General features: G+C 38.5%; 116 protein-coding genes, 5 tRNA genes and 1 pseudogene (2 of these 122 cut by a window edge). 49 read left to right on the top strand and 73 right to left on the bottom strand.

From position 1 onward, the window contains the following. The 10 genes from AWW73_RS13930 to AWW73_RS13885 form a co-directional block, all read right to left on the bottom strand. On the bottom strand, positions 1 to 149 hold the 5' end (the start) of the coding sequence (locus tag AWW73_RS13930) for a sensor histidine kinase (protein WP_062849940.1). The gene continues 1,180 nt to the left of window position 1, outside the view; 149 of the gene's 1,329 nt are visible here — the first part of the coding sequence; its start codon is at positions 147 to 149; its stop codon lies beyond the left edge, outside the window. A 32-nt stretch (positions 150 to 181) separates the two neighbouring features. Beyond that, the gene (locus AWW73_RS13925) at positions 182 to 1,228 is read right to left on the bottom strand and encodes an SAM-dependent methyltransferase (RefSeq protein WP_062849939.1); all 1,047 of its coding nucleotides are present in this window, start codon (positions 1,226 to 1,228) and stop codon (positions 182 to 184) included. An 8-nt stretch (positions 1,229 to 1,236) separates the two neighbouring features. After that, entirely contained in the window at positions 1,237 to 2,016 is a 780-nt protein-coding gene (locus AWW73_RS13920) for a DUF1295 domain-containing protein (RefSeq protein ID WP_062849938.1), read from the bottom strand. A gap of 29 nt (positions 2,017 to 2,045) precedes the next feature. Continuing rightward, positions 2,046 to 3,245, bottom strand: a complete 1,200-nt coding sequence (locus tag AWW73_RS13915) for an SAM-dependent methyltransferase (RefSeq protein WP_062849937.1) — start codon at positions 3,243 to 3,245, stop codon at positions 2,046 to 2,048. Beyond that, positions 3,242 to 4,033: a DUF1365 domain-containing protein gene (locus AWW73_RS13910; protein ID WP_062849936.1), complete on the bottom strand. Its 792-nt coding sequence runs from the start codon at positions 4,031 to 4,033 to the stop codon at positions 3,242 to 3,244. Before AWW73_RS13910 ends, AWW73_RS13915 begins: the two co-directional genes overlap by 4 nt. A 21-nt stretch (positions 4,034 to 4,054) precedes the next feature. Further along, complete coding sequence (locus AWW73_RS18980) at positions 4,055 to 5,317, bottom strand: NAD(P)/FAD-dependent oxidoreductase (RefSeq protein WP_062849935.1); 1,263 nt, start codon at positions 5,315 to 5,317, stop codon at positions 4,055 to 4,057. Further along, on the bottom strand, positions 5,314 to 6,285 hold the full coding sequence (locus AWW73_RS13900; protein ID WP_062849934.1) for an acyl-CoA desaturase: 972 nt from the start codon (positions 6,283 to 6,285) through the stop codon (positions 5,314 to 5,316). The genes AWW73_RS18980 and AWW73_RS13900 overlap by 4 nt, the downstream gene beginning before the upstream one ends. A gap of 119 nt (positions 6,286 to 6,404) precedes the next feature. Further along, positions 6,405 to 6,968 carry a lipocalin family protein gene (locus AWW73_RS13895; RefSeq protein ID WP_062849933.1) on the bottom strand — a complete coding sequence of 188 codons (564 nt, stop codon included), beginning with the start codon at positions 6,966 to 6,968 and terminating at the stop codon, positions 6,405 to 6,407. Positions 6,969 to 7,064: 96 nt separating this feature from the next. Continuing rightward, a complete protein-coding gene (locus AWW73_RS13890) occupies positions 7,065 to 8,468 on the bottom strand; it encodes a heavy metal sensor histidine kinase (RefSeq protein WP_061874629.1) in 1,404 nt (467 codons plus the stop codon). After that, positions 8,465 to 9,136, bottom strand: coding sequence for a heavy metal response regulator transcription factor (locus AWW73_RS13885; protein WP_062849932.1), 672 nt, complete (start codon positions 9,134 to 9,136; stop codon positions 8,465 to 8,467). Before AWW73_RS13885 ends, AWW73_RS13890 begins: the two co-directional genes overlap by 4 nt. A gap of 125 nt (positions 9,137 to 9,261) precedes the next feature. On the opposite strand from AWW73_RS13885, the gene AWW73_RS13880 reads away from it, so the two are divergent. Both AWW73_RS13880 and uraH read left to right on the top strand, forming a co-directional pair. Continuing rightward, positions 9,262 to 9,729 (top strand): GlcG/HbpS family heme-binding protein, encoded by a 468-nt coding sequence (locus AWW73_RS13880; protein WP_081409634.1) that lies wholly within the window; start codon positions 9,262 to 9,264, stop codon positions 9,727 to 9,729. Positions 9,730 to 9,739: 10 nt separating this feature from the next. Continuing rightward, positions 9,740 to 10,147 carry a hydroxyisourate hydrolase gene (gene uraH, locus AWW73_RS13875; RefSeq protein ID WP_062849930.1) on the top strand — a complete coding sequence of 136 codons (408 nt, stop codon included), beginning with the start codon at positions 9,740 to 9,742 and terminating at the stop codon, positions 10,145 to 10,147. A gap of 59 nt (positions 10,148 to 10,206) precedes the next feature. Here the strand turns inward: uraH and AWW73_RS13870 are convergent, their stop codons facing one another. The 6 genes from AWW73_RS13870 to AWW73_RS13845 form a co-directional block, all read right to left on the bottom strand. Further along, positions 10,207 to 10,914 (bottom strand): PqiC family protein, encoded by a 708-nt coding sequence (locus AWW73_RS13870; protein ID WP_062849954.1) that lies wholly within the window; start codon positions 10,912 to 10,914, stop codon positions 10,207 to 10,209. Further along, positions 10,904 to 12,571 (bottom strand): PqiB family protein, encoded by a 1,668-nt coding sequence (locus AWW73_RS13865; RefSeq protein ID WP_081409633.1) that lies wholly within the window; start codon positions 12,569 to 12,571, stop codon positions 10,904 to 10,906. The genes AWW73_RS13870 and AWW73_RS13865 overlap by 11 nt, the downstream gene beginning before the upstream one ends. A 7-nt stretch (positions 12,572 to 12,578) precedes the next feature. Beyond that, complete coding sequence (locus AWW73_RS13860; RefSeq protein WP_062849928.1) at positions 12,579 to 13,388, bottom strand: paraquat-inducible protein A; 810 nt, start codon at positions 13,386 to 13,388, stop codon at positions 12,579 to 12,581. Continuing rightward, entirely contained in the window at positions 13,385 to 13,993 is a 609-nt protein-coding gene (locus tag AWW73_RS13855; protein ID WP_057105384.1) for a paraquat-inducible protein A, read from the bottom strand. The genes AWW73_RS13860 and AWW73_RS13855 overlap by 4 nt, the downstream gene beginning before the upstream one ends. A gap of 215 nt (positions 13,994 to 14,208) precedes the next feature. After that, positions 14,209 to 14,763 carry a TetR/AcrR family transcriptional regulator gene (locus AWW73_RS13850; protein ID WP_062849927.1) on the bottom strand — a complete coding sequence of 185 codons (555 nt, stop codon included), beginning with the start codon at positions 14,761 to 14,763 and terminating at the stop codon, positions 14,209 to 14,211. Positions 14,764 to 15,434: 671 nt separating this feature from the next. Continuing rightward, positions 15,435 to 16,526, bottom strand: coding sequence for a DUF6670 family protein (locus AWW73_RS13845; protein ID WP_062849926.1), 1,092 nt, complete (start codon positions 16,524 to 16,526; stop codon positions 15,435 to 15,437). Positions 16,527 to 17,006: 480 nt separating this feature from the next. Here AWW73_RS13845 and AWW73_RS19100 point away from each other — a divergent pair, with 480 nt between their 5' ends. Beyond that, complete coding sequence (locus AWW73_RS19100) at positions 17,007 to 17,240, top strand: hypothetical protein (RefSeq protein ID WP_025470664.1); 234 nt, start codon at positions 17,007 to 17,009, stop codon at positions 17,238 to 17,240. A 146-nt stretch (positions 17,241 to 17,386) separates the two neighbouring features. Here AWW73_RS19100 and AWW73_RS13835 read toward each other — a convergent pair whose 3' ends face one another. From AWW73_RS13835 to AWW73_RS13820, 4 genes and pseudogenes are all read right to left on the bottom strand, one after another. Then, entirely contained in the window at positions 17,387 to 19,222 is a 1,836-nt protein-coding gene (locus AWW73_RS13835; RefSeq protein WP_062849925.1) for a monovalent cation:proton antiporter-2 (CPA2) family protein, read from the bottom strand. 193 nt (positions 19,223 to 19,415) lie between these two features. Then, the gene (gene gltS, locus AWW73_RS13830) at positions 19,416 to 20,651 is read right to left on the bottom strand and encodes a sodium/glutamate symporter (RefSeq protein WP_016145860.1); all 1,236 of its coding nucleotides are present in this window, start codon (positions 20,649 to 20,651) and stop codon (positions 19,416 to 19,418) included. Positions 20,652 to 20,808: 157 nt separating this feature from the next. After that, positions 20,809 to 21,039: pseudogene (locus AWW73_RS13825) on the bottom strand (helix-turn-helix transcriptional regulator); the annotation flags it as partial. A 58-nt stretch (positions 21,040 to 21,097) separates the two neighbouring features. Beyond that, on the bottom strand, positions 21,098 to 22,018 hold the full coding sequence (locus tag AWW73_RS13820; RefSeq protein WP_062849923.1) for a LysR substrate-binding domain-containing protein: 921 nt from the start codon (positions 22,016 to 22,018) through the stop codon (positions 21,098 to 21,100). Positions 22,019 to 22,200: 182 nt separating this feature from the next. Between AWW73_RS13820 and AWW73_RS13815 the strand changes: the two genes are divergently transcribed. From AWW73_RS13815 to AWW73_RS18975, 5 genes are all read left to right on the top strand, one after another. Then, on the top strand, positions 22,201 to 22,881 hold the full coding sequence (locus tag AWW73_RS13815; protein WP_062849922.1) for a hydrolase: 681 nt from the start codon (positions 22,201 to 22,203) through the stop codon (positions 22,879 to 22,881). Between the two features lie 245 nt (positions 22,882 to 23,126). Then, complete coding sequence (locus AWW73_RS13810; RefSeq protein ID WP_062849921.1) at positions 23,127 to 24,278, top strand: alpha/beta fold hydrolase; 1,152 nt, start codon at positions 23,127 to 23,129, stop codon at positions 24,276 to 24,278. 154 nt (positions 24,279 to 24,432) lie between these two features. Continuing rightward, on the top strand, positions 24,433 to 25,266 hold the full coding sequence (locus AWW73_RS13805) for an AraC family transcriptional regulator (protein WP_061875763.1): 834 nt from the start codon (positions 24,433 to 24,435) through the stop codon (positions 25,264 to 25,266). Positions 25,267 to 25,315: 49 nt separating this feature from the next. After that, entirely contained in the window at positions 25,316 to 25,921 is a 606-nt protein-coding gene (locus AWW73_RS13800; RefSeq protein WP_062849920.1) for a LysE family translocator, read from the top strand. A 566-nt stretch (positions 25,922 to 26,487) separates the two neighbouring features. Next, entirely contained in the window at positions 26,488 to 26,811 is a 324-nt protein-coding gene (locus AWW73_RS18975; RefSeq protein ID WP_031948880.1) for a hypothetical protein, read from the top strand. On the opposite strand, the gene AWW73_RS13790 is transcribed toward AWW73_RS18975, so the two are convergent. The 8 genes from AWW73_RS13790 to AWW73_RS13755 all read right to left on the bottom strand — a co-directional run bounded on the left by AWW73_RS13790 (position 26,812) and on the right by AWW73_RS13755 (position 31,084). Beyond that, positions 26,812 to 27,282 (bottom strand): AnBLUF65 family BLUF photoreceptors, encoded by a 471-nt coding sequence (locus AWW73_RS13790; protein WP_031948881.1) that lies wholly within the window; start codon positions 27,280 to 27,282, stop codon positions 26,812 to 26,814. Positions 27,283 to 27,559: 277 nt separating this feature from the next. After that, the gene (locus AWW73_RS13785; RefSeq protein WP_003650775.1) at positions 27,560 to 27,769 is read right to left on the bottom strand and encodes a cold-shock protein; all 210 of its coding nucleotides are present in this window, start codon (positions 27,767 to 27,769) and stop codon (positions 27,560 to 27,562) included. Between the two features lie 445 nt (positions 27,770 to 28,214). Further along, a tRNA-Trp gene (locus tag AWW73_RS13780) sits at positions 28,215 to 28,288 on the bottom strand. Between the two features lie 67 nt (positions 28,289 to 28,355). Beyond that, positions 28,356 to 28,440: transfer RNA gene (locus AWW73_RS13775), tRNA-Leu, on the bottom strand. A 27-nt stretch (positions 28,441 to 28,467) separates the two neighbouring features. Then, positions 28,468 to 28,541, bottom strand: a tRNA-Trp gene (locus tag AWW73_RS13770). Positions 28,542 to 28,596: 55 nt separating this feature from the next. Next, positions 28,597 to 28,681: transfer RNA gene (locus tag AWW73_RS13765), tRNA-Leu, on the bottom strand. Between the two features lie 92 nt (positions 28,682 to 28,773). Beyond that, a complete protein-coding gene (locus tag AWW73_RS13760; protein ID WP_062849919.1) occupies positions 28,774 to 29,589 on the bottom strand; it encodes a protein kinase domain-containing protein in 816 nt (271 codons plus the stop codon). After that, on the bottom strand, positions 29,576 to 31,084 hold the full coding sequence (locus AWW73_RS13755) for a DUF3336 domain-containing protein (protein WP_031948883.1): 1,509 nt from the start codon (positions 31,082 to 31,084) through the stop codon (positions 29,576 to 29,578). The genes AWW73_RS13760 and AWW73_RS13755 overlap by 14 nt, the downstream gene beginning before the upstream one ends. A gap of 176 nt (positions 31,085 to 31,260) precedes the next feature. Here AWW73_RS13755 and AWW73_RS13750 point away from each other — a divergent pair, with 176 nt between their 5' ends. Next, positions 31,261 to 32,142, top strand: coding sequence for an ATP-binding protein (locus AWW73_RS13750; RefSeq protein WP_062849918.1), 882 nt, complete (start codon positions 31,261 to 31,263; stop codon positions 32,140 to 32,142). Between the two features lie 103 nt (positions 32,143 to 32,245). Beyond that, positions 32,246 to 33,349 (top strand): DUF6670 family protein, encoded by a 1,104-nt coding sequence (locus AWW73_RS13745; RefSeq protein ID WP_062849917.1) that lies wholly within the window; start codon positions 32,246 to 32,248, stop codon positions 33,347 to 33,349. A gap of 2 nt (positions 33,350 to 33,351) precedes the next feature. Here AWW73_RS13745 and tsaD read toward each other — a convergent pair whose 3' ends face one another. After that, positions 33,352 to 34,362, bottom strand: coding sequence for a tRNA (adenosine(37)-N6)-threonylcarbamoyltransferase complex transferase subunit TsaD (gene tsaD, locus AWW73_RS13740; protein ID WP_016145870.1), 1,011 nt, complete (start codon positions 34,360 to 34,362; stop codon positions 33,352 to 33,354). Between the two features lie 145 nt (positions 34,363 to 34,507). Between tsaD and rpsU the strand changes: the two genes are divergently transcribed. Beyond that, on the top strand, positions 34,508 to 34,723 hold the full coding sequence (rpsU, locus tag AWW73_RS13735; protein WP_001136722.1) for a 30S ribosomal protein S21: 216 nt from the start codon (positions 34,508 to 34,510) through the stop codon (positions 34,721 to 34,723). 25 nt (positions 34,724 to 34,748) lie between these two features. Then, on the top strand, positions 34,749 to 35,195 hold the full coding sequence (locus AWW73_RS13730; protein ID WP_002115302.1) for a GatB/YqeY domain-containing protein: 447 nt from the start codon (positions 34,749 to 34,751) through the stop codon (positions 35,193 to 35,195). A gap of 100 nt (positions 35,196 to 35,295) precedes the next feature. Here AWW73_RS13730 and AWW73_RS13725 read toward each other — a convergent pair whose 3' ends face one another. From AWW73_RS13725 to AWW73_RS13670, 12 genes are all read right to left on the bottom strand, one after another. Beyond that, complete coding sequence (locus AWW73_RS13725) at positions 35,296 to 36,723, bottom strand: M48 family metalloprotease (protein ID WP_079748450.1); 1,428 nt, start codon at positions 36,721 to 36,723, stop codon at positions 35,296 to 35,298. Positions 36,724 to 36,865: 142 nt separating this feature from the next. Then, positions 36,866 to 37,831 (bottom strand): 2-hydroxyacid dehydrogenase, encoded by a 966-nt coding sequence (locus AWW73_RS13720; RefSeq protein ID WP_062849916.1) that lies wholly within the window; start codon positions 37,829 to 37,831, stop codon positions 36,866 to 36,868. A gap of 11 nt (positions 37,832 to 37,842) precedes the next feature. Beyond that, positions 37,843 to 38,490 carry a hypothetical protein gene (locus AWW73_RS13715; RefSeq protein ID WP_062849915.1) on the bottom strand — a complete coding sequence of 216 codons (648 nt, stop codon included), beginning with the start codon at positions 38,488 to 38,490 and terminating at the stop codon, positions 37,843 to 37,845. 100 nt (positions 38,491 to 38,590) lie between these two features. Further along, positions 38,591 to 40,480, bottom strand: a complete 1,890-nt coding sequence (locus tag AWW73_RS13710; RefSeq protein ID WP_031946523.1) for a M48 family metalloprotease — start codon at positions 40,478 to 40,480, stop codon at positions 38,591 to 38,593. A 78-nt stretch (positions 40,481 to 40,558) separates the two neighbouring features. Further along, positions 40,559 to 42,100: an amidophosphoribosyltransferase gene (purF, locus tag AWW73_RS13705; protein WP_062849914.1), complete on the bottom strand. Its 1,542-nt coding sequence runs from the start codon at positions 42,098 to 42,100 to the stop codon at positions 40,559 to 40,561. Positions 42,101 to 42,125: 25 nt separating this feature from the next. Further along, positions 42,126 to 42,713: a CvpA family protein gene (locus AWW73_RS13700; RefSeq protein WP_016145876.1), complete on the bottom strand. Its 588-nt coding sequence runs from the start codon at positions 42,711 to 42,713 to the stop codon at positions 42,126 to 42,128. 6 nt (positions 42,714 to 42,719) lie between these two features. Continuing rightward, positions 42,720 to 43,724 carry a quinone-dependent dihydroorotate dehydrogenase gene (locus tag AWW73_RS13695; protein WP_062849913.1) on the bottom strand — a complete coding sequence of 335 codons (1,005 nt, stop codon included), beginning with the start codon at positions 43,722 to 43,724 and terminating at the stop codon, positions 42,720 to 42,722. Positions 43,725 to 43,813: 89 nt separating this feature from the next. After that, positions 43,814 to 44,293: a type II secretion system protein GspM gene (gene gspM, locus AWW73_RS13690; protein WP_016145878.1), complete on the bottom strand. Its 480-nt coding sequence runs from the start codon at positions 44,291 to 44,293 to the stop codon at positions 43,814 to 43,816. Beyond that, the gene (gspL, locus tag AWW73_RS13685) at positions 44,293 to 45,432 is read right to left on the bottom strand and encodes a type II secretion system protein GspL (protein WP_016145879.1); all 1,140 of its coding nucleotides are present in this window, start codon (positions 45,430 to 45,432) and stop codon (positions 44,293 to 44,295) included. The genes gspM and gspL overlap by 1 nt, the downstream gene beginning before the upstream one ends. Before the next feature lie 23 nt (positions 45,433 to 45,455). Next, a complete protein-coding gene (locus AWW73_RS13680) occupies positions 45,456 to 45,911 on the bottom strand; it encodes a SixA phosphatase family protein (RefSeq protein ID WP_005068324.1) in 456 nt (151 codons plus the stop codon). Between the two features lie 56 nt (positions 45,912 to 45,967). Further along, the gene (locus AWW73_RS13675; RefSeq protein WP_016140505.1) at positions 45,968 to 47,041 is read right to left on the bottom strand and encodes an NAD(P)H-dependent glycerol-3-phosphate dehydrogenase; all 1,074 of its coding nucleotides are present in this window, start codon (positions 47,039 to 47,041) and stop codon (positions 45,968 to 45,970) included. Between the two features lie 34 nt (positions 47,042 to 47,075). Further along, complete coding sequence (locus AWW73_RS13670; RefSeq protein ID WP_062849912.1) at positions 47,076 to 47,651, bottom strand: nitroreductase family protein; 576 nt, start codon at positions 47,649 to 47,651, stop codon at positions 47,076 to 47,078. Positions 47,652 to 47,855: 204 nt separating this feature from the next. On the opposite strand from AWW73_RS13670, the gene AWW73_RS13665 reads away from it, so the two are divergent. Beyond that, the gene (locus AWW73_RS13665) at positions 47,856 to 48,236 is read left to right on the top strand and encodes a putative periplasmic lipoprotein (protein ID WP_016140503.1); all 381 of its coding nucleotides are present in this window, start codon (positions 47,856 to 47,858) and stop codon (positions 48,234 to 48,236) included. A 39-nt stretch (positions 48,237 to 48,275) separates the two neighbouring features. On the opposite strand, the gene rhlB is transcribed toward AWW73_RS13665, so the two are convergent. Both rhlB and AWW73_RS13655 read right to left on the bottom strand, forming a co-directional pair. Further along, a complete protein-coding gene (gene rhlB / locus AWW73_RS13660) occupies positions 48,276 to 49,427 on the bottom strand; it encodes an ATP-dependent RNA helicase RhlB (RefSeq protein ID WP_016140502.1) in 1,152 nt (383 codons plus the stop codon). Positions 49,428 to 49,536: 109 nt separating this feature from the next. After that, positions 49,537 to 49,749 (bottom strand): cold-shock protein, encoded by a 213-nt coding sequence (locus tag AWW73_RS13655; protein WP_000126912.1) that lies wholly within the window; start codon positions 49,747 to 49,749, stop codon positions 49,537 to 49,539. 373 nt (positions 49,750 to 50,122) lie between these two features. Between AWW73_RS13655 and AWW73_RS13650 the strand changes: the two genes are divergently transcribed. The 5 genes from AWW73_RS13650 (at position 50,123) to AWW73_RS13630 (ending at position 52,854) form a co-directional block, all read left to right on the top strand. Continuing rightward, positions 50,123 to 50,368, top strand: coding sequence for a sulfurtransferase TusA family protein (locus AWW73_RS13650; protein ID WP_016145881.1), 246 nt, complete (start codon positions 50,123 to 50,125; stop codon positions 50,366 to 50,368). Between the two features lie 133 nt (positions 50,369 to 50,501). Beyond that, complete coding sequence (rpoH, locus tag AWW73_RS13645; protein WP_002115267.1) at positions 50,502 to 51,368, top strand: RNA polymerase sigma factor RpoH; 867 nt, start codon at positions 50,502 to 50,504, stop codon at positions 51,366 to 51,368. A gap of 110 nt (positions 51,369 to 51,478) precedes the next feature. Beyond that, complete coding sequence (locus AWW73_RS13640) at positions 51,479 to 51,844, top strand: DUF423 domain-containing protein (RefSeq protein ID WP_031948894.1); 366 nt, start codon at positions 51,479 to 51,481, stop codon at positions 51,842 to 51,844. A gap of 13 nt (positions 51,845 to 51,857) precedes the next feature. Next, positions 51,858 to 52,055 carry a sulfur carrier protein ThiS gene (gene thiS, locus AWW73_RS13635; protein WP_016145882.1) on the top strand — a complete coding sequence of 66 codons (198 nt, stop codon included), beginning with the start codon at positions 51,858 to 51,860 and terminating at the stop codon, positions 52,053 to 52,055. A gap of 13 nt (positions 52,056 to 52,068) precedes the next feature. Next, a complete protein-coding gene (locus AWW73_RS13630; RefSeq protein WP_001154366.1) occupies positions 52,069 to 52,854 on the top strand; it encodes a thiazole synthase in 786 nt (261 codons plus the stop codon). Between the two features lie 126 nt (positions 52,855 to 52,980). Here the strand turns inward: AWW73_RS13630 and AWW73_RS13625 are convergent, their stop codons facing one another. Continuing rightward, positions 52,981 to 53,604 (bottom strand): HD domain-containing protein, encoded by a 624-nt coding sequence (locus tag AWW73_RS13625; RefSeq protein WP_062849911.1) that lies wholly within the window; start codon positions 53,602 to 53,604, stop codon positions 52,981 to 52,983. A 19-nt stretch (positions 53,605 to 53,623) separates the two neighbouring features. Then, positions 53,624 to 54,397, bottom strand: coding sequence for a peroxide stress protein YaaA (gene yaaA / locus AWW73_RS13620; protein WP_062849910.1), 774 nt, complete (start codon positions 54,395 to 54,397; stop codon positions 53,624 to 53,626). A gap of 125 nt (positions 54,398 to 54,522) precedes the next feature. On the opposite strand from yaaA, the gene AWW73_RS13615 reads away from it, so the two are divergent. Together AWW73_RS13615 and AWW73_RS13610 are read left to right on the top strand one after the other, a co-directional pair. Further along, positions 54,523 to 55,155 (top strand): alpha/beta hydrolase, encoded by a 633-nt coding sequence (locus tag AWW73_RS13615; RefSeq protein ID WP_062849909.1) that lies wholly within the window; start codon positions 54,523 to 54,525, stop codon positions 55,153 to 55,155. A 194-nt stretch (positions 55,156 to 55,349) separates the two neighbouring features. Further along, the gene (locus AWW73_RS13610) at positions 55,350 to 56,306 is read left to right on the top strand and encodes a ribonuclease Z (RefSeq protein WP_062849908.1); all 957 of its coding nucleotides are present in this window, start codon (positions 55,350 to 55,352) and stop codon (positions 56,304 to 56,306) included. Positions 56,307 to 56,355: 49 nt separating this feature from the next. Here AWW73_RS13610 and AWW73_RS13605 read toward each other — a convergent pair whose 3' ends face one another. The 4 genes from AWW73_RS13605 to pheA all read right to left on the bottom strand — a co-directional run bounded on the left by AWW73_RS13605 (position 56,356) and on the right by pheA (position 61,959). Then, positions 56,356 to 57,816, bottom strand: coding sequence for an aminoacyl-histidine dipeptidase (locus tag AWW73_RS13605; RefSeq protein ID WP_062849907.1), 1,461 nt, complete (start codon positions 57,814 to 57,816; stop codon positions 56,356 to 56,358). A gap of 167 nt (positions 57,817 to 57,983) precedes the next feature. Next, entirely contained in the window at positions 57,984 to 58,367 is a 384-nt protein-coding gene (locus AWW73_RS13600) for a hypothetical protein (protein WP_004643460.1), read from the bottom strand. A gap of 127 nt (positions 58,368 to 58,494) precedes the next feature. After that, complete coding sequence (locus tag AWW73_RS13595) at positions 58,495 to 60,741, bottom strand: bifunctional prephenate dehydrogenase/3-phosphoshikimate 1-carboxyvinyltransferase (protein ID WP_062849906.1); 2,247 nt, start codon at positions 60,739 to 60,741, stop codon at positions 58,495 to 58,497. A 108-nt stretch (positions 60,742 to 60,849) separates the two neighbouring features. Beyond that, positions 60,850 to 61,959, bottom strand: coding sequence for a prephenate dehydratase (pheA, locus tag AWW73_RS13590; protein WP_062849905.1), 1,110 nt, complete (start codon positions 61,957 to 61,959; stop codon positions 60,850 to 60,852). A 184-nt stretch (positions 61,960 to 62,143) separates the two neighbouring features. Here pheA and AWW73_RS13585 point away from each other — a divergent pair, with 184 nt between their 5' ends. Together AWW73_RS13585 and AWW73_RS13580 are read left to right on the top strand one after the other, a co-directional pair. Further along, positions 62,144 to 63,088 carry an alpha/beta hydrolase gene (locus AWW73_RS13585; RefSeq protein ID WP_062849904.1) on the top strand — a complete coding sequence of 315 codons (945 nt, stop codon included), beginning with the start codon at positions 62,144 to 62,146 and terminating at the stop codon, positions 63,086 to 63,088. 88 nt (positions 63,089 to 63,176) lie between these two features. Next, positions 63,177 to 63,803, top strand: coding sequence for a hypothetical protein (locus AWW73_RS13580; RefSeq protein WP_062849903.1), 627 nt, complete (start codon positions 63,177 to 63,179; stop codon positions 63,801 to 63,803). A 51-nt stretch (positions 63,804 to 63,854) separates the two neighbouring features. Here the strand turns inward: AWW73_RS13580 and AWW73_RS13575 are convergent, their stop codons facing one another. Together AWW73_RS13575 and AWW73_RS13570 are read right to left on the bottom strand one after the other, a co-directional pair. After that, on the bottom strand, positions 63,855 to 65,000 hold the full coding sequence (locus AWW73_RS13575; protein ID WP_057105903.1) for an acyl-CoA dehydrogenase family protein: 1,146 nt from the start codon (positions 64,998 to 65,000) through the stop codon (positions 63,855 to 63,857). A gap of 164 nt (positions 65,001 to 65,164) precedes the next feature. Next, positions 65,165 to 66,523 (bottom strand): dicarboxylate/amino acid:cation symporter, encoded by a 1,359-nt coding sequence (locus tag AWW73_RS13570; protein ID WP_016145891.1) that lies wholly within the window; start codon positions 66,521 to 66,523, stop codon positions 65,165 to 65,167. A gap of 504 nt (positions 66,524 to 67,027) precedes the next feature. Here AWW73_RS13570 and AWW73_RS13565 point away from each other — a divergent pair. Beyond that, complete coding sequence (locus AWW73_RS13565; RefSeq protein ID WP_062849902.1) at positions 67,028 to 68,041, top strand: glycosyl transferase family protein; 1,014 nt, start codon at positions 67,028 to 67,030, stop codon at positions 68,039 to 68,041. Positions 68,042 to 68,242: 201 nt separating this feature from the next. On the opposite strand, the gene AWW73_RS13560 is transcribed toward AWW73_RS13565, so the two are convergent. Together AWW73_RS13560 and AWW73_RS13555 are read right to left on the bottom strand one after the other, a co-directional pair. Then, a complete protein-coding gene (locus AWW73_RS13560; protein WP_049064370.1) occupies positions 68,243 to 68,515 on the bottom strand; it encodes a YeaC family protein in 273 nt (90 codons plus the stop codon). Further along, positions 68,512 to 69,420 (bottom strand): NAD(+) kinase, encoded by a 909-nt coding sequence (locus AWW73_RS13555; protein ID WP_016145893.1) that lies wholly within the window; start codon positions 69,418 to 69,420, stop codon positions 68,512 to 68,514. The genes AWW73_RS13560 and AWW73_RS13555 overlap by 4 nt, the downstream gene beginning before the upstream one ends. A 185-nt stretch (positions 69,421 to 69,605) precedes the next feature. Here AWW73_RS13555 and mrcB point away from each other — a divergent pair, with 185 nt between their 5' ends. Both mrcB and AWW73_RS13545 read left to right on the top strand, forming a co-directional pair. Next, a complete protein-coding gene (mrcB, locus tag AWW73_RS13550) occupies positions 69,606 to 72,002 on the top strand; it encodes a penicillin-binding protein 1B (protein WP_016145894.1) in 2,397 nt (798 codons plus the stop codon). Between the two features lie 21 nt (positions 72,003 to 72,023). Continuing rightward, positions 72,024 to 72,572 carry a tetratricopeptide repeat protein gene (locus AWW73_RS13545; protein ID WP_016145895.1) on the top strand — a complete coding sequence of 183 codons (549 nt, stop codon included), beginning with the start codon at positions 72,024 to 72,026 and terminating at the stop codon, positions 72,570 to 72,572. Between the two features lie 25 nt (positions 72,573 to 72,597). Here the strand turns inward: AWW73_RS13545 and AWW73_RS13540 are convergent, their stop codons facing one another. Then, complete coding sequence (locus tag AWW73_RS13540; RefSeq protein ID WP_016145896.1) at positions 72,598 to 73,497, bottom strand: NUDIX domain-containing protein; 900 nt, start codon at positions 73,495 to 73,497, stop codon at positions 72,598 to 72,600. A 136-nt stretch (positions 73,498 to 73,633) separates the two neighbouring features. Between AWW73_RS13540 and hemP the strand changes: the two genes are divergently transcribed. Continuing rightward, positions 73,634 to 73,804 carry a hemin uptake protein HemP gene (gene hemP, locus AWW73_RS13535; RefSeq protein ID WP_002118129.1) on the top strand — a complete coding sequence of 57 codons (171 nt, stop codon included), beginning with the start codon at positions 73,634 to 73,636 and terminating at the stop codon, positions 73,802 to 73,804. Between the two features lie 72 nt (positions 73,805 to 73,876). Here hemP and AWW73_RS13530 read toward each other — a convergent pair whose 3' ends face one another. From AWW73_RS13530 to tfpB, 4 genes are all read right to left on the bottom strand, one after another. Further along, positions 73,877 to 75,217, bottom strand: coding sequence for a sensor histidine kinase (locus tag AWW73_RS13530; protein ID WP_062849901.1), 1,341 nt, complete (start codon positions 75,215 to 75,217; stop codon positions 73,877 to 73,879). Further along, positions 75,214 to 75,876, bottom strand: coding sequence for a response regulator transcription factor (locus AWW73_RS13525; protein ID WP_016145898.1), 663 nt, complete (start codon positions 75,874 to 75,876; stop codon positions 75,214 to 75,216). The genes AWW73_RS13530 and AWW73_RS13525 overlap by 4 nt, the downstream gene beginning before the upstream one ends. Positions 75,877 to 75,983: 107 nt before the next feature. Beyond that, the gene (locus tag AWW73_RS13520; RefSeq protein WP_016145899.1) at positions 75,984 to 76,343 is read right to left on the bottom strand and encodes a NirD/YgiW/YdeI family stress tolerance protein; all 360 of its coding nucleotides are present in this window, start codon (positions 76,341 to 76,343) and stop codon (positions 75,984 to 75,986) included. An 80-nt stretch (positions 76,344 to 76,423) separates the two neighbouring features. Then, the gene (tfpB, locus tag AWW73_RS13515; RefSeq protein ID WP_062849900.1) at positions 76,424 to 78,181 is read right to left on the bottom strand and encodes a type IV pilus assembly ATPase TfpB; all 1,758 of its coding nucleotides are present in this window, start codon (positions 78,179 to 78,181) and stop codon (positions 76,424 to 76,426) included. A gap of 256 nt (positions 78,182 to 78,437) precedes the next feature. Between tfpB and AWW73_RS13510 the strand changes: the two genes are divergently transcribed. Then, positions 78,438 to 79,709, top strand: a complete 1,272-nt coding sequence (locus tag AWW73_RS13510; protein WP_031948912.1) for an MgtC/SapB family protein — start codon at positions 78,438 to 78,440, stop codon at positions 79,707 to 79,709. A gap of 5 nt (positions 79,710 to 79,714) precedes the next feature. On the opposite strand, the gene tsaA is transcribed toward AWW73_RS13510, so the two are convergent. Continuing rightward, positions 79,715 to 80,449, bottom strand: coding sequence for a tRNA (N6-threonylcarbamoyladenosine(37)-N6)-methyltransferase TrmO (tsaA, locus tag AWW73_RS13505; protein WP_062849899.1), 735 nt, complete (start codon positions 80,447 to 80,449; stop codon positions 79,715 to 79,717). 101 nt (positions 80,450 to 80,550) lie between these two features. Here tsaA and AWW73_RS13500 point away from each other — a divergent pair, with 101 nt between their 5' ends. After that, a complete protein-coding gene (locus tag AWW73_RS13500) occupies positions 80,551 to 81,330 on the top strand; it encodes a ferredoxin--NADP reductase (protein ID WP_016140480.1) in 780 nt (259 codons plus the stop codon). 54 nt (positions 81,331 to 81,384) lie between these two features. Here AWW73_RS13500 and AWW73_RS13495 read toward each other — a convergent pair whose 3' ends face one another. Continuing rightward, positions 81,385 to 82,254 (bottom strand): PhzF family phenazine biosynthesis protein, encoded by an 870-nt coding sequence (locus AWW73_RS13495; RefSeq protein WP_062849898.1) that lies wholly within the window; start codon positions 82,252 to 82,254, stop codon positions 81,385 to 81,387. Positions 82,255 to 82,483: 229 nt separating this feature from the next. On the opposite strand from AWW73_RS13495, the gene AWW73_RS13490 reads away from it, so the two are divergent. The 4 genes from AWW73_RS13490 (at position 82,484) to abeS (ending at position 86,206) form a co-directional block, all read left to right on the top strand. Beyond that, the gene (locus AWW73_RS13490; RefSeq protein ID WP_079748453.1) at positions 82,484 to 83,950 is read left to right on the top strand and encodes an aminotransferase-like domain-containing protein; all 1,467 of its coding nucleotides are present in this window, start codon (positions 82,484 to 82,486) and stop codon (positions 83,948 to 83,950) included. 56 nt (positions 83,951 to 84,006) lie between these two features. Continuing rightward, positions 84,007 to 85,377, top strand: a complete 1,371-nt coding sequence (gene trhP / locus AWW73_RS13485; RefSeq protein WP_062849897.1) for a prephenate-dependent tRNA uridine(34) hydroxylase TrhP — start codon at positions 84,007 to 84,009, stop codon at positions 85,375 to 85,377. 2 nt (positions 85,378 to 85,379) lie between these two features. Further along, a complete protein-coding gene (locus AWW73_RS13480) occupies positions 85,380 to 85,631 on the top strand; it encodes a YfhL family 4Fe-4S dicluster ferredoxin (protein WP_057105891.1) in 252 nt (83 codons plus the stop codon). A gap of 245 nt (positions 85,632 to 85,876) precedes the next feature. Continuing rightward, positions 85,877 to 86,206: a multidrug efflux SMR transporter AbeS gene (gene abeS, locus AWW73_RS13475; protein WP_004791191.1), complete on the top strand. Its 330-nt coding sequence runs from the start codon at positions 85,877 to 85,879 to the stop codon at positions 86,204 to 86,206. Between the two features lie 74 nt (positions 86,207 to 86,280). Here abeS and AWW73_RS13470 read toward each other — a convergent pair whose 3' ends face one another. The 5 genes from AWW73_RS13470 to AWW73_RS13450 form a co-directional block, all read right to left on the bottom strand. Continuing rightward, positions 86,281 to 87,057 carry an ABC transporter ATP-binding protein gene (locus AWW73_RS13470; RefSeq protein WP_062849896.1) on the bottom strand — a complete coding sequence of 259 codons (777 nt, stop codon included), beginning with the start codon at positions 87,055 to 87,057 and terminating at the stop codon, positions 86,281 to 86,283. Between the two features lie 9 nt (positions 87,058 to 87,066). Next, positions 87,067 to 87,780, bottom strand: a complete 714-nt coding sequence (locus AWW73_RS13465) for an ABC transporter permease (protein WP_016145906.1) — start codon at positions 87,778 to 87,780, stop codon at positions 87,067 to 87,069. After that, positions 87,777 to 88,466: an ABC transporter permease gene (locus AWW73_RS13460; RefSeq protein ID WP_062849895.1), complete on the bottom strand. Its 690-nt coding sequence runs from the start codon at positions 88,464 to 88,466 to the stop codon at positions 87,777 to 87,779. Before AWW73_RS13460 ends, AWW73_RS13465 begins: the two co-directional genes overlap by 4 nt. Positions 88,467 to 88,557: 91 nt before the next feature. Beyond that, complete coding sequence (locus AWW73_RS13455; RefSeq protein WP_031948919.1) at positions 88,558 to 89,343, bottom strand: ABC transporter substrate-binding protein; 786 nt, start codon at positions 89,341 to 89,343, stop codon at positions 88,558 to 88,560. Positions 89,344 to 89,517: 174 nt separating this feature from the next. Further along, positions 89,518 to 90,546 carry a LysR family transcriptional regulator gene (locus AWW73_RS13450; RefSeq protein WP_031948920.1) on the bottom strand — a complete coding sequence of 343 codons (1,029 nt, stop codon included), beginning with the start codon at positions 90,544 to 90,546 and terminating at the stop codon, positions 89,518 to 89,520. Positions 90,547 to 90,746: 200 nt separating this feature from the next. Between AWW73_RS13450 and adeF the strand changes: the two genes are divergently transcribed. Genes adeF through AWW73_RS13435 form a run of 3 tightly spaced genes read left to right on the top strand, consistent with a single transcriptional unit; the run spans position 90,747 to position 96,641 of the window. Then, positions 90,747 to 91,967, top strand: coding sequence for a multidrug efflux RND transporter periplasmic adaptor subunit AdeF (gene adeF, locus AWW73_RS13445; RefSeq protein ID WP_062849894.1), 1,221 nt, complete (start codon positions 90,747 to 90,749; stop codon positions 91,965 to 91,967). Positions 91,968 to 91,973: 6 nt separating this feature from the next. Beyond that, positions 91,974 to 95,153, top strand: coding sequence for a multidrug efflux RND transporter permease subunit AdeG (gene adeG, locus AWW73_RS13440; RefSeq protein WP_057105888.1), 3,180 nt, complete (start codon positions 91,974 to 91,976; stop codon positions 95,151 to 95,153). A 12-nt stretch (positions 95,154 to 95,165) separates the two neighbouring features. After that, entirely contained in the window at positions 95,166 to 96,641 is a 1,476-nt protein-coding gene (locus AWW73_RS13435; RefSeq protein ID WP_062849893.1) for an efflux transporter outer membrane subunit, read from the top strand. Positions 96,642 to 96,703: 62 nt separating this feature from the next. Here the strand turns inward: AWW73_RS13435 and glyA are convergent, their stop codons facing one another. Further along, positions 96,704 to 97,957: a serine hydroxymethyltransferase gene (gene glyA, locus AWW73_RS13430; protein WP_031948923.1), complete on the bottom strand. Its 1,254-nt coding sequence runs from the start codon at positions 97,955 to 97,957 to the stop codon at positions 96,704 to 96,706. A gap of 60 nt (positions 97,958 to 98,017) precedes the next feature. Here glyA and AWW73_RS18745 point away from each other — a divergent pair, with 60 nt between their 5' ends. After that, a complete protein-coding gene (locus AWW73_RS18745; protein ID WP_081033751.1) occupies positions 98,018 to 98,179 on the top strand; it encodes a hypothetical protein in 162 nt (53 codons plus the stop codon). A 23-nt stretch (positions 98,180 to 98,202) separates the two neighbouring features. Here AWW73_RS18745 and AWW73_RS13425 read toward each other — a convergent pair whose 3' ends face one another. Continuing rightward, entirely contained in the window at positions 98,203 to 99,432 is a 1,230-nt protein-coding gene (locus AWW73_RS13425; RefSeq protein ID WP_062849892.1) for an alpha/beta hydrolase, read from the bottom strand. Between the two features lie 249 nt (positions 99,433 to 99,681). On the opposite strand from AWW73_RS13425, the gene AWW73_RS13420 reads away from it, so the two are divergent. The 11 genes from AWW73_RS13420 (at position 99,682) to AWW73_RS13370 (ending at position 108,833) form a co-directional block, all read left to right on the top strand. After that, positions 99,682 to 100,368 (top strand): putative quorum-sensing-regulated virulence factor, encoded by a 687-nt coding sequence (locus AWW73_RS13420; RefSeq protein ID WP_031948925.1) that lies wholly within the window; start codon positions 99,682 to 99,684, stop codon positions 100,366 to 100,368. A gap of 148 nt (positions 100,369 to 100,516) precedes the next feature. Beyond that, positions 100,517 to 101,137 carry a hypothetical protein gene (locus AWW73_RS13415; protein WP_062849891.1) on the top strand — a complete coding sequence of 207 codons (621 nt, stop codon included), beginning with the start codon at positions 100,517 to 100,519 and terminating at the stop codon, positions 101,135 to 101,137. 102 nt (positions 101,138 to 101,239) lie between these two features. Beyond that, a tRNA-Arg gene (locus tag AWW73_RS13410) sits at positions 101,240 to 101,316 on the top strand. Positions 101,317 to 101,433: 117 nt separating this feature from the next. Then, positions 101,434 to 102,369 (top strand): ABC transporter ATP-binding protein, encoded by a 936-nt coding sequence (locus AWW73_RS13405; RefSeq protein ID WP_002118101.1) that lies wholly within the window; start codon positions 101,434 to 101,436, stop codon positions 102,367 to 102,369. Next, the gene (locus tag AWW73_RS13400) at positions 102,366 to 103,139 is read left to right on the top strand and encodes an ABC transporter permease (RefSeq protein ID WP_016145917.1); all 774 of its coding nucleotides are present in this window, start codon (positions 102,366 to 102,368) and stop codon (positions 103,137 to 103,139) included. Before AWW73_RS13405 ends, AWW73_RS13400 begins: the two co-directional genes overlap by 4 nt. Beyond that, complete coding sequence (gene queF / locus AWW73_RS13395) at positions 103,136 to 103,948, top strand: NADPH-dependent 7-cyano-7-deazaguanine reductase QueF (RefSeq protein WP_016145918.1); 813 nt, start codon at positions 103,136 to 103,138, stop codon at positions 103,946 to 103,948. Before AWW73_RS13400 ends, queF begins: the two co-directional genes overlap by 4 nt. Positions 103,949 to 103,971: 23 nt before the next feature. Then, positions 103,972 to 104,622 (top strand): hypothetical protein, encoded by a 651-nt coding sequence (locus AWW73_RS13390; RefSeq protein WP_016145919.1) that lies wholly within the window; start codon positions 103,972 to 103,974, stop codon positions 104,620 to 104,622. A gap of 126 nt (positions 104,623 to 104,748) precedes the next feature. Continuing rightward, positions 104,749 to 105,891, top strand: a complete 1,143-nt coding sequence (rodA, locus tag AWW73_RS13385; RefSeq protein WP_016145920.1) for a rod shape-determining protein RodA — start codon at positions 104,749 to 104,751, stop codon at positions 105,889 to 105,891. 19 nt (positions 105,892 to 105,910) lie between these two features. Then, entirely contained in the window at positions 105,911 to 106,912 is a 1,002-nt protein-coding gene (mltB, locus tag AWW73_RS13380; protein WP_016145921.1) for a lytic murein transglycosylase B, read from the top strand. Between the two features lie 289 nt (positions 106,913 to 107,201). Further along, a complete protein-coding gene (locus tag AWW73_RS13375; RefSeq protein WP_002118141.1) occupies positions 107,202 to 107,813 on the top strand; it encodes a septal ring lytic transglycosylase RlpA family protein in 612 nt (203 codons plus the stop codon). A 570-nt stretch (positions 107,814 to 108,383) separates the two neighbouring features. Beyond that, on the top strand, positions 108,384 to 108,833 hold the full coding sequence (locus AWW73_RS13370; protein ID WP_062849890.1) for an Mpo1 family 2-hydroxy fatty acid dioxygenase: 450 nt from the start codon (positions 108,384 to 108,386) through the stop codon (positions 108,831 to 108,833). A 43-nt stretch (positions 108,834 to 108,876) separates the two neighbouring features. Here the strand turns inward: AWW73_RS13370 and AWW73_RS13365 are convergent, their stop codons facing one another. The 6 genes from AWW73_RS13365 to rpsB all read right to left on the bottom strand — a co-directional run bounded on the left by AWW73_RS13365 (position 108,877) and on the right by rpsB (position 113,248). Next, on the bottom strand, positions 108,877 to 109,194 hold the full coding sequence (locus tag AWW73_RS13365; RefSeq protein ID WP_031948933.1) for an AzlD domain-containing protein: 318 nt from the start codon (positions 109,192 to 109,194) through the stop codon (positions 108,877 to 108,879). 1 nt (position 109,195) lies between these two features. Next, the gene (locus tag AWW73_RS13360; RefSeq protein WP_062849889.1) at positions 109,196 to 109,912 is read right to left on the bottom strand and encodes an AzlC family ABC transporter permease; all 717 of its coding nucleotides are present in this window, start codon (positions 109,910 to 109,912) and stop codon (positions 109,196 to 109,198) included. A gap of 88 nt (positions 109,913 to 110,000) precedes the next feature. After that, the gene (locus tag AWW73_RS13355; protein WP_062849888.1) at positions 110,001 to 110,825 is read right to left on the bottom strand and encodes a helix-turn-helix transcriptional regulator; all 825 of its coding nucleotides are present in this window, start codon (positions 110,823 to 110,825) and stop codon (positions 110,001 to 110,003) included. Positions 110,826 to 110,931: 106 nt separating this feature from the next. After that, entirely contained in the window at positions 110,932 to 111,417 is a 486-nt protein-coding gene (locus AWW73_RS13350) for a DUF3465 domain-containing protein (RefSeq protein WP_062849887.1), read from the bottom strand. 65 nt (positions 111,418 to 111,482) lie between these two features. After that, positions 111,483 to 112,358: a translation elongation factor Ts gene (tsf, locus tag AWW73_RS13345; RefSeq protein ID WP_002118238.1), complete on the bottom strand. Its 876-nt coding sequence runs from the start codon at positions 112,356 to 112,358 to the stop codon at positions 111,483 to 111,485. Between the two features lie 137 nt (positions 112,359 to 112,495). Further along, on the bottom strand, positions 112,496 to 113,248 hold the full coding sequence (gene rpsB / locus AWW73_RS13340; protein WP_002118204.1) for a 30S ribosomal protein S2: 753 nt from the start codon (positions 113,246 to 113,248) through the stop codon (positions 112,496 to 112,498). Positions 113,249 to 113,458: 210 nt separating this feature from the next. Between rpsB and map the strand changes: the two genes are divergently transcribed. Continuing rightward, positions 113,459 to 114,283 (top strand): type I methionyl aminopeptidase, encoded by an 825-nt coding sequence (gene map / locus AWW73_RS13335; RefSeq protein WP_016145926.1) that lies wholly within the window; start codon positions 113,459 to 113,461, stop codon positions 114,281 to 114,283. Between the two features lie 206 nt (positions 114,284 to 114,489). Then, positions 114,490 to 115,343: the 5' portion of an OmpW/AlkL family protein gene (locus AWW73_RS13330; protein ID WP_057105052.1), read on the top strand. 217 nt of this gene lie beyond the right edge of the window; only the first 854 of its 1,071 coding nucleotides appear in the window; its start codon is at positions 114,490 to 114,492; its stop codon lies beyond the right edge, outside the window.

The following is a 115,343-nucleotide window of genomic DNA, read 5'->3' as shown; positions in this document are numbered from 1 at the left end:
TTAAGTAGAGAGCCTTTAATGACCCAAGCACTACAAGCCAACCCGACCACGATCGATAGTGCAATCAGACCAATCTGCAACCAATAATATCGATTGAACATTTGGGCTAATGGATGACTAGCTTTACCATCATGTCGAGTTCTTATCATATCTTTATCGCCGGGATAGGCTATAGAAATTACTATGATCTCTTTTTAAATAAAAAGTGACCAATAACCCATTCTTGACCTTGCTCAAAACCAAATAACTCAGCACAAGCCATGAAGAAAATACGCCAGCGTTGCCACCAAATATTGGCATCTTTTCCATAGATTTTTTTAAACAGCGGTTTCAGTTCGACTTCTTGGTTATCCATATTATCAAGCCAAGCATTTGCCGTTCTCATATAGTGCTCACCTGACCACTGCCAATGTTGAGCCAACTCTAAATGCTCTTGGAAATGCAAAAAAGTGGAAGTCGAAGGCATTAAACCGCCAGTAAAGAAATACTTAGACATCCAATCATAATCTGATTTTACTTCAAAAGGATAATGTAAAAAGCGATGACAAAAAATATGACACCACAGTAAGCCATCTGCCTTTAGCCATCGCTGAATTTTTTCAAAAAGACGTTGGTAATTACGGACATGTTCAAACATTTCAACCGATACAACTCGATCAAACTTACTCTGGTCTAATTCCAGCACATTCACATCACAAGTGAGCACTTCAACATTAGTTAAACCTCTCAATTCTGCTTGCCAAAGAATGTGCTTTTTTTGCGTTGCAGAATTTGAAACAGCTGTAATCTGTGAGCGCGGATAGTTTTCTGCCATCCACAAAGTTAAAGAACCCCAGCCACAGCCCAACTCTAAAATGTGTTGACCGTTTTTAAGTTGTGCTCGTTCACAATAAAGCTGAAGAGCCAACTCTTCTGCCTGATCTAAAGTTGTTGTTTTAGTTGGAAAATAACATGCACTATATTTGAGTCTTTTTCCAAGCACCGCTTGAAAAAACTCGGTCGGCAATTCATAGTGTTGCTCATTTGCCTTATCGGTTTCAACCGCGATTTCACTCCTCTTCAGCATATTAAGCACATCGATGTAACGCTGTGCGCTTTGCTCAGGGTCAAAACGGCCTTCTTGAATTAAGCGTTTTTTGCTTAAAGCACGGATTGCAGCTCGAATTGCATGATCCGGAACCACACCACTTTCAACAATTTTTAAAGACTGATGAACAATAAAATCCATATGCGCACCTATTTTTTGGGTTTCCGCGGAATAAACATTGACGTTTTTTGTTGATAATCAAGATAATTTTGACCGCGACTTTTAATTGCTTGTTTTTCACTGAATGGAATACCCGTGACGTAATATAAAAATAGCCACATCAGTAACGGATAAATCCACAATAAATATTGGCCCACTGCTAAACCAATGATTGGATAGGCAAACCAGTGTAACCATTCAAAAAAATAATTTGGATGACGTGAATAACGCCATAAACCCTGATCCATCGTTTTGCCACGATGATCTGGATTTAATTTAAATCGGTATAGCTGCTGATCAGCAATCTGCTCTCCAATGAAAGCAATCGCCATAATTACAGCTGCAATCACTAAAGCAAATTTGTATCCACTACTCCACAGAGTTGCCTCTACATTGAGCAGCGTCCACATTGGTAAAAAGAATAAAAGCACTAAAAGTGTTTGAAAAATAAAAAATAATAAAAAGCCAATATGCTGAAACTTACCCATCGCCTTACGCATGTTCGCGTAACGGCCATCTTCTTTTTGTTCAGATTGATAACGTCTTAACAGGTGCCAAAATAGTCTTAAAAACCATAAGCCGCTAAAAACACCAATAAAAATTCGTACTTCAACCGGAGCAACTGAAATGAGTAATGAAGACACAATAATGTTGACTGCCAGACAAAAACTCCATGCAGCATCTACTATTCCAGCTCGGCCATTTGCTGTGGCAAGCAACCAGCTTAGCAACATGATCATTAAATCTAGAATCAGTAAATTCCAAAACATGAGCAGTCTCCTTACTTGAGCTGTTTGAGTTAGTAACTGGTACTTTCAAACAACAAGTGAACATTGCTTATCACGCCTTCTTTAAAACCGCCTTCGCAATAACATAAATAGAAATCCCACATGCGAATGAAGTTTTCATCAAAACCGAGAGCCAACACTTGTTCCCTCGCTGCTAAAAACCGCGCTCGCCAGTGATGAAGTGTTTGCGCATAACTTAAACCGATATCATTTAAATGCTTTAACCTTAAACCGCTCTCAGAAGCGGTTTGAGTTAATACACTCACACTAGGAATGAAGCTACCAGGGAAAATATAGCGCTTAATATAATCAACTGTATTTAATGCTTTTTTATAGCGAAAATCTTCGATGGTAATAGCTTGAATAAAAGCTAAACCTTTCGGTTTTAAGAGGGCTTTACACCGATCAAAGTATGTCGATAAATATTGCGCACCCACTGCCTCAACCATTTCAATTGAAACCAGCTTATCGAACTTACCTTCGAGCAAGCGGTAGTCTTTGAGTTGCACATCAATTCGATGTGCCAAACCAGCCTCATTTACACGAGTAACCGCTTCATCATATTGAGCTTGTGAAATGGTAATGGTCGTTACTCTACAGCCATAATGCTGTGCTGCATAAATGGCAAAACCACCCCACCCACTTCCAATTTCAACCAAATGATCGAGTGGTTTTAAATCTAGCTTTTTACAAATGATCTCTTTTTTTAAATCAGATGCTTCTTCAAGAGTCATGTTTTCATTTTCAAAAACGGCACTTGAATACATTAAAGATGGATCTAAAAATAATTTGAAAAAGTCGTTACTTAAGTCGTAATGCTCGGCAATATTTTTACGGCTACCACTTATAGAGTTCTTTCGATTTTGATACCAAGCTTTTAGAAAAAACTGGCTCGCTTGCGCAATAACATTCTGGTTAAGTTGGTCTAACACGGCTCGATTACGTGCCAAGATCTGAATCAACTCGACAAGGTGTTCGCTGCTCCAGTCACCACGGATATAGCCTTCTGCTGCTCCTAAAACACCATTTTTTAAAATGAGATCCATCAACAAAGGATTGTGAACTTCAATCACAGCATGTAAGTCTGAAACTTCACCGACCATCCCATTCCACGCGCCCTGAAAAGTGATCTGTCCATGACGTAGTTTGAGAAGACTCTTGAGCAATAACGGTAGTGAGTCATCTTCACCATAAAGAAATGTTTTTATCATGTCTTATCTACCTTGATCTTTTTAGGATGACGATAAAATGGAACTTTTTTTCGCCACAACTTAAATGCCTCTAAATATATTGAAAACAGCATCTTAAAAGGCGCTAAGCTGTTGATAAGAGCATATCGATATTGCTGTGAAGGAAATGTGATGGGCTCAAGCTCAAAACGCATAGTCGCGTCAAAGACTTGTTTTTGCTCTTCAAAGAGCTGCATATGAATGACATTCTGTTGGTCAGAGAAACTAAATCGCCAACGGTAAGTCAACTGCATAGGCATGAACGGCGAAACATGAAATGACTTTTCAAAGTTAAAATCGTAAGTCTGATAATCACCCACCTGACTCTGCTGTTTTATGCAGTCGTGTGTGTAAACTTTTCGTTCATTCCACGGGGTGTTGGTGATTTCACTAAGAATAAATAGAGGTTTTCCAAATTTATTTAAAACAAAATAAAATACGACCGAATTAAAGCGAAAACCCAAACAACGAGGCAAAGCCAACACTCGGATTTGCCAGTCTGGTCGAAGATGCAAGTGGTTATTTTGTAGTATCGCTTTCTCTACTTTTTCCCTTATAGAACCGTAATACATGTTCAAAAAATCATTTTCGGATAGTTTTAATACATTCCAGTGATCCGTCGACCAGAGTGAACAATCTTTTGTAATATCATCTAATTGATCTGGATCGAACCATAAATAATTTAAAGTCGATGTAAACTGATGCAGTTTCGGGCTATAGCGTCTGTGACGAATAAGTGCAGGAGCGATAGCAAGTTTATTTAATAACATTTGAAAGCTCCTTACTTATTTTTATAACGCTAAGAGTTGCTCAACAACACGTGCTGCACTGCGGGCGCCGTCTTCGTGAAAGCCCCACCCCCAATATGCTCCACAAAACGAAGTCCGATTTTGTCCATTAATGTCGTGCCAACGAGATTGAGCTTGAATGGCTTTTGCATCGAATACGGGATGACGATATTCCCGCTCCACCAAGATATCTTCGGCTTTAATTTTCATATTCGGATTTAGAGTGCAAAAAACCTGAGTAGTGCAGGATAAATTCTGCAAATTGTTCATCCAGTAGGTAAAACCATAATGGATGTCAGATGCATCATTTTGAACTTGGGATGTTGGCGTTACATGTACATGCCAGCTTGCCCACTGCAAACGACTTTTAGGCATAATCGAAATATCGCGGTGAACCACCATTCGATTATCTTGATAACCAAATTGGCTTAATATTTCCCGTTCAAGTGAAGAAGGATCTTTTAATAGACTTAGGGTATCGTCAGCATGACTTGCAAAAATCACCCAATCATATTGGACTTGCCCTTCTACGGTTTCGATCAAAACTGTTTCTGGTAAACGGCTCACAGCTTTTACTTCTGCAAATTTCCACTCAATGGATGGGCAATTCTTTTGAATAGCATGAATATAACTTGCTGAACCGTGTTTAACCGTTTGCCATTGCGGCCGCTCTTTTAGCTGTAACATGCGGTGATGCTGAAAAAAGCTCACCACAAATCGATATGGAATCTGGCCTACTTGCTCAACCGGAGCCGACCATAAGGCACCGCACATCGGATAAAGATGCTCATAACGGAACTCGGGGCTATATTTGTGAAGGTCTAAATATTCTTCAATCGATAAATTAGGATCAATATCTGCAACATCTATATCTTTATTGTCATCATAAAAGCGCAGCAAATCTGAGAGCATTTGCAGAAATTTTCGGTTTAAAAAGTTCTGCGGACGGGCAAAGAGCGACCATTTTTTTGAAGGGTTATATTGAAGTCCACTGACCAGATTATTCACCGAAAAACTCATATCGCTGCTTTGAGTTTCTACGCCTAATTTTTTAAGCATGTCGGTAAATAACGGATAGTTATAGTCATTAAACACAATAAAACCACTATCTACCGCGACTTTAGTGCCTTCTATTTCTAACTCGTGAGTGTCAGTATGACCACCAAAATAGTTATTTTTTTCATACACGGTGACCTCATGTTGTTTTGACAATCTCCAAGCTGCGTAAAGTCCAGATATACCCGAACCAATAATGGCAATTTTCATAACACTTCACCGTTTTCAATTTTTTCTATCGATATGTTTTTAATCTTTTTATATTGATAAACCTTATCTGGTACGGGCTTTAGGCCCCAGACCAAACCAAATAAAGACATAAGTTTGAGCACATAAAACGTGATATCAATCTGCCACCAATAAAAACCTTGACGCACACTGCCCGCGTAAAAGTGGTGGTTGTTGTGCCATCCTTCACCCAAGGTAATTAAAGAAAGTAGGAAGTTATTACGACTGTCATCTGGAGTATTAAACTCACGTGAACCATAACGATGAGCGAGTGAATTAATACACAAGGTTGCATGCATTAATAGAACAGTGGAAATCACAAATCCCCACACTAACAGCTGTAAACCATTGGTGCCTAACTCAGGAAAGTTTTGCGCAAGCCATGAGCCCAAACCATAAATTGCTAAAGCCGTTAAAATCACAATAGGTAAACTAAATCGGTCTAACCAGATCAGCTCTGGATATTTCAACCAGTCTTTAATAACTTTTTTTCGAGTGGCAAAATTCTGCTCATTTAAAAACCAGCCTACATGCGAATACCAAAAGCCTGCTTTCGCTGAGTGCGGGTCTTGATCAGTGTCGGTAAAGTGATGGTGATAACGATGATGTGCTGCCCACCATAACGGTCCACGCTGCGCACTCATGGTCCCGATCAGTATAAAAACAAATTGAACAATACGTGATGTCTGAAAAGTTTTATGCGAAAGGTAGCGGTGAAAAAAAGCGGTAATTGCAAACATGCGAAGAAAATAGAACCCCAGCATGAAGATCACAGCAAACCAAGATACGCCCACCCAAAACACAGCTAAACAAGCGATATGTAATAAAATAAAAGGAATAATTCTTAACCATTGAATTTTCTTTTCAATGACATATTCGCTAGAAGCACCCACTTGCGCATTTTCTGAATCTGACCAGCTATCGATCCAGCGCAGAAAAAATTTAGACATTGATTCTTCCTGATCTAAAGCATTTCTTTTGGTTCTAATTTAGAAAATGCGCAATGAATTTTATGTGAAGATCTTAAAATTACAGATTAAATTTAAGACCTCCTTCATCAGTCATTTTTCTATTTTGACTGCGTTGTTTTAACGAGTTTAGAAACGTCGTAGCCATAGCTTTTTGCTGTTTGCAGATAAGACTGATATGTCGCCTCGTCAAGTTGCGGGCTACGTGAAAGAATCCATAAATATTTATGGCTTGGACCACCCACTAAAGCGACTTGATAATTTGGGTCAACTCTTAAAACCCAGTAATCGCCTTTTGTAAAAGGAATCCATCTAAGGCCTGATGGTAAAAAGCTCACCTTCAATTTACTGTTGCCTTGATTTTGCGGATAGGCAACGCCTTCAGATGAAATCATTTCACCTTTTTTATTAGTACAACTGTTTAAAACACCAACGGTTTTGTCCGCGTTAATAGAATAGTTTGCAGTTGTATTGGCTACACAGTTACGCTGAAAAAACATCGGTAAATGCGCAATTTCATACCACTTACCTGCATATTTATTAATATCGATAGAATCAACAGCGACAGGTTTAGTATTGGCGTCAGCAAAGGTACTCAAAGGAAGCATTAAGCTAACCGCTGCAAGGCCAGTGCCGATGACAAATGACTTAAATAATAATTTCATGACTACCCTCTTCTGTTTGTTTCATATGTTTAAACATACGCCAGAGGGCTGTGAACAAAGTGTGAATTTTAAAAATTAAGGAACATTAATAAGGATTTAATTGTATTTCTTTGCAACATCTACAACTGGAAAATCAAGCTCAAAGCACACACCCTCGACCGTGTTATACACTCGATAGAGGCCATGATGTAAATCCATAATTGAAGCAACAATCGACAAACCTAATCCACCTGTCTGATTCTCATCACTTCGACTTGAGTGGCATTGGTAGAATCTTTCAAAAAGATGCTCAAGTTGATGTTCAGCAATTGAAATACCACCTGTTACCACAGTAAGACTCACCCATTGCGTATGATTAATATTCTTATGTTTAGACGCGATATAAATCGTTCGCTTGTCACCACCGTGAACCAGCGCATTTAAAATCAGGTTATAAACTGCTCTTTGAAAAAGCTCAGGATCTGCAAATAACGTTTTAGCTTCTAGATTAAAACTAAAATGAGAGTCTTGTTCCTCGGCCTGATATTCAAAAATCTGGCATAGCCTATCCATAACATCACGAATATTTATTTCTTGTTTGTTTACAAGAACCATTTTCTGATCGGCTCTTGCCAAGAAAAGCATGCTATCAATCATGCGTTTTAATCTGTGGTAATCATCTAAATGAGACACCAGTAAATCTTGATATTGCTCAACCGAGCGTTCGCCAGTTAAAGCAATCTCGGTTTGTCCAATCAGATTATTTAAAGGCGTACGGAACTCATGCGCGATATCTTCAGAAAAACGGTTGAGCTGCGTATAGCCTTTTTCGATACGCTCAAGCATGTGGTTTATATCTTTAGATAGCAGCTCAACTTCTAAAGGTGAATTTGGGAGGTTTAACCGTTTCTGGAGCTGATTTACGTTAATAGAATGAGTTTGCTTACGAAGCTGTTGCAGCGACCTTAAACCTAAATGACACGCTAAAATGCAAAGCACAAAGATCGCAAACACGCCTCCTACCACATACATCAAGAGACTTTCTTGAAAAGGTAAAAGAATATTGATGCGTTCCGACCATTGTTTACCTGCAATAAGCAGATAAGGCTCGTTATTAATTTTTATAGTTTTCCAAGCAATTCGTGTTGGATATGAGTTGTTGGTTAAATCTTGAAACTGAAGACTGTTGCGCTGTGCAAGCTCAGGTAACTGAATGTGGAGCGGATTGATATTAATTAAAGTTTTGTCTTTATGGATGAGCAGAAACAAGTTGTCTTGGTTGCCGAGCATGTTTTGATACAGCTTAGGCCGCGCAATGATTTGCTCCACATTTTCGCTATCTTGCAGCAAAATTTCCAAACGATTAATTCTGTCTGCTAAAGCTTTATCTTGCTGCTTTAATAAAATCTGATTAATACCTAAATAGGTCATAAAGCCGACTGAACATAAAATTAAGGCAGAACAAAGCGTAACCAGAAAGGTAATACGGACTTCAAGAGAACGCATAAATTTAAAGTTCATAAGCTAACCGAAATTTTATAGCCCAAGCCACGTATGGTATGAATAAGTTTTAACTCATATCCTTCATCAATTTTGCTTCGTAAACGGCGTACCGCAACATCAATAAAGTTGGTATCGGTGTCAAAGTTAATATTCCAAACTTCGGAACCAATTTGCCTACGCGTCACGATTTGCTCTTTGTTGAGCAACAGATAACGCAACAAATTAAATTCGGTTTTACTCAGCTCAATCAAGTTGCCATTACGCCATACTTTATGACCGACCAAATCCATTTTTAAATCACTAATAGACAGTTCATTTTCTTGCAGATATTGCTGTCTTCTTAACAAACTTTTAATACGTGCCAACAGCTCAATATAAGAAAATGGCTTAGCCAAGTAATCATCTGCACCCAACTCTAACCCTTTCACTCTATCCATCACGTGATCTTTTGCCGTTAAAAAAATCACCGGAATTTTTGAAAACTGGCGTAGGACCTGTAATACGCTCCAGCCATCTATGTCGGGCAACATGACATCCAGAATAAGCAAGTCATATTGATCTGTCTTTAGCATTTCTAAACCTTGCAGCCCCAAGTGAACACACTCCGCTTGATATCCAGACTCTTTTAATCCTTTGACCAAATAAGTGGCAATCTTGCTCTCGTCTTCAATAATAAGGATACGCATTTTGTAGAGACTCATTAGAAAGATGACAACTTTGTAATGTGATTGTCATGCTTGAAATTAAGCAATTTGTTTAAGATTTTCAAAGCGACATAGAGGCAATCATTATGAAAAAATTGAACTGGCTGATATTAGCAGCCGTGCTATTCGGTAATAGTACTTTTGCACAGCCCCCTGCTTTGAATCAAGTTTATTCGTTAGATCTAAAAACTGCCCACCTGTTAGCCAACAGTGCTAAAGAGGCATGTAAAAAACTAAATCAAAACATTGCGGTTGTTGTTGTAGATCGTGGCGGTAATCCTTTAACTGCCGAACGGCATGAGATGGTGGGTCCGCATAATTTAATGGCTGCCGAGAAAAAAGCTTATACCGCGTTATCTACTAAAACATCGACCTTAGTTTTAAGCCAAAACAGTAACCAAAATCCTGATGCAAAAAATTTAACCACAGTAGCAAATTTACTTTTGTTAGGCGGCGGCGTACCTGTTCGTTTTGAGAACCAAGTGATCGGCGCGATTGGAGTTGCGGGTGCTGGCGGCGCACAAAATGACAATCAATGTGCAAGTAAAGCCATTGAAACTGTTTTTCATTCATAAGGAGTTCATCATGACTAAATCATTTATTGCTTTATCTTCGTTATTTATGGCTTCGGCTTCGGCTACGTTTGCTCAAACTAATCCGCTAAGTGTGCATGTGTTAAATCTAGAAACGGGTTTGCCCTCTTCACAAGTTGAAGTGGTTTTAGAAAAAAACACCAATAACCAGTGGGTAAAACTCAACCAGCAAGTGACCGATTCAAATGGTCGTATTACTGCGCTCTATCCACAAAATAAAAAACTAGAGCAAGGTGTTTATAAAGTTACCTTTAAAACTGAAGACTGGTTTAAAAAGAACAAACAACAAACTTTTTTTGCCGAAGTACCTGTAATTTTTAAAGTAGATGGAAGCGTAAACCACTACCATATTCCTTTACTACTTAGCCCTTACGGTTATTCAACCTATCGCGGCAACTAAAATAAAAACCCCTTTATCTGTTGTGCACAAATAAAGGGGTTGATTAAAAACAATGGATTTTACGAACAAACCCCATTGCTAATAACCGATTTTTTGTTTGAATCCAGCGCCACAATTGAAGCAGAAACCGTATTAATAATTTGAGTCATCGCCTCACTCGAAGCATTCACAATCGCATCCATCTTTTTAGCTTTTTGATCAATCGGCTGTTTAAATGCAATTCGACAATTGAGCTGAGATCCTGCATTCGTAATGACTTTTGCATTATTTGACTCTAATTGAGTGGGCGGTATTTGACGCTTCACCACCCAAGAGACCGCAATATTAATATAGCTTTTATCTACAATATCAAAATGAGAAAAGTCTGTAGAAACTCGATATAAAGGTTGGTTGTTTCCAGCAAGACCACTGCTATAACTATCAATTGCCCCTAATTTTTGCTGTAAACCCGCCGACAAGGTATCGCGTAATTGCGTGCCCATAGTCGATGTCCAGCGCTCATTATTTAACACCGTAGACTTACCACTACTGTCTTGGAGCACCAGAGGTGCACGGTCCAATCGGTCTGGAATCCCAACTGGTAATACCTCAATCACCTGCACAGTTGATTTTGTAGCCGCAGTAATTTTAGGGGACATCGTATAATAATTTGGCGTTGGCGAACTCGAACATGCCGTCATGGCAACAGCCGTTAAAAACAGGCCGCTCCCAAGCAGCCATTTGACTGCTTTGGGATGTTGAAAAGATAGAGTATTTTTATTTTTCATCATCGGTCTCTGGTGTCTTACCACGAATAATTGATTCAGGATGTTGTTCAATATAGTCTGCCATTAACTGTAATGAAGCTGCCGCACGTGTCATTTGCTGTAAAGCTTTACGTACGTCTTGTTGTAACGGTGCATCACTCGACAAAATAGACTCAGATGATCTTACCGTTTTACGGACATCGTCTAGCGTTGCTTGTAAACCAGGTGCAACTTTTCCATCTAACTGTTTAACCAGTTTATCGGTAGAGGCAATGGCTGTGTTCATATTGTTGAGCGTTTTACGTACATCTTGCCCAATCTCAACCAACGGGAATTTCGTTAACTTGTCAGCAATCTGAGAAACTTGTGCTTGTAAGCCACTGAGTTCGGTCTGTGTAGTTGGAATCACTACACGGTCATCACTCAAAATTTGTAATTTGGCTGGTTTAGCTTTAGGGAACTTATCTAGGGCAATATAGTTTTGACCCGTGAGAAGGTTACCTGTTCTCATTTGAGCACGCCATCCATGTTCAACAAAGTCTTTGAAGATTTCACTATTCGGATTAAGTGCCAAACCTTTTTCAACACGTGAAGGATAAAAGACGGCATCAACACGCATACGCATCTGCTTATAGTCGTTAGTAAATTCAGCATTAATCGCTTTAACATTACCAACTTCAATGCCCATGAAGTCAATTGGCGCACCTACAGATAGTCCACGTAATGAATGATCAAAGTACATAATCACACCACGAGGTTGTCCATCCGGATCTTTCAATGCATCAGATTTTGAATCCCAAAGATTAAAGCGGCTATGATTTGCTGCTGTGGTCGCATGTGAGTTTTCAGGGTATCCAAAAGCAATACCACCCGCAACAATACTTGCAAGCGACTGGGTATCTAAATTAAAGCCAGAAGCATTTAAGGTCACATCAATCCCACTTGCCTGCCAGAAACGTGCATCGGTGGTCACAAACTTGTCATACGGTGCTCGAATAAACGTTTGCAGCTCTACACTTTTACCATCATCGGACAATTTATAGGCCGTAATTTGCCCCACATTAATTCGACGATAATAAATTGGAGAACCTACATCTAAAGACCCCAAATCATCTGCATTTAAGAAAAATTCTTTGCCCGGCACATCGGAAGTAATTACTGGCGGTGTCTCTAAGCCAGTAAATTCGAGTTTTTTCTCTTCCGACTTACCACCGTCCACTTCAATATATGAACCTGACAATAATGTGTCTATTCCTGAAACCCCACTCGTCCCAATACGTGGCCGCACTACCCAAAACCGTGAATCTTTTGCTGCAAAGTTACTCGCATCTTTACGCAAATCAATTCGGGCAATCACGTGTGAACGGTCTTCTGAAAGATCAATCTGGCGTACTATGCCAATATCCACCTGTTTATAACGGACTGTTGTTTTACCAGCGACCAGTCCCTCAGCCGTCCTAAAAGATACGTCAATTGTAGGGCCGTGAGACAAGAGCGCTTTTACAGCTAATGAAAGCGCAATTAAAAGAGCGATCAATGGGATAAGCCAAATTAAAAGAGGCTTCCACCGACTTTTCTTTTCTTGGGGTTCTGGTAAATCATTCATGCTATCCAGTTCAACATCGGTATCACGACGATCTGAGTTACCAGGGGTTATTTCATTTTCAGACATACTCATTGTTCTTTTATTGACTGGGATTAATGGAATCATTATTCAACGGCGGATGTTCTGCCTGAATAATCTTTGGTTTTTTTGAAGCAAAAGAAGAAGGTTTGTTTGTATTTTGAGATGCGTAGAAGTTATCCCAAATAAGACGTGGGTCAAAACTTAAGGATGCAAACATGGTTAACACCACAACCGCACCAAAAGCAATCGAACCCGGCCCTGCTAAAATCGTAGCAAGCGATTGAATCTGAATAAGCGCTGTTAAGAGCGCTACCACAAAAACATCAATCATTGACCAACGACCAATAAACTCGACAACTCGATATAATTTAACGCACTGCTCAGGTAAAAATTTCCAAGCTGACGATTGTTGAAGATATACCGCTACTAATAAAAAATACAAAATTAGTAGCTTCAACATGGGAATAAAAATACTGGCCATAAAAATGACCACGGACACCAGATAGTCTCCGCTTTTCCAAAAGTAAATGACACCACTCATGATGGTATCTTGCTGACTTCCCAAAAGTGAGTCAGTCACCGTCATTGGAAGTACATTGGCTGGAATATAAAGAATGGTTGCAGCCACCACTAAGGCAAAAGTTCGGTTTAAACTCGCTGGCTTACGTGAATGCAGTACGCTATTACAACGAATACAACGTAAAACTTGATGGCTTTGGTTGAGTCGCCTTTTTTCACTATGTGCAGAATTTACGATGCCACAGCAGTGACACACAATTAATGAAAGATCTTTGGCTCTCGGATATTGCTTAAGCACCGAACCTTGCTGTGCACTTTGTATTTGGGTCACATTTTTTATCGTTTTCATGGCAGTGACCTATCAATTTCGTTCCATATATCACTCACCTTTATGGAAGTAATATAAACCAACAAGACACTCAAGATCGCAAATGCCCATAACGCAATTTCGGGAATCACCAACACCATTCCGATTAACTTCACAAGCGTAACCAAAATCCCGATTAAGAACACCTCAACCATTCCCCACACTCTCATAAAATAAAGTGTACGTAAGGCAAACACCAAAAATGCAGGTCTTCTCTTCAATATACTCACTGTACCTAACACATAGGAAAGTAATAAAAGATAGGAAAGCGGCACAATAAAAGTAGTAATTAAGATAAGTACGCCAACGAAAGCCCGATCATAATGAAACATCACCCAAACCGCACCAAGTAAAGTGGTTTCAGAGATATTTCCCTGCAATTCAATTTTTACGATAGGAAAGCTATTGGCAAGAATAAATACAATTAGGGCTGTTAAAATTAAAGCCAACAAGGTCGAAAAAGGTTTGGTGTGCCGATAGAGTTCAGCACCGCAGCATACACAATAAGCTCTTTTTCCATAAGCAAGCGGGGTTCTGCGATAGACTGTATCGCACTCCTCACAACCTGCTAATTCTTTAAGCCGCATAGTCATACTCTGAAATTTATAGTTTTTACTTTGTCAGAACTGCTTGCTACAACGCTTGCATAAAATTCTACTTCTAAGCAATGTGCCAAACTAATCTCATTTCTTCAAGAGAAAATTGAATAACGACTCTATGGTTTACTTTATTAAATTATAGAAATAACAGAAAAGTATATAAGAAACCCCTTTCTTAAAAGGAGCTTCTCATTTGGTAAGTCTTAAACATTTATCTTTAAAAAGTAATCCAGCAACTGATCAGGCTCTTCATTTTGACTTGAACTTAAAAGCCCCAAAATCGCACCATCAATTATAAATACAAAAATATCCGATTCTTCATACGTAGCCCTTTTTTTAGATTCTCGCAGAACCCAGAAAATTTCATTTTTAAGCCATCGCCTATAGCGAATAGCGGTTTGATAGGCATTTGGATAAAGCTTTTTAGTTTCAAAAATCGCTTTAAACAACAGGTGATAGGCACCTTTTAAGTCCGCATGTAAAAGGTAAATTTGTCTAAGCTTAAGAGCCAAATCTAGATATTGGCGAGATTCGCTCACCGCCCTCACTTTTGCTTTTAAGTGCTCTTTTTGAACTAACAAACACATTTCAATTAATCTTTCTTTTGAATGAAAGTAGTTGTAAAAGGTGGCTTTAGACATTTTAGTCTCAAGAATAATTCGGTCCACCCCAACCTTATTGAAACCATATTGTTTAAATAAGTCCGCGGCTATGTAAAGCGCTCGCGTTGCTCTAAATGAAACTTCTAAATTTTTCATGTATACCGCTTAAAATAATTTTTTGTTGTATATAAAAGAGATAGAAATACCCTCACTCTTAAAATGAGTGCTAAATACAGGCATGCAAAAGCCGCACAATAATAGTGTGCTCGCCTATCTCGGGTTTATTGTTGCTATGTTTTAGTCGTAACGATTCTTAAGGTGCAAAACCTAGAGTCGATTAAGCCGTTTTAGAGACTGTTTAAGCGGTATGGATAGAGAGAATTTGGCAAAGGCCAAAAAATAAGAAGAATTAGTACGCATGAGCGGACTCCTTTTGATTTAAAAGAGTCTTACCAATTACTGTCAAATAATGGTGGCAAGACTAGAAGGGTTGACAGACTGGTACAAAAGGAAACCAGCGCACGCAAGCGTGCCCCTCCTAGCCTCACCATAAAGGCGTGACTTAGGAGAACGCACAAAACGAAATAATACGTTGTTGTGCGCCTTTTGTACCAGCTCTGTCAAAAGCTGACTGGCAATGTGGCCAGCAGGCAAAGGATAGTGCCCAACCCTATTACAGTCAAGCATACAAAATGACATCTGTTTTAAAATAGATCATTAAAAAGTAAGGATAAATAATTAAAATCTATTGTTAAATTGAGTTTATAAAACAGATATTTCCCAGTTCGTTTAAAACTGTAGATAAACAACCAAGCTTTAAAACGATTTTATCTTCGGTCAATATATTCCAGATAGCCCCTTCCTACTAATGGCTGATCATAGAATTCGCCTTGCCATGCATACGAAGAAACGAAACCAGCAGCCAGTCCAAAACAATATGGAGTGTCTACATGTGCTGAAATATCTAAAACTTTTTGATTGTTGTGATACGCAACCCAGCGAAAAGTATTTGGTACATTCATTGAAAAATTATCAGGAGTAATTTGTGGCTCCTCTTGAAGGCTGGTTACTTCAAAAAGGGTATCTCCGTTGTATTGAATTGACGTTCCATCTATATGACGGTAGTAAACAGAAGTCATAATCGGTTGATCTTCATAGCAAATAAAAGCTAACAACAACTGCTGTTCATGATCAATATTGATGACTTGATAGCTAAAAACTTTCACAGGGAATTGTATATTTTCAACTAACCATTTGTTCTTTAGCATTGAGGTTGCTATAGCTTTCCAAGACTCCAACGTGCAAAGTCCTTGAACTGTCTCACTATTTCCTTTCTGTTTGATATGACCTTCATACTGCATGAGCACACTAAAGTGCTTATAAAAGTCACTGTAGGCAAACCATGAAATAGCTTTTGTAGGTTTTAAATAAAGTTCTAACTCCAAGTCTTCTCTTTTGGTAATTAATATAAATCCATCACCGTCCTCATGCAGGACAGTTTGATTATCAAAATTAATCCCAAAAGGAGTTTGGCTAAACTTAATATCATTTTTAATAGAAAATGTTCTGTAGGCTTCAGATGTTGTTGATAAAGCCGTTCCATGTACCAACGAAGCTGTATCACCTTTCCCATCTTTAGACATTTGATAGTTAGTGTCTGTAATCGTAAATCCGACATAACCTAGAACGGAAGCCCAAGATAAGTATCGAAATGGCTCAGGTAAGTCAGGTATCATCACCCCGTAATGTGTACTACCAAAACGTTTATAAAGCGTATGAGGACTGAGTTCAAACTCTTTTGGCAATGTTGACTGTCGCTCAGGTGTAACAGCTCCCAACAATGAGCCAGAAATCTTTGCGACTTTTTGATTGGCTTTATCCTTAAAACTCTTTGGTAATCTATGGCTTGAGATCAGCATTGTTTTAAAATCCTTTATTTTAATTTGCTTAAAACAGAGTTCCATATTAGAACCTGATTATTTGCAATTGAATGTTAATAAAGGACATCTTGATCTAAGCAAATGACAATTTTTATTAAAGACAAAATTTTCGCCACATGCCGTCTAAACAATAAAAAAATTAAATAGAAGGCATTAAAACAAAAAAGCCAACTCTTTCGAATTAGCCCTAATTACCTCACGACCACGTCTGTGAAAATTGCTTTTGATTTTATTATTCGCAACAATCTTCATCAATTTTTGTTATGAGTTTAAATTAGCCTTTCTTTATGACAATTCAATTAAAAAAATTCCAGAATCTACTCAAAAACAAACTTGATACATAAAAGATATTTTTTCGAGAAGTCGATCACAATTTAAAGAGGTGGTTATTATAAACACCTACACAGCGCAAGGTTTAAATCTACTATGCTTGAGTTATCTAATTGTTAAGTATGTATGATGGAACAGCAAACTTTATTACAAGAACTGAATTCACTCATTGAATACTACTCAAAAAGAACCGATTGCCCACCTACTCGAATCCGCATCGGCTATAGGGCTTATGCAAAATTGATGCAGTGCCCGCCTTTTGCTGATGAAGTAATGAACTCAGCCCTAGATCCAAATAAGCGAAAATATAAGAAGTTAAAAATTAAAATTACCAAAGATGATCATCAATTAGAACTAGAATAAGTTTATAAGATTTTAAATTAGCAAAGTTTCAACTCTACTTGTTCGAATTCTTTGGGGTAGAAACTCAGTTAAAGGCACAGCCTTAGAACATTTATAGCCATTCTGTAAAAGCTCTTCTAAACAGAACTTTTACAGATATTTTTATACTAATTAACGCTCTCGTTATCTGAGGCATCTTCTTTATTTAAAATCCGCCCTTCTTGTTTCGGACGAATTAACGGTGCAGTTGGTCTTGGATGATGAGCATGTGTATATTGCATACCAACTCCAGCATATACATCGTCTGCCGCAATTTCAGTTTCAAATCGCTCATTATCAAGATCTCGAATTTCCTCGCTAATTCTTACGACTTCGTCTTCATCTACACCCAGTTCTTGTAAAATCACTTCACCAAACTTAATCGCAGACTCAAATGTTTCACGGATCATAAAGTCTACTTTTTGTTTGACTAAATGCAGTGAATGCTCACGGTCATATGAACGCACTAATAATTTCGCTAAAGGAAATTCATGGGTAACAAGTTCAACAATTCGATTGGTCGTTTCCTTACTGTCTACACACACTACAATCGCTTGGGCTGTCGCTGCACCCGAAGTATGTAAAATATCTAAGCGACAACCGTCACCATAATAAATTTTAAAACCAAATTTTTCTGCGTTTTGAATCATGTCAATATTATTATCAATAATGGTGACATCTACGCCTCTTGCCAACAAGAGTTGACTAGTGACCTGCCCAAAGCGTCCAAATCCAATCATTAAAACGCTACCGCTTAAACCATCGGCAACATTTACGTTTTCTAGTGAAACATTGGCTTTAATTTGAGTAAAACGTTTAAAAATAATACCTACAATTGGCGTCAACACCATTGAAAGTACAACAATAGCGGTGAGATTAGATTTAACGGTACTATCGATGACTTGTGCACTGAGGGCGGCAGAGAAAAGTACAAAGGCAAACTCGCCTCCTTGAGCCATGAGTAAAGCGCGATCCAATGCTTCCGTATGAGGACTTTTAGTTATTCGGGCCACTATATAAATCATGAGCGCTTTGACAAACATCAGAGCAATTACGCCACTCACAATAAGCTGCCAATTTTGAGCGACAACTAATAAATCCAACGACATGCCCACACCAAGGAAGAATAGGCCTAACAAGATTCCTCGGAATGGTTCAATATCCGCTTCAATTTGATGTCTAAATGTTGATTCAGATAAAAGTACACCCGCTAAGAAAGCACCCATCGCCATGGACAAACCACTCACTTGCATGAGTAATGCTGCGCCCAACACTACCAATAATGCAGCGGCAGTCATGACTTCTCGCGCTTTAGCCGCAGCCAAGAGTCTAAATAACGGATTAAGTAACCAATACCCTGCCGCAATAAGACCTGCGATTGCGACTAAACCAACTCCTATATTTTGCAAACGTACCGATGTGCTTTCGACCACATGATTCGGTGCCATAAAAGCAACAATAGCCAGCAATGGCACAATTAATAAATCTTCAAATAGTAAGATGGCTACAATCTTTTGCCCACGTGGCTGAGTCAAATCGCCGCGGTCACCCAATAATTGCATCACAATCGCAGTCGAAGTTAGTACGAACCCTGCTGCCCCAATAAATGCCACTTGCCACGTAAACCCAAATAGCAGACCAACGCCAGTCAAAGCCAATGCACAAATAATGATCTGTAGCGTACCAAGGCCAAAAATTTCGCGTCTAAGACTCCACAAATGTGATGGCTGCATTTCTAAACCAATCACAAATAGGTACATCACAATGCCCAACTCGGCAATATGCAAAATTGCGGCTGAATCTTGAAAAAAAGCAAAACCAAATGGGCCAATAATTAAACCCGCAATTAAATAACCTAATACTGAACCCAAACCAATACGTTTAAAAATAGGGACTGCAATGACAGCCGCTGCCAATAAAACCACTGGGGCAACCAAGCTAATTGAATGTGCTTCTGAGCTCATACATTTCTCATTTTATTTATCTGCGAATTATTCTAAGTGAAACTTGGTGTAAGGGCGATTACTAGTTTTGAGAAAAAGTATCCTAAAAATAAAATGGCTTAAATCATCCGAAAATAAAAATTGAGCCTAGAGATACAAATCAAATATTCATAGACAAACACCCATAAAAAAAGCCCTTACGGGCTTTTTTTAATTAAGCAATAAATTTCAACATGAGCTGAATAACCGTTGCATTAATTAAGTCGACAAAGAATGCCCCACAAAGTGGAACAATTAAAAAGGCCTTATGCGATGGACCATACATGTTGGTAATGGCTTGCATGTTTGCAACGGCAGTTGGTGTTGCACCCATACCGAAACCACAATGACCTGCTGATAACACTGCTGCATCATAGTTTTTGCCCATAACACGGAATGTCACAAATGCTGCATATAGCGCCATCGTAATCGTTTGAGCACCCAAAATTACAACTAGCGGGCCAGCTAAGTCGGCAAGTTGCCAAAGCTTTAATGAAAGCAATGCCATTGCTAGATAGAGTGACAACGACGCATTACCAAATACATCAATCGCACGGTCGAAAATATCAATTTTCAACACGCTCTCTAAAATATTTCTTAAGATAACACCGCCACCGAGCGCCCAAACGAAGGTTGGTAACTCAAACCATGTTCCCTTACTAAAGCCAGTCATAAATTCAGCAAATGCTAAACAGGCTGCAAACATACCCAGTGTAGTAATTGCATTATCGGCAGTAATTAAACGAACCTGATGCGGGTTTTCAAACGGAGCAAGGTCATCTGAATTTTGTTCAAGATGCGTATCACGATTTTGAATTTCAGCATTGGTTTTTGCTTGAGCAAGACCATAACGGTTGATGAGTAATTTGGCTAAAGGACCACCAATCACACCACCAATAATCAAACCAAAAGTCGCACTCGCCATGCCTAATGCTAAAGCACCTTGAATACCATGTTGGGTTTCTAAAATTTCACCCCATGCACCAGCTGTACCATGACCACCTGTTAAAGTAATTGAACCCGCAATTAAACCAATAAGTGGATCAAGACCGAGTAAAGTCGCAAGACTCATACCTACAGCATTTTGCACAACAATAAATGAAGCTACACAAACCAAGAAGATGACTAAAGCCATACCACCTTCTTTAAGCTTCATAAAATTGGCACTTAAACCAATTGAAGCGAAGAAAACGAGCATAAAGCTGGTTTGTAATTCACTACTAAAAACAATGCTGTACCCCCACAAAGTGTGGATGAGTAAAGAAACTATGGCAGCCACCAAACCACCGGCTACAGGTTCGGGAATATTGTAGCGTTTTAAAAAATCAATACGATTAACAAGAAAGCGGCCTAATAATAAGACGATAACCGCCGAAATTAGTGTATAAAAACCATTAAAAACAAATTCCATATATACTACTTTCTGATTACATTCCTAATGGATTGTAAAATAATTATATTTTTATTTTTAATATTTAAAAAAAAGACAAACAAACTTTACATAAAATCAATTTACTTAATAATAACCAGATAAATCAAACAATTATTTGAAGTAATTAGTAAAAAATTTACAAAGTACTTTCTCTTAAATTTCGATATTGTTTTGGAGTTTGATTGGTCCATCGTTTGAACGCTCGTGTAAAATGAGTCACCTCTGAATAGCCCAATTTTTCTGAAATATAAGAAATACTATTTTCATGATGATTCAATAATTTTTTTGCATGGCGCTCTCTCACTTGATCCAGCAAAGCCTGCAAAGTAGCTCCTTCTTTAGCCAACTGGCGCTGTAAGTCCTTCTGATTAAACATAAACTGCTTCACTTCAATTTGATAAGTTTTTTAACTTCATTAAATTTAGTTATCGATATCCTAATAAGCCCTTATTCAGTTGATTAAACTGTTCTTCTAAAAAATCCAGCAACCTTTTGATGGCAGGCAATAATCCTTTTCTTGAAGCATAAGCCGCGTGGACAATACCACTTGTAGGTTTCCATTCAGGTAAAACCACAATCAGTTCTTTACGCAAAATATATTCGTGAGCCATCATGATCGGTAAAGGAGCAATACCTAACCCATGAATAACAGCCTGTAATACCCCAGTCATGTCATTCACAATTAAATCAGGGTCATGCTGAAAGTGAGTTGTTCCATGCTCGTGATGGTGAAGTACCCACACACTTTGTTGTTCTGCATTACCAAGCCCAATGGTTCTGAACTGATGCAATTCATCTAAAATTTGGGGTATGGGCTGCTTAGACAAAACTCGAGGGTGTGCAACTAAACACTGATCACTGGTCACAAATTTTTTCATTACCAAACCACTATCTTTGAGTGGAGGATAGCGAACACGAAAAGCAATATCGATTCCTTCATTTAAAACATCGACATTTCGATTGGTCACATCGATATAAATTTTTATTTTTGGAAATTGCAGCATAAATTTGGTCAGAAACTCCCCCATGTGATGATGTAATAATGCAGGCGGACAAGACACCCGAATTGTTCCTCGAGGTTCTGATTGATTTAAATCAATAAATTCTTGGGCATTTTCAGCATCAATTAAAATAGCGTGACAATATTGATAATATTGTTGGCCGAGTTCTGTCACGCTAAATTGTCTGGTAGAACGATGTAATAATCGCACACCCAGCCTTTCTTCTAAAAGTGCAACTCTTCGGCTAAGTTTAGATTTTGGAATATCCAGTGCCCTAGCTGCAGCAGAATAACCACCATATTCAACAATCTTCGCAAAGTAATATAGATCGTTTAAATCCTGCATTTCCTACCTCTTGTTGTTCAAATAATAGAACACTGAAATCAAATTTCGGCAGCTTCTAGGCTCATATTTTCGTTATATCTTAATTAAACAAGAAGTGAATAACTATACAAAAGCAGTTATCCCCCTGTTTTATTTAGTCATCCTTCCAACTTTAAATTTATCGAAATAAAGTGGAGCATAAAATGAGTACACCAGCAAATTTTAACGGTCAAGCACCCGTAATCGACCCAAACAATGTCGCGATGTTACTAATCGACCATCAAAGTGGCTTATTTCAAACGGTAAAAGATCTTACAATTCCTGAGTTACGTGCAAATGTAGTTACACTGGCTAAAGTTGCAACGCTATGTAATGTGCCAGTAATTACCACCGCTTCTGTTCCTCAAGGTCCAAATGGTCCCTTAATTCCAGAAATTCACCAGTTTGCTCCTCATGCACAATATGTTGCCCGTAAAGGTCAAATTAATGCTTGGGATAACCCCGACTTTGTTGAAGCGGTCAAAGCAACAGGTAAAAAACAACTCATTATTGCAGGTACAATTACCAGCGTATGTATGGCTTTCCCAAGTATCAGTGCTGTTGCTGAAGGTTTCCAAGTCTTTGCGGTGATTGATGCATCAGGAACATATTCAAAAATGGCCCAAGAAATTACATTAGCTCGAGTTGTACAAGCTGGTGTGGTGCCAATTGATACAGCGGGTGTTTGTTCAGAGCTGCAAAAAACATGGCATCGTAGTGATGCGGCAGATTTTGCAGCAGCCTATAGTGCAATTTTCCCACCATACCAAATGCTCATCGAAAGCTATCAAAAAGCACAAGACGTTGTTAAAAACAATGAAATGCTAGATTCTCAAAGAACCTAATCAATTAGTTTTTTAGCTTAAATGTCCAATCTATTACGATTGGACATTTAAAATTAAATCTATACATAATCAAGTTATGAACTAAATCCAAGCTGTGTTTTCTTATTTAAGAATAATTCTTTTTGATACCTTTAAAGCAAAATCCTGTCTTTTAGGTCACTGAACTCATCTTTCATTCCATTTACTATCCGTAAGAGACCAGCTCGTCACTGCTCTGGGCAACATCTTTATAGGTTTTATATTCAATGAGTTTATTGCTTAAAGTTCGTCAGAACGTTCCACAGCTACAATCTATTAAAAAATCTCTTCAGACACGTGCTGGTCAAAAAATACCTCACATGCTGATCAATGCATCAGATCTCTTTTTCCGAGGTCCTCAAATTGCCCTGTCAGGAAAAACACTCTTTGATGTAATTTACAAGCATGAAATTATTAGCTTACGCCATTATAGAAATGAGACTGATACGGCCACACCTAAACACCGCGTACCGTTAGTGATCGTTCCACCGCTAGCAGTGAACATGCTCATTTATGATTTGTTTCCTACTCGCAGTTTTGTGCGCTTCTTTCTAGCACAGGGTTTTGATGTCTATCTAATTGACTGGGGTATACCAACCCGACACCAAGCAAAATATAACTTCGGCACCTACATTAAAGTTTTTATGCCAGAAATGTTAAAGCAAGTTCGCCTGCACAGTGGTCAGCAACAGCTTTCTTTACATGGTTGGAGTTTAGGTGGCGCACTTTCGCTCTGCTATACCGCATTATTTAAAGATAAAGATATTAAAAATCTAATTATTCTTGCTTCCCCTATCGATACACATAAAGCAGGTTACATGGGGAAACTCTATGGCAGTCTTACCAAACCCGCCGAATGGGTTCGTAAACATACACCGTTTCGTATCCGCCATCATGTACCAAGTGAAGCATTTCATATTCATGGCTGGCAAAACACGCTTGGTTTTAAATTAACAGACCCGATTGGAAATTTGAAAACATATTGGGAACTTTTTAAAAATCTGGATAACAGAGAATTTATTGTCGACCATGCAACTTCTAGTTCATTTATCGATAATATGCTGGCATATCCGGGTGGAGTCATGCGCGACATTATCCTCCGCTTCTGGATTGATAACGAACTGTCGAAAGGTGTAATTAAATTTGGTGAGCTTACAGCGTATCTAAAAGATATTGAATGTTCGGTACTCGCAGTGGGTGGCAGCACAGATATTATTGTGACCGCTGATGCTGTTAAGCCACTTATGGATTTAATTAGTAGCCAAGACAAAACCTTTAAGGTCGTACCCGGTGGGCATATGGGTGTAGTTTCTGGTAGCCAAGCACCGACTACAGTCTGGCCAGAAGTGAGTCAATGGTTAGTTGAGCGCTCAGGTTAATCATTAAAATATTAGCGAAAACCAGTCTAATCAACCTTAGGCTGGTTTTAATTGCCACTAAATTTTTAAAGTTTTGCACAAATCTTCTAGAACTGCATTGATCTCTTTTGTAACGTTCTAGAGGTTAAAGTTAAAAATTTATGGGTCAAAGATTATGAGTAACTGGGTGGATATTTCAAAAGATACCAATACAGGTATTGAGACAATCCGCGCCCATTTTACCGGTCATGCTTATGATCCACATTGGCATTCAAGTTATTTAATTGGTGTAACTGAATCTGGCGTTCAACAATTCCATTGTCGTAAAAAGCAAATCAATAGTCATGCTGGACAGGTTTTTATGCTTGAGCCAGAAGAAATTCATGATGGGCATGCACCTGCATCTGATGGATTTACCTATCAAATGCTTTATCTACATCCAGAATGGTTAAAACAACGCATTCAGGGCTTGTTTCATAACAGCCCCGATCACTACGAGTTAGTTATTGATGCACCATTAAAGTCCGATGAACAACTCGCAATCATCACTTCACAAGCATTTCGACATTTGCATTATAAAGAAATGAATATTGTAAAAGACAATAGTTTAGATGTACTCATACAATATATCTCCCAAGGAAAGTGGTTAAAAAGAGCTCAGCAATCATCGTCTATTCATGTCCCTCGAGTCGCCCATCAAATCCGAGATATTCTGTATGACCATTTATTTGAGGATATTGGATTAGAAGATATATCCCATATGATAGGATTAGACCGATATCATATTCACCGTATTTTTAAAGCAAGCTTTCACTTAGCTCCCCACCAATACCTCATTCAACTCAGACTAGCTCGAGCAAGAGAGTTACTTGCTAGAAGTATCTCGCCTGCACAAGTTGCTTCTGACTTATGTTTTTCTGATCAGAGCCATTTAAGTCGTTGGTTTAAACGTTGTTATGGATTAACACCAGCAGCCTATAGAAAAATCTGCACAAATCTTCAAGATTAAAGATCCAAAGTATTTCATCTTATACCTCCTTTTTACTCGAGCCTATAAGATGGAAAATCTCACTGCATTTTCGTTATTTGCTATTGTGGCCTCAATTACCCCTGGTCCAACAAACTTTTTAATTATAAGTTTAAGCAGTCATCATAAAATTTCCAAAATACTTCCTGTCATTTTTGGTTCTTGTATTGGCGCATCTTTACTTGTGTTAGTTGTTGGAGTAGGTCTAGGTACTACCATTCTTGAATACCCCCTAATTCAAAAAATAATGACATGGAGTGGTTTAATCTGGCTCACTTTACTAGCATGGAAATTATATAACTACAATCCTGTTATTTCTTTAAAACCCAATGAAGAACAACCATCCATTGGCTTTATTGCCGCTTTTTTAATGCAAGCAATTAATCCTAAAACATGGATGATGGCTCTTGCCGTAATTAGTGTATACACCAAACATGGTCAGGACATCATATTGAATGTTTCCATTTTGTCCTTTATTTTTTTACTTGTAGCATTTCCTTGCCTCTATATATGGGCTTTAATAGGCAGTTTAAGCAATCGATTACTTTCAAAACCAAAGCATGTGAACATGTTTAATAAATTGATGGCATTGATGCTATTAATCTCTATCTGGTGGCCAATTCTATCTATATCTTAATTATCAAAATTTAATAAAAAATAGATAAGGAAGTCTTTTTTAATCAATATATTTTAAGTATATAGCCTTAAATTATTAATTAAAAAAAATCTAATAATTATATTTCTATCAACTCTTTTTTAATAAGAAGATTTCAAAATTTCAATTTTTTATATAAAAAAACACACCCTCCTAATTGGATGTTACTTTTTGTTATTTATGTAAAGCTCAATCCAATATTAATTTTAAACAAGTATATGAAATATATAATTTTAAACCTAAGGCAACTTTGTAAAATTTGTATATTTTTTAATCAAATGTAGGCAATTTCTCACAATTATGTAAGCCAAAACTTACAGCACAACTCATTGTTTTTCTTATAATTAATTTCAGTGCATATAAGCACTCTTTACTATTAAGTAGAAAGCTTAATATTAATAAAGAGATCTGGAGAAAATGATAAAGTCATCTTTATTAATAGAAAAACTCTTAATAATAGAAAAAGAATCTCAAAAATTAATATGTACTATCTTTCCTCTGGAAACAGAGGAAAGATTCCTTTTTAATCATCAGATAGGGTATAGAAAATGTTTATTGCAAAAAATATATTTGTATATTTACTATCAATGTTAGCTTTATGCTTACTGATTATTTTTTTTAACTATCTCGGAATGAACGAGACAATTAATCTTCTTCTCTCTTCCGCGCTTTTTGGGATATTTATTACCTGGTACTACAAAGGTAGTGGACTATGCCTTGCTTTATTTAGTTTTTTTTATTGGGCAATGTTCGTCATTAGTCAAAGCTTAGAAGTGATATGGATGCTCGCAACTTCAGTAATCGTATACCTAGTGATGACTAAAATACTACCTAAACTTAAGACCATCCATATCGGTGTAATAGCCAAATAGCTAGAACGGGTTCACTCCCCGATTCACCATACCCACTTTCTTAGCTGTCTTAATTTTAGTTTGCTCGGCAATAACCAATTCATTGATGAAAGCTTTTAAATTTTGCTCATCGAGACGAATCGGATTAAAAGTACTTTCTCCCATTTTTAGAAAGAAAGATTCAATATTAGTATTACGTTGTACATATTTCATTGACCATCTTTGAAAAGAGTTTTGTTCAATGGAATATGTACACAACCATTTAACATTATGATGTCTTTCATCATTTGCAATTTTTTCAAATAATCTTTCCACCACCTCCTGCTCACCTTCTAAACATTGAAAGAAAGCATTATCGGCATAATAGAGCACTCCACAGATCTGATTCAAATCATTGAAATCTCTAGCTTCTGTCAAAATATCACGTAAATCTTGCAATAAATCTTCATTTTTTTCGTTTCGTTGACTGGCGTAGCACAGGCGAACGTTCATTAGCAATTCCGTGAAATATAAAATTTCTTCATTTAAAGATTTTTTAATCTAACATACATTTCTTACTAATAATTTATATTTCACACATATTCTAAAGTTTAAGTTAAAAATATGTTCGACTATTAACTATAAGAGCTTAATAACTAATGATTTATATTAACAAGAAAATAAAAAGCCCTCCTATTGAGGGCTTTTAAAGCTCTAAAAGAACTATAAATTTCTTTAAAAGCTAAAATAAAAAAAAGCACTAAAAAGTGCTTTTTTTGTTTGCTGAATATTATTGTGGAATAATATTTACAGCATTTGGGCCTTTTTGCCCTTGAGTAACAGTAAACGTTACACGTTGACCTTCGTGCAAAGTTTTGAAACCTGAACCAGAAATTTCTTTGAAGTGAGCAAACACATCTGGACCATTATCTTGTTGAATGAAACCGAAACCTTTAGTTTCGTTAAACCACTTTACTGTACCACTTACTGTATTAGACATGATATATCCTACTGATTTCTAATATTTTAGAATCATTAAACAAATAATGACCCTATCATAACTTTGAAAAAAGAATAACAAATTGAGCTTAATATCTTAAAAAACGAAGGATTATGACTAAAACTACGATACTTAAAAGAAGATTTACTAACAAGACTTTTTTCTAGTTAACTAAATCATACAGGAAATAAATTTGTATTCAAGGCTTTTATTTAAATAATTTCCAAAAAGTGAGTTAAATAAATATAAAACAATAGCTTAAAAAAATATTAAGAAATTCAAGATATTGCTTGATTAAAGAATAATCTATCATTCAATAAAACATTGTAAAACAACAAAGATTGAAATATTTATTTATAAAATTGTTTAAACCACAATAAAAAGTTATTTTTAAAAATTATAGATAATAAAAAACTCCTAAATAGGAGCTTCATCTTTTATTCAATGGCAGAGGATCAAGGACTCGAACCTTGACGAACGGTTTTGGAGACCGTCATGCTACCATTACATCAATCCTCTATATTCATGACTAAACCCATTAGATTTAATCATAAAAAAAGCAAGATCATTGTCTTGCTTCTTTCAATGGTGGGGGCGAAGAGACTCGAACTCTTACACCTTGCGGCGCTGGAACCTAAATCCAGTGCGTCTACCAATTTCGCCACGCCCCCATCTGGGACATTTATTTAAAATAAATGTGGCAGAGGATCAAGGACTCGAACCTTGACGAACGGTTTTGGAGACCGTCATGCTACCATTACACCAATCCTCTTCCAAGATCTAGATGACTTAACATCTACATCGAACTTTAAGCTTTTAACTTAAAGTGGTGGGGGCGAAGAGACTCGAACTCTTACACCTTGCGGCGCTGGAACCTAAATCCAGTGCGTCTACCAATTTCGCCACGCCCCCGATGGCTGTGTATATTAGCGATAAGATCTAACAGTGACAAGTGTTTTTTTTCTAAAAAAAACTAACCGTGTAAATTGTATACAGATACTAGATCAATGATTTTTATCAATTTGAATCTGCTTTAAGCAATTTATTGCTTCATCGGCATTTGAAAACCGATTTTGCTGCTGTTTTTGTAATAAACCTGTGAGCAATGGATAAAAATTGAGGAACTGCGGAGGCAATCGAATGCTTAAATTTTGGCAATGTAGTATTGCCCATTCAAGATAACTGGTTGCTTCTAAGCGAGTTTGGGTTAACCATTCATATAAAACGATACCCAATGCATATAAATCGCTTTGTATGCTCTTATACCCTCCTCGAAATAGTTCAGGAGCCATATAACGAGGTGTTGCATCCATGCTTGAATCTTGACTTGAGATGGGCCTAGTTTTCTCAAAATCAATCAAATAAGGCTTTTGCTGAAACTTTCTAAAATGTTCTGCCTTAATATCCCCATGAATCCAGCCAAACTCATGCAGTTCAGCAAGTTTGTTTATTGCTAACCAAATCTTTCGATATACGTCACTAAAATCAGTTTCATCATTCAATACACCAAACCACATATCACTATCAGGTAAAATCAGAACTTTACCTAAAGACTGGTCTAACTGAGGAATTGAACCGACCTCGATCAGTTTATAAGGTAAGAGCCATGGAGATTTTTTAAGATTAATTTCTTCGTAAAATAATTGCTCATGCAAGAAATCTTGCTCACTTTGAGCATAAGTTTCAGGCAAATGATATTTTAACCAGTAATTCTTGGCGTCTATGGAACATGTCCATAGACGCCGTCCTAACGCCGCACTTACTGGTTTTGTCACACAGGTTAAGTTTTCTATTTGAGAAGCAAAATCATGCTTCAGCATAATAAGACTCAGGCTGTTGTTTCTTTTCTTCAAAACGCAAAACTTCTAGACAATGCTGAATCGTCTTGCCAATACGAGCATGTGTCTCAATTGAAGAAATTTTTGGCCAAGTCGCGCGCTCCCCTTCTCTTTGCAAACGTTTAAACAAATGTGGACGGGGGTTTTGTAGTGTATAGGCATAATGGCTTAGGCTATATTTGGCAATAATATTTACATCCCCATAATAACGCTGCCCCATTACGCCATATCCATGATCTAACAATCTTCTGACTGGAGAAATAGACCCAAGTCGTTGACGCGTAAAATCCATCATGCCCATTGATAACACTTTACCTTGGCGTCTTAGAATTCTTTCAGGCCAACTTAATACGTCTTTACGAAAGCGGTCCGCATCACTTTGCATAAATGGAACAATATGTGGGTTAACCTGACTCGCAATCGTGTAGTTTAAATTATAAAGCCGTGCCATTCTTTCTTGAGGGAAATCGCTTCTTACGCTTCCATCTACCCATTTTGTATTTGCCATATACGGCGTATGTTCACCATCATAACGTTTACTGGTTAGACGTACTGGCGGGAATAAAATTGGCACAGCACACGAAGCCAACACCGCACTCCACACCAAAACATTTGGCGTCATAATGGCATTCATAATTCTTGGATTTTCTGTAGCATCATACGGCGCCACAGCAACATTAATATTCAAACCTGATTTTTTAAAAGCCTCTTCAAACGTAAGATCGCCTAAATTTTCAATAAGGAATTTTTTTAAATAATGAACATCGGCAATTCCACCATTGCCTTTAATGAGTTCACGAAGTTTTCTAAAATGAAAAGCATCACTAAAGAATTGTTCGCCATTTAATAAGTTTTGAATATCTTCACTGGCAGAGGTTCCCAGCATGCCTGTCATAATTGCCCCGGCACTTGAGCCAGAGAGCACTTTAGGCATTAAGTCTTGTTCAATTAAAGCTTTACACACACCTGTATGAAAAAGACCTAAAGTCGCCCCACCCGAGAACATTAGTGCAGGTTGCCCATATGCCTTTTCACAATTTTCAAAAAACTCAATTTTTTCTTTTCTTTGAAAGGTGATGCATTCACTTGAAGCAATGTAAGCCAAGCTTTGACTAACTTCTTCAATATAGTCTTCAATTAACTTTTTTGTACCCACATGCGTTGCAGCAAAAAGCATCGGGTGACCAATATTTGCAATATCGTAGGTTAGACCTTCTTTAAGTAAATAGATGAGGTCTAGTGTTCGATGTTGCTGACGATACCTTTTGAGCAAGGTGTAGCGATAAGAAATGAGCTCGGCATCGAAGTAAGGTGAACTATTATCAAACTTCCACTCTTGCACACCTGTTTCTTCATCTAATTTTAATGCAAAAGACTTCCACTCTTCGTAAGATTCAGCCATGTCTAATTGACGTTGTAATTTTTTGATACGGTAAGCCTGATGTGGATTCATATCACTTCGTAATTTTTCAAACATATTTCGTCCTCATCTTCTCAGATGATTTTACTGAATAGACATTGCAACACTATGCTCAGTCTGACCATTTCAATCAATTGCAAAACCGATAAACTGTATAGGCAATAAGTTTTGTCAGCCTGTTAATTTCGGTGTTAGTATCCTAGTAAATTACTGTTTAACATGATTGATTAACCATGGCTACCATTGATTTACCGGATAATTTAGTTCAAACATTATCACTTGTATTAAATCAGCTACAGCAAGTCTTACCTGAACCTCGACAAGAAACAAATTTTACTGCACCTGCTTTTAGATGGGAAAATCAGCAACTTAAAGCCATCTACACACCAAAAAATATTTATCTTGATGACCTAAAAGGCATTGAGCGTCAAAAAGAAAAAATCATTCAGAATACTTTGCAATTTTTAAATGGCCTACCAGCAAACGATGTACTTTTAACTGGGTCACGTGGTACAGGAAAATCATCTATCGTTCGTGCCTTATTAACTGAGTATGCCGCTCAGGGGTTACGTTTAATTGAAATTGAACGTGATGATTTAGCAGACTTACCTAAAATTCAAAAACTCATTCAAAATCGACCTGAAAAATATATCGTCTATTGTGATGATTTAGCTTTTAACGCTGAAGATGAAAATTATCGTAGTTTAAAAAGTGTATTAGATGGTTCATTACAGTCAGGTTCAAGTAATTTTATTATTTATGCAACCAGTAACCGTCGCCACTTGTTACCAGAATTCATGCATGAAAACACACCCGTAACCAAGGTCGATGTTCCTCAATATACTGAACTACACCCTCAAGAAGCGATTGAAGAAAAGATCTCTTTGTCAGATCGTTTTGGTCTATGGCTATCTTTTTATCCAATGGATCAAAACCTATATTTAGAAATCGTTGAGCATTATCTTGATAAATCGAACATGCCTTTTAATGATGAAGTTCGTGCAGAAAGTCTACGTTGGTGTCAAATGCGTGGTCAGCGTTCTGGTCGAGCTGCTTATCAGTTTTCAAAGCATTGGATTGGTTTAAATGCTTTAAAAGAGTTGTCTAACAATTAAATAAAATGTCCCGCAAAGCCTTAGCTTTGGCCTATAAACCGCTTAGCTTTGGCAGTTGTTTTTCATAACCTAAAATAAAGATAGTCCTTCTTTAGGTTTATATATGAAAAAGCAATTGCCAAAAATTTCTACAACAAGTAAAGCGCTTGGTAAAAGTTTATTACTTGCACAAGGCGTTTTAGACCAGGCAAAAAAATATTCAACTCTTCCTTTTACTCAAGCTCGTATCATCTGCCCACGAGTTAACGAAAAATATTATAGCTGGTCACATTACGGTATCTTTTTCCCACTTTTACCAGAACCGCATCGTTACCTCAATCTTATGATTTTAATCGGTACACCAGGTGCGCTTGCTTTTGACCATGATGACATCATTACTGGAAATCCTAGAAAAACAGCTACTTTCTTTTCAAGTACAGCCGCTCTTGAGCAAGCTTTACTGAAGGCTTATATCATTCCTGAAAATACAAAAATTAATAAAGACGGAAGCTTACTAGAACTAGGTCAAGAAATTTCAATTCAAGGAAAATTTCCGCACATCCATATTAATGGAAATTATGATGGATTTGATTTTGACTTTGAGATCGATATCACGTCACATGTTTCATGGTTTATAAAAACACCAATCTATGATCATTTTAGTTTATTGGCAAAGTTTAAAGGTTTTTTAAACTATCAAGCAAAACGCATTGAAAGTGAAGGACTTTGTACTTATGAATATGCTCGAGCAGTGGGCCCTCACTCTTTTATAAATAAACTTATTCCTGATGCATATAAATTGCCACTTGATTTTTTTACCTATCAAATCATCAATTTGAACGAGGCCACTCAGCTTCTTCTTACCAAAGCCGATATCGTAGGGCAAACAGCTGCATATACACTGCATATTAGACATTTGGACCAGCCAGCTGAAATCTACACTGATGTAAGCTTTGATATTATTTCGCATCAAGTTGATGACTTCATTTCACCTACAGGGCAAAAAATGCGGCTTCCAAAATATTTTTCTTGGATCGCTCGAAATGATGCAAAACAAATTATCTTAAACATTCAGGCAGAAATTGACTGCCCATTCCGTTATGGTCATGGGCGAGGTTATGCAAGTAGTTATATGTTTACGGGTAATTATTTTGGTAATGAAGTGCAAGGCCGTGGTTACATCGAATATATTGATATCGAAAACCAACAAGCCTTTGATGATGAATAACTTTACTCAGGAACAGTAAGTTCAGTCATTGGCCAGCGAGGCGTGGTGGTTACAGCTAAACCATCATGCTGACCTGCTTTTAAACGCTGATAACCTGCAAAAGCAATCATTGCCCCATTATCAGTACATAAAGCGGGTTCGGCATAATAAACTTGCGCTTTAATTTTCGCCAAAGAAGTTTCCAACTGTTCACGTAATCGTAAATTTGCACTTACACCACCTGCAATCACTAAACGTTTAAGTCCAGTTTGCTTTAAAGCTTTTACCGATTTTTTTACTAAAGTATCTACAATTGCTTCTTGGAATGAAGCAGCAATGTCAGCGTCTCGATTTTCACCATTCAATTTTTTCAATTGAACAGAAACGGCTGTTTTTAAACCACTAAAAGAAAAATCTAGGCCTTGATGAAGCATAGGTCTTGGAAATTCAAACGCTAATGGATCACCAGATAATGCAAGTTTTGCGATATTTGGCCCACCTGGATATGGCAGACTCATCATTTTTGCAACTTTATCAAAAGCTTCGCCCGCAGCATCATCAATAGACTCACCCAATAACTCATATTGACCAATAGCATGAGCTGCCATCAATTGTGTATGTCCACCTGAAACTAACAATGCTACAAACGGAAATTCAGGTGGTTGACTTGAAAGTAATGGTGCCAACATATGCCCTTCCATATGATGTACACCAATAGCAGGCTTATTTAAAGAAAAAGCTAAAGTTCTGCCAAACAGTGCCCCTGTCATTAAGGCTCCCATTAAGCCAGGACCACGTGTATAAGCGACTGCATCAATCTCTTGTTTTTTCACCCCACTTTGCTCAAGCAATTGATTCATTAAAGGAATTAATTTACGAACATGGTCGCGTGAAGCAAGTTCAGGTACTACCCCACCATATTCAGCATGAAGTTTAATCTGGCTATAAAGAACCTGTCCCCGTAAGCCGAGTTCGCTATCATAAAGTGCCAACCCTGTTTCATCACAAGAAGTTTCCAAGCCTAAAACAATCATCAAAACTGCCTTTTATATGAGTCAAAATATTGCAATCGCTATTATAGACTTGTGATATGAGTTGTAAATGAGTAAAATACTGACCTTCACTTGTGATCCGGCGCAATAGTGTGCCTGATCTTATCCATAATCTAGAGGATTTTACATGCCACAAGTTAAGTTGAAAGAAGGCGAACCAGTTGACGTAGCTATCCGTCGTTTCAAACGTTCATGCGAAAAAGCTGGTGTTTTAGCTGACGTTCGTAAACGCGAATTCTACGAAAAACCAACTCAAGAACGTAAGCGCAAAAAAGCTGCAGCAGTTAAACGCTACCAAAAGAAATTGGCTCGCGAATCTGTACGTACTACTCGCCTTTACTAATTAATTTGTGATTGACTGCTGAATTATGACTACTTTAAAAAACCAAATTACTGATGCATTAAAAACTTCTATGCGTGCCAAAGATATGGCAACAGTGACGGTTTTGCGTAGTCTACAAGCGGCAATTAAGCAAATCGAAGTCGATGAGCGCAAAGAGCTTGACGACGCTCAGGTTCTTGCGGTCATTGAAAAGCAAATTAAACAACGTAAAGAATCGATCAAAGCCTTTGAAGGTGCTGGTCGTAATGATTTAGCTAGTAAAGAACAAGCCGAAGCTGAGATTATTTCTCAGTTTCTACCAGAAGCTATGACTGAGGAAGAGCTTGATTCTATCATTGAGCAAACGATTGCTGCTCAAGAAGCAACTAGCATGAAAGATATGGGTAAGGTGATGAATTCTCTACGTCCGATCATAGCCGGGCGTGCCGATCCTGCTCAAGTTTCAGCAAAAATTAAAGCTAAATTAGCTTAATCCCCTTCTTCTCTTATATCTTTTTAGTTCAGACTTTCATTTACTTGTAAGTTTTAAAAGATCTGTGTCTGCGAAAATCATAAGATCAAACTAAAAGATCCTAAATTTTCATTCGTCGCTCATCTTGCATTTGTTTCAAACGACTGTCTATTCTAGCCGACATTGCTTGATTATCTTTTGCCAATCGCTGAGCATGAAGCATTGATTTAATTGCATTTTCTTCACTACCTGACCAATATTCCGCTTCAGCCCGATAGCGTAGAACATTAACCGCTCTTAAAGGTCCGTTCTTATCCAAATTCGCGGCTTGCTGTAAAAATTGCCAACCTTGTATATCTCTTGGATTCTTATTAATAAATCTTTGGACTAGGGTTTGAACTTGCGCAAATTTCCCTTGGCGTAGCAAAACCTCAGCTAACTTATAACTAAAAGCCCTATTTTCAGGCATTGTCATTTGGGTAGCAGCAATCGTGGTATAAGCTTGATCTAGCTTGTTTTGACCCAGATAAATATCTGTCTGCAATAATGTCACAAGAGGCTTTCCACTAGATTTCGCTTGATCTAAAGTAGACTGTGCCTGCACATAATCACCTTGCCTTGTATAAAATGCTGCCAAAGCAATCAGGCCAGCAATATTTTTTTGGGACGCTAAACTTTGTAGTTGGTTTTCAGTTGCCTGATTTGCAACCACCATGGTGTACCATTTTAAAATCTCAAAATCAGCATCATATATTCGGTTTTTAACTCTAGGCATCTGGTTTGCACGAAGGCGAGCCTCGCTCATACGTTCAGTCGTCAATGGATGAGTCAGCCAAAAATCCGGTAAAAAGCTCACTCGACTTGTAGCTCTATGCATTGTTTCAAAGTAATCTGCCATACTTTGAGGGTTATAACCTGCCGCATACATATATTGCATGCCGATACGGTCTGCTTCACGCTCTTGATTTCGACTATATGTTAATTGCTTGTCCATCAATGCAGCTTGCGTACCCAACATTACTGCTGCACCCGCATCACCACCACCCTGTGCAGCTATAGCCACCCCCGCTAAAAGCCCAGCTAGACTTAGCAATGTTTGACCTTTAAAGGCTTCTTCTGAACGACTAAAATGTCTTTGTGATACATGTGCAACTTCATGCGCCATAACCCCAGCAATTTCATCAATGTTCCGCGCTGAGGCAATAAGTCCAGTATTCAGTGCAAATAATCCACCCGGAACAGCAAATGCATTAATTTGTGGATCTTTAATAACAACTAAGCCAATCGGCTGCCCAAGCTGAGTTTCACTTAAAATACCTGAAAATACCTGAAAAAATTGACCTTCCAGCCAAACATCTTGAATAATTGGCATTTGTTTATGAACTTCACGGAAAACTTTTTCACCAATAAACTTTTCTTTTTGTTGATCAAGCAGACCGATCCCACTACCAATATTTGGAATTTCCACCTGATTTGCAGATGGTTGAGAGTCAAAAGGCTGCGCGTACGATACAGTTGCTGTCAAAGTCGTACTTAAAATAATTGGCAAAAATCTCAAAAGTTTTTCTCTATTAAAATTAAACCATCAAAAAAGTCTATTGATATAAAACATAAAAAATTATGTTCAATCAATAGACTTTTACTATAACACTCGAGATAGTTTAGTTTTGCAATGAAGTGTTATTTATCACTTATACAAAATTTGGATTTACCAAATATCTAGGAGTTTTATCTTCTAAGGCTTCAACTAGATTTTTATAAGCAAGGTTTGCCATTTTTTTGCGGGTCTCTGCAGTCGCAGATCCTACGTGAGGCAAAGTAACAGCATTAGGCAATTTAAAAAGCTCTGAATCTTGTAAAGGTTCTTTTTCGTATACATCTAAACCTGCTGCAAAGATTTCCCCGCTTTGTAAGGCCTCAATCAATGCTTGCTCGTCAACTACTGTACCACGCGCAATATTTATAAAAATAGCGTGCTTTTGCATAAGCTCAAATTGAACTTTCCCCATCAAAGCTTTCGATTCATTATTTAAATCAACTGCGGTTACTACAAAATCAGACTGTTGCAGCAATTCATCCAAACCAAGATATTGTGCTTTTAAAGGCTCTGCCAATTCGGGCTTTTCACGGCGATTATGGTAAACAATATTCATGTTAAATCCATAAAAACCACGGCGAGCAATTGCAGCACCGATGTTACCAAGCCCAATAATTCCTAAGGTTTTTCCAAAAACATCTAAACCAAACTGCTGAGGCCCAACAGTTCTTTTCCACTCACCTTGTTTAGTCCACTGGTCAAGAAAAGGAACTTTTCTAGCAGCGCTTAGTAATAACGTAAAAGCAAGATCAGCAGTTGTTTCAGTTAAAACGTGGGGTGTGTTTGATAACCAGATTTTTCTTTGATTTAAATAAGCCACATCATAATTGTCATAGCCTACCGTTACAGATGAAATAATTTTTAGTTTTTGAGCAGGCGCAAGATTACTTTCATTAAGAAGTCGACCAGCACCAATCATCCCATCAGCATCTACAACTTGTTGGCGTATTTGCTCATTAATATCACCCAATTTTGGATTAAGAAGCACAACCTGATAATCCTGTTGTAATCGAGACAAAATTTCTTCATCAATTTGACTAAAAACTACAACTTTTTTCATGTAAGTCCCTACTACTCGTTGTTATCTTGCATTAATTGCCATAACCTTTTTTTAAGGAGCGGTTTCTCCAACATCTCTTTTAAACTTGCCAAGTAAATAATATTGGCATGTTGGATATAAGAACATTCACCAAGACATAAGATTTTCTTGTCTGCTGCCACAGCATCTAAAAAGCCTTGGATATATGAACCTGCACCTCGTTGGTCTTGATAGCTAGCCAAAGGGAACGGCCATTTTAGTTCAGCATATTGCCCTATTTTTGCTTTTTGAATGTTATTCCAAAGCTGCTTTTCTTCATCAGCTAAATTGGTCACATCTAAAAAAACGACACACTTTTCAAGTGCAAATGCTTGCAATTCAAATGAAGCAATCGTAACCACTGGAGCTTGCACTTCATTACGAGGTACTACAACAGGCGGAACTTCTGCTGGAATTGGGACCACAATTTCAGGTTCAACTTTTGGAATTTCGTTGACTTGTGGTTTTATAGGCTGTTCAAGAACCAGATCATTTTTTGAAGGCAATATAATTGACTCACCTTCTTCAGCAACATGATCTCGCCAGAGGCTTTGAGCATTATTTTTTTGGCACACCTGTGTCTTAGGAACCCATACGTCAATCCCTAAAGTTGCCAATATATTTCTTTGCTGCCCAATCATCTGTAAATCAATACCTCTATTCTGTCTACATTCTAACGGGCTTGAGTTTTTTTTTCAGTGTTTTATTTCATTCAGATGTTTTTATAATCGTATATGTCTTTTAAATAATCATAACACTATTTCTTTTTTGCATTTGATCGACAATTTCTTCTGTCTCAAAACCAAAACGCCAATAAAGCAATTCAAGCACATCTAGTTCATCTTGCGTGATAATACGGTCGCTCCACAAGCACATTTCTGCAATTGCCAGAATACTTAGACGGTCACGCAATAATAAGCCAGCAATATCATTTAAAATTTCAGCCAGATCTAATGGCTCATCTGAAATTTCATCATAGATATACATTTCATCAGGGTTGAGCAGTGAACGTAAAATACGCTCACGTACTTCTAACTGATTTGGGCTATTAATTTGCTGAACATGAAGCAATGCATCAATCAAACGAACAATTTGAGGTTTTACTTCTTCAAATGCAGTCGGCAAATGTAGCGGCATCAAATTCAATTCATATTTAACCCGCTCTAATAAAAGTGCATCTAACAACCCAATCTCACCATCTTCTTGAATAATGAGTGCTAACTTAGTTAGAAATTGACGCGCAATACTTGCAGGTATATGTCCAATATTTTTACAAGCATCATGAAATATCTGAATATGAATACGTCCATCCAGATTCAATAATGCATCAATAATGGCATGACTAACAGGCGCATCTTTAGGAATAAATTCTCGATATTGGCGGATCATCAAAATAGCGACCATCACCTCACGTGAACCCGTAGCAGTTTGTAATGCACGCTGAATTAATTCAGGACGCTTTTTATTTCTACGTACATCACTACTCAACGGTTTAATAGCATCATTTAATGCAAAACTAATCGGTGATAGCCTTAATAACGGTAGAGGCTGCGGAGATGACCACGGTATATAAATTTCTTTCTCAGATTCTTCCAAAAAATGAAATAAGCTAAATAACGGACGATTGCGAAGTTTCTTTAAATTTTCTAATTGTAAATCTTGTAGCAAAGTCGGATTTAACTCATAAATACGCTCACGAATACTCGGGTGAATATTCATCCAGCTTTGCGGACTAAGTGAGTTAGCAAAACACATATGTGCGATTGATTCAGAATAAGCGCTATGAATTTGCGAACCGGAATGGTGAACATAAATACGTAACAAGGTTTGGGTGTTCGCATTATTTTTTAATAGCCGTACTGTTTTTTGGTCATTACGGAATGTACGCCCACTCAAAGTCAAATATTTAATAAAACGAGTAATCAATACACCTAGGCTTCCAGCCAACCAAATGACCCCACCCACTGCAACAAAAACTGTTTCAAATTTATGTTTATAGCCCGGGCTATAACGCTTAAAACCTTGTTTGGCTAATTTACTACCCCATTGACTAAAAGTTGTTAAGCCACTATATAAAATCTTTAATTTAGTATTCTCAACAGCCTCACCCGATAAAATCTGATTAAACTCATGACCCAATAAACCATATAACTCAAGTTTATCCAGATTTTGCAAAGCACCCCATGTCAGGATAATAACGATATCCTTAGGATGAAAACCTGCCGTAAGTGCATTCACACCGACTTCATCAGGTAAAACATATACAGTCGGTACTTTTAAAGAGAAAGTTTGTGCTAATTGTTCTGTAATTTTTAATGCCGCCAGTTCTTCAGGAGTACTTTCTTCTTTCACCAAACGACGTGCTTTAAGTTGTTTTGCTAAAGAATGCCCACCTTTACGCAAGATATAAAGTTCAGTAACAACCGACCAAACCATAATAAAAAGTAATAGCGCAACGAAGTAAGGACTTAAGGTATGCCACCAAATTGGCTGACTATAATCAAAAAAATGGACGAGTAAACCTAAAATTAAGTTTAAGATAAAAATAGTAAGCAACACGGCAACCAAACACATAGTGATGGACCATGCCATATTTTTATTTTCGATTAGATAGTGGCTTACTTCTTTCAATGTAAATATTCCCAATTACATTGTTAGGTTTCATCATAAAAGAAAAAAGCGGGAAACACCCGCTTTTTTCGGCTATTTCTATTCTTCTTTAATGCCTGTTAAATCTACAGAAGCAGCATCGACATTCACATCAATATAACCATCTTTTTTCTTTTTCGCAGAATCATTACGCTTCTGCTCCAAGTTGTTTAGATAGTTACCGTCAATATCACCTGTTACATAAATTCCATCAAATACTGAGCAATCAAACTCAGTTAAGTCAGGCACTTTGCTAGTACGTACAGCATTTTTCAAGTCTTCCAATTCTTGGAAAACTAAACGATCAGCACCAATAATTTCTTGGATCTCTTCTACACTGCGCTCTGAAGCAATAAGCTCAGCTTTAGCAGGCATATCGATACCGTAAACGTTTGGATACATTACTTTTGGTGCTGCTGACGCAAAATATACTTTTTTTGCACCAGAATCACGTGCCATTTGAATAATCTCATTACACGTTGTACCACGTACAATAGAGTCATCAACCAATAGAACGTTCTTGCCTTTAAATTCTAGCTCAACAGGGTTTAATTTCTGACGTACAGATTTTTTACGTTGCTGTTGACCCGGCATAATAAAGGTACGGCCGATATAACGGTTTTTCATAAAACCTTCACGGAACTTCACACCAAGAATATTTGCAAGCTCTAGAGCGGAAGTACGGCTCGTATCTGGAATTGGAATAACCACATCAATATCATGGTCCTCACCCCAGTCACGTAAAATTTTATGAGCAAGCTTTTCACCCATTTTTAAACGTGCTTTATAAACTGAAATTCCATCAATAATTGCATCAGGACGAGCAAAATAAACATATTCAAAAATACATGGGCGGTATTTTGGATCAGCAGCACACTGTTTAGAGAATAATTGACCGTTTGCATCAATGAAAATTGCTTCACCTGGCTCAATATCACGCTCAATTTTAAAACCAAGCGCAGTAATAGCAACCGATTCAGAAGCAATGATATATTCCATCTCACCTTGTTCAGTTACACGTGAACCATAAATAAGTGGACGAATACCATTTGGATCACGGAAACCTACTAAACCATGACCAGTAATCATTGCCACGACACCGTATGCACCCTGGCAACGCTCATGCACACGAGAAACAGTGTGAAAAATATCATCAGCTGTAGGGTTTAAAGTGCCTTTTTTCTGTAATTCATGTGCGAATACGTTTAAAAGAACTTCTGAGTCAGAATCAGTATTCATATGACGTAAATCTGTTTTAAACAGGTCATCATGAATTTCTTCTGCATTGGTCAAGTTACCATTATGTGCAAGCGTAATACCGTAAGGTGAGTTCACATAAAATGGTTGTGCTTCAGCACTGCTCGCAGAACCAGCAGTTGGGTAACGCACATGGCCAATACCATAATTACCAAGTAATGCTCTCATATGACGAGTATGAAAGACATCACGCACCATGCCGTTATCCTTACGCAGGAAAAGACGGCCTTCATGGCAGGTTACTATTCCAGCTGCATCTTGCCCACGATGTTGCAACATCGTTAAAGCATCAAACAACATTTGGTTCACTGGCGATTTACCGGCTATACCAACAACTCCACACATAGCAACCTCGCAGACAAGCTAGGAATTAATAAAAAGGATTCTTTGTCGAATGGTCGGATCGGTTCTCTATATCTTCCGATTCGTCCATTGTTTTTGAAGGAGCACCTGATGCACTGCCTCCAGATGTTATTTGATGAAGTGCCTCACTTGCTGCATCTTTAGATAACTCTGTAGCTAAAGGTGCATAAGGCAATAAATACTGTATAAACTTGGATTGCTTCCAGTGTGGTGAACTTTCAACCCAAGGCCCTACGCCCTGCATTGTAATCAGCACAACCAACAAGCCCTTTAAAGAACCAAAAGCACCACCTGCTAAACGATTTAATGGCCCCAATTTCAGACTTTTCAAGAGACCATTTAAAAATGCAGAGACGATCCATGTTAAAACAATGATCAAAAGTGCTATAAATGCAAAAGCTGCAATTTTTTGAACAACTGGATCATGGCTTAAACCTGACATAGACGGAGCAAGAAGGACAGCATATTTTGCACCCATAATTAATGCAATGATCCATCCTACCAAGTTCGCAAAGGCTTTAATAAATCCTTGTCGCAAACCGTTTAGCCCCCCAATGAGCAAAAGTATCAGAATAATGATATCAATTGTGTTCATATTCACTTAAGACATAGCTGCAACACATTGTTTCACTAAAATAGGACCGGTATAAATCAGCCCACTATAGATCTGTACTAATGTTGCTCCAGCTTGCTGTTTGACTGCTGCTTGTTCACCCGACAAAATTCCACCCACACCAATTAACGGGATTTGACCTTTTAATGTTTGGGCAAACAAACGTAAGCATTCGGTACTTTTTTCAAAAACAGGTGCGCCTGATAAGCCACCAGACTCGTTACCATGAGGAAGATTTTCCACACCCTCTCTTGATAGAGTCGTATTGGTAACAATTAAGCCATCAATTTTAAAATGCAATAATTGTGCTGCAATAAACTCAACATCTTCAGGTGTTAAATCAGGTGCAACTTTTAAAACCAAAGGAACATAATGGTTGTATTGTTCAGCAAGCTCAAGTTGTCTTTCTTTTAAGGTTTGCAATAATTCAGTTAATGCATCACCGCTTTGTAAACTTCTTAAGTTCTTAGTATTTGGAGATGAAATATTAACGGTAATATAAGAAGCGTAGTTATAAACTTTCTCTAGGCAAATTAGGTAATCATCGACAGCCTTTTCTACAGGCGTATCGGCATTCTTACCAATATTAATGCCTAAAATTCCTTTAAATTTTGAAGCTTTGACATTTTCAATCAACTTATCAACGCCATCATTATTAAACCCCATACGGTTAATAATGGCTTTAGCTTCAGGAATACGAAATAAGCGGGGCTGTGGATTACCGGACTGAGGGCGAGGTGTAATGGTTCCAATTTCAATAAAACCAAAGCCTAGTCCTGCCAGTGCATCAATGTGTGCACCATTTTTATCAAGTCCAGCTGCTAAACCTACCGGATTTGGAAATTCAATTCCCATACAAGTCGTTGGTTTCGCTTCTACGCTCTGACGTAATAGGCCGAACTTATGTGCTTTATCAAGCATAGATAATGTTAATTCATGGGCACGCTCTGGTGCTAAACTAAACAACATCGGGCGAGCAAGTGAATATAACATACCAATCACAATCTACTGATTTTAGGTAGGCATATTATAGGCACAGGGAGCACAAAACACCATGCTTAAGACCAGCATATTTTAATATGTTATTGAACCGTCGCTGTTAATTTAATCTGCCCTTCAGTTGAAACCATTTCCATTTTTTCAATACTTAAGCCCATTTGTGCCAGTTGGGTTAAAAAGTTAGCTAAAATTGCGTAATTCTGATGCGTAACAATAATTTGTAACTGCTCACCATTTTGCTGAGAAGTAACAGTTAAGCCTTGTTGTTGAGCTACACGTTGTATTTTTTCTGCTTGACCCAACTCAAGCTCACTCGCAGGTTTCATAGTGACTGCATTACTTTGCATCCACACCATCAAATCTTTTAAATCATTTAAGCGTTGTTGCTGTTGTTCTGCTAAGGAATGCATTTTCCAAAGTGAAGCTCCAATAATAGCCACGACTACAAAAATTGTAGTAAAGACCACCATGATACGTTCACGGACAGTTAAACGGTCTAAATATTGATTAACTTGTTCAACCCACTGATCAAAGCGGTTTTGCAATTGAGCTAACATTTTCATTATTGTATTTTCACCACCCCAATTGCCCCACCACCATCGGCTTGAACATTACCTAACTCCGCCTTAAATCCTTGCTGATTAAGCTGCTGTGTTAAAGCTTGCAAATCATCTCCAGATTTCGCTTTTAAAGCCATAGTTAGTGTAGAAGCATCATAATTTAATTGCTGAGCTAAAATTTGTCTTTGCATTAAAATAGGTCCAACACGACTCAACAGAGAAAGTGCTTGTGTATCGCCCTGCTTACTCATTCTTAAATGACTTTCAAATTGGCTTTTTATATTTTGTTCATTTACACGACTAGATGGACCAAACCAGTACTTATATTGCTCAATCGTTTGCTCAGCTGTTTGATTTGCTACATTTCTTAATTTCACCCAACGTAACAAATCATAGCTAAACTGAACCACAATTATTGCTAAAAGAAGAACAGCACATGCTTTCCAGTAACCAGAAACAGCTTGTTCTTGACCTTTGGCTTTTGGTAAAACATTAAAAGGATGCTGTTTAGGTTTATCTAAGCCCTGAAACTGATAAAAAAATTCTGAACGCTGCTCTACACTAGAAGCCGCTTCTAAGCTTTCTAACTGCTCTACAGTCAGCCCACTATATTGATAATGTGTTTCAACTGGCTGGAACTCCAAAAATAATCCCAAATCATCAAGTGAATTACCCACCCATTTACTTTCACGTGCTAGTAATTTTTGATCAATATTACACAAAATCACTTGTTGATCTTGGGGTTCCGGCAAAATCAAAAAGTCTGGCAACAAAGCAACCAGCTTGATTGGCAACAAATTCATCGCATGTTGCCATGTTTCCACAGTAGTTTTCGCAACGCCCAATACTGTTAATTGATCAGCATGAAAATGATGAACTACTTTCATGTGATCAATAGGCAAAGTTACAAATTCTTCAAGCAGATATTTAACACCTTCTGCCCCTAGTTGCTTGTAATGAGACTTTGCTATTTGTTGCTGGAGTACCTGAGCATGACGACTAGGAAAAAAGACAACAGCCTCTCTTCCTTGATGCAATTGTAGGTCTTGTATTAATTGATCGAGGCTTTCAGCCTGCAACCAGTTTTCTCCGTTAGACCAATGCCATATTCCATTGGTTTCAGGCATCCATAAATACAGCATAATGGGCTAAATAACCTTTTTATTTATATTGTGGGTATAAAACTATTTTTTTGTGTTGATAAACCAGTTGCAATCACTGCCTGATCATAAATTCGAGCTTCAGCCAGTGCAAATGGATTAAAGTTTTCATGAGTCAGTAGCTCAGCAATATGCCCTACTACATTCATATGACAAACTACTACAATTGACTCATAAGGAATTTGTGACAACCACTCAACTGCTTCCTTAGCATTATCATCCGGTTTAATTTTATCGCATAACAACACAGGCACATCTTTAAAATACGCTTGAATATGAGCTAATGTCTCTTGAGCACGTAGCAAAGGACTGACCACAAAAATATCAGGCTTAACAATATCTTTTAAAAATGTTGCTGTCTGTTCAGCTTGAGCATGTCCACGAGCAGTAAGAGGACGTTTAGTATCATTACCATTTACTGGTGGAGCAGCTTCCCCGTGGCGAACCAATGTTAGTTGCATAAATTTTCCTTGTTAATAATTCTTGCATTATAACCACAATTTATGACATTTCTTCTTCAGACTTCATGATGAGGTAAAACAAATTCTACATCACTACGGTGTCCGTTTTTCATAAGAGATAATGCAATATTTAAAGGAGGTGCCCCTTCAAAAATAACTTCATATAAAGCATTAGTAATTGGCATATAAACATCTAGTTCTTCTGCTTTACCACGCACCTGAACAATGGTATTGATGCCTTCTGCTGTTTGCCCCAACTCTTTACTTGCTTGATCAAGTGTTTTACCCGAACCTAAAGCATAGCCAATCTGATAATTACGGCTTAAAGGACTATTACAAGTCGCAAATAAATCACCCACACCTGACAACCCCAAGAATGTAAGCGGATTTGCACCTTGTTTTACTGCAAAACGACTCATCTCGGCCAAAGCACGGGTTAAAATCATACTCTTGGTATTTTCACCAATCTTGTAAGCTGCCCCAATTCCCATTGCAACCGCATAAATATTTTTAAGCGCACCACCCAACTCCACACCGTGCACATCATCACTACCAAAAACACGGAATAAAGCACTATGCAGAGCATGTTGCACAGCATAACGAACCAATTCCGAATCACTAGCAATAACGGTACCCGACGGCATACCCGCCATAATTTCTTTTGCAAGGTTTGGACCTGATAGTACGCCATAGGGAACTTCAGGCAATTCTTCACGAATAATATCGCTCATGAAGCTGAAAGTTTTAGCTTCAATACCCTTGGTTAAAGAAACAACCGCTTGTGCAGTAATATATGGAGCAATTTGTTTTAAGACATCACGGAATGAGTGACTTGGAATTGCGACCAAAATAATATCTCGGTCACACACGGCTTGCTCAAGATCAGACACGGCACGTAATGATGACTCTAAAGTAAAGTCCGGCAAATAACGTTTATTAATGTGAGTTTTATTAATTTCCTCAGCTGTTTCGGCATCACGAATCCAGATCATGGTATCGCAACCGTTACGTGCAGCTAAATTTGCCATAGCCGTTCCGAAGCTCCCTCCCCCTAGAACGGTAATACGTAAAGCGGTTTTTTTATCAACCGCAACAGGTTCTACCAAATCTGTAAACTTAAATTCAGCCATCTTTTATTATCCTATTTCTTACTTTTACAGACTTTTAAGCCTGCCAAACTTTTACGAATTCTTTACTTTCAATATCAGCACGCGGTGCAATTACTTTAGCTGCCGTGCCGACGTAAATAATACCTGAAATTAAATCACGGGCTTGCAGGCCTAAATGCTGTTTTAACCAATTTGATTCGACAACTGCACCACTACGCCACATGGTCGAAAAACCTTGAGCTTGCAAAGATAACAAAAGATTTTGTACTGCGGCCCCTGTACTTAAGATTTGTTCAAAATGCGGTACTTTTGGATGATCTTGTAATTGTGTAAGCGCCAAAATGAGTAGCGGGGCGCGAAAAGGATGTTGTTTAACTCGTTCGAGTTGAGCGGGATCAGTTTCACCTAAATCAGCCAAGGCATTTGCTAAAACTTCACCGAAAGCAGCACGTTGTTCGCCCGGAATTACCACAAAACGTGTTGGCTTAAGTCTATGATGATCTGGAGCTGTCAAAGCTGCTTGGAAAGCTAACTCTAATTGCTCTGTATTTGGAGCTGGCTCAACTAATTGGCCAATAGACTGACGCTGATGAATATTTTGGTGAATTACTTGTATTGCTGAATCCGTCATTAATATTGATCTAACTCAAAAATTCAAAATAGATTAGCATAATCTACCGTTAATCCACCATTGAATCTAGCTTATAAAATTAACGAACTCTCACTTTGACATTTTTTAATACAAAACATCAAAACTCATACAACGTATTCAAAATCAATTAGAAAACCTGTGTTCAAATGGCAATATCTTTTAGCGATTAACTTTAGGTGAATTATGAAAAAAATAATTTTAGCGAGCGCAATGAGCGGTGTTGTTTTATTACTTGGTGCTTGTGCAACTACTCCTAAAAACACTCTAGCAGTTCAGAAAGAAAATAATCAGTTTGAAGTTACAGGTATTGGCAAAACCAATTTAATTGCAAAAAACAATGCAATTACAGCAGCCCAAAAAACTTGCTCAAAAAGCACTTCACCAGTCGTTGTGGATGAAAAAACAACCTACAACGGTGTATTAAAAGATGTTGTAAGTGAAAAAACTGGTCAAATGGTTGAAGCTGCTGCAGGTGTCATTGGCACATTAACTGGTAAAAATGCGTCTTTAGCAAAAGATGATGACTATCAAACAACGCTTACTTTCTATTGTAAAATTAATTAATCAAAAAAAAATCCCAATCATTTGATTGGGATTTTTTTATTAGCAGTAACCATCTAATCTGGTCAGTGGTAATTTCTTGCCAATTGCTTTTTCAATTTCGGGTAAATAAAAGGCATCGTCTTCCGAAAGAAAACTAATACTTACTCCTTGTGACCCAGCGCGACCTGTACGTCCAATACGGTGCACATAATCATCAGACTGTTCAGGCAAGGTAAAGTTAATGACATGCGATACGCCATCTACATGAATACCACGACCAGCAACATCCGTCGCAATCATAATATTATGTTTACCTTGCTTAAATTGCTCTAACATTTTTAAACGTTTATCTTGAGCAATCTCACCCGAAAGCATACCGACTCTGTATCCATCTTTCTTTAAATGATCATAGAGACGGCGTACCTGATCACGTCGATTAGCAAAAATCATGACTTTATCGATCGGCTCTTCACGCAAGATATCTTGTAGTAAACGATATTTATCTTGTTTAGCCACAACGTAAACACGTTGCTCTACATCGTTATTGGTCTTTTGCTCAGGCTCAATTTCAACAGTGATAGGTTCAAACAACCATTGTCTTGCCAAATTAAGTACATCATAACTAAATGTCGCGGAGAACATGAGCGTTTGACGTTGTTCCTTACGCGGAGAGTAACGGACAATACGTTTTACAGAAGGAATAAAACCCATGTCCAGTAAACGGTCAGCTTCATCAATCACTAAAAATTCAATTTGATCGAGCCAAACTTCTTTTTGTTCTACAAAATCAATTAAACGCCCAGGGGTAGCGACCATGATATCGACAAAATTAGCATCTAGCTGTTTCTTTTGCTTATCAAAATCTACACCACCTAATAATGTTACAAGGTGCAAATCTGAAAATTTCGTGAGTAGCTTTGCATCACTTTCAATTTGCAACGCCAATTCACGAGTGGGTGCCAAAATTAAGGCACGAGGCTCGCCACGGAAACGCTGCTCTTGAACCGGATTATTGAGCAAATCATTAATTACACTAATCAGAAAGGCAGCTGTTTTACCAGTTCCTGTCTGTGCTCGCCCAATTGCATCATGCCCGGCTAATGTATATTTTAAAACCTTTTGCTGAATTGGGGTCATTTGAGTAAACCCTAAAGCATCAATCGCCTTTTTAAGTTGCGGATGTAAATTCAAGGTTTCAAAACCAGATGTCATAAATACGTGCTCTAACAAACAATCTCTCGAATGAGAAGATCATTATAAACAAAAACGCCCCAATTCAAAAATTGGAGCGTCCATCATTCATCAAAAAGATGAATTAGTCTTAGTCTAAAGGCTGAACGTTTTCAGCTTGAAAACCTTTTTGACCTTGTACAACGCTAAACTCTACACGTTGACCATCACGTAGAGAACGGTGACCGTCACCTACGATTGCACGGAAGTGAACGAATACATCGTCGCCGCCGTTACGTTGAATAAAACCAAAGCCTTTAGTGTCATTAAACCACTTTACTACGCCTTGTTCACGAGCTGTCATAAGTCAATCCTCAGATGTTGAAAAAAGGACCTTCCGGTGTTGCAAACAGCAGAGCAAACAAGGTTTTAAAATATTTATAATCTTAAAGCTTGTAATCATTCTGTAAAACTATCAACAATTTCCGGTTACATCCATTTGTTATAGGGTTATTAAATCAATTTGATTGTGTGGTAAATCCTAAAACGGTTCGAGCTTAACACGGGTTTATGACAATTAATAGAATTTTTTTCAATTATTTCCCCTATTTTTAGTTCTTTTTTTAAACAGCTTATTACAATATTTTTTATAGAAATTATCCGTATCAGGTTCTATAAAATATGCTGTATTTGCTAAAAATTTGTTAGAATATTTTTTTTAGTTGTTTTGATGATGAATGAGCAATACTTCTTCTAATACAGCACCCATTGAAATTAATGCTCTTGGGCAGCCCTGTCCAATGCCACTGTTAATGCTAAAGCGTGAACTTAAAAAAGCGTCAGGCAAACAACAATTTTTATTAAAATCGTCAGATCCACATAGCGAAATTGATGTAACTCGTTACTGTAGTTTACATCATTTTATGTGTCAAACTACACACGTATCAGAGAGAGAATTTCACTATTTAATTGAAACTCAATAATTCTTTGCTAAAATAAAAGATTAGAAATTGCATAAAATTTTACATTTCTATACCCAATTTTCCTTAATTATGAAGCTGATTCAAATTAAGATGAATTTATTGGTTATTCCATTCGATCCTATAAGGAGAACTCATGAGTGACAGCAGCAATCAATTGATGCCCCTGTCATTGTCTGCGCCCGGTGTAAACCTTGGTGCATATATCAGTACTGTCAATCAGATTCCTATTTTAACGGCCGAGCAAGAAAAAGAACTTGCTGAGCGTTATTATTATGACCAAGATCTTGATGCCGCAAAAATGCTGGTAATGTCGCATTTACGTTTTGTCGTTCATATTGCGCGCAGCTATGCAGGTTATGGCCTACCACAAGGCGACCTTATTCAAGAAGGTAATTTAGGCTTAATGAAAGCCGTGAAACGTTTCGACCCAAATATGGGCGTACGTTTAGTATCTTTTGCCGTCCATTGGATTAAGGCAGAAATTCATGAATACGTTATTCGCAACTGGCGTATTGTCAAAATTGCAACGACAAAAGCTCAGCGTAAATTATTTTTCAATTTACGTAGTCTAAAAAAATCGAGTAAAAAATTAACGCTCGAAGAAGCTCAATCGATTGCTAATGACTTAAATGTGACGCCAGAACAAGTTCTGGAAATGGAAGGTCGTTTAACTGCCTATGATGCTGCTTTTGAAGCGCAAGGTGATGACGACGACGACACACCACATACTGCCCCTGCGTTATATCTTGAAGATAACCGCTACGACCCTGCTCGTTTAGTCGAAAACGAAGACTGGGAAGAGCAAAGTACTTCTGCCTTGCATGATGCAATGGACCAGCTAGATGACCGTTCACGCAATATTTTACAACGCCGCTGGTTAGATGATGATAAATCTACTCTTCACGAGTTAGCGGCTGAATACAATGTTTCGGCAGAGCGTATTCGTCAGCTTGAAAAAAATGCGATGGAAAAGATTAAAACCGCGATGTCAGCAAGCTAGAAAAAATTAAAAAATAAAAGGGCGATTCGCCCTTTTGTTTTATCTGGCTATGTTTAGCCAACCCAATCTATGTTAACGTTGCCTTTCATTATTCAGTTGCGTTTTTTGTTATGTGGATCGCCATTTCAGCCCTTAATCTTGCCTTTGCAGTCATGTTGGGTGCTTTTGGAGCACATGGTCTTAAAGCTTACGCAGGTCCCGAGCAACTTGCTTGGTGGCAGACTGCAACCGACTACTTTTTTTATCATGCATTAGGTCTATTAGCGCTTGGTATTTTAAGTAAGGTTCTTCCTGATTTCCCAATCAAGTTATCTTTTCTACTTCTCCAGATTGGTATTCTATTTTTTTGTGGTTCGCTTTACATCATGGCACTAGGTTTACCACGAATATTAGGTGCTATTACGCCAATCGGTGGAGCTTTAATGATTGCGGGATGGCTAGTATTGGCTTGGAATGCTTTCAAATACGCAAAATAATCGGAATGTGATCATGCAAATTTATTTAAATGGCGAATTAACGGACACGCCTTGTCAAAACCTGTTGCAACTCATTCAGGAACTGGCACTTGAAGGGAAACGCTTTGCGGTAGAACACAACCAGCAAATCGTTTCTAAAAGCAAATTAGAGCAAATCACTATTGCTCAACATGACCGTATCGAAATTATTCACGCTGTTGGCGGCGGCTAAGTCGGAGTTATCCATGCAAGACACCCCTCTCATTATTGGTTCACGTTCTTTCCAATCTCGTTTATTGGTTGGAACTGGCAAATATAAAGACTTAAATGAAACGGATTTAGCTATTCAAGCCAGTGGTGCAGAAATCGTAACTGTCGCAATTCGCCGTGTGAATATTGGACAAAATCCGGATCAACCAAACTTACTCTCAGTTATTCCGCCAGAAAAATATACAATCTTGCCAAATACTGCAGGTTGTTTCGATGCTGACAGCGCTGTACGGACTTGTATGTTAGCGCGTGAGCTACTTGATGGTCATAACCTAGTAAAACTTGAAGTTTTGGGCGATGAGAAAACCTTATATCCAAATGTGACCGAAACTTTAAAAGCAGCGCGTACTTTAATTGATGACGGTTTTGAGATTATGGTCTACACTTCAGATGACCCAATCATTGCGCAAGAACTCGAAAGTATGGGTTGCGTTGCGATCATGCCTTTAGGCAGTCTGATTGGCTCAGGTTTAGGCATTTTAAATCCACATACCATTTCAATTATTAAAGAAAATGCGAAAGTGCCAGTTTTGGTAGATGCAGGCGTTGGTACAGCAAGTGATGCTGCAATTGCAATGGAACTCGGTTGTGATGGGGTATTGATGAACACAGCGATTGCAGCTGCTCAAAATCCTATTTTGATGGCTTCTGCAATGAAAAAAGCTGTTGAAGCAGGACGTGAAGCATTTTTAGCTGGTCGTATGCCACGTAAGCGTATGGCAAATGCAAGCTCGCCTGAAACAGGTTATTTCTTTAAGTAATTTATTTCTAAGGAATCACTGCTTCTTCAGTGGTTCCTCTATCCTCTCGTCTAAGCATTTTTTGTCTTTTTAAATTTGTATCTCTTTATTCAATTCACAAATTTCAATTCTTATAGTTAGCTTAAGCTATTCTAATATTTGCTTTAAATTTTGCTTGGCGTTTAACTCAAAATTCTTTTGGAAATATGCAGTTTGATAAAGCGGCTCAGACTGATAAAAATGCATTAAAACTTGTTTTCTCTTAATTGAATATACTTCTGGATCAACCCAAGCATATTCCTGCTGAATTTGCTGTTCATACTGGATAAAACGTTCAGGTGTTGCTGCCAAAATAGCTAAATCAATATCCAATAAAAATTGCAAATCTGTTTCATCGGTTGATGCATGCTTTTGAGTCGCAAGAATCCAACGTTTTATTTTCTCTAGAGTATCGGATGATAAATCTTGCGCCATCGCTTGTTCAAATAACTCAACACTCTTAAGTTCATTGTCTTTAGCTTCTGGATCATAGACCGCATCATGAAACCAAAGAGCCAATTCAACAGAATAAGGATCATTTAACTCAGACCGAATCAATTCATACAAACTCAAACATTCATATAAATGTTGGACGGTATGATAGGCTCGCTGCTTTTCACTATAAGCCGCAATAAGTTCATCATAAATTTTCTGCGGTTCGGAAAAATGATAATGCTGATGCAGCTCAAACCAAAAAAGTTCCAGTTTTAATAAATAAAGCTGCATCATCATCTATTAACCACGCTTAGGATTATTGCTCATCACGTTTAAACACCAACTCTTTTGCTGATGAATTCTCAGCATCAAAGTAGTAACCTTCGGTATTAAATGCTTTGATGTCTTCAGCTTTATTTAGTTGGTTTTCAACAATAAAACGAGCCATTAAACCGCGCGCTTTTTTCGCATAAAAACTAATGACTTTATATTTGCCATTTTTTTGGTCAAGAAAAACAGGCTTAACAATTTCAGCCTTAATTTTCTTCTCATTGACCGATTTGTAATATTCATCTGAAGCTAGATTTACCAACAATTCAGATTTAATTGCTGCCAAATCTTCATTAATCTGATTGGTGATAATTTCACCCCAGAATTCATACAAATTGTGACCGCGAATATTTTTTAATTTAGTACCCATTTCTAAACGATAAGGCATCATTAAATCTAAAGGACGCAATAAACCATATAGACCAGACAGCATACGCAAATGCTGCTGTGCAAAATTAATATCTTTGTCTTTTAAATGATAAGCATCTAAACCGGTGTAAACATCCCCTTTAAATGCATAGATTGCTTGGCGAGCATTTGAGAAATTAAATTCGGGATTCCAATCTCTAAATCGATCTGCATTTAGTGTGGCAATTTTTTCACTGACACTCATTAAATTGGCAATTTCCGAAGCAGAAAGTTTGCGACAAACATCAATTAATTGTGCTGAGTTTTCTAACAAGCGAGGCTGAGTAAACTCATCTGTAGGTAACGCTGTTTCATAATCTAAAGTTTTTGCAGGAGAAATTAAAGCAAGCATAGACAACCTGAAAAAATTATTATTAATGCCAACTATAACAGTAGATATTTTTTAATGCTAACTCGTGTTTTCAATGACGACTATCGGTAAAATAGCATCACGTATTGTTATTTAGCGGTTCTTATATGTCTGAGCAAACTTTCATCCAGGGTCCAGTAGGTAAAATTGAACTTTTCGTTGACCGCCCTGAAGGTGAAATCAAAGGCTTTGCGGTGGTTTGTCATCCGCACCCATTGCAAGGTGGAACCCCTCAACATAAAGTCCCTGCCCTTTTAACCCAAATCTTTAATGAATATGGTTGCATTGTTTACCGCCCAAGTTTTCGTGGTTTAGGCGGCAGTGAAGGTATTCATGATGAAGGCCATGGTGAAACTGAAGATATTTTAGCTGTAATTGAACATGTCCGTAAACTTCATAAAGGCTTACCGTTTTATGCAGGTGGTTTTAGCTTTGGCTCACATGTTTTAGCAAAATGCTTTGCACAGCTTGAAGCTGAATTACGACCTGTACAGTTAATTTTATGTGGTTTACCAACAGCTACTGTAGTAGGTTTACGTCACTATAAAACTCCTGAAATTCAAGGTGATATTCTACTCATTCATGGTGAGCAAGATGACATTACTTTACTTTCAGATGCAATTGCCTGGGCAAAACCACAAAAGCATCCAATCACAATTTTACCGGGTGCTAACCACTTCTTTACAGGTTATTTAAAACAGCTTCGTCAAATCATTACACGCTTTATTATTATGAAATAAACGATAACTTGATGGGCATGGATTGAGTTTATGTCCATCATTTTATAGGCAGCTTCATTATTAAAATTATTCCAACTTAACCCGAAACGGGCTAAATATTTTTTACTCTATCATTATCGTTTACCCTGATTCTTATAAAATTTTAATAAGTGTTTATAATAACTTCACGCATTTGACCAAAAAATTCCAAGAATATGCTTCATTTTACTTTTTTAGGCACATCTTCAGGTGTACCAACCCTAACACGTAATGTTTCAGGATTAGCAGTTCGTAACAGCAAAAATAAAGACTGGATTTTAATTGATGCCGGCGAAGGGACACAGCATCGTATTCAGCAAGCTAGGCTATCCTTACAAAACCTAATAGCCGTTTGTATTACACATGTTCACGGCGACCATTGTTACGGTCTAGTTGGCTTATTGGCAAGTGCAGGCATGAATGCTCGTACCAAACCACTAACCGTAATTGCACCGAAAGAAATACAGCAATGGTTTGAAATTACAGCGCAACTTACAGATTTATATTTGCCCTATTCCCTTCAATTTATTGATGTGAATGAAGCAATGCAGCCACAACAGATCACTGATGAATTCATTGTTCAGGCACACCCTCTAAGCCATCGTGTCCCAAGTTTTGCCTTTAGTCTTTATATAAAATCTACACAGAAGAAGTTAGATATCCAAACTTTAACTCAGCTTGGTGTACCCAAAGGCGATATCTGGGGACATTTAAAACGAGGTTATGATGTTGAGTTTGAAGGACGAATTTTAAAATCGAAAGACTTTATCAAAGTTCAGAATCAGCAAATCCACGCAGTTATAGGTGGTGATAATGATCAACCTGAACTATTAGCAGATGCTTGCAAAGATGCTCAATTACTTATTCATGAATCGACTTATTTACAAATGGTTTTGGATAAAGTTGGTAAAGGACCAATGCATAGCTCAGCAAAAATGGTCGCTGAGTTTGCGGAACAGCAATCTTTAAGTAATTTAATTCTGACACATTTTAGTCCTAGGCATCAGGATAAAATTGGACAGCAAGCTATTACCGGAGAAGTTCGCCAATTTTATAAAGGTCATTTTTATTTAGCGAATGATTTTGATGAATTTACTTTAAATGAAGCTGGACAGCTTTTAAAAGTCGAGTAAAAGTTAAAGTTGAAGAAGCTCATAACTGAGCTTCTTATTTCTAAAAAAATTACTCTACAGATGCCAAAGCTGTTACCAACAACTTCCAGCATTTCTCTACAGTATCAACTTTGACTCGTTCACCCGGTGCATGAGCGCCCTGAATATCAGGTCCAAACGATACCATCTGTAAATCTGGATAGTGTTCAGCAATAATCCCACATTCCAAGCCTGCATGAATCACTTTGAGATTTGGTTCAATATTAAAAGCATGTTGATATGCTTGCTGTAAGCACTTTAGAGCAGCCGAATCTGGATTTGGTGTCCAACCCGATACTAACGGAGTAAGTGTAGAACCGATATTAAATTGACTAAAATGTGCCTGAATTTTTTCTGCAAAATCTTGAGCTTCTTGATTCACCATTGAGCGGACCATTAAAACAGCTTTTCCACCCTCTCGCTTTAGTTTTACAATCCCAATATTGTTTGAGGTTTCAACTACATCTGGTAGAACCTGACTCATATTTGCAACACCATAAGGACTTGTCGCCAAAGCTTGTAACCATTCATTTTGCTGCCGTTGAACAATCACTTCGGTCAATTCAGCATTATTGGGTTGAATGCTTAATTGTAGATTGTCATCAATACCTTGTAGCTGTTTTTTCCATGCTGTTTGATATTCAGCGAGTAATTGTTCTAATTCAGGCAATTGGTTAGATGAAATGGCAATGGTTGCTACAGCTTCGCGAGGTAAAGCATTACGAGCTGTACCACCGGTAAACTCAGCAAGACGTCCACCAAGCTTTGCTAAATGCTGATTTAAAAAACGCGCCAAAATAACGTTGGCATTACCACGTCCTAAATGGATATCTACACCAGAGTGACCACCTTTAAGACCAGCGACCTGAATATTCACAACCGTTAAATTTTCAGGAATTGGTTCATAAGTGAGCGACTGTTCGACTTCAACATCAATACTGCCAGCACAACCCAGATATAGTTCACCCCACTCTTCCGTATCAATATTAAATAACCATTTTCCTTTTAGCACACCTGCCTGTAAAAGCCGCGCACCACTCATGCCCGCTTCTTCATCAACTGTTAAAAGAACTTCAATTGGGCCATGAGCAATATCATTTGAGTCTAAAACTGCCAAAGCTAAAGCGACCCCAATGCCATTATCAGCACCTAAGGTGGTGTCTTTGGCAATTAACCAGCCGTCTTCAAGAACTGGGCATATCGGGTCTTTAAAGAAATCATGTACAGTACCAGTGTTAGCCTGCGTGACCATATCTAAATGGCCTTGGAGAATGACTCCAGCTACATGTTCTTTACCCGCAGTCGCATCCTTACGAATAATTAAATTACCGACCTCATCTACGTAAGTTTCTAAATTCCGACTTTGTGCCCAGTTCTGTAAAAATTGGCGAAGTTGCTGCTCATGCTTTGAAGGACGCGGAATAGTGCAAAGTGTTTGAAAATGCTGCCAAACAACTTGAGGAGATAACGCTGCAATATTGACTTGTGTCATGAAAACCACACTCTAATTATGTAAATATCTTAATAATTTCAATATACACAATGCATTAAAGATAGGTAGGAATTTCAGGAAAGATTTTGTATTTTTATCTTTAATCTAAAGAGTACGACTTTTTTAAAAAAGCCGTACTTCATAAATAAGTCTTAACAGTCTTAGACTTAGTTTTTCCATTCAAATGCTGAAAAACTCTGATCGGCTTTCAAACTATTTTCAACGGCCTGCGCAAGTTGACGAATAATGCTCTGTGTTTCAATTTTCTCAAACCAATCTTGTTCTTCATCTGGATTGGCAGAAATTTCACACATCAAATGCCCATCATGGTCTGTTTTCTGGCAAGTAATAGATAATGGCAAAAGATGATTATCAATACTCACTTCTACCTTTTCATGTTCATGCACAATGTGCTGTGCATCAAAACCATAATGCCCCAATTGCTTAAATAGTAAAGCTGCTACATATTCTTGTGTGATATGGCATTCATTTGGTGGATGATCAAGCACCCCATGTTGTGGGCAACTGGCAATAAATTGTAATTTTTTCATCCTTTGTCCTAACACTTTTATCATTATCTTCGCTTAGCATAAGCAATAAACAAACAGCAGCCAAGCCTTTAGCTCGCTGCTGCAGTTGCTATTGTGTTAGCAATTATAAAATGTGTTAGATCAAAAGTTATTGGCTAACTTCAATCGTTAAGCCTGCACGATTCGCCAACTCAGTGAAAGTTGGGAAGCTCGTGGCCACAGTTTCAGTACCATGAATTGTAATCAGACCAGAATTACGAAGACCAGCCATACTAAAACTCATAGCAATACGGTGGTCATGGTGTGATTCGATTTCACCACCAGCAAAGATTGGTGACCAGTCTCCTGACTTACCTTTACCTTCGATAATGATGCCATCGTCAGTTGGCGTACAGTCAATGCCCATAATTTTTAAGCCATCTGCCATAACTTGAATACGGTCAGATTCTTTCACTCGAAGCTCTGCTGCACCAGTAAGTACTGTTTGGCCCTCAGCACAAGCTGCTGCAATAAATAGAGCTGGGAACTCATCGATTGCTAAAGGTACTTGGTCTTCAGGCATATGAATGCCTTTAAGCGTGCGTGAACCTTTAATATGGATATCAGCAATAGGTTCACCACCAGCAATACGTTCATTTTCAACAGTGAGGTCAGCACCCATCTGTTTTAAAATTTCAATTACACCAGTACGTGTAGGGTTAATACCTACAGCTTCCAAAACAACATCGGAGCCTTCGGTAATTGCAGCACCCACCATAAAGAAAGCAGCAGATGAAATATCAGATGGAACCTGAATATCAGTACCTACTAGTTTGCCGCCACCAACAAGAGAAATCTTGTTGCCTTCGGTTCTAACATCATAACCAAATGCACGAAGCATGCGCTCTGTGTGGTCACGAGTTGGTTCTGGTTCAGTGACGGAAGTTTCTCCCTCAGCCCATAAACCAGCAAGTAAAATACCTGACTTCACTTGAGCAGAGGCCATAGGTAAATCGTATTGAATACCTTTTAATTGCTGGCTACCCGTAATGCTGACAGGTGGTGTACCTTTCTCACCTGTTGTTTGAATTTGCGCACCCATTAAACGCAATGGCTTAGCAATACGCTCCATTGGACGTTTAGAAAGCGATGCATCACCCGTCATCACTGAATCAAATTTTTGTGCTGACAACATGCCTGAAAGTAAACGCATGCTTGTTCCTGAGTTCCCCATATACAATGCACTTGCTGGCGCTTTTAAGCCATGCATGCCCACGCCATGAATGGTCACTTCCCCATTTTTAGGGCCTTCAATGCTTACACCCATATCACGGAAAGCTTGCAAAGTTGCCAAAGCATCTTCACCTTCAAGGAAGCCAGTGACATGAGTCGTGCCTTCGGCAATAGCACCAAACATAATGGAGCGATGTGACACAGATTTGTCACCCGGTACGGTAAATTTACCTTTAAAAGTTTTATTTCCCGGTAAGATACTGAATTGCTGTGTCACCTTATTTTTCTCCATTAAAGGTTTTTTGGCTAACATGTGATTGAAATGCTGACGTGCTGCCTGAGCATGGCCGAGTAAACCCATTAATGCATGAGAATCTTCGTTTTCAATCAATTTTCTAAGTACGGTAAGTTGCTTTTCGAATCCATCTACAGCATTTAATATCGCTGTTTTATTGGCAAAGAAAATGTCATGCCACATTTGTGGATCACTGGCAGCAATACGCGAAAAATCACGAAAACCACCGGCTGCATAACGGAAAATATCAAGATTATCTTCACGGTTTGCAAGTTGCTCGACCAAATTAAATGCCATTAAGTGCGGTAAATGACTGGTATGCGCCAAAACCTCATCGTGCTTGGCAACATCCATACAAATAACTTCAGCTTTCGCAACTGACCATAGTTGAATCAGTTTATCAACAGCCCATTCTGCACTTGTTGGCAACGGCGTTAAAATGACTTTATGATTTGCAAATAGATCAACCTTACCTGCATGAACACCTGTGTGCTCACTACCCGCGATAGGGTGTCCCGGTACAAAACCTGCTGGTAGGTCCTCACCAAATACAGCTTTTGCTGCATCTACGACATTACCTTTTGTACTACCCACATCGGTTAAGATCGTGGTTTCTGACAAATAAGGCTTAATTTGCTCAAGCACTTTTTGCGTCGCACGCACTGGCAAGGCTAAAACAACTAAATCGGCCCCTTTCACGGCTTCAATAGGATCAGAAAATCCTTCTTGTATTAAGCCAAGTGATTTTGCATCTTCTAAAGTTTTCTGTGAGCGTGTAGATGCCACAATAGTTGTCGCCAAATTTTCTGCAACAATAACGCGCGCCAAACTCGACCCGATGAGTCCTAAACCAATAAATGCAACTTTTTTAAATAGGGGTTGTGACATAACTTCAACTTTGCTTTTGCTCAAAATTATTTAAATCTTTGAGCAATTTGTTTTTTAAGCATAATGACATGTTCTATTTGATACATGTCATTATTCCAACATGAGTGTTTATAGAACAGCAGCAGGATAAGAACCTAAAATACGAAGCTCTTTCACCATTGGACGAATATCATTGATTGCAGCAGCAACATTCTCTTGATCGATATGCCCTTCTAAATCGATAAAGAATACATATGCCCATTTTTCAGGTAATGCTGGACGAGTCTCAATACTTGTTAAGCTAATATTATGTTTTGCAAACGGCGCTAAAATTTCTAATAAAGCACCTGCGCGGTCATGCGCTGAAATTAATAATGAAGTTTTATCATTACCACTTTGTGGAATCTTTTCACGACCAATCACTAAGAAACGAGTGGTATTTTCAGGATTATCTTCAATATTGCTATGTAAGATTTCAAGGTTATACATGCCTGCTGCAATATCAGATGCAATCGCTGCTGAGTGCCATTCGTTGCGAATACGACGTGCAGCTTCTGCATTTGAATTTAAAGCAACACGTTCAACACCCGGATAATGCGCGTCTAACCATTGACGACATTGAGCCAAAGTTTGCTGGTGTGCATAAATCTGTTTAATACTATCTTTACGTGTATTTTCAGAGATTAGGAATTGATGATGAATACGTAATTCAACTTCACCAATCACATTTAAATTCGATGTTTTAAAACAATCTAAAGTATGGTTCACAATACCTTCAGATGAGTTTTCGACTGGAACTACGCCGTAATGTGCACTTCCCGCTTCTACTTCACGGAACACTTCATCAATTGTTGGTAATGGACGAACAACTGCATCTTTACCAAAGTGTTTAAGCACAGCAGACTGAGTAAAAGTACCTTCTGGCCCTAAAAATGCAATACTTTGCGGCGCTTCTAAAGCAAGACAAGCAGACATAATTTCACGGAACAAACGTGCCATGGTTACATCAGACAAAGGGCCTTGATTGCGCTCCATAACTTTACGTAAGACTTGTGCTTCACGTTCAGGACGATAAAACAAAGGATTCTCTTCGGAAGCAAATTTAGCTTTTGCAACAGCTTCAGCAAGGCTTGCGCGGCGATTTAATAATTCTTGAATCTGTTGATCTACACTATCAATATCTTCGCGAATTTGTTCCAAACTAAGAGAAGTCGTTTTGTTTTGATCATCGTTGATCATTAGAATGCAGCCTCAGTAAAATCATCTTTTAAACGAGAGTATAACAATAGTCTGCTTTGATTTGTTAGGCAATATAGCTGTAAGAGCTTTTTTCATTAACCTTTTTGCGCACATTTCTTTGATCACTTTATTTGATAATGATTTTCATTTATCATTCGTATAATAAATTTTATTATTCCTCATTATGCATAAATCATTTTTCTTTTTATCTTCAAGTTTTTTATTAAGTACTTTAATAAGCTGCTCTGTTTTGGCTCAAACGTCTGTACAAAATCAATCAAAAATCATTTTTCAAAATAATCAGACGCAATTTCAAATTAAATCTCAACATACAGGCCATGATTATCTTATTCAAATTTATAAACCACCTGTCACCCCGCCCCAACATGGTTATCCTGTACTTTATATTTTAGATGGGAATGCCACATTTCCAAGTGCTGCCAATATTGCTCAATCGATTGGCGCTGGTTCTGCAAAATTAGGCCTAGACCCACTCATGATCGTCGCGGTTGGTTACCCTCAGCAAAAAACTTTTGATGTGCAAAAACGTGCTTATGATTACACTCCAAAATCTTCTGCTGAATTTCAAGCACAAGGTAAATATAAATATGGTGGTGCTGATCAGTTTATTGCTTTTTTAAATAGCGAACTCAAACCTGCTATTGCAAAACAATTTCCAATTAATAGCCAGCAACAAAGCCTCTATGGGCACTCTTTTGGTGGCTTGTTTGTGCTTTATCATTTTTTTCAAAAGCCTGATGCATTTCAGCGTTACTTTGCTGCAAGCCCTTCTCTCTGGTTTGACCAAGGCATGTTATTTCAGCAGTTAAATCATTGGCAAAGTCAGAAGCCAAATCATTTCCCTTTGCTCATGACTACAGTCGGTACACATGAGCAAGGCGGCCCTCGTACTCAATTTGGTAATAAATTTAATGAAGCAGATTTCTTTAAAGATTTAGAAAATAAACGTTCAAACCAATTTAGTTATTGGCATTTTTATAATCCTGCTGAACAACACATTACAAATTTGTATGCGAGCTTACCTAAAGCCCTTATGTTTGCTTCGTGTCAAAATTTAGAAAGCTGTAAATCCTTGTTTGATGAGCAGAAGCAGAAGACAGCCCAATAAAAACTTACTCGATTCTTAAAAGCTCAGTTCGTCTCAATGTCTAGATTAGCTATACTACCTAAAGACGTCATAACAACAGTAAAATAGAATGAATAAAATTATTGTTTTAGGCCTACTGGGTCTTACAAGTTTTAGTTTAACGGCTTGTGGCGGTTGCCCCTTAATCGCAGGATGCAATGGTACTGATAATTTTCCGTACTATAGGACGACTGTCAGTAATCAAGTTCGTGGTATTCCAGTCCCACCCCAAACCAAGCTGACTTATCAGTCCCAAAATTTCAGACAGAAATTTGAGCAAACACATGCTTTAAAAGAGAAAAATTTATCAGGCATTGCTTTACCAGAAGATACAGAAATCATTTGGGGCGGTATGCCAGTAGACATGTTTATACAGTTTTCTAATCCCGAAATGAAAGGCTTCTCAGTCTATCCAGCACGAGGATTTAAAGCAGAATTATCAAATGAGTTTTTACGTTTATGGAAAAGCTGTGAAAGTGATTTGAACATTAACTTAAAGAATCCAAATGACTGGTCATTTAATCCTGAAAATATGAAAATAACTGGTTGTGGTGTCGTATTTCAAGAACGTAGTGAATACACAGAAGATTCATTTCATCAAGATGAAGCAGATGAGTTTTTAAGAAAGATGAATCATGCATTACAACAATTACCAAAACAACAAGACTATCCTGTCATTCAACAGAAGACTAAATAGTTAAAAACAAAAACAGCCTGTTCTAAGACAGGCTGTTTTTAATTTGCTTAATTAGGCTTTGCCAATTAATCCACGTGCTACGATTTCTTTCATAATTTCATTTGTACCACCGTAAATACGTTGGATACGGGCATCTACAAAGAAACGTGAAATTGGATATTCAGTCATATAACCATAACCACCAAAGAGTTGCAGCAAGTTATCGGCGACTTTCATTTGCATGTCAGTGCTGAAACTTTTAAGTGCTGCAGCTGTCTCAACATCTAGCTTGCCTTCTTGATATAGAGCAACATTTCTCTCATAAAAAGCCGCTGTAGCAAGCTCATCAATTTTTGCTTGTGCTAAAACAAAACGAGTATTTTGGAACTGTGAAATGGGTTGGCCAAATGCATGACGTTCTTTTACATAAGCAGTTGCCAAATCAATTGCACCACGAATAGCACCAATTGCAGTAGATGCAATGGCTGTACGTTCACGAGGTAACTCTTGCATTAAGTAAGCAAAACCTTGCCCAGCTTGACCGAGTAACTGGTCTTTAGGCACTTTTACATTGTCAAAAAATAGTTCAGAAGTATCTTGAGAATGCAGACCGATTTTGTCGAGATTTGTGCCTTTTTTAAAGCCTTCTAAATGCGTATCTGCCAATAATAATGACACGCCTTTTGCACGCGCTTGAGGATCAGTTTTCACTGCAAGCACAACAAGATCAGCATGCTGTCCATTTGAAATAAAGGTTTTTGAACCATTTAATAAATAATGGTCGTCTTGCAAAATGGCGCTAGTACGCATTGATTGTAAATCCGAACCCGCTCCTGGTTCCGTCATACCTATTGCACCAACCACTTCACCTGTTACCATTTTCGGTAACCAATATTGTTTTTGCTCTTCTGTACCGATGTGCAAAATATACGGTGCAGCAATTTCAGAGTGACAAGAAATCGCTGTTGATAATGCACAGAATCCAGCACGTGCCGATTCTTCAACCAACATCAATGAATAATAGGTTGGCACACCATAACCACCGTATTCTTCTGGAACATCCACACATAAAAAGCCATTTTCGCCCAGTTGATTCCAGACAGAGCGAGGCATAATTCCTTCGCGTTCCCATTGGTCGTATTGCGGTGCAATATGCTCATTCATAAAACGTTTAAAATTATCACGGAATAATTCTAAATCTGCATCGTATGCCAACATAATATTTTCCTTCAGCTTTATTGTTTTATCGAATCTCATTGCTGTGCATGCTAATCATTTTTTAAGCTACTGTCATGACGTAGCTGCTCATTAAAACTGTACTTTTCAGTCAGCCAATAAAAAAAGGAAGCCAAAGCTTCCTTTTTTATATAGGTTTATTTGAATTAATCTAAACCTTCAGCGACTTGAGGAGTTTTTTGTTCCATCATTTTTCTGTCGACTTCATCTGGATTATTTAAAGCCTCATTTAGCTTATCTTTATCTAAAGCCCCGACCCATTTTGCAACAACAATCGTTGCTAATGAGTTACCAACAAGATTGGTTAATGCACGTGCTTCTGACATGAAACGGTCAATACCTAAAATTAATGCCAAGCCTGCAACAGGAATATGTCCTACAGCAGACAAAGTTGCTGCCATAACAATAAAACCAGAACCAGTTACACCCGCAGCACCCTTAGATGAAATTAAGAGTACCAACAATAAAGTAATCTGATGCTGAACATCAAGCTGCGTATTTGTTGCTTGAGCAATAAAGATTGCGGCCATAGTCAAATAAATTGATGTACCATCAAGGTTAAACGAATAACCTGTTGGAATAACCAAACCAACTACAGACTTTTCACAACCTGCAATTTCAAGTTTACGTAACATGCGAGGCAAAACAGATTCAGAAGAAGATGTACCAAGTACAATTAATAACTCTTCACGAATCAGGCGAATCATCTTAAGGATACTGAATCCACTAATACGGCTGATTGTACCCAAAATTAAGAAGATAAAGAGTAAGCACGTAATATAGAAGCAGATAATGAGCTGCCCTAATTGTACAAGTGAACCAACGCCATATTTACCGATAGTGAATGCCATCGCACCGAATGCACCAATCGGAGCCAATTTCATGACCATGTTCACAATGTTAAAGAACACATGTGCAACTTGATCAATAAATTTTAAAACTGGGCGTCCTGCATCACCTAACTTATGTAAAGCAAAACCAAACAGAATTGCAAAAAGAAGGACTTGTAAGATTTCACCATTTGCAAATGCACCAACCACCGTATCTGGGATAATGTGCATTAAGAAATCAATGGTAGATTGTGACTCACCAGAACTGACGTATTTTTGAATGCCCGAAGTATCAAGAGTAGTAGGGTCAACATTCATCCCTACACCCGGTTTAGCAATGTTAATTACAACAAGGCCAATTAGAAGTGCAATTGTTGAAACGATTTCAAAGTATAACAATGCAACGCCACCAGTTTTTCCGACTGACTTCATGCTTTCCATGCCAGCAATACCGCTTACAACGGTACAGAAAATAACTGGAGCGATGATCATCTTGATCAAACGAATAAAGGCATCACCTAATGGCTTGAGTTTCTCACCTAAACCTGGGATATGTTGTTCAACACCATTGACAATTTGCGTGGAGCTTGGAGAAAAATGTCCTACCAAGATACCCGCAATAATCGCAATAATCACCTGAAAATAAAGTGATTTATAAATCGGTTTTTTAGCCATAACTTTACTTCAATCTATATTTCCAAGTCCGTTGGAAATACCAAAATGAAACGTCTATTCTTTACGAATACACAGCCCTAACCTTTCACATTAACACCGCAAAAGGGAAATGGTTTTTTGTGAACAAAAAACCTTCCTACTACCTCAATGAAAACAAAATAGATGTTTTCTAAAACAGGAGAATACCTGAAGTTTCTAACCACTTTGAGTAGCTAGAAATAACCTCTTACTTTTTCAATAAAAAGCTGAAGATATAGGAGAATCACATAAAATTATGATATGAATGCTCAAAAAAGCACGGGAAAGTTTACTCGAATTAAATAACGATTCGGTTAATTTTTTGGCTAATACGCATAAAAAACACTCAGGCAGCCCTAAGACTTTAGTATAAGAAACACTTTTGATATTTTTTCAGCAGCTTTTTATGTCATATTGATTAAATACTTGTGGACATTTCATTTTGAGCTGCCTACATCCCATCATTTTTATTGTTTTTGAACTACGATGAATACTAAACGTAATATCTATAAAGATGCTGAACACCCCTTTGCTCAATATGTCCGCATTTTAGGTAAGGGGAAAACCGGATCTCGCTCTTTAAGCTACGAAGAAGCCTATCAAGCATTTACCATGATTTTAAAAGGTGAAGTATTAGACGTTCAGCTTGGCGCATTTTTAATGCTACTTCGGGTTAAAGAGGAATCTATCGAAGAACTCGCAGGTTTCGTACAAGCAACCAAAGATCAGCTTCATTTTGAACCTTTAGACGTCGATTTAGATTGGTCATCTTATGCAGGTAAACGAAAACACTATCCATGGTTTTTGTTAGCCGCTCTTACACTTGCACAGCATGGTCATAAGATTGTTATGCATGGCGCTTCAGGTCATACGCTTAACCGTGTTTATACCGAGCAAGTTTTAGAATATCTTGGTTATCAAATTTGCCATTCTGAACAAGAAGTTCGCACACAGTTAGCAGAGCAAAATTTTGCTTACTTACCGCTGGACGTGATTTCACCAGTTTTAAGTGAATTGATTTCTCTTAGAAATGTCATGGGATTACGTTCTCCTATACATACTTTGGCCCGTTTAATTAATCCTTTTAACGCTAAAGCTACCTTACAAGCAATATTCCATCCAGCTTATAGAACTTCCCATCAACATAGTGCACTGCGCTTAGGCTATCAAAATAGTGCCGTCATTAAAGGTGAAGGTGGAGAATTTGAGCGAAATCCAGATGCGAAGACACTCATCTGCGGCATTAAAAATGGTGAACTCTATGAACATGAGTTACCAAAGCTCACTCCTGAACGTAGCCCAATTGAAGAAGAATTAGATTTAGCTACTTTTAAAGCAGTGTGGCTTGGTCAGCAGCAACATGAATATGGTGAAATGGCAGTAACAGAAACCATCGGAATCGCGCTATATACGATGGGCGTTGTTGCTAATTTTGAAGAAGCAATGCAAAAAGCAAAATTGTTATGGGAAACACGTAATTCAAGCAATCTTAACTCATAGTTAGCAGACGCTATCGCGAAGGTCGACATGGATGTCGACCGTATCACTGCGATACATGGAAGTATCGTCAGTGATACAAAGGATTTTTGGTTACTTTTAATCCTTTAAAAGTAATAAAAGCCTATATGCTATAACTCATGAAAAATCATGGTATTCAAGGCTATATGAAATAACCAAATCCAATTTCTGTCTTATTAAATTTTAAACAAAACGAATTGGTTTAAATTCAGGTTCATGCTTGTGATGATCGTCATCACACTCTTCACCTTCTTCTTTTGTTCCACGGTCAATATAACCGCTACGCTGATCTTCTGGTAAGTTCTTTAACTCCCAAGCAATCACAGCTTGCATACAAGTCTCACGCTGCTCTTTTGTTAAAACAACGCCATTTGGCCATTTACCAATTTCTACTGCTGTTCTTAAACGCTCTACAATTTCAGGGTTTAAAACAGATAGCATTTGTTCAATATTCATGATTCATCTCTTTGAAAAGATTCAAAATCTTGGTTCCAACCAAGTTTGGTACGGCAGGCCATATAGAAATCATAACCTGGTGGATGCAATAAACTTAGTTTAAATGGGTGTTTACGAATGTGTAAACTGTCTCCAACATTGAGCGAGACACTATGCTGACCATCTGCACTCACCATTGGTAACACCCGATTTTCGCGAATAACGATTTTAATTTCGCTTTGACCACCGACTACGATGGGACGTGATGACAATGTATGGGGATGCATTGGAACTAATGCAATAGCATCCATACTTGGATGTAAAATTGGTCCACCACCTGACAATGCATAAGCCGTTGATCCAGTTGGAGTAGAAACAATTAAACCATCACTATGTTGGCGATAAACATATTGACCATCAATGTTAAGCTCGAAATCAATCATATGTACCGATTTGCCCGAGTGCAAAACGACATCGTTTAATGCAATCGCATCATAAATGACTTCACCATTTGTTCTTACTTCCATTTCCAGTAAGAAACGACGGTCAAGTTGAAAATGTCCTTGAAGTACTTGGTCAAGTTTGAAAATAGCTTCTGAAGGTTTGATATCAGTTAAAAAACCTAATCGCCCACGGTTAATGCCAATAACAGGCGTATTATAGCGAACTAAAGCCCTAGCAGCATGGAGTAAAGAACCATCCCCCCCTACAACTATTACCAAATCCGCAACTTCCCCCAGTAAATGACGACTCACTACCTGTGCATGATCATAAGGCACTAATTCAGCAGTTTCCTGATCAAAAATGGGGTTTAAGCCTAGGTTCAACAAATGATCATGAATTAAACATAGAGTTTCTACTACTGATGATTTATCTGGTCGACCGATTAACCCGACGTTTCTGAAGGACTTATGTGAAATTTGCACGAATGAGTAAGCTCCGCTGCGATACTGGGCTATAATAACATTAACCTGATTAATTTAAAAAAACATAACAACAAGATGCTGTAAAATTCAATCTAAGTTTTCCAATTATTCACAGTTTTATCATTGCAAATTGATGACAAGCTATCGCATCATTACAGGCATTGTTAGGGTTTTATCTCATCTTTATGAAGTTTGAACGTGGTATCGGTTTCTTTGCACTAATCTTTTCCATTTTGGTCATTGGTGCTTTTATTGCTCTTAGTATCTATCTGATTCGTTTAGATAATATTATCCGTGAAAAATTTGAAGGACAACGGTGGGATATTCCCGCTAAAGTGTTTGCACGTCCTTTAGAAATTTATAATAACGCGCCTATTACCCAAGCAAATTTCACTCAAGAATTAAAACTTTTGGGTTACAAAACTTCAAGTAATTATGACAAGTCTGGAACCTATGTTGCTCAGGGTAGCAATATGTATATCCATACGCGTGGTTTTGATTACGGCGACAGTGTTGAGCCCGAACAAGTATTAGAGTTAAGTTTTGCGAACGATCAGGTGGTTGAGGTTCGAAGTACAAAGCCATCCTCAACAGGTGTTGCACGATTAGAGCCCCTTCTCATTGGAGGAATCTATCCTCAACACAATGAAGACCGTGTGCTTATTAAATTAAATAACGTTCCTAAACCACTTATTGAAGCTTTAATTTCAACAGAAGATCGTAATTTCTATCATCATCATGGGGTTTCGATTCGTGGTACTGCCCGTGCATTAGTGAGTAATGTTACAGGCGGAAAGCGCCAAGGTGGCTCAACCCTGACTCAACAATTAGTTAAAAACTTCTACCTCACACCTGAACGCACATTAAAACGTAAAGTCAATGAGGCCTTAATGGCTTTACTCATCGAGCTGCATTACAGCAAAGATGAAATTTTAGAAGCATATTTAAATGAAGTGAATCTAGGCCAAAATGGTAGTTACTCAATTAATGGCTATGGTTTGGCTTCTCAATTTTATTTTGGCTTACCACTACGTGAGCTTAGCGTTGCACAACAAGCTTATTTAGTCGGTTTAGTACAAGGTCCTTCTTTGTATAATCCTTGGAAAAATCCAGAAGGTGCAAAAAAACGCCGCGATACCGTGTTAAATAATATGCGTGTTATGGGTTATTTAACTCAGGCTGAATATGAAGATGAAATTGCGCGTCCTTTAAATGTGTTAAGTAAACCAAGTTTAGGTCCTGCAAAATTCCCTGACTTTTTAGATATTGTGCGTCGTCAATTACGTACAGAATATCAAGAAAGTGATTTAACCAATCAGGGCTTACGTATTTTTACGACTTTAGATCCGATTACTCAAACCCAAGTTCAAAATGCTTTTAAAGCTTCAGTAGACCGCCTAGCAAACAGCAACCCAGCACGTTTGAAAAATTTACAAGGTGCTGTACTGATTGCCCATCCAGAAAACGGCGAGCTAGTTGCTGCAGTTGGTTCTACTCAAGACTTTACTGGTTTTAACCGTGCTGTGGATGCAAAACGCCAAGTCGGTTCTTTACTGAAACCTGTGATTTATTTAAGCGCTATTGAATCTGGACGCTACAACTGGGCAAGTCAAATTGAAGACGCACCAATTAGTATTCCTGTAGATGGTGGCAAAAGTTGGACACCTAAAAACTATAGTGGTGGTGGACATGGTGTAGTCAGCTTGAGTGAAGCATTAGCAAACTCATATAACCTATCTGCTGTACGCATGGGTCAAGAATTTGGTTTATCAACTTTTACTAATAATTTAAGAAAGTTTGGTGTTGAATCAACGATTCCTGCCTACCCTTCTATTTTCCTTGGGGCAGTCAATATGTCACCAATGGAAGTATTGGGAATTTATGAGAACTTTGCTACGGGTGGATTTAAATATCCAACACGTGCGATCCGATCTGTCGTAGATGCTAATGGTCGCCTCCTTGACCGTTATGGCCTGAATGTTCAACAAACGATTGATCCGTCTGTTGGCTACATTATGAATTATGGTCTACAACAGGTCATGTCTTCAGGTACTGGACGTGCAGCTTACAACAGCTTATCTCCAGCTTTAAAATTGGCAGGTAAATCAGGTACGACTAACGATACACGTGACTCATGGTTTGCGGGTTACTCTGGTAATCACGTTGCTGTAGTGTGGTTAGGTTTAGATGATAACAAAGTGACTGGCTTAACGGGTTCATCTGGTGCATTGCCAGTATGGATTAATGTGATGAAACAATTACGTCAAACGCCTGTAAATCTACGTCAACCAGACACTGTACAGTGGCAATGGATTGACCGTGCAACGGGTGATTTATCTGCACAAGCTTGTGATGGTGCAATGTATATCCCAATGCTAACGCATACGGTTCCGCATCGTGCTACGCCATGTGGAGCGCCTTATTATCAAGTTGATCCAACATATACGCCACAAAGTGATAACACAATTCCTGACTCTCAGGATGATAATACCGACAGCTATATTCGTGAAAGTGAAAACCAGATGGAACAAGATCTGGCAAACAACTCACGTGTAATTTCAAGTGGTAGTTATAACAACTAAGTGTTAACAGGAAATTAGGATATGTTGAAGAAAGGTGTTTTTTATATTGGTGCTATTCTTATGGTTGGCTGTACAACTTTGCCTGATCATTCTGACTCCAAAGAGAAAACACCTACTCCTCCAGCCAAAAAGACAGAAAATTCATCAGGCGTAAAAATTACGCCTTATGATCATCCGGAAATTCAACGCAAAAATTTACAGGTCATTGTTCCTCAGCAAAAAAAGCCTCAACGTTTTAGTGATGATGGCAGTCAATTACCTGCATTTAAAGTTTTAATGCAGAAAACACAGCAGGCTTATAAAAATCAGCAATGGTCAGAGGCTGAGCGCTATGCACTTCAAGCCCAGCGTTTAGCACCACAAGCGGCGGAGACCTATTTGTTTCTTGCACTTACGGCAAATCATAAACAGCAATATTCTAATGCTGAGTCTTTAGCGCGACGTGGTTTGAGTTTTGCTCAAAGTCAGGCTATGAAAAAACAGCTTTGGTTGGTCATCTTAAAAGCTGGGCAACAACGCAATAATCAAAAAACTGTTCAAGAAGCACAGCAAGCATTAAAAGCTCTCTAGCTTTTAATGCTTATTTATTTTCTTATTAGAAATTACGAATACCGGCTAAACCATATGCACCATGCTGCTGTGCAATAGTTAAATCGTCAGGATGTACTCCACCCAAAGCAAAAACCGGAATCTGGCTATTTTGAGCAAGATCACTAAAACGTTCCCAACCCAATGCTACAGCCTCTGAATGAGTTGTAGTTGGCTTTACAGGGCTAATAAAAACAGCATCACAACCAATCTGCTGAGCCTGTTTTAAAGAAACGGCATCATGACAGGCGGCAATATAACGTACGCCCACCGTTAAATCGCCTTTATGCAAATTCATGAGCTGAGATTGTTTTAAATGAACAGTCTTAATCTGTTTTTGTAATTCAGGGCTTAATTGCTGCCACATATCTACATTAATAATTAAATTTGATCGTTGCTCTTCATCTAAAGCAGTTAATTGCTCTATATATTGCTGCTCAGATTCATCCTCAATACGCCAATACAATAAGGCATCACTGTTTTCTACAGGTTTAAGTGTATTGCTAATTTTGATGAGATGAGGCCAATAGAGTCGTTTTATAATGTCTTTATTGGCTTTCGGGAAGTTTAAATGAAGCAACTGTTCACGTGTATACCATGCCCATGGTTGGTGAATAAGATTTAATAATTCATCAGGCACATAACTATTAAATAAATGTAAATTGACGATAATGTCATCATACTCATGATGAATATAATCAAACTGATGCCAATCTTTTAAACCAATGCCCACTTCTTCATAGATTTCACGGCGGCAGGCATCTTCTGGTGTTTCACCCTGCTCAACTTTCCCCCCTGGAAACTCATGCTTTCCACCTTGATGCTGCTCTTCTTGGCGCCATCCTACTAATATTTTTCCACGATGAATTAAGATGGCTATTGCGACATCAACAATCGGTTTGGGCATTTTTTTACTCTCTAAAACTTTTCTCAAGTGTAAGCAAATTTTATCAATTTATAAAATCTTAAAAATTCCATTGACAGATCTATTCGATAATGATTATCATTTAAATCGTTCAAGAACATACCACGGAGCACAACAAATGAACGCACCTTTTAGCTTATTTACTCGTAACAATGACACAGCTCACGCCTTACCAATGTTACATTCTAACAACCTCTTTGCATTAGGCCGTGAAATCCGCATTATGCATGCTGGCGAGGAATATCGTTTACGCCTCACTCGCAACAATCGTCTAATTTTAACTAAATAAAAAATACACTCGCGTTTCAATAATATTCGTGGGAAAACAAAAAATGGATAGCATGGGTAACCATGCTATTTTTTATGAAGGAAGAATAATCTCTACTCTCAAACCACTTTGTTCAGCATGCATAAAACGTAACTTGCCATTATGTAATTCAATAATTTTTCGCGTAATTGAAATGCCTAATCCAGAACCTTGCTGCTGAGTACCGAGTACCCGAAAAAAACGCTGCCCTAAACGTTGCAATACCTCATCATCTACCCCATTCCCCGTATCTTCAATAGAGACCTTAATTTGCTGTTCATGACGACTAATCTCAACATGAATAGAGCCTAAAGTCGGGCTATAACGAATGGCGTTATCAAATAAATTTCTAAAAGCAATAAACAGTAATTCTTCATTCGCATATGTTTTTGTTTCTGTCGATAAGGTATTTACCTCTATCAACATCTGTTTAGCTTTCGCATCTAAATCTATAGTTTCAATGACTCTTGCCAGTAAGTAATTTAAATCGATAACCGTCTTAGGAAGTTCTGGCTGCTCAGCTTCATTAGGTTCCAAGCGTGCAAGAAGTAATAAATTTTCAAGTATTTTTGTACTTCTAGAAACGTCTTCTTGTATACGTTCAAAATCTTGATGAAGTTCTGGAAGATGTTGGTATTTACGCTGCAAAACCTGAAGACGCATTTGTATGGCAGATAATGGAGAACGTAACTCATGCGAAGCATCTGCAGTAAAACGCTGTTCAGCTACAAGAGCCCTTTGCAACCTTGCAAGTAATTGATTTAAAGCATCTATAACAGGCTGAATTTCTGTAATGACATCCGGTTCTTGAATTGGTTCTAAATTTGATGCAGTTTTTTGAGCAATCCGTCTAGAAAGCAAATTTAGCGCAGCCAATTGATGCTCGGTACGCCAACTTACAATGACCCATTGCAATAGCCAGAACAACACCATAAGACCGCTATATCCAGCAAGTGCTTTGAGTACTTCTTCAACACGTGTACTCATTGGCTGAAAAACTTCAACTTGCAGTTGAGAGTCTTCTTGTTGTGCAGCCAGACTACGCCACAATTGACCATCAAACCAAAAATACGAAAAACCTTCTGACAAGTTACCTTGTTCAAAAAGTTCATGCTGATAGCTATGGGAATGGGTCAATACTTGGCCTGTATCTAATAACTCATACTGAATATCAAATTCATCGCTCAGCTCATCAAACTGTTTCATAGAGTGTCCAGAAAGATCGGAAACCAGCAAAGTATCTGAAATTTCATCCATGATTTCGTCTTGCACTGACATGTTGTGATAGATCGAAAATATGGTGAGTAAGCTTAAAGCCAGTAGCCCCACCACGACACTACTCCACATCGTGGTTTTAACCAATTGCGACTGCAAGGATGAGGGGTTCGATTTCATTTTAAATCTCCCATACGGTAGCCTAGCCCCCGTATGGTTTTAATACTGCTACTTCCGATTTTTTTTCGAAGCTGATAAATAAATACTTCGATCGCGTTACTTTCAATTTCCTCACCCCATGAATAAAGTGCTTCTTCTAATTGATCACGGGTAATAATGTGCTCAGGATGCACCATCAGCTTACGCAATATTTGGAATTCTTTTGCCGTTAAATCGATAGATTTTCCCGCGCTTAATACGACTTTTGCTTGTGTGTCGAGTTGTAGGTCACCCCACGTTAAGATGGATTGCTGACTCAAAGTTTGTTTGCGTAATTGAGCACGGATGCGGGCCGATAACTCTTCTAAACTAAAAGGCTTAACCAAATAATCATTTGCGCCTAAATCTAGCCCCTCTACCCGATCATGAATGCTGTCACGTGCAGTAATAAAAATAACAGGTACATTTTTTTGTTTATGGCGGATCGTTGTTAGAACCTTTTCACCAGCCAGTTGCGGTAAGCCCCGATCAAGTAAAATACAGTCATAGTCGTGCTGTTCGATTGCCGTAAGTGCATAATCACCTCTTTCGACCCAATCGACCTGATAACCATCTAACTCTAACCATGATTGAATGCTTTCAGCTTGAGAGCGATCATCTTCTGCAAGCAAAATTCTCATCTCTTTTTCCTGTTATATCCTGATTTTATCTTGCCAAGCCTTCATAAAAAAAGCAAAGCCGCATTATTTAAATGCGGCTAAAAGTAGTAAATCTAGAGATTTGTTCATTAGAACTGAACTTGATCTACATCAATTTCTACGCGTTTTAAAGGTTTATAATCAATATCTACTTCACCAATTAAAGTTACATTTGTATTAGCTGAAATAGGACGACCTTGCCAAAGTTCATCATCTACATCAACTGTAATACTACCTGTCTTGTCACGGAATTGATATTTTTCATCACCTAAAGACTTTACAACCTGACCATGTAATTTGATCGGTGTATTATCTTTTGAGGTTAATGCCTGTTTCACTGTGGTGACAGTTGCCGGAGCAATTGCAGCTTGATTCACTGGTGTATTTGCCACAACTACGCCAGCAGCAGTCATACCAGCAGTCATCAACATTACTTTAAGCATATTCATATTATTACCCTCTGTTTATGGTTCCCTCTTGGGATAAAGCAATTAAATCAAGCATAAATGAGGTGAATCTTAAGAAAAACTTAATTTAATGGCACAACCCGCAATACCTCTTCTAATGTCGTCAGCCCCTCAATCACTTTACGAGCCCCAGCAATTCTTAAAGGTTCTATACCTTCTTTTTTAGTTTGAGTTCTCAAATCATTTAACATCCCATGACTACTAATAAGATGCTTAAGCTCAAGACTGACTGGCATAAATTCATAAATACCAATTCGCCCTTTATAGCCTGTATGACGACACTCTTCGCAGCCTACTGCCTTAAAAACTGTTTCAGGCATTTCCATAATATAGTCAAATGTGAGATGTTCCCACTCATCCTCATTAATGTGAGTTTGTTGTTTACAGTGCGGGCAAAGCTGCCGTACTAAACGCTGTGCTAGAACACCCAAAATGGTTGCGGCAGTCAAAAATGGCTGTACACCCAAATCATGTAAACGAGTCAAACTAGACGGTGCATCATTGGTATGTAAAGTTGATAATACTAAATGCCCTGTTAATGCCGCCTGAATGGCCATATTCGCCGTGTCTTGGTCACGGATTTCCCCAATCATAATAATGTCAGGGTCTTGTCTCATCAGCGCACGCACACCGTCTGCAAAGCCTAATTCAATTGCATTATTCACCTGCATTTGGTTAAAACTAGGCTCTAGCATTTCAATTGGATCTTCAATGGTGCATACATTGACTTGCTCGGTTGCAAGCTGCTTTAAAGAAGAATATAGCGTGGTTGTTTTACCGGAACCTGTAGGGCCAGTGACTAAAATAATGCCGTGGCTATTTTTTGTTAATTGCTGCCACTGTTGTAATAAACGCTCCTCAAAACCTAATTGCTGAAAAGAACGCACCAGCACATCAGGATCGAAAATACGCATAACCAGTTTTTCACCAAATGCTGTTGGTAAGGTCGATAAACGTAATTCGGTTTCTTGACCTTTCGGTGTACGAGTTTTTAATCGCCCATCTTGCGGTTTACGCTTTTCCGCTACATTCAAACGGCCTAAAATTTTAATTCGAGAAATCACTGCGGTCAGCGTATTTGAAGGCATGTTATAAATGGTGTGTAGCACGCCATCTATGCGGAATCTAACTTTACCGTTATCTTTGCGCGGTTCCATGTGAATATCACTGGCACTCTGCTCAAATGCAAACTGCAAAATCCAGTCGACCAATTTCACGATATGCTGATCATTGGCATCTGGGTTTTGACTATCGCCAAGCTGCAAAAGCGCTTCAACATTTTTAGTGTCGCGGTCATGAGCCGCATCTTTTTGAGCCGAGTTTACCGCACGACTCACCTGATAATATTCTCGCAAATAACGCTGTAACTGTTCAGGATTGAGTAGTACCCGCTCAATTTTCTTAGGTGCCAGACTCCGCTCCAGATTGTTTAACCAATCTGTTTGAAATGGTTGATCTGTTCCAATCACTATTCGGTCAGCATGAATTTCAACAGCTAAAATATGGTTGCGAATGGCAAACTCTTGTGACATGACCTGCGTTAAGGCACTGACATCTGCCTTTAAAGGATCTATCACAAATAGAGGTAGCTGAACTCGATCTGCAAACCATAAACATAAGCGGTTTAAACTTAGATGAGCATGTGTGTGTTGCTGATCTTTTAAATTAAAATGGGCAATCCACTGTAATGGATGCCACTTTAACTGGTCTTTTTGGCGGTGGATTGACTGTACCAGTAATTTATCTCGTTCTGTTATACGGCCTTCTTGTAATAGTTGTTCTAGACACCAATAGGTATCTATTTCGACATGTGCATTCATGCGTTATCCCCAATATATTTTTATAATATAGCAGAGATGGTTTAGATTTAAATATCCTTCAACTTCAATTAATTAAACCAATTCTCAACTTAATATTTTTTTGTGTCACAGATCATATTTATAAAAATATTTTGCATATTTTTTTGTCTAAAAAAGACACTATTCTCACTGTAATAAAAAGCATAAACTGAACATGAACACATGCTTTTAGAATGATTCAAATCTACATATAACAATAAGCCAAAGAGGAAGTAATATGGAACTTCCAATGACAATGTCATTACAAACAGCATCCTTTGAAGAATTCATTACAGTGATTGCTGCGGCGCTCGGTTGTGGCTTATTAATTGGTTTAGAACGAGAACGCAGTAAGCTTAAGCATGAATATAAAACTTTTGCCGGTTTTCGATCTTTTGCGATTAGTGCGTTATTAGGAGCAATCTGTTTTTTATTCGGTATTGAAATTGGAATTGTCGGTGCTTTAATTATTGGCGCTATTAGTATTGTTTCCCTCAAAAATCAGCCCAATGACCCAGGTGTGACCACCGAACTTGCCTTTATTATGACTTATTTCATTGGGGCACTTTGTATTTGGAATATTTCGCTCGCTGCTGGCCTAGCAGTGATCATGACCATTATTTTATTTGCAAAACAGTCTATGCATGGCATTGCTAGTCAATGGATTACCGAATCGGAATTGCGTGATGGTATTTTTCTACTTGCCTTACTTTTAATTGCTCTGCCTTTAGTGCCTAACAAACCCTTTTGGGGCCCTGTTTTAAATCCGCATGTGATTTTAAAACTACTGACTTTAATCTTATTTGTACAAGCCCTCGCCCATATTGCGAAGCGACTTTTGTCCTCTAAAAATGCCCTATTACTTTCTTCTCTAGCTTCAGGATTTGTTTCTAGTACAGCGACGATTGCCAGTTTAGGTTTAGAAGTACGCTCTGGCAAAGCCAATGCAACGACAAATGCAGGTGCTGCGTTAATGTCATGCGTCTCCACACTGATTCAAACCTTAATTATTGTGATTGGTATTAGCTTTGCTTGGTTTAAGCTAATTATCTTTCCGACACTTATTGCATTAGCAGTTTTATCAGTATGGGCCTTTATTTTATTGCGTAAAGCAGAACCTAGTACGGCTTCGCCCGAGCTTGACTCAAGAATGTTCAGCTTAAAAGAAGCCATTATTATTGCAGGTACACTTACCCTTATTCAGGCAGGTGTTTATGGTTTAAGTCTATCTTTAGGCGATGCTGGATTAATCGCGGGGACCTTACTCGCCTCTTTGTTTGAAATACATGCAGCAATTGCAGCAGTTATTGTGCAAGGTGAACCTGATAGCGCACATATGACACCTTTACTCATTGCCTTTTTAGGAGGCTTTGCAGTTCATGCACTTGCCAAAAGTGTGAATTCTGCAATTTCTGGCGGGCTACGCTATGCTGTTGCTTTTGTTCCCGCCCAACTCATTCATATGGCTATTTTTATTAGTTTACTTTGGCTCAACATCCACTGGTTTTAAAATATCTATTCGGCAACCAAAGAAGTCTTCACCACATCAATGATGGTAACTACAAACTGATCAACCCTAAAATGAATATCAAAGTTTGAAAATTTCATTTTATAGATTCTTTCAGGGTCTTCTTGATAGGCAGGTCGAGGGTCTAAAGCTAATACTTGCTCAAGCTCATCAATGTACTGTGAATCTATTTCTTTATTTTGCAGAAAATATTTTTGCGCTGTTAAAGCAGTTTCATTCCAAATGACTGCCTTTCGTTCAGGTTCTGCATGTGCATAACCACTTTGAGCCTCCGTAATTGCATCAGAATATTGAATGTAGGGTTTAATATCTAAAATTGGAGTGCCATTTAATAAATCACTTCCTGTGACATAGACACGGACGGACTTCCCCACCTTTTCCACTTTATGAAGTTTTACGACTGAAAGACCTATTGGAGAAGGTCGATACATGCTACGTGTAGCAAATACGCCAATTTTTTCATTACCACCTAAACGTGGCGGACGAACTTGTGGACGGAACTTATCTGCACTACCCTGATTTTTGTTGTCATGAAACTGCCAAACTAGCCAGAGATGACTGAACTGCTCAATTCCCTCAAATGCTAACAAGTCATTATATGGTTCTACCATATCAATATAAGACTCGATATTGACCAAATTAGGCTGGCGTGGAATACCAAATTTTTCACGATAGGGAGAACACATATGGCCAATGATGGGGAAGGTGACAGAATTGATCATCACTTTTTCTTATAAACACAATTAAATATATTCAGTTTATCGGGAATGAAATTAGATTAGAATAGCAATCTGTTTTCTTTTAATCGTGATCGAGACCTTTAATGGCTGCTTTTAACGTTGAACGCATTACTCATGTTCACCACTGGAATGACACTCTTTTCAGTTTTAAAACTACACGCGACACCAGCTTACGTTTTAAAAATGGTCAGTTCGTAATGATCGGACTTGAAGTGAATGGCAAACCGTTAATGCGTGCGTATTCGATTGCAAGTGCAAACTACGAAGAAGAATTAGAGTTCTTCTCAATTAAAGTACAAGACGGTCCTTTAACTTCGATTTTGCAAAAAGTACAGGTTGGCGATGAAATTTTAGTTTCTAGAAAACCAACAGGTACTTTGGTTCATGATGATCTTTTACCAGGTAAAAACTTATACCTTTTATCTTCTGGTACTGGTCTTGCACCATTCTTATCAATTATTCGTGACCCAGAAACATACGAACGCTTTGAAAAAGTAATCGTTGTTCATGGTACACGCTATATTTCTGAATTAGCTTATCAAGACCTTATCTTGAATGAATTGCCAAACCATGAATTCTTTGAAGAGTTAGGCATTAAAGACAAACTTGTTTACTACCCTACAGTAACTCGTGAGCCTTTCCACACTCAAGGCCGTGTAACAACTGCAATTGAAACTGGCGCTTTATTTGAAAAAATCGGTTTACCACGCTTCAACCGTGAAACTGACCGTGCAATGCTTTGCGGTAGCCCTGCATTCTTAAAAGACGTGGCTGCATTACTTGACCAACACGGTTTAGTTGAATCACCTCGTATGGGTGAAATGGGCGACTACGTCATTGAACGTGCGTTTGTAGAAAAATAATTTTTTCTAAATATAAAAAACCGAGGCACAGTCCTCGGTTTTTTGTTTCTGTTTTTACAACTTAATTGTGCCATCGATACAGGTAACAGCAGTTCCGCCCACTAAAATTTTATCTTGATATAATTCAAGTTGAAGCTGTCCGTCTCGACCTACTGCCCTACCTTGTGAAGAAAGTACGACATCATTTTGTGCAGGCAGAATTCCATAGTAACGAATAAATGAAGCTACGCTACCATTGCCACTACCACAAACAGGATCTTCGTTTACACCACATGAAGGTGCAAATGAACGAACTTCTATGTGTTTTTGTTCATCATTATTTTCATGAAAACCAAAAACTGTCGCACCGGTAACTTTCATTTCTAAATCATGTTCTTTTAAAGCGGCAAAGTCTGGTTGGCTATCTAGAACAGCGCCAGCATTAACAGCTTGCAATACAATCCAGCGCGCCCCTACATCCACCAATGCAGCGTTCCATTGAGTATTAATTTCACATTTTAAAATTTCTGCTAATTTTTCAGTGTGCATTGCATCTAGTGGAGTAATTTTAGGCTTAGGTAGTTCAAATGAAATATGACTTGATTCACTCACAGTCAGCGTGACCAAACCAGCACCGCATTGCTGGACCAGTTTACCGCCTTTAGGTGTCACGAGGCCTGCCTCAAGCAAAGCATAGGCAGTACCAATTGTCGGGTGTCCAGCAAATGGTAACTCACTTTGTGGAGTAAAAATTCGAACCTGATAGTCAGCTTGTGAATCAGTCGCAGGTAGCACAAATGTGGTTTCAGAAAGATTGGTCCAATTCGCAATGGCTTGCATCTGCTCAGACGTTAAGGTAATAGCGTCCATAATGACCGCAACAGGATTTCCTTTAAATGCTTGTGAAGTAAAAACATCAACTTGTTTAAATGCAACAACAGACATAGACCACTCCTACTGATTTTGATATTAAAAAATATGGCTTTAAATCCTTACCATTTATTGATCTTACTGACTTATTTTTTATGGTCACAGTATCAGTTAATATGAAAAATAATAGACACAGTTCTTAAAACAAGATCCCAATTAAATAGATTAATCTAAACGAATAACAATATTTGAGATAAATAAGAGATCGCGATAAAGTGTATCCATTGCTTTGGCTTTTTAATGAATTGATATGTACAAATATAAAAAAGTAAGTGATGACCTCACCCTGCAAATTCAAAATGGCAGGCAACCTATTGGTTCTCGCTTACCCTCCATTCGAGATTGTGCCCAACATTATCAAGTCAGTATTAACACCGTAAAAGAAGCTTATCGGAAGCTTGAAGATCAAGGTTTAATTTCAGTTCGCCCACAGTCTGGCTACTATGTTTGCCATGCACCATCAAACTTGCCAGATCTTGAGGAGCGTTATATCAGTGAAGAAAAAGTATCCCTTTCAGGAATTAGTTGTTTTCTCGCACAAATTGTAAAAAAGCAGATGGATCCCGACTATGTCAATTTAGCTTTGGCTTGCCCTTCTGGTGAAAATTTCTATCCAGTTGAACGCTTAAAACGCTTAACTGCTCAGGTGCTGCGCTCTCAATCAGATATTTTTAAAAGCTATACCTTGCCGCCCGGTTCTATACGTTTACGTACTCAAATTGCCAGGCGAAGCTTACAGCTTGGTATGTTTCTTTCAGCAGATGATATTGTGCTCACTCATGGCACGATGGAGGCTTTAAGTCTCGCGATTATGGCAACAACTCAAGCGGGTGACAGCATAGCGCTTGAAATTCCTACCTTTCACAACCTGTACCCGCTTCTTCATAATTTAGGTCGAAAAATTGTAGAAGTGCCTACTTCGCCGCATACAGGGATGTGTCTAGATGCACTTGAAGAACTCTTAAAATCTAAAAGTGTACAAGCCATATTAACCATTCCAACAGGACACAATCCTCTCGGTTTTAGCATGCCTGAAAGTAACCGTCGTCGCTTGGCAGAGTTAGCTAATCAGTTCCAAGTTCCTGTCATTGAAGATGCGATGTATGCCGAATTGCAACTGACTGAACCGCTCTTACCCAACATTAAAGCGTTTGATCAAAATGGATGGGTACTCGTATGTGGTAGCTATACTAAAACTGTAGCACCCGACTATCGAATTGGTTGGTTAGAAGCTGGGCGCTTCCGTAATATTGTGCAGCAGCTTAAATTTACAACCACTGTTGCTGAACCAGCTTTACTCACAGAAACTTTAGGACTTTTCTTAGAGAATGGCGGATATGACCTGCATTTACGTCAACTCAAAAAACGCTATCAACAACAAATTGACACCATTAAGTCTTATATTTGTCGCTTTTTCCCAATCGGTACCCGAGTGAGTCGTCCGCAAGCGGGATTTATTTTATGGTTAGAGCTGCCCGAATCTATCGATACGCTAGAACTGTTTCATCAGGCAATGGATGAAAAAATCTTATGTATGCCGGGAATTTTGTGTTCAGCTGATAAACGTTTTAGTCATTGTTTACGTATAGCAGCTTGTTTTGAGTTAAACCCCAAAATGTTAAATGCTTTGATGCGTTTAGGAGAGTTAGCAAAAAATATGCTGCCCGTACAAAAGGATAATGATCAAATCCCTACTAATTCAGTAGGTTGAATCCCAAATACGGAGTTAATAAAATAAAACCATATATTTTTTATGCCTTTTATTTTATGAAAACTGAGCTTCTCTCTCCCGCAGGTTCACTTAAAAACATGCGCTACGCTTTTGCCTATGGTGCAGATGCTGTATATGCCGGCCAACCACGTTATAGCTTACGTGTTCGTAATAATGCTTTTGATCATGACAACTTAAAAATTGGGATTGATGAAGCTCATACTTTGGGTAAAAAGTTTTATGTTGTGGTGAATATTCAGCCACATAACAGCAAATTAAAAAACTTTATTCGTGATCTTGAACCGATTGTAGCGATGCAACCGGACGCTCTGATTATGTCTGATCCGGGCTTAATTATGATGGTGAGAGAGCATTTTCCTGATGTACAAATTCATCTATCGGTTCAAGCCAACGCAATTAACTGGGCAACTGTTAAATTTTGGAAAGATTACGGTCTAAGCCGTGTGATTTTATCGCGTGAGTTGTCTTTAGAAGAGATAGAAGAAATCCAACAACACGTACCAGATATTGAACTCGAAGTTTTTGTACATGGCGCTCTATGCATGGCCTACTCAGGCCGCTGTTTACTTTCTGGATATATGAACAAGCGAGATGCCAATCAAGGTGCTTGTACCAATGCTTGCCGTTGGGACTATAAGTTGCATGAAGCCCAAGAAGATGCAAACGGCGATTTGATTCCAGTTACTCAGCTGAATACAACAGAAAAGTCTTGCTGTTCATCTACACAATCAGAACCAACTTCAGCTCAAACTTTGCTTGTACAACGCAATGAGGAAGAAATGTTTGCTGCCGAAGAAGATGAACACGGCACCTATTTTATGAACTCCAAAGATTTACGTGCTGTCCAACATGTAGATCGTTTAATAAAAATGGGCATCGCCTCTCTGAAAATTGAAGGCCGTACTAAATCCTATTTTTATTGTGCCCGTACCGCCCAAATTTATCGAAAAGCTATTGATGATGCTTTAGCAGGTAAACCATTTGACTCAAGTTTATTGACCCAACTTGAAGGTTTAGCAAACCGTGGTTATACCGAAGGCTTTTTAAGACGTCATGTGCATAGTGAATATCAAAACTATGCCGATGGCTCATCGCATTTCGACTATCAACAATTTTGTGGAGAGATTTTAGAACGCCACGGCAATTATATTCGCATTGAGGTTAAAAACCGTTTTGTAGTTGGCGACTCACTTGAGCTGATGACGCCTCAAGGCAATATCACTTTTACTTTAACCGAAATGCGCGATTTAAAAGGTAACCCGATTACAGATGCTAAAGGTTCGGGGCATTTTGTTGAAATTCCGCTTCCGCAAGATATTGATATCAGTTATGCCCTACTCGTACGCAATTTACCGCATGCGAAAGAAAGTATTACTGCTTCAACACTAGCTTATTCAGCGATTTAAAAATGGCCCTTTTGATTACAAATGACTGTATCAATTGTGATATGTGCTTACCAGAATGCCCCAATATCGCTATTTTTGAAGGAAGCAAAGTTTATGAGATTGATCCACTTCGTTGTACCGAGTGTGTAGGCTTTTATGATGTGCCAACTTGTAAAGCTGTTTGCCCTATCGATTGCATTAAACCAGACCCTGCGCATATTGAAGACAAAGAACAACTATTAGAGAAATTTAAGGGATTAAATTTGCTCAGCTAATATAATTCTTAAAAGGTCTATAGAGGATCAAGCTAAAGTCACTGATCCTCTTTATAACAATATTGATCAGTAATAAAATAAACGAATAAATAGCTGAAACTACCTAGCTAATGATAAAATCAAATGATCAATTTAGTTTGATTTACTGGTAATTTTGTACCCAAAAAATTGCACAATCGTTAAAACTGCTAAACCATTTCAACATTTCATATAGATTGATTAAAACCCTTTCTGGCGTAACTTCCATGTCTTATCTTTATTTAGCAATTGCGATTGCTTGTGAAGTCATTGCAACTTCAGCTTTAAAAGCATCTCAAGGTTTCACTGTTCCTATTCCGTCCATCATTACAGTTGTGGGCTATGCAATTGCTTTTTATTTATTGTCCCTGACGCTAAAAACAATTCCAATCGGGATTGCATACGCCATTTGGTCGGGCGCGGGTATTATTTTAATTTCTGCAATTGGCTGGATATTTTACAAACAGCATTTAGACTTAGCAGCGTGCATTGGTCTTACTTTAATGATCGCGGGTATTGTGATTATTAATGTGTTTTCTAAAAATACCCATCTATAAAATATAACCAAAAAGAAACCGAGTACGATGAAAATCTTTTTATAAAAAATTTCACCTTACTCGGTATCAACGGCTTATTTTAAACTGCCTGTTAAAAATTGCTTTAAACGCTCACTTTTCGGGTTATTGAGTACTTCATCAGGATGACCTTGCTCTTCAATTTTCCCTTGATGCAAAAAAATCACTTGATTAGACACATGACGTGCAAAGCCCATCTCATGTGTCACCACAATCATAGTACGCCCTTCTTCAGCCAAGCCTTGCATTACCTTTAGTACTTCACCCACCAACTCAGGGTCAAGCGCGCTAGTGGGTTCGTCAAACAACATCACTTCCGGCTCCATAGCCAAAGCACGGGCAATTGCTACGCGTTGCTGCTGACCACCCGATAAAAATGCCGGATATTTACTTTCAACGCTTTCAGGTAATCCAACTTTGCGTAGATATTTCCGTGCACGCTCTTCAGCTTCAGCACGTTTTACCCCAAGTACGTGAATCGGCCCTTCAATGACATTTTCCAGCACTGTCATGTGTGACCACAAATTAAAATGCTGAAACACCATCATGAGCTGGGTACGCATTTTTTGTAGTTGCGTTGGTTCAACGACTTTTAAATTGCCTTTTTTATCAAAGACAGTGCACAGTTTTTCACCATTGAGTTTAATGGTGCCATTACTTGGTTGTTCCAAAAAGTTAATACAACGCAGCAAGGTACTTTTACCTGAACCAGATGAACCGATGATACTAATGACATCACCAGCATTTGCATCAAGTGATATTCCTTTAAGTACTTCATGATCGCCAAATGTTTTATGTAAATCGCGAATCACTAGTTTTGCAACGTGTTCCATTTATGTCTCCTAATGATTCGATGGTTTTAAAAATGCCAACCAACGTTTTTCAAGCTGGCGAAATATCCAAATTAAAATAAATGCTAATACTGCATATAACACCGCGGCAATTCCAAAAGCATTGAAGGTTTCATAGGTTGCTGCATTCACATCACGCGCAATTTTTAAAATGTCAGGAACAGTGGCTGTAAATGCAATGGTTGTCGCATGCAACATTAAAATGACTTCATTGCCGTAAAATGGTAAAGCACGGCGCAACATCGATGGAATGATAATACGAGTATAGCGTTTCCATTTCGACATACCGAAAGCTTGTGCAGCCTCTATCTCGCCATGTGGAATAGAACGGATCGCCCCAGCGAAGATTTCAGTGGTATATGCACTAGTATTGAGCGCGAATGCCAAAATGGTGCAATTTAAGCCCTCTCGAAAAAATGCATCAAGCGTCTGATGTTCATGAACATAATCAAAGCTGTAAATACCTGAGTAAATAATCAGCAATTGAATGTAAAGTGGAGTACCACGAAAAACATAGGTAAATAACCAAACTGGACCACGTAACCAAAGATTCTCTGATACTCGTGCAAGTGATAAAGGCACAGCAAGCACAAAACCAATAGCAATAGAAAGTACCAATAACCACGTCGTCATCGCTACGCCAGTCATTTGAAAACCATCTGTCCAAAGGTAAGCCTGCCAATATTGTTGAAGGATTTCAATCATAATTGTCCCTTCCTCACACCAGCAGAATAACGACGTTCAAGCCACATTAAAATCAGGTTCGACACGGTGGTAATTGCCAAATAGATCGCAGCAGCCACGATGCTGAAAAAGAACAGTTGCATGGTACTTCTACCCGCATCTTGTGTAATTTTTACAATATCAGTCAGGCCAATAATTGAAACTAGTGCAGTTGCCTTAATCAAAACTTGCCAGTTATTACCAATGCCAGGTAAAGCAAAACGCATCATTTGAGGGAATAATACACGGTGAAAAACCTGCCAAGGGGTCATACCATAAGCCATTGCTGCTTCAATTTGGCCTTTTGGAACCGATTGAAATGCACCACGAAAGGTCTCGGTAAAATATGCACCATAAATGAACGCTAAAGTAATCACACCCGCCACAAATGGGTTGATATCAATTTGGTCCATTTGCAGTGCTTCAGTAATCTGGTTGAGACCCAACTGCAAGCTATAAAATAACAACAGCATAATGACCAAGTCAGGCACACTACGAATGAGCGTGGTGTAAGCCGTCGCTATATAACGTAAAATTTTAATATTAGAGAGTTTTGAGCTCGCACCAATTAAGCCAATAATCACAGAAAGGAAAAGTGACAACAGCGCGAGCTGTAGGGTCATCCATGTCCCGCTGAGAAGGAGTGGCCCATAGCCAGATAAAAACATGACTCATCTTCTCCTTAAAAACAATATCTAATATTGATGAGATGAGAATAGATCTAAAAATGTCGGCTTAAAGCCGACATTTTTCACATCATTAGTAAATGCTAAAGGAGAAATATTTTTTCTCGAGTTTCTTGTATGTACCGTCTGCAATGATTGCAGCGAGTGCTTTATTAATATTGGCTTTCAAATCTGCATCTTCTTTGCGTAAACCAATCGCTGCGCCTACACCCAGCGTTTTTGCATCAACCACATTGCCACCAGCAAAAGCGAAGTTTTTGCCTTTTGGTTGTTTTAAGAAAGCACCATCAACCATAATTGCATCTTGTAAAGTTGCATCCAAACGTCCTGACATCATGTCTTGATAAATCAAATCTTGGACTGGATAAGGTACAACCGTTACGCCTTTTGGTGCCCAATAGGTTTTAGCATAAGTTTCTTGAATTGTGCCCTGTTGTACACCGACACGTTTACCTTTCAATGAGGCAGCGGTAGGCAATAACGGCGAACCTTTTTTTGCAACCATACGTGTTGGCGTATTGTAGATTTTGCTAGTAAAAGCAATTTGTTTTGCACGTTCATCAGTGACCGTCATTGATGAAAGAATGCCATCAAACTTTTTCGCTTTAAGTGCCGGAATCATCCCGTCAAAAGAGTTCTCAACCCAAACACATTTAGCTTTGAGTTTTGCGCAAATTGCATTACCTAAATCAACATCAAAACCAGTTAACTTACCATCCGGTGTTTTATATTCAAATGGCGCATAAGAGGACTCAGTCCCAAAACGAATCACCTTCCAATCCTTTGCTTGTACATTCGTTGCAACAGCAGCCAAAACTAAGGTTGTTGAAACGAACATTTTTTTCATAAAGCTTGCCATCTTGAAGCTTCTCCTTAAAATCCAAATAAGGTGATAAAAATTTGAGTATTTCTAAATTACTCTTCTGCCGAAATAATTGCAATTTCTATACCATAAATTAAGGATTTATGAAGATGACTAAACAGTGGATTGTATTAACTGATTAATTATTGAAAAATCACTCAAAATATGAAGCTAATTTTTGAGTGCATAGGCTTCTGCCATATTCTCATTTTCGACCAATGTCCGAATGGTATATTCGTGGTTATGCTCTTTTGCACTGGCAAATTCACATTTTTGATCCAATGACATTGAACAACCACTTAATAGATGGCAACCCGCAAATAATTCAGCTACCCAATCTACAAACACACGAACTTTGGGTGACAAATGTCGATTCTGTAAATAAACAACAGAAATTGGCATTGGTGCTGGACGCCACTCTGTAAGAACCTCTTTCAAAGCTCCCGACTCCAGATGGTCGGCAACCATGAAACGTGGACACTGAATTAAACCAAAACCTTGAACTGCAAGACCCACATATGAATCACCATCATTGACAGAAACGCGTCCTTTCACACCGACGCTATGAATCTCACCATCCACCATAAAATCCCAGTCGATATTACGTCCGGTACGACTGTTAAAGTAATGCACAACCTGATGTTTTTTTAGGTCATCAATAATTTTGGGTTCGCCATGCTCTGCTAAATAACGTGGTGCGGCAACCGTCACACACTGAATTGTTCCAATACGACGTGCAACCAAACTTGAATCTTTCAACTGGCCAATACGGATGACACAGTCCACCGCATCTTGTACCAAATCGACTGGGCGATCACTCATTCCAATCACCAAATCAATATCTGGATAACGTGTATGGAAATCACAGAGCATTGGAATTAAGATCATGCGCCCAATCGAAGCTTTAACATCAATACGCAGTCGGCCTCTTGGTCCACGTTCTGAATCATGAAAAGTAGACTCTACATCTTCAACATCAGCTAAAATTCGCGAAGAACGTTCATAATAAACAGCGCCATCTGGTGTCAAACTAAGTTTACGAGTCGTTCGGTTAAGCAACCTAACTTGTAAATGTTTCTCTAAACCTTGAATGGTTGTGGTAACAGAAGCACGCGGTAAACCCAAACTATCAGCTGCTAAACTGAAACTATTTGTTTCGACAACTTTATTAAATACTCTCATGGCATGAAATAGATCCACACGCACACTCCTATCAATCAATGCATTTTTTAATCAAACACATCAATTGTTATAAAAATACGAATAGTGTTATCAAATTTAATATATTTATTCGTGATTGACAAACTTTTATGCTCCGTCCATCCCATAAACCCTGTTTCTCCCATACGGACCAAAACTAAAAGTCTGAAAACAGGTATCCAAATAACTAGGAGCACCTCATGTCATTTTCTCGCAAACAGTTCACACTGTCTGCCATCTTTGTCGCCATTTTGGCAACAGGAGGCAGCTTTATGTTTTTACACGAAAATGCCGATGCAAAAGCTGCACCGACCACTGCCCAACAAGCTGCAACTGTTGATATCTCGAATGTCATTAGCAAAACCATTACCGATTGGCAAGAATACTCCGGTCGTTTAGAAGCAATTGATCAAGTCGATATTCGTCCTCAAGTTTCCGGTAAACTCATTGCCGTTCACTTCAAAGATGGAAGTCTGGTTAGAAAAGGCGACTTACTTTTTACTATTGACCCGCGCCCTTTCGAAGCAGAACTCAATCGTACCCAAGCACAACTCGCTTCGGCTGAGGCACAAGTGACTTATACGAGTTCTAATCTTTCTCGTATTCAACGTTTAATCCAAAGTAATGCTGTATCACGTCAAGAGCTAGATTTAGCTGAAAATGATGCGCGTTCAGCCAGTGCTAACCTGCAAGCTGCTAGAGCAGCCGTTCAATCTGCCCGCTTAAATCTTGAATACACCCGTATTACTGCACCAGTCAGCGGCCGAATTTCACGAGCAGAAGTCACCGTCGGCAATGTGGTTTCTGCGGGTACCGGAGCACAAGTCTTAACAAGTTTAGTATCTGTCTCTCGTCTCTATGCATCTTTCGATGTTGATGAGCAAACTTACCTGAAATACATCAGTAACCAGCGTAATTCTGCACAAGTTCCTGTTTATATGGGACTTGCCAATGAAACAGGCTTTACTCGTGAAGGTACTATTAACTCAATCGACAATAACTTAGATGCAACCTCAGGTACGATTCGTGTCCGCGCGACGTTTGATAATCCAAACGGAGTTTTATTACCAGGCTTATATGCACGAATTCGTTTAGGCGGTGGTCAACCTCGCTCAGCAATTCTGATTAGCCCAACCGCGATCGGGGTAGATCAAGATAAACGCTTTGTTGTGGTCGTCGATGCTAAAAACCAAACGGCTTACCGTGAAGTAAAAATCGGAGCACAACAAGATGGCTTGCAAATCGTGAATAGCGGATTACAAGCAGGTGATCGTATTGTGGTGAATGGTTTACAGCGGATTCGTCCGGGTGACCCTGTTACACCACATCTCGTTCCTATGCCGAATGCACAAATCACAGCTAATAGCACTACTCCTCAACCTCAGCCAACAGATAAAACATCAACTCCGGCAAAAGGTTAATCACATATGAATATCTCTAAATTTTTTATTGATCGGCCGATCTTTGCTGGTGTGTTATCAGTACTGATTTTACTCGCCGGTCTGCTTTCAGTATTCCAGTTACCGATTTCTGAATATCCGGAAGTTGTTCCTCCGTCTGTGGTGGTTCGCGCTCAATATCCGGGTGCAAACCCGAAAGTAATTGCTGAAACTGTTGCTTCTCCGCTTGAAGAGTCGATCAACGGCGTAGAAGACATGCTGTATATGCAATCTCAGGCAAACAGTGACGGCAACTTAACCATTACGGTGAACTTTAAGCTCGGCATTGACCCAGACAAAGCGCAACAATTGGTTCAAAACCGTGTGTCTCAGGCCTTACCTCGTTTGCCTGAAGATGTGCAACGTTTAGGTGTCACCACATTAAAAAGCTCACCAACATTAACCATGGTTGTGCATCTGACCTCACCAGATAGTCGCTATGACATGACCTACTTACGTAACTATGCAGTATTGAACGTGAAAGACCGTTTAGCACGTTTACAAGGGGTTGGTGAAGTTGGTTTATTTGGTTCTGGTGACTACGCGATGCGTGTGTGGCTCGACCCACAAAAAGTGGCACAGCGTAACCTTACAGCAACTGAAATTGTGACAGCAATCCGTGAACAAAACATTCAGGTAGCAGCGGGTACCATTGGTGCATCACCAAGTAATTCACCTTTACAGCTTTCGGTCAATGCTCAAGGTCGTTTAACCACCGAGCAAGAATTTGCCGATATTATTTTAAAAACTGCACCAGATGGCGCGGTCACCCGATTGGGTGATGTTGCACGCGTTGAACTTGCAGCCTCACAATATGGTTTGCGTTCATTGCTTGATAATAAACAAGCAGTCGCGATTCCAATTTTCCAAGCACCGGGTGCTAATGCTTTGCAAGTTTCCGATCAAGTGCGTAGCACGATGAAGGAGCTTTCAAAAGATTTTCCATCTTCAATTAAATATGACATTGTGTACGACCCGACTCAGTTCGTACGTGCCAGTATTAAAGCGGTTGTTCATACCTTACTTGAAGCAATTGCACTAGTTGTTGTGGTTGTTATTTTATTCTTACAAACATGGCGTGCCTCAATCATTCCATTGCTTGCCGTACCGGTTTCAATTATTGGTACATTTGCACTCATGCTTGCTTTTGGTTACTCAATCAATGCGCTATCACTGTTCGGGATGGTACTTGCCATCGGAATTGTGGTCGATGACGCGATTGTCGTCGTCGAAAATGTCGAGAGGAATATTGAAGCAGGCTTAAGCCCAAGAGATGCAACTTATCGCGCGATGCGAGAAGTGAGCGGGCCGATTATTGCTATTGCTTTAACACTCGTTGCCGTGTTCGTTCCACTTGCTTTTATGACAGGCTTAACAGGGCAATTTTATAAACAATTTGCCATGACCATTGCCATTTCAACAGTCATTTCGGCATTTAACTCGCTTACTCTATCCCCTGCTCTAGCAGCCATGTTACTTAAAGGACATGACGCTAAACCTGATGCATTAACACGCATTATGAACCGTGTATTCGGACGTTTCTTTGCTCTGTTTAACCGTGTATTTACCCGTGCGTCAGATAACTATGGTAAAGGTGTGAGTCGTGTTATTTCCCATAAAGCATCAGCAATGGGTGTCTATGCAGCACTTTTAGGCTTAACCGTTGGTATTTCTTATATTGTTCCGGGTGGTTTCGTTCCTGCACAGGACAAGCAATATTTGATTAGCTTTGCTCAACTACCAAACGGCGCTTCATTAGATCGTACCGAAGCTGTCATTCGTAAAATGAGTGACACTGCACTTAAACAACCTGGTGTAGAAAGTGCTGTTGCCTTCCCTGGCCTCTCAATTAACGGTTTTACCAACAGCTCAAGCGCCGGTATTGTCTTTGTAACCTTAAAGCCATTCGATGAACGCAAGGCGAAAGACCTATCTGCCAATGCAATTGCAGGTGCACTCAATCAGAAATATTCAGCCATTCAAGATGCCTATATTGCAGTTTTCCCACCGCCACCCGTGATGGGCTTAGGTACGATGGGCGGCTTTAAACTCCAACTTGAAGACCGAGGTGCCTTAGGCTATTCAGCATTGAATGATGCTGCACAAAACTTTATGAAAGCAGCTCAATCAGCTCCTGAGCTTGGTCCAATGTTCTCAAGTTATCAAATTAACGTACCTCAACTGAACGTGGACCTAGACCGTGTAAAAGCTAAACAGCAAGGTGTTGCTGTGACAGATGTTTTCAACACTATGCAGATTTATTTAGGTTCTCAGTACGTTAACGACTTTAACCGCTTTGGACGTGTTTATCAGGTTCGTGCTCAAGCCGATGCTCCTTTCCGTGCTAACCCTGAAGATATTTTGCAGCTTAAAACCCGTAATAGTGCCGGACAAATGGTACCGTTATCTTCATTAGTGAATGTAACTCAAACTTACGGTCCAGAAATGGTGGTGCGTTACAACGGTTACACATCAGCCGATATTAACGGTGGCCCTGCACCAGGTTATTCATCTAGCCAAGCAGAAGCTGCGGTTGAACGTATTGCAGCTCAAACTCTACCACGTGGTATCAAGTTTGAATGGACAGATTTAACTTACCAAAAAATCTTGGCCGGTAATGCAGGGCTCTGGGTATTCCCAATTAGTGTATTGCTCGTGTTCTTAGTTTTAGCCGCTCAATATGAAAGTCTAACTTTGCCTTTAGCTGTAATTTTAATTGTACCAATGGGAATCTTGGCGGCTCTGACGGGTGTTTGGCTGACAGGTGGAGATAACAACATCTTTACTCAAATTGGTCTGATGGTACTGGTCGGACTAGCCTGTAAAAATGCCATTTTGATTGTTGAATTTGCGCGGGAACTCGAAATGCAAGGTGCAACTGCTTTTAAAGCGGCGGTTGAAGCAAGTCGTTTACGTTTACGCCCAATTTTAATGACTTCTATTGCATTCATTATGGGTGTCGTACCACTGGTTACCTCAACAGGTGCAGGTTCTGAAATGCGTCATGCCATGGGTATTGCCGTGTTCTTCGGCATGATTGGTGTAACACTGTTTGGTTTATTCCTGACTCCTGCCTTTTATGTGCTGATTCGTACACTGAACAGTAAACATAAATTACATTCGGCAGCCGTTCATGAAGCACCTTTATCTACCCCACATGATCATTAAGGAGGATATTTAATGGCTACAGCAAAACAAAGCTTATTATTGTCCTCACTCATGGGAAGTCTGCTCCTTGCAGGCTGCTCTTTGGCTCCTGAATATCAACCTGCAAAGGTGATAGTTCCAGTCAAATTTAAAGAGTCTGATCCTCAACTTGAGGACAATAATTGGAAAATTGCCCAACCTGCTGATCAGCAGGCCCGAGGTGAATGGTGGCGTGTTTTTAATGATGCTCAATTGAATGAGCTCGAACAACAAGCCATTTCCGGAAACCAGAGTCTTAAAGCGGCAGCAGCTAATATTCAGGCTTCACGTGCAATACGTTCAGCAGCACAAGCTGAACGCTTGCCTAGTATTGGTGCTGGCTTTGGCCCAACTCGTCAAAAGCCATCTCCAGCTTCACTCGGTTTAGATGAAAATACTCATACATCTGCACAAACCTTATGGCGTGCTCAAGCGAATGTTTCATATGAGCTCGATTTATTTGGCCGTATCGCCAGTAGCGTCAATGCAGCAACAGCTGATGTACAGCAACAAGAAGCCCTATATCAGTCAGCACTTTTAGCCTTACAAGCAGATGTTGCGCAAGGTTACTTTCTCATTCGTCAGCTTGATGCTGAACAAGCAATTTATAATCGCACCATTAAGCTACTTGGTGAAACACGAGATCTCGTTCAAACACGTTTTCGAAATGGTTTAGTCAGTGAATTAGATGTTTCTCGTGCCCAGACCGAACTTGCTACAGCACAAACGAGCGCATTGAATATTGCTCGTAACAGAGCCAATGCTGAACACGCACTTGCACTATTATTGGGCAAAACACCTGCTGATTTTAGCTTGGCAGTTCAGCCTTTAACTGCAAACAGCCTCCGTCTCCCAGCGGGTTTACCGTCGGCTTTACTTGAAAGACGACCGGACATTGCTGCGGCTGAACGTGCTATGGCAGCAGATAATGCGCGTATTGGAATTGTGCGTGCTGCCTTCTTCCCTAAACTGGACCTAACAGGTGCACTCGGTTATGAATCATCAACTTTAGGTGATTTAGGTAAATGGTCGAGCCGTACATTTTTACTTGGTCCGGTCGCAGGCACTATTTTATCTTTGCCATTATTTGATGGCGGACAAAGAAAGGCTGGCGTTGCGCAAGCACGAGCTGCCTATGAAGAAAGCGTTGCGAATTATCGCCAAACTGTACTGAATGCATTTCGCGAAGTTGAAAATGGTTTGTCCGATCAAAGAATTCTTGATCAACAAATTCAGGCTCAAAATCAAGCGCTCTCCTCTTCTCGTCATGCAAACCAGCTTTCTCATCTACGCTATAAAGAAGGTGCGATTAGCTATCTTGATGTGATTGATTCGGATCGGACTATATTGCAACAAGAGCAACTGTCCGCACAGCTTAACGGTAGTAGAATGATGACAAGTGTAGATTTAATCCGCGCATTAGGTGGTGGATGGCATGGTGCCGAGTCATCGGTAAAATCTAAAAGTTAATTTTCATATAATTAACCTGATATAAAAAAAGCGCCATATGGCGCTTTTTTTATATCTACAACTTATTGTGCATATACAGGAAATTTTGCACAAACAGCTTCAACTTTTGCTTTTACGTCAGCAATAACTTTTTCGTCACCTTTGCTGTCAATCACGTCAGCGATCCAACCAGCAAGTTCACGAACTTCAGCTTCACCGAAACCACGAGTTGTTACTGCCGGAGTACCAATACGGATACCAGAAGTCACAAATGGAGAACGTGGGTCATTTGGAACTGAGTTTTTGTTTACAGTAATGTGAGCAGCACCTAACCAAGCATCTGCATCTTTACCAGTTACATCTTGCTTGATTAAAGATAACAAGAATAAGTGGTTTTCTGTACCACCAGAAACAACATCATAACCACGTGCAATTAATACTTCAGCCATTGCTTGAGCATTTTTCACAACTTGTTGTTGGTAAGCTTTGAACTCATCAGACATTGCTTCTTTGAAGCAGATTGCTTTAGCAGCAATCGCATGCATTAATGGACCGCCTTGGTTACCAGGGAATACAGCTGATTGAAGTTTTTTCTCGATTTCTTCATTCGCTTTCGCAAGGATTAAACCAGAACGTGGACCACGAAGTGTTTTGTGAGTCGTAGTTGTCGTTACGTCAGCAATTTGAACTGGGTTTGGATATACACCAGCAGCAACAAGACCTGCAACGTGAGCCATATCAACAAAAAGGTAAGCGCCAACTTTGTCCGCGATGTCACGGAAACGTTGCCAATCTACAACACGGCTGTAAGCAGAGAAACCAGCAACGATCATACGTGGCTTGTGCTCTAACGCTAAGCGTTCAACTTCTTCGTAATCGATCTCGCCAGTTTCAGCGTTTAGACCGTATTGAACCGCATTATAAGTTTTACCAGAGAAGCTTACTTTTGCACCGTGAGTCAAGTGACCACCGTGAGCCAAGCTCATACCTAAAACGGTATCGCCCGGGTTAAGAAGCGCTAAATAAACAGCAGAGTTAGCTTGTGAACCAGCATGTGGTTGAACGTTTGCGTAATCTGCACCAAAAAGTTCTTTAGCACGATCAATCGCCATTTGCTCGATGATATCCACATACTCGCAACCGCCATAATAGCGTTTACCTGGATAACCTTCTGCATATTTGTTCGTAAGTTTTGATCCTTGCGCTTCCATCACAGCAGGAGAGCAATAGTTTTCAGATGCAATTAACTCGATATGTGCTTCTTGACGCTCACCTTCAGAAGCAATTGCTTGAGCTAATTCTGGATCAAATTCAGAAATGGAAATATTGGCAAACATTAGCGGGGGTCCTATAAATTAGGGCTTTTAAGCCGTGCTAAGATTGCGGCATATTGTAGCATGAACTTTATAATTAAACAGAATGAAGTTAGCTCAGTTTTAAATAAAAATGGCTCAAGTTTTATAAAAAATGAGCCATTGTTTATAAATCAAATAAAAAGCACGTTTAAAGCTTATATTTTAAATTTTTCCTTCGTTCATTTTAGCTTACAACAATATTAAAAAGCCTTTAAATATCAACAAGTCTATTGAGATGTCAGTAAAGTCTGAACATTTCCAACGATGTTATCAACATTACTACTCATTGCCGTGCCATGGTCCCAGTTACCCGTTACATAACTATTAATTTTGGTGCCTACAACAGTGGCATTAGATATCAAGATATCCGTTGCTACTTTAGGAACTATTGAATCTGCCAAACCTTGATAAATAATAATTGGTGTCGTGACTTTTACTTGTAACGGCTGCGAATCTTTATCTAAAAATGTTTTAACTATCGGCACAGCCATAAAGTTAGGTTGTGTCCGTGTATACCCGTCCAATGTTCCATTATGATCTGTAGCATATTTAGTCATACCTGCGCCAAAAGCTTGGCCCAATGGTCCGGAACAAATTGTTTCTGCTTGCGCTGCAATACCAGAGATTCGCGAAGTAAAGACTTGTGGGTAATTAAAAGTGGGTTGTGTGTTGCGAATACCCGCAGTAACTAAAGCCGTATAAGTATCAAGTTGAGCATACATTGATATCTTCTTATCTAGAGTTGCATTAGCAACAGATTGCTCTCCCGCCACTAAAATAAAACCTAAATTAGAAGCAGGTGCTACGGCTATAGTACCTTTATAGTCGAGCTGTGCACGACTCGCATATTGTGCAGCACCCAATGCAGCATGCCCACCTTGCGAATGTCCTACAGTGACCCATTTTTTCGAAGTTAATAAGTTACGCTGTAATAAATAATTGCGTGTTGCAACCACCGCATCTGTAATTGAAAAAGCCTCACTTTTAACATTTAAAAAAGGATGTATACCTGATGTACCTAAACCCTCATAGTCAGGTGCTACAACTACATAACCTGCTGCTAGTAATTTACTCATTAAATCTTTTGTACTATCTGCTAAAGCTGCTTTACTTGGTGCACAAGCATCTGCCACACCAGTAGTGCCATGCGCCCAGACTACAATTGGCCAACCGCCTGCTGGTGGCGGTGTATTTGGCGTAAATACCAAACTGGTTGCCTGTACTTCTTGGCCACTTTGACCCAACATTTTATAAGTCAAAATACTACTTTCTGCTGCCACACTTCCCAAGTTGGTACTTGTGTAAGCCTCAACTTTAACAACCGGGTTTTGAATATTATTGGTTGGAGTACCTGATGGGTCGACAATGGCTGAACTGTCATCACTACTCCCTCCTCCACAAGCGACTAAAAATAAACTCGTACTGAGAACACTCGTCATTAATAGGTTCATTTTCATTGGTATATCTTCCCTTAAATTCCATTTTTGTTTTGCTTTAGTTTTTTAATCAACATTTCCTAATGTCTTAAAAATATTTACGCCTAATCTTTATTTTCCGCAAGTTCTATTGGATGAAATTAATCTCTGAAAACTCTATTTTTAATATAAATTAACGCTCTCGCTACTTTATAGCTTCACTTCATGTTTTAAAGTAGGTAGTCAACTGTTAACATTCACAATTACTCGTGATTGTTTAAAGGGCCAGTTATGCAAACCATTATTTTAGATACAGAAACACATACACTAAATGGTTTGCCAATTGAAATTGCGTATGCCCCGATTGAGATTAATGCAGGCAAACTCACCTTAGATAAAAGCAAATTGTTTGATCAACTTTATCAAGTCGGAACCCCTATCTCTTACGCGGCTATGGCAGTGCACCATATATTAGAGTCAGATTTAGAAAACCAACCCCACTATAAAACCTTTAAATTACCAGAAACTACAACTTATATTATTGGTCACAATATTGATTATGATATTGCCGCGATTGCGCGTTGTGGTGTGGATGTATCGAATATCAAACCGATTTGTACTCTAGCTTTAGCGCGTAAAACTTGGCCTGATGCAGAAGCACATAATATTTCTGCACTGATCTATATGATTTCTCAAGGCAGCGGTAAAGCTAGAGAATTACTCAAAGGTGCACACCGTGCCGACGCGGATATTATTTTGACTGCTAATATTTTGATGCATATTGTCTATCATTTAAATATTCAAGACATTGAAGAGCTTTACCGAGTTTCTGAAGAAGCACGTATCCCTACAACTATTAACTTTGGAAAGCACAAAGGCACGGCAATTGCTGAACTTCCTAAAGACTATATTCAATGGCTTCTACGTCAAGACGAACTAGATGTCTATTTACGTAAAGCGTTAGAAGGCGCATTTTAAAGACTTAAATAGATGATATTCATAAATTCTTCATCATATTGTCATTTTTGAGTTTTATCGTTAACCCCATTTATATTTTATTAAAAACAGTACTGTTCAACTGAGATGATTGAACAGTCTGATTTATTTTTTATCTTGGGGAAAAACGATGGCTGGTTTTTATCGAACCAATTTGGGAAGAGTCGCGCTTCAACAACGTAACATTGCGTTAAATGCAAAACAAAGACGTTTACTACTATTAATAGACCATGAAGATTTTCAAAATTTAAATAGCGAATTTAAAAAACGTATTGCGTCTCCAGAACTTATTCAACAGCTTATCGACTTAAAACTTATTGCTCCTTCAAACGCAAACCATTCAGAATTAAATGAACAAATATCTTTTCCACAAACACCTATAACTACTGTAGAAGCACATCAGAAAAAACCTACAGATGATCATAAAAACGACGATATAGTTGGCGAAATTCAGGTTCCCCAATCTTTGCAATCAACAAATATTGAAAATACTCAGCCACCAATTCCAGTTCAACAGCTCTCTTTTGAAGAAATACAACAATTGATGAGGCAAAGTTTGAGTCAATATTGTGGACTTATGGCAAAACCACTTATTCAAAAAATAGAGCAAATAAAAACGCTTCAAGAGCTTAAGATGTGCCAAATGCAATGGATTACCCACTTACAGGAGTCACGTATTCCGCCTCATGAGCTAGCACATACGCTTCATTCTATTAATTATTCAATTCAACTTATTCAACAACGCATCTAAAAAAACAACAAGCTGCTGTTTAATTAAGCATTAAACTCACTTGTTACCTATTTCATGCTTTACCTATTGGTGTTTTTTTCCTATGATGTGGCCCACACACGTGCGCTCGTAGCTCAGTTGGATAGAGTACAGGTTTCCGAAGCCTGGGGTCGTGGGTTCGATCCCCGCCGAGCGCGCCAGTTTATATATAATAACTTCATAAATTTATCTCAATTTTATAAAATTCCGACTATTTTACTTGGTTTATTAATCATTATCGCTCAAAATATACCCCTCTTTCATAATGTGAGAATTTCATGACTGATGCTTTGGTTTTAAGAGATTTGTCCAAAACATATCGTAATGGTTTTCAGGCGTTAAAAGGTATTAACCTCACTGTGCCTGAAGGTGAATTTTATGCGTTGTTAGGCCCAAATGGTGCCGGCAAATCAACAACCATTGGTATTATCAGTTCCCTCACGAAAAAAACCGAAGGAACAGTTGAGATTTTTGGGCATAATCTCGACACTCATCCATCCTTGGCAAAACAGCAGCTTGGCGTCGTCCCTCAAGAATTTAACTTTGGACAGTTTGAAAAAGCGTTCGATATCTTAGTTACCCAAGCGGGTTATTACGGCATTCATAAAAAGATTGCAGAAAAACGTGCCGAACATTATTTAGAAAAACTAGGCCTTTGGGAAAAGCGCAATATACAAGCACGCATGCTGTCTGGTGGTATGAAACGCCGCCTCATGATTGCACGTGCCATGATGCATGAGCCTAAACTTCTTATTCTAGATGAGCCTACCGCGGGTGTAGATATTGAATTACGCCGTTCTATGTGGGATTTTCTCACCGAAATGAACGAAAGCGGGACTTCTATTATTTTGACTACACATTATCTCGAAGAAGCAGAAATGTTGTGCCGTCAAATTGCCATTATTGACCGCGGTGTCATTAAAGAAGACACCAGCATGAAAAGTTTCTTAAACCAGCTGAGTGAAGAATCTTTTATTTTCGATTTGGCAGAACCCATTGCCCCACTCCAGTTAAATATTATTGGTGTGAAGTTCAACTTAATTGATAGCAGCACTTTAGAAGTGACAATGGATAAGGCCCATACATTAAATGACCTATTCCAACTTTTAGAATCACAAGGGATTCGTGTTCGTAGTATGCGAAACAAATCGAACCGTCTAGAAGAGCTATTCGTCAAAATGGTTGAGAAAAATCTTGAAGGAGAGGCAAAATGAATTTTAGCCAACTGCAAATTGCCCTCTGGACTCTAGTTCGTAAAGAAGTACGCCGATTCCTACGTATTTGGCCACAAACCTTATTACCCCCTGCGATCACGATGAGTTTGTACTTTGTCATTTTTGGTAATTTGGTTGGTTCGCGCATTGGACAAATGGGCGGCGTGAGCTATATGCAGTTTATTGTACCCGGCCTCATCATGATGGCGGTTATTACCAACAGTTATGCGAACGTATCTTCAAGTTTCTTTAGTGTGAAATTCCAAAAGAGCATTGAAGAACTGATTATGAGTCCTGTGCCACTACATATTATTTTGTGGGGCTATGTGATTGGTGGAATTTGCCGTGGTGTATTGGTCGGAGCAATTGTGACGACAATGAGCATGTTCTTTACAGACCTCTTTATACATAACTGGTTTGTGACTATATATACAGTTTTAATTACCTCAGTTCTTTTCTCATTAGGTGGTTTTATTAATGCAGTTTATGCAAAATCATTTGATGATATTTCTATTATTCCAACCTTTGTCCTTACACCTTTAACCTATTTAGGTGGTGTGTTCTATGCCATTAGTGCGCTTGGCCCTTTTTGGCAAAAACTTTCTTTAATTAATCCTATTGTGTATATGGTCAATGCTTTCCGTTTCGGCATTTTAGGTCATAGTGACGTGAACGTTACGTTCTCTTTAATCATTGTGACATTATGCTGTGTTGTACTTTACGGAATTGCTTACTATTTACTTGCTCGTGGTTCAGGAATGCGTGAATGAGTGTCGAACAGTCTTTATTGGGTAAAGAAACTCAATATCCAACTAACTATCAACCTGATGTTTTATTTCCAATTGCTCGTGCTCAGTCTCGTGAAGCCTACTCGCATATTGAAGGTATTACGCAAGGTAAAGATTGGTGGCATGTTTTTGAAATTTCATGGTTAAATGCTCATGCCATCCCGCAAGTTGCTATTGGCAGAATTACACTGCCAGCTTCTTCACCAAATTTGATTGAATCAAAGTCATTAAAACTTTACTTCAATAGCCTTAACTTCACTCAGTTTGACTCTAAACAGTCGTTTATTGAAACGGTTGAAAAAGATCTATCTGCTGCGGCAGGTGCAAAAGTTGAGTTAACGTTATTTCAAGTAGATGATTTAGAGATTTCTAGGCCTCAAGGCATTTGTATTGATGACTTAGATCCAGAGCGTTTAGAGCAACATCCTGATGCGACTCTTTTAAAACGAGATGCGTCTGAAGAAGAAGTCGAAATTGAACTGTATTCTCATCTTTTAAGAAGTAACTGCCCAGTCACGGGACAACCGGATTGGGGGACAGTTTTTATCCGTTTTAAGGGCAAAAAACCTTGTTATCGTAGTGTTTTAGCTTATATTATCTCGTACCGTCAGCATAACGGCTTTCACGAACAGTGTGTTGAGCAGATTTTTGCTGATATTTGGCAAAATTTGCAACCTGAAAAGCTGATGGTTTATGCAACTTATACTCGTCGCGGCGGACTTGATATTAACCCTTGCCGAGTATCGGATCTTTCATGGATGCCAAAACCGATTCGATTGGCACGACAATAAAACGAATAATTTGAGGATACACCATGCCGTTTTTTGGTTTTACCCCTTCTGAAGGCTTATTGAACGATATACAAACTGGAATTGCGAACAAAAATTCTAGTGAGCCTTTATATCCACTTCGCGATAAGATTGCTTTACAACTGAATGAAGAGATTATTGATAATGTCTTAATTCAGTTAGTTCAGCACTTCCCTGCAAGTGAAAAGCGCGATACTGCCGAAAAACTAGCAGGCTATGTCAAATCAACAGTTGCTGTTCTTTTAAAACAATTGTTAAGCAAAGCGCCAAATGATGTTGTTAAACAGTCTGTAGAGTTCTCTGAAAAAAGCTTATTTAAAGATCCACAAGGTCAATATAAAGTAGGTGTAACTCTAGATCCTAGTTTAGTCACTAACCTTAAGCATAACTTCACTGAGCTTAAAGCTGGCAACGATATTAATAAAGCTGCATTAGCTGAACTATATAAACAGTTTGGTGATGCTATGGTTAAACATTTTATGTCTGATTTTAACAAGACATTAGATCTTGGCATGATCAAACGTAAAGCAGCTGATATCGGCGCAGCAGCTGTAACAAAAGCAGTTCATATTGCGATCGATAAACTCATTCCTAGCTTAAATCGTACTGAATTAAAAGCGATGGCTGAATATCATGAAAGTCTATTCTTTAATTAATAAAAAATAGCCTATCGGAAACCTAGCGAGAGCTAGGTTTTTTTATTGCAAAATATTGATATACATTGCCATTAATCAGGTTTATGTTAGCATGCGCCAAGCACTGATTGACCTAGTTAACGCCGCATGTCTCCTAGCCCACAATATAAGTTTTTACGCCAAGCTCCTCGAGATGGTCTTAGCACCGCTATGCAACCATCAAGGTGGCAACAACTCCACATTGACCCGTGGTTATGTCTATTTTTGCTGTTAAATGCGCTACTAGGTTTAACTGTACTATATAGTGCTTCGGCACAGGATGTAGGGTTGGTGAGTAAACAGGCCATGAGTTTTGGTATTGGCTTTTTAGTAATGTTTGGCCTAGCCCAAATTCCGCCTAAGGTCTATCAAGCATTTTCCCCCTACTTTTATTTGTTTGGCCTATTTTCGCTTGTGGCAGTTATGGTATTCGGTGAAGTCCGAATGGGTGCTCAGCGCTGGATTGATATTCCTGGTTTCGGAAGTGTCCAACCCAGTGAATTCATGAAAATCGGCATGCCGATGATGATTGCATGGTTTTTAGCACGAAAACCTCTTCCCCCTAGCTTTTCACAGGTTGTTTTATCATTAATGTTAATTGGTATTCCTTTTTTACTGATTGCAGAACAACCTGATTTAGGCACATCACTTTTAGTACTAGCAAGCGGTATATTTGTCTTATTTTTAAGTGGACTATCATGGCGGATGATTGGTGCAGCTGCTGCATGTGCAGCGGTCATAATTCCGATTGCGTGGGAATTTCTTTTGCACGACTATCAGCGTCAAAGGGTTTTAACTTTACTTGATCCAGAGGCAGATGCACTTGGTACAGGTTGGAATATTATTCAATCTAAAACTGCAATTGGTTCCGGTGGTTTTTCAGGTAAAGGTTTCCTTGAAGGTACTCAATCACACTTACACTTTTTACCCGAAGGACATACTGACTTTATTATTGCTGCTTACTCCGAAGAATTTGGACTCATCGGTGTACTTATTTTAGTAATCCTTTATTTTGCTATTATTTTTAGAACATTCCAGATCGGTTTACAAAGCTTCCATAACTATGGACGTTTAGTTGCTGGCGCCTTTGGTTTGTCTTTTTTTGTTTATGTATTTGTAAATGCGGGAATGGTCAGTGGTATTTTACCTGTAGTAGGTGTTCCTTTACCTTTTATGAGTTATGGCGGAACAGCTATTATTACTTTAATGGCCACCTTTGGTTTAGTCATGTCCATTCATACACATCGATAATCTGGAATTTTAAAACGATATGTTGTCTCAACACTTAAATAAAACTTTAAAAATGCTTGCTTTGTGTACTGGCTTAATCAGTACAAGTCATTTCGCTCAGGCCAACGATTTTGCCACACATCCTGATTATTTGAATTTTAAACAAAAAACGATGAATGCTTATGGCTTAAGTAGCGCCCAAGTCGACGCAGCCATGAGTGGCGCAAAAAATTTACCAAACATTCTAAATATTATGACTCGTCCAGGTGAAAGTAAGCCTTGGTATGATTATCGGTCTATGTTTTTGGTTGAAGGGACAATTCAGCGCGGCGTCCGTTTTAAAAACCAATATGCAGATGCTTTAAATCGTGCTGAACAGCAATATGGCGTACCTCAATCTGTCATTTTAGGTATTTTGGGCGTTGAAACAGGTTATGGCGCAAATAAAGGTTCTTTTATTACACGTGATGCTTTAGCTACCCTTGCTTTTGGCTACCCTCGCCGTGCTGAATATTTTGGCGATGAGTTAGCTGCTCTTATCGCATGGACGTATAAAGAAGGTTACCCAACAAATAGTATTGTAGGTTCCTATGCTGGTGCGATTGGCTATCCGCAATTTATGCCAAGCAATATTAGTAAATTTGGCGTAGATTATGATGGTAATGGCCATATCGATTTAAGAAACTCAGCAGAAGATGCAATCGGTTCAATCGCCAACTACCTAGCAAAGCAAGGATGGCAACGAGATCAGCCTATCGGGTTTATGGCACGTTACACTGGGTCAAATCCAGAAAGTATTATTGCTAAAGATTTAACGCAACCTTTCCCATATGGTGCATTAAAGACACTCGGTATTTCCCCATTGAATCCTTTAGTTAAAATTGATGATCTCGATATGGTGAATGTTATTCAATTACAAGACTATAATGGTCCAATTTACTATTTAACTTACCCGAATTTTCAAGTGATTACGACTTATAACAAGAGCCGCATGTACGCTACTGCTGTATGGTTATTAGGCACTGAAGTAGCTAGCCGATAGGCTAGCTTTTTTATTCTTTATGTAAAAGTCAATAAATATTTTTGTTAAATAGATCACAATATATACATTTTTAATAACTTGTTACATTATTGATTATTTTTTAACCTAAAACTGTAAGTTTTTGCCCTTTTTGTAAAGATTTCTCGTTAAAGACTAGACACTCTCCGTAACCGATGAATATTATCCACCCCAATATAGCAATTGCAAAAGTGAATAATAAGGCATGTTCACTTTAAATTTCAGTCAAAGGCTGAAAGAAAAAAGTACATGTTCTCAGGAGTTTATACAAATGCAGTTATCGCTGAAATACGTTCTTGCACTGACGGCTAGTTTAAGCATGGCCCCACTGCACGCTGAAATGGTGCAGTCATCATCATTAAACAGTGATGTGGATGGTCCTAATCTAGCAGCACGTGTGTTGAGTAAAGATACTCAAAACTTTAATTCTCGTTTTTCTAACATTAACAGTCTTTCAATCACTGAACGTTCTGGCGATCAAATCCGTCGTCAAGCGATCGCAGCAAAAATTGAAATCCCTGAAGATGAGCCTTCAGTGATTGAAAAACTTAACACAGTAGCTTCAAATACTGTTCGTAAGTTTAGCCAAACTGGTATGGCGTCTTGGTATGGCCGCCAATTCCATGGTCGTAAAACTGCAAGTGGTGAAACATTCGACATGAATGCTCTAACTGCTGCTCACCGTAGCCTACCATTGAACTGTTATATTCGAGTAACGAATAAAGACAATGGCAAAAGTGTGGTTGTAAAAGTAAATGACCGTGGTCCTTTCCATGGTAATCGTGTACTTGACCTATCTTACGGTGCAGCTAAACGTCTTGGTATTACCAATGCCGGAACGGCTAAAGTAAATATTGAGCGTGTTGATGGCCCAACTTCATAAGTTATAGCCTCTCGAGTTCATGTAAAAAGCCGCATATTTTCTGCGGTTTTTTTATATTTTAAACTATCAAATATAATTTCCGGCCTAGAATTAAAGTGGCTTCTTTTTTACCCCTAACTCACCCCAAATTTGAATATTTATTAATCAAAAAAACACATTAATTTAGCCCAACTCAATTTAACGCCTAAATTGCGCTTAGAGCAACTTTATAAAATTTTGGCTACCCTAGTACCATTTTTATAAAATAAAGGCTATTTATGGCGTTTTTAGAGTAGATGAGTAGAGCTTTTTCACACAATTTTCCCGACTATCTCAAAATGGCACTTTTTTTGATAATTTCATCATCTAGCAACATAGAAAAAATATTATGAAATATTGCACCTCTTTTGAGGTCAAATTGATCGCTTTTTCAATTACCGTGACCTTATTTTTTTCCATTGTTCGTTCCTAAGCGTTTATTACCAATTTTCCATAGTTGAATAGTGTGAGTTTCTTGTCGATATCTTCAAGAACAGGCTAAAATACACTCAGAAAAAATAAATCAAATTTAAAACAAGGAGTGTGCTACTCATGAAATCCATTACTGAATGGTTTGATGAATATAGTGAAAGTCATCAAAATCCAACCAATAAACAAATTCACTGGCTTTGCGTTCCTGCTATTTTATTTTCTATTATTGGAATTATTGCGCATTTCAGCATATTGCTTACTACTTTATTACTTGTGCTGACCTTAGTATTTTATGCACGTTTAGATCTTGTACTTGCTGTTACGATGGCTGCTTTACTTGTTGTTATGGCATGGCTCATTTACACCCTGCCTGTAGGAGTCGGGTTTTATATCGCTATTTTTGTGATTGCTTGGGTTGGACAGTTTTACGGACACAAAGTAGAAGGCAAAAAACCGTCTTTCTTTAAAGATTTACAATTCCTACTGATTGGACCAGTTTGGTGTATGGATGCTTATCTCTCAAAAATCTTGCCTAAATGGAAAAGCAGACAAAAACAAGTTCTTGCTTAAAGATTAAGTTAAAGCTGAATCCTTTCGATTCAGCTTTTGCATGTTAGTAATTTATTAGAAAATTTATAAAATAAAAAAATCCTAAACTTGCTATCACACTTAAAAGAATTTTTTTTAGGTAAATAGCGATTACAATACAAAATATTGCTGCATAAATATAAGGGTTATTTATCACACCTCTTAAATGATCACCATCGAAAAAAATAACTGGAATGCAGATTGCAGTTAACAAACAGGGTGCAGAATAGTTAAGCATCTTATTCAGAATAAGCGGCAGTTTAATTTTTACTTTAGGCTCTAAAAAATAATATCGATTAAAAAAGACGATTGCTGCCAAGCCTAGAATCATGAACCAAGACATGCTATTTCTCCTTACCTATTTTTTCAGTTAACACAGCAACCAACATCCCCATTAATCCTGAAAGTAAAATCGCACCCTCGATTTGATAAAATTTAAATAAAAATCCACTTAAACAAGTTATTAGCACACCAGCTATGACTGAAAATCCTTTACATAAAGGCACAATCATGGCAATAAAAATAGCAACGATCGAAAAATCCAAATGATAATTTAAAAGATCAGGTATCACTGTTGCCAGCAGTATCCCCACCAAACTAAAAGCAACCCAAAATAAATAAAAACACAGTCCAGCTCCCAACAGATATTCCGAACTTCTTTTTTCAGAGGGAGCACTCACTGCAAATAATTCATCTGTTAATAAAAAGCCTAAACTCAATCGTTTCGGTAGGGACAAAATAGAAATATCATTTCTTAAAGTTAATGCATAAATAAAATGCTGAGCGGTTAAAAAGAAAATAGTCAAATAAATTGTAAAAACAGATGCATCTTCCATGGCCATGCTTAAACTGACTAATTGCGCAGCGCCAGCAAAGACAAGCCCAGACATTGCAAGTGCTTTATAGAAAGATAATCCTACATGAATTGCCATAGACCCAGCTAAGATTGCCCATGGAATAACAGAAATTGACAAGGGCAAAATATCCATTGCACCACGTAAAAACAAATAAGATGGCTTATTTTTTGAAAACTCAACTGGCTGATTAAGCTGAATATTCATATATAAAATCCAATATAAGAAACATCTATATACCATGCTTGATGAGTGCCGACTTATATTGGATAAAATTGCTTTAGAACCAATTTATTTATATGTTTAAACTTGCTACATATTGAGTAGGTGTAACGCCCATTGCTTTTTTAAAATGTCGGTTAAAATGGCTTTGATCAGAAAAACCACATTGGTGTGCCACCATCGCAATTTGGTCCCCCTGTTTTAATAACTGTCTTGCTTTTTGTAAGCGCGCTTGAACAAGCCAAGCATGGGGTGGCAAACCCACATATTTTTTAAATTGTCTTAAAAAATGCCAAGCACTCAAGCCGACCATGTCTGCTAAATCCTGTAAAGAAAAATTCGTTTCAGGCATTTCTATTAGTAATTCTTTAACTCTTAATATTTTTGAATATGCTTCTGGCAACTCACAAAAAGTATGATTTGATTTACCATGTCTCTTCATAAGACAAGCTAAAGTTGTTAAATACATCGTTTCTTTGAGTAGAAAATTATCTTTTTGTTCTAATAAATCAAAAAGTAAGCAAAGCTGTTGAGCCAAACCTAGATCACGAATCACAGCTTGAGGAAACCATGGTGCTCCATGTGGATTTTCAAAAAAATCCTGACTAACTCCTGCTAACATTTCAGGTGTTGGATAGATCGCTCTATAACGCCACCCTGATTCAACAGCAGATGAACCAGTATGAATCTCGTCAGCATTGACTAAAATAATATCGCCTTTAGGAGCTACATGTAGCTGTCCCGTCCTAAAAAAAGACTGCGCTCCTTCTTCAATTACACCAATACAATACCCTTCATGAGTATGCTTTGAAAATTGTGTTTGGTGATAATGTGCTTTTAATAACTCTAAACCGCCCAACTCTCGCACATGCAGATAATCGGCTTGCTCCCGCTGCATAAATACGTCTCATCTATTCAATAAAAAAACCATAGCATGTTTTAACAAACTGAATAGAACAAAATTGCTCTATAAAAAATAATCTGATTAAACGTCCACTTAGGTTTTATTGATAGATCTGTCCATCATGTTTAAGCCAACCAGCTTCATGACGACCTTGTGGATCATGGTGAGTCCAATGTAATATCCCACCTTTTGGGTTGTATTCATATTCACCGTAAAACTCAACGATGTCACCTTTATTTAAATTAGAAATTTTAGGCGCCAAATCAATATTATGTGCGACCAAAATTGAAACACCACTTTTTAATACAAGAATGAATTTCTGATGTCTTGCCCCATCATTATCATCTCTTAAAATTGCTTTGACTCGACCACTTCCCTGCACCTGAACATTACTTTTTTTCTGCTCATAAGCAGCTTTTACAGTGTCCACCCCATTATTTAAAAGTGTAGTTTCATTATGCTGAGCTGCGGGTATAGTTGATGATGTTGATTGACTTTGCTTATGTCCAGATAAATCCAGACCAAAATATCCAGCAATCAATAAAATAATGACACCACCAATACTGAGATTTTTTTTATTTGTCATTGTATAGCCCTATTTTAACTGAGATAAAAAAAGCCCCAATGGGGCTTTTTTTATTGTGATACGAATTACTTCGCAGCAGCTTGAGCAGCAGCAACTTCTTCAGCGAAGCTAAGTTCTGCTTTCTTCTCAATACCTTCACCAACTTCGAAACGTACGAATTCAGCAACAGTAGTACCAGTTGCTTTTAATACATCAGCAACTTTCTTATCGTTGTCGATTACGTACATTTGACGATCAAGAGCAACTTCGTTCAAATATTTATCAACTGAACCTGTTACCATTTTCTCAACGATGTTAGCTGGCTTACCAGATTCTAACGCTTTCGCTTCAGCAATTTCTTTTTCTTTAGCGATAAGGTCAGCAGGAACAGCTTCAGCATTTACAGCTACTGGGTTGAATGCAGCAACGTGCATTGCAATACCTTTACCAGTGTCAGCATCACCAGTATAAGAAACTACAACACCGATTTTTAAACCGTGTTTGTAGATAGCCAAGTTTTCGCCTTCAACGATTTTCGCGCGACGAACTTGGATGTTTTCACCGATTTTTTGAACAAGTGCAATACGAGCTTCTTCAACTGATTGACCATCTGCTAATTTTAATTCAGCGATTTTAGCAGCATCAGTTTCACCAGCAGCTAAAGCAGCAGTAGCAACAGCTTTAGAGAAGTTAGAGAAGTTTTCGTCTTTAGCAACGAAGTCAGTTTGACAGTTAACTTCAACTAAAATTGCTTTATTGCCTTCTTGAACGATTGTGATTGCACCGTCAGCAGCAATGTTACCAGCTTTTTTAGCAGCTTTAGCTTGACCAGATTTACGAAGGTTATCAATAGCAAGCTCGATGTCACCGTTCGCTTCTGTTAATGCTTTTTTGCATTCCATCATTGCAAGACCAGTACGGTCACGTAATTCTTTTACCATGCTTGCAGTAATTGCAGTCATGTTGATCTCCTAAAATCGGTAGAAAATAAATCTTTTCAACAAAAACGGCCCAAAGAAACTCTGGGCCGTTTGCACTCTCGACGCTTAATTTGCCACCATTACATGTCGCAAAAATGACAAGCCTGCGTCAAAACGCATTAAGCCTCAGAAGCGTCTTTCGCAGCGTCATCGCCTTTTGCTTGAGCGTTCGCTTGAGATTGAGCGTATTCTTTACCAGCAAGAATTGCATCAGCCATAGCTGAAGCATATAGAGTTACTGCACGGATCGCATCGTCGTTACCAGGAATAACGTAATCAACGTTATCTGGGTTAGAGTTTGTATCAACGATACCGATAACAGGAATACCTAAGTTCTTCGCTTCTTTGATTGCAATCGCTTCGTGATCAACGTCGATTACAAATAATGCGTCAGGTAAACCACCCATGTTTTTAACGCCGCCTAAAGAGCGCTCAAGTTTTTCCATCTCACGAGCACGTTCTAAAGCTTCACGTTTAGTAAGCTTAGCAAAAGTACCATCTTGAGATTGAGTTTGAAGATCTTTTAAACGGTTGATAGATTGGCGAAGTGTTTTCCAGTTCGTCAACATACCACCTAACCAACGGTGATCTACATATGGTTGACCAGCGCGTTGAGCTTGTTCACGGATGATGTTAGAAGCAGCACGTTTTGTACCAACGAACAAAACTTTGTTCTTTTTGCTTGCTAATTGGTTAGCGAAGTTCAAAGCATCATTTAACGCAGGAACAGTGTGCTCAAGGTTGATGATGTGAATTTTGTTGCGCGCGCCAAAAATGTATTGACGCATTTTTGGGTTCCAGAAACGAGTTTGGTGACCAAAGTGCGCACCTGCTTGAAGAAGGTCGCGCATGCTTACGTTGTAATCTGCCATTTTCTTTACCTTAAAAGTTGGGTTAGGCCTCCATATATCCGCATTCTCCACCCTTTTACAGGCACCCAGAGTAATGTGACGATATATGTGCGGATTTTTTACTCCATTTATCAAAATTGTTCGTAAAAGATATTCACGAAAAGCATTTGATAAAATGGGCGGCTATTTATACCATAGACACTTGTAAATTACCAAAAGTTTTTAGAGATCATGAACAGTACTTATACAGCTCCACGTCGATTAATCAAAACTCCAGATGAAATTGAAAAAATGCGCATTGCAGGACGACTGGCGGCTGAAGTTCTAGAGATGATCAAGCCCCATATCAAGGCAGGTGTAAGTACACTTGAACTTGATACCATTTGTCGTAATCACATTGAAAATGTGCAGCATGCTATCCCTGCATGTGTCGGCTATGGTGGAGCTCCTGGCCGCCCTGCTTTTCAGCACTCTATTTGTACTTCGGTTAACCATGTTGTCTGTCATGGTATTCCCTCTGAAAATAAAATTTTAAAAAATGGTGACATCCTTAATATTGACGTTACTGTCATTAAAGATGGCTATCACGGCGACACCAACATGATGTATATCGTTGGTGGTGAAACTTCTATTTTAGCCAACCGCCTATGCAAAGTTGCTCAAGAAGCGATGTATCGTGGGATGGCAACTGTTAGAGATGGTTCATATTTAGGTGATATCGGCCACGCAATCCAGAAGTATGTTGAATCAGAACGTTTTAGTGTAGTACGTGAATATTGTGGCCACGGTATTGGAACCGTTTTTCATGATGAACCTCAAGTACTCCATTATGGTCAAGCTGGTACAGGCATGCGCTTAGAAGCAGGTATGACTTTTACGATTGAACCTATGGTAAATGCTGGCGTATGGCAAACCAAATTGTTAGGTGACAAATGGACTGTCGTAACGAAAGACCATAAACTTTCAGCTCAATATGAACATACTATTTTAGTTACCCAAACAGGTATTGAAGTCTTAACTGCTCGTCCTGAAGAAGACCTATCTCGCTTCAACTAATATTTTAATAAACTTAAATAAAAGGCTACTTTGTGTAGCCTTTCATTATTTATTATGTACTTTTTATTAATAAATCTTTCTAAATATAAACAAATATTTCAAAAAAATTACAATTATTAATTTTTAATACACAATCTATTCAAAAAAACACGGTATGGTGGGCTCAATAAAAATCAGTAAACAAATGTCGGACATGGAGTCCTTTTATGATGAAAAAGTCATTATTTTGTATGACAGCTGCCCTTTTTGCTCTGCCAACAGTCACTTCCGCCGCTTCTCCATACTTTAGTTTAAAAGATGGAGATGGCTTCAAACGTTTTTCAGTCTCTGCTGGTCCTTTATATGTCAAACCAACTGGTAATGCTCAGCCTTTTAGAATTAACACTTCAGTTAAAGAAAATGAGCAATCTAAGGTTGGAGATATTAAAGTAAAAACTATTCAAGACAATATTTCAGACAGTAACAGTAATGTCGTTCTTGAAGAACTTATTGATGTTATTGGTTTAGGTACTGATACTATTCCGGCATGGTTAAGTGGAACAGCTGAAATTCGCGGTTTGAGTCAATGGGAAGCTCAGAATACAGGTTTAGAAGCAGATGATGTAACTACCCTGGGTCTCATGACAAATTACTTTTTTACAGATAATGTTTCATTAGAAGTAAAAGCAGGGATTCCACCTAAAGTCGATCTACAAGGTAAAGGTAAGATTTATGCACCTTTTTCTGCTACTGCAAAACCTGCTGGTGGAATTCTTGGTTCGATGGAACTTGAAAATAATATTTTTATTACTGATCTTGAAGCCCATGGAAGTGCGGCATCAGCTCGAGCTTGGACGCCAGCGTTTGAATTACAATATCACTTTGGCAAAACTGGCGTAAATAAATTTAGACCCTATGTTGGACTAGGCGTGATGTATGCCTATTTCAGTGAATTAGAAATGAATCCTGAAATTGAAAATGATTTAGTCAGTGCTGGTCATATGATTGTAAATATTAAAGATGGTAAATCTGGTGCTGCTTTAGAAAGAAAAACTAGTTCTGGTGATCCTAAAGTAGACCT

This window comes from Acinetobacter lactucae, from assembly GCF_001605885.1.
Classification (GTDB): domain Bacteria; phylum Pseudomonadota; class Gammaproteobacteria; order Pseudomonadales; family Moraxellaceae; genus Acinetobacter; species Acinetobacter lactucae.
The sequence above is the reverse complement of the archived record's forward strand: the minus strand, read 5'-3'. Positions and strand labels throughout refer to the sequence as shown.

Excerpts from the sequence above, each read along its gene's own strand:
- AWW73_RS13530 (WP_062849901.1), bottom strand. The coding sequence starts at position 75,217 with ATGAAATCGAACCCCTCATCCTTGCAGTCGCAATTGGTTAAAACCACG.
- AWW73_RS13845 (WP_062849926.1), bottom strand. The coding sequence starts at position 16,526 with ATGCTGATCTCAAGCCATAGATTACCAAAGAGTTTTAAGGATAAAGCC.
- AWW73_RS13570 (WP_016145891.1), bottom strand. The coding sequence starts at position 66,523 with ATGGCTAAAAAACCGATTTATAAATCACTTTATTTTCAGGTGATTATT.
- rpsU (WP_001136722.1), top strand. The coding sequence starts at position 34,508 with ATGCCACAAGTTAAGTTGAAAGAAGGCGAACCAGTTGACGTAGCTATC.
- gltS (WP_016145860.1), bottom strand. The coding sequence starts at position 20,651 with ATGGAATTTGTTTTTAATGGTTTTTATACACTAATTTCGGCGGTTATC.
- AWW73_RS13860 (WP_062849928.1), bottom strand. The coding sequence starts at position 13,388 with ATGAAAACGATAAAAAATGTGACCCAAATACAAAGTGCACAGCAAGGT.
- AWW73_RS13920 (WP_062849938.1), bottom strand. The coding sequence starts at position 2,016 with ATGTTTTGGAATTTACTGATTCTAGATTTAATGATCATGTTGCTAAGC.
- tfpB (WP_062849900.1), bottom strand. The coding sequence starts at position 78,181 with ATGAATGCACATGTCGAAATAGATACCTATTGGTGTCTAGAACAACTA.
- AWW73_RS13785 (WP_003650775.1), bottom strand. The coding sequence starts at position 27,769 with ATGTCTAATACAGTAAGTGGTACAGTAAAGTGGTTTAACGAAACTAAA.
- AWW73_RS13865 (WP_081409633.1), bottom strand. The coding sequence starts at position 12,571 with ATGAGTATGTCTGAAAATGAAATAACCCCTGGTAACTCAGATCGTCGT.
- AWW73_RS13480 (WP_057105891.1), top strand. The coding sequence starts at position 85,380 with ATGGCCCTTTTGATTACAAATGACTGTATCAATTGTGATATGTGCTTA.
- AWW73_RS13900 (WP_062849934.1), bottom strand. The coding sequence starts at position 6,285 with ATGTCTAAATTTTTTCTGCGCTGGATCGATAGCTGGTCAGATTCAGAA.
- AWW73_RS13510 (WP_031948912.1), top strand. The coding sequence starts at position 78,438 with ATGGAACTTCCAATGACAATGTCATTACAAACAGCATCCTTTGAAGAA.
- tsf (WP_002118238.1), bottom strand. The coding sequence starts at position 112,358 with ATGACTGCAATTACTGCAAGCATGGTAAAAGAATTACGTGACCGTACT.
- pheA (WP_062849905.1), bottom strand. The coding sequence starts at position 61,959 with ATGATCAACGATGATCAAAACAAAACGACTTCTCTTAGTTTGGAACAA.
- glyA (WP_031948923.1), bottom strand. The coding sequence starts at position 97,957 with ATGTTTGCCAATATTTCCATTTCTGAATTTGATCCAGAATTAGCTCAA.
- AWW73_RS13355 (WP_062849888.1), bottom strand. The coding sequence starts at position 110,825 with ATGCAGCGGGAGCAAGCCGATTATCTGCATGTGCGAGAGTTGGGCGGT.
- AWW73_RS13850 (WP_062849927.1), bottom strand. The coding sequence starts at position 14,763 with ATGAAAAATTTAGAAGTTTCATTTAGAGCAACGCGAGCGCTTTACATA.
- AWW73_RS13870 (WP_062849954.1), bottom strand. The coding sequence starts at position 10,914 with ATGAAAAATAAAAATACTCTATCTTTTCAACATCCCAAAGCAGTCAAA.
- AWW73_RS13500 (WP_016140480.1), top strand. The coding sequence starts at position 80,551 with ATGGCTGCTTTTAACGTTGAACGCATTACTCATGTTCACCACTGGAAT.
- uraH (WP_062849930.1), top strand. The coding sequence starts at position 9,740 with ATGACTAAATCATTTATTGCTTTATCTTCGTTATTTATGGCTTCGGCT.
- AWW73_RS13750 (WP_062849918.1), top strand. The coding sequence starts at position 31,261 with ATGGCTACCATTGATTTACCGGATAATTTAGTTCAAACATTATCACTT.
- map (WP_016145926.1), top strand. The coding sequence starts at position 113,459 with ATGAACAGTACTTATACAGCTCCACGTCGATTAATCAAAACTCCAGAT.
- thiS (WP_016145882.1), top strand. The coding sequence starts at position 51,858 with ATGCAAATTTATTTAAATGGCGAATTAACGGACACGCCTTGTCAAAAC.
- AWW73_RS13720 (WP_062849916.1), bottom strand. The coding sequence starts at position 37,831 with ATGAAAAAAGTTGTAGTTTTTAGTCAAATTGATGAAGAAATTTTGTCT.
- AWW73_RS13675 (WP_016140505.1), bottom strand. The coding sequence starts at position 47,041 with ATGGCTGAATTTAAGTTTACAGATTTGGTAGAACCTGTTGCGGTTGAT.
- AWW73_RS13650 (WP_016145881.1), top strand. The coding sequence starts at position 50,123 with ATGAGCAATACTTCTTCTAATACAGCACCCATTGAAATTAATGCTCTT.
- AWW73_RS13695 (WP_062849913.1), bottom strand. The coding sequence starts at position 43,724 with ATGTTATATTCACTTGCTCGCCCGATGTTGTTTAGTTTAGCACCAGAG.
- AWW73_RS13370 (WP_062849890.1), top strand. The coding sequence starts at position 108,384 with ATGAAATCCATTACTGAATGGTTTGATGAATATAGTGAAAGTCATCAA.
- AWW73_RS13625 (WP_062849911.1), bottom strand. The coding sequence starts at position 53,604 with ATGATGATGCAGCTTTATTTATTAAAACTGGAACTTTTTTGGTTTGAG.
- AWW73_RS13435 (WP_062849893.1), top strand. The coding sequence starts at position 95,166 with ATGGCTACAGCAAAACAAAGCTTATTATTGTCCTCACTCATGGGAAGT.
- gspM (WP_016145878.1), bottom strand. The coding sequence starts at position 44,293 with ATGAAAATGTTAGCTCAATTGCAAAACCGCTTTGATCAGTGGGTTGAA.
- AWW73_RS13680 (WP_005068324.1), bottom strand. The coding sequence starts at position 45,911 with ATGCAACTAACATTGGTTCGCCACGGGGAAGCTGCTCCACCAGTAAAT.
- AWW73_RS13520 (WP_016145899.1), bottom strand. The coding sequence starts at position 76,343 with ATGAATATGCTTAAAGTAATGTTGATGACTGCTGGTATGACTGCTGCT.
- AWW73_RS13910 (WP_062849936.1), bottom strand. The coding sequence starts at position 4,033 with ATGTTATTAAATAAACTTGCTATCGCTCCTGCACTTATTCGTCACAGA.
- AWW73_RS13790 (WP_031948881.1), bottom strand. The coding sequence starts at position 27,282 with ATGAACGTTCGCCTGTGCTACGCCAGTCAACGAAACGAAAAAAATGAA.
- AWW73_RS13730 (WP_002115302.1), top strand. The coding sequence starts at position 34,749 with ATGACTACTTTAAAAAACCAAATTACTGATGCATTAAAAACTTCTATG.
- AWW73_RS13895 (WP_062849933.1), bottom strand. The coding sequence starts at position 6,968 with ATGAAATTATTATTTAAGTCATTTGTCATCGGCACTGGCCTTGCAGCG.
- rpoH (WP_002115267.1), top strand. The coding sequence starts at position 50,502 with ATGAGTGACAGCAGCAATCAATTGATGCCCCTGTCATTGTCTGCGCCC.
- AWW73_RS18745 (WP_081033751.1), top strand. The coding sequence starts at position 98,018 with ATGAACTTTATAATTAAACAGAATGAAGTTAGCTCAGTTTTAAATAAA.
- AWW73_RS13390 (WP_016145919.1), top strand. The coding sequence starts at position 103,972 with ATGCCGTTTTTTGGTTTTACCCCTTCTGAAGGCTTATTGAACGATATA.
- rhlB (WP_016140502.1), bottom strand. The coding sequence starts at position 49,427 with ATGACATCTGGTTTTGAAACCTTGAATTTACATCCGCAACTTAAAAAG.
- AWW73_RS13665 (WP_016140503.1), top strand. The coding sequence starts at position 47,856 with ATGAAAAAAATAATTTTAGCGAGCGCAATGAGCGGTGTTGTTTTATTA.
- AWW73_RS13595 (WP_062849906.1), bottom strand. The coding sequence starts at position 60,741 with ATGTCACAACCCCTATTTAAAAAAGTTGCATTTATTGGTTTAGGACTC.
- queF (WP_016145918.1), top strand. The coding sequence starts at position 103,136 with ATGAGTGTCGAACAGTCTTTATTGGGTAAAGAAACTCAATATCCAACT.
- AWW73_RS18975 (WP_031948880.1), top strand. The coding sequence starts at position 26,488 with ATGTTTATTGCAAAAAATATATTTGTATATTTACTATCAATGTTAGCT.
- AWW73_RS13755 (WP_031948883.1), bottom strand. The coding sequence starts at position 31,084 with ATGTTTGAAAAATTACGAAGTGATATGAATCCACATCAGGCTTACCGT.
- mrcB (WP_016145894.1), top strand. The coding sequence starts at position 69,606 with ATGAAGTTTGAACGTGGTATCGGTTTCTTTGCACTAATCTTTTCCATT.
- rpsB (WP_002118204.1), bottom strand. The coding sequence starts at position 113,248 with ATGGCAGATTACAACGTAAGCATGCGCGACCTTCTTCAAGCAGGTGCG.
- AWW73_RS13415 (WP_062849891.1), top strand. The coding sequence starts at position 100,517 with ATGGCTGGTTTTTATCGAACCAATTTGGGAAGAGTCGCGCTTCAACAA.
- adeG (WP_057105888.1), top strand. The coding sequence starts at position 91,974 with ATGAATATCTCTAAATTTTTTATTGATCGGCCGATCTTTGCTGGTGTG.
- AWW73_RS13630 (WP_001154366.1), top strand. The coding sequence starts at position 52,069 with ATGCAAGACACCCCTCTCATTATTGGTTCACGTTCTTTCCAATCTCGT.
- AWW73_RS13585 (WP_062849904.1), top strand. The coding sequence starts at position 62,144 with ATGCATAAATCATTTTTCTTTTTATCTTCAAGTTTTTTATTAAGTACT.
- AWW73_RS13640 (WP_031948894.1), top strand. The coding sequence starts at position 51,479 with ATGTGGATCGCCATTTCAGCCCTTAATCTTGCCTTTGCAGTCATGTTG.
- tsaA (WP_062849899.1), bottom strand. The coding sequence starts at position 80,449 with ATGATCAATTCTGTCACCTTCCCCATCATTGGCCATATGTGTTCTCCC.
- purF (WP_062849914.1), bottom strand. The coding sequence starts at position 42,100 with ATGTGTGGAGTTGTTGGTATAGCCGGTAAATCGCCAGTGAACCAAATG.
- mltB (WP_016145921.1), top strand. The coding sequence starts at position 105,911 with ATGTTGTCTCAACACTTAAATAAAACTTTAAAAATGCTTGCTTTGTGT.
- AWW73_RS13425 (WP_062849892.1), bottom strand. The coding sequence starts at position 99,432 with ATGAAAATGAACCTATTAATGACGAGTGTTCTCAGTACGAGTTTATTT.
- AWW73_RS13540 (WP_016145896.1), bottom strand. The coding sequence starts at position 73,497 with ATGCCCAAACCGATTGTTGATGTCGCAATAGCCATCTTAATTCATCGT.
- AWW73_RS13915 (WP_062849937.1), bottom strand. The coding sequence starts at position 3,245 with ATGATAAAAACATTTCTTTATGGTGAAGATGACTCACTACCGTTATTG.
- AWW73_RS13575 (WP_057105903.1), bottom strand. The coding sequence starts at position 65,000 with ATGTTGGCATACGATGCAGATTTAGAATTATTCCGTGATAATTTTAAA.
- rodA (WP_016145920.1), top strand. The coding sequence starts at position 104,749 with ATGTCTCCTAGCCCACAATATAAGTTTTTACGCCAAGCTCCTCGAGAT.
- AWW73_RS13925 (WP_062849939.1), bottom strand. The coding sequence starts at position 1,228 with ATGGATTTTATTGTTCATCAGTCTTTAAAAATTGTTGAAAGTGGTGTG.
- adeF (WP_062849894.1), top strand. The coding sequence starts at position 90,747 with ATGTCATTTTCTCGCAAACAGTTCACACTGTCTGCCATCTTTGTCGCC.
- AWW73_RS13470 (WP_062849896.1), bottom strand. The coding sequence starts at position 87,057 with ATGGAACACGTTGCAAAACTAGTGATTCGCGATTTACATAAAACATTT.
- AWW73_RS13360 (WP_062849889.1), bottom strand. The coding sequence starts at position 109,912 with ATGAATATTCAGCTTAATCAGCCAGTTGAGTTTTCAAAAAATAAGCCA.
- AWW73_RS13405 (WP_002118101.1), top strand. The coding sequence starts at position 101,434 with ATGACTGATGCTTTGGTTTTAAGAGATTTGTCCAAAACATATCGTAAT.
- AWW73_RS13365 (WP_031948933.1), bottom strand. The coding sequence starts at position 109,194 with ATGTCTTGGTTCATGATTCTAGGCTTGGCAGCAATCGTCTTTTTTAAT.
- AWW73_RS13805 (WP_061875763.1), top strand. The coding sequence starts at position 24,433 with ATGAGTAACTGGGTGGATATTTCAAAAGATACCAATACAGGTATTGAG.
- AWW73_RS13885 (WP_062849932.1), bottom strand. The coding sequence starts at position 9,136 with ATGCGTATCCTTATTATTGAAGACGAGAGCAAGATTGCCACTTATTTG.
- yaaA (WP_062849910.1), bottom strand. The coding sequence starts at position 54,397 with ATGCTTGCTTTAATTTCTCCTGCAAAAACTTTAGATTATGAAACAGCG.
- AWW73_RS13835 (WP_062849925.1), bottom strand. The coding sequence starts at position 19,222 with ATGAGCTCAGAAGCACATTCAATTAGCTTGGTTGCCCCAGTGGTTTTA.
- AWW73_RS13495 (WP_062849898.1), bottom strand. The coding sequence starts at position 82,254 with ATGTCTGTTGTTGCATTTAAACAAGTTGATGTTTTTACTTCACAAGCA.
- AWW73_RS13800 (WP_062849920.1), top strand. The coding sequence starts at position 25,316 with ATGGAAAATCTCACTGCATTTTCGTTATTTGCTATTGTGGCCTCAATT.
- AWW73_RS13400 (WP_016145917.1), top strand. The coding sequence starts at position 102,366 with ATGAATTTTAGCCAACTGCAAATTGCCCTCTGGACTCTAGTTCGTAAA.
- AWW73_RS13670 (WP_062849912.1), bottom strand. The coding sequence starts at position 47,651 with ATGACGGATTCAGCAATACAAGTAATTCACCAAAATATTCATCAGCGT.
- tsaD (WP_016145870.1), bottom strand. The coding sequence starts at position 34,362 with ATGATTGTTTTAGGCTTGGAAACTTCTTGTGATGAAACAGGGTTGGCA.
- AWW73_RS13745 (WP_062849917.1), top strand. The coding sequence starts at position 32,246 with ATGAAAAAGCAATTGCCAAAAATTTCTACAACAAGTAAAGCGCTTGGT.
- AWW73_RS13600 (WP_004643460.1), bottom strand. The coding sequence starts at position 58,367 with ATGAAAAAATTACAATTTATTGCCAGTTGCCCACAACATGGGGTGCTT.
- abeS (WP_004791191.1), top strand. The coding sequence starts at position 85,877 with ATGTCTTATCTTTATTTAGCAATTGCGATTGCTTGTGAAGTCATTGCA.
- AWW73_RS13810 (WP_062849921.1), top strand. The coding sequence starts at position 23,127 with ATGAGTTTATTGCTTAAAGTTCGTCAGAACGTTCCACAGCTACAATCT.
- AWW73_RS13890 (WP_061874629.1), bottom strand. The coding sequence starts at position 8,468 with ATGAACTTTAAATTTATGCGTTCTCTTGAAGTCCGTATTACCTTTCTG.
- AWW73_RS13760 (WP_062849919.1), bottom strand. The coding sequence starts at position 29,589 with ATGCTGAAGCATGATTTTGCTTCTCAAATAGAAAACTTAACCTGTGTG.
- AWW73_RS13565 (WP_062849902.1), top strand. The coding sequence starts at position 67,028 with ATGAATACTAAACGTAATATCTATAAAGATGCTGAACACCCCTTTGCT.
- AWW73_RS13460 (WP_062849895.1), bottom strand. The coding sequence starts at position 88,466 with ATGTTTTTATCTGGCTATGGGCCACTCCTTCTCAGCGGGACATGGATG.
- AWW73_RS13580 (WP_062849903.1), top strand. The coding sequence starts at position 63,177 with ATGAATAAAATTATTGTTTTAGGCCTACTGGGTCTTACAAGTTTTAGT.
- AWW73_RS13375 (WP_002118141.1), top strand. The coding sequence starts at position 107,202 with ATGCAGTTATCGCTGAAATACGTTCTTGCACTGACGGCTAGTTTAAGC.
- AWW73_RS13525 (WP_016145898.1), bottom strand. The coding sequence starts at position 75,876 with ATGAGAATTTTGCTTGCAGAAGATGATCGCTCTCAAGCTGAAAGCATT.
- AWW73_RS13420 (WP_031948925.1), top strand. The coding sequence starts at position 99,682 with ATGCAAACCATTATTTTAGATACAGAAACACATACACTAAATGGTTTG.
- AWW73_RS13455 (WP_031948919.1), bottom strand. The coding sequence starts at position 89,343 with ATGGCAAGCTTTATGAAAAAAATGTTCGTTTCAACAACCTTAGTTTTG.
- AWW73_RS13855 (WP_057105384.1), bottom strand. The coding sequence starts at position 13,993 with ATGCGGCTTAAAGAATTAGCAGGTTGTGAGGAGTGCGATACAGTCTAT.
- trhP (WP_062849897.1), top strand. The coding sequence starts at position 84,007 with ATGAAAACTGAGCTTCTCTCTCCCGCAGGTTCACTTAAAAACATGCGC.
- AWW73_RS13605 (WP_062849907.1), bottom strand. The coding sequence starts at position 57,816 with ATGACACAAGTCAATATTGCAGCGTTATCTCCTCAAGTTGTTTGGCAG.
- AWW73_RS13815 (WP_062849922.1), top strand. The coding sequence starts at position 22,201 with ATGAGTACACCAGCAAATTTTAACGGTCAAGCACCCGTAATCGACCCA.
- AWW73_RS19100 (WP_025470664.1), top strand. The coding sequence starts at position 17,007 with ATGGAACAGCAAACTTTATTACAAGAACTGAATTCACTCATTGAATAC.
- AWW73_RS13700 (WP_016145876.1), bottom strand. The coding sequence starts at position 42,713 with ATGAACACAATTGATATCATTATTCTGATACTTTTGCTCATTGGGGGG.
- hemP (WP_002118129.1), top strand. The coding sequence starts at position 73,634 with ATGAACGCACCTTTTAGCTTATTTACTCGTAACAATGACACAGCTCAC.
- AWW73_RS18980 (WP_062849935.1), bottom strand. The coding sequence starts at position 5,317 with ATGAAAATTGCCATTATTGGTTCGGGTATATCTGGACTTTACGCAGCT.
- AWW73_RS13560 (WP_049064370.1), bottom strand. The coding sequence starts at position 68,515 with ATGAATATTGAACAAATGCTATCTGTTTTAAACCCTGAAATTGTAGAG.
- AWW73_RS13610 (WP_062849908.1), top strand. The coding sequence starts at position 55,350 with ATGCTTCATTTTACTTTTTTAGGCACATCTTCAGGTGTACCAACCCTA.
- AWW73_RS13820 (WP_062849923.1), bottom strand. The coding sequence starts at position 22,018 with ATGCAGGATTTAAACGATCTATATTACTTTGCGAAGATTGTTGAATAT.
- AWW73_RS13655 (WP_000126912.1), bottom strand. The coding sequence starts at position 49,749 with ATGACAGCTCGTGAACAAGGCGTAGTAAAGTGGTTTAATGACACTAAA.
- AWW73_RS13350 (WP_062849887.1), bottom strand. The coding sequence starts at position 111,417 with ATGACAAATAAAAAAAATCTCAGTATTGGTGGTGTCATTATTTTATTG.
- AWW73_RS13715 (WP_062849915.1), bottom strand. The coding sequence starts at position 38,490 with ATGATTGGGCAGCAAAGAAATATATTGGCAACTTTAGGGATTGACGTA.
- AWW73_RS13545 (WP_016145895.1), top strand. The coding sequence starts at position 72,024 with ATGTTGAAGAAAGGTGTTTTTTATATTGGTGCTATTCTTATGGTTGGC.
- AWW73_RS13615 (WP_062849909.1), top strand. The coding sequence starts at position 54,523 with ATGTCTGAGCAAACTTTCATCCAGGGTCCAGTAGGTAAAATTGAACTT.
- gspL (WP_016145879.1), bottom strand. The coding sequence starts at position 45,432 with ATGCTGTATTTATGGATGCCTGAAACCAATGGAATATGGCATTGGTCT.
- AWW73_RS13465 (WP_016145906.1), bottom strand. The coding sequence starts at position 87,780 with ATGATTGAAATCCTTCAACAATATTGGCAGGCTTACCTTTGGACAGAT.